The following is a 109,274-nucleotide window of genomic DNA, read 5'->3' as shown; positions in this document are numbered from 1 at the left end:
AGGGCGGGACGTGGATCCTCGCGCGTGACTTGGAGATTTTTATGCAAAATGGGGATGAGCCGGTCACTTTCGGGCCGGCCCTGGGGTTCGCTACCGACGCTGAGCTCGTCGTCGAGCTGAGGATGCGGGGCTTCGCGGGTCCGTTGTGCGAGGCGTTCGAGCGCCAGCTCTGGCTCTACGGGTGGCGGGTTCTGCGCGGCATGGTGCGCGATCGCAGCATCCTGCGGGTGCACACCGCGCTCCCCCAGATGTATATCGGTCTCGATGACTCGCGCGCGCTGCACGACGGCGCCGACCACCGCAACGATCTGGTCGTCGACACCCTCGCTCTGGCAGTGCCTTTCATGATCGACCAGCTGCGCAAGGGCAAGTGGCAGCCGAGCAAGTCCCGCAGCACCGACCCCAAGCTCGGCACCTACTTCATCACCGCATGCGCGATGAAGTTCCGCGACGCCTACCGCGCATGGCACAGCACGCGACTCAAGCAGATCAAGGACGTGCTGCATGAGCCGGGTTATCAGGAGGCGATCATCAAGGTACGCGTGCCTGGGGTCGATGCCGTTGTCGTAGACCGCTTTCGGCTGCGCCTGATCCTGAAGGTCGCCACCCTCGAGGAACGGGTCATCATCGCCGGGCTGCTCGCGGACAAGACCCACGCCGAGATCGCCGACGAACTCGGCATCGGCACACGCGCTATCGAAGCGCGCCTATACCGGCTGCGCCAGAGCGTCTGGGAAGACCTCGGCGCCGCGCCCGTCGGCCACGGGCGCAAGCGCAAGACCAAGCAGACCGCCCGCGTCTCGAAGAGCCACCGATGAGCCTGACCGAACCCCCGCAACCAGTGCCGGGTCCCGAATCCCACACCGGTACCGGCCCCGGCGATTCCGGGACGCGGCCTATCCCTGCGGCATCGCGATCGGATCCAGTGGGATCCGGGCGAGGACGCAACCGCGCCCGCCCGGTGCCGAAGAGCCTGCGGGCAGGCAACGCACCCCAGGACGGGTGGGATCTGTTCGAGCGGCAGATGGTCTGGATCACCGGCAACACCGTGGTCCTGCTCCGGACGATCGCATTGCTGTTCGCCGTGATCGTCGCGGTGGCCCTGATCGGTGCCGGGGCCACGGTGGCCATGCGGGTGTTGGGCGTATCGCCGGCGTGGAGCGTAGTCGCCACTGGTGGCAGCGTCGTGGGAACCAGCTGGGTCAGGGGAAGGATCTCCGGCCGCAGTGCCCGCGAAATCCCTACCGCCGAGGGCGATCCGAAGGAGCCGGATGCCGACGGCCCGACCGCGATCCAGTGACCCTGTCCCAGCCCCAGCCCGCGAATGCGGTGGCCATCACCACGGTCACCGCGACCAACGCGTACGCGCCCGCACTGGAGGGCGCGACCAGCAGGGCACCTATGCCCGCGGCCAGGAAAAGCCCGATGCCTGCCGCCGCCAATCCCACAACCCACTGCCAGGCCACGGTGGCCATGCGGGCAAGCGGGTGATCATGCACGTCCTGGACCTTACGCACCCTCGAACCACCTTGCGCCGATGTAGTTCAATGGTAGAACTCCTGCTTCCCAAGCAGATTCATAGCTTCGCTGGGCGTCGAGCCGACCTTTTCACTCGTAATGAAGGGTCGGGCATGAACTCTCGACGGTGCATCACACGCGCACGAGAGAAGAGCCCCGATCTTCGGAGTGATCGGGGCTCTTCTCTCGTATGTGAGGGTCCGACGCCAACGGAGTACCTCGCGCCTGAAGCTCGACTGCATGCCAACCAGGGAGACCTCGAACAGAGATCTCGCCCATCTAGCTCCACGGCGATGAACCTATTGTTGTTTGGGGTGGTGTGGCGGATGAACCCCAGCGCGTCCGCAGTATTTGTCGTCGTCTCTGAGTGTCATGGGACACGAATATGCCCAGTTCGCAGGCGATCTGGCGTCCTACACGTGGCTCGGTGGTTCACAGCTGGTGCGCCTGTAATTTCTCGTATGGAACATCGGTTGCCCGGGGCGCTGGACGATTCGCCGGAAGAGGTAGCGGCGCATCCGGGGCCGTGGGAATGTCGGGGTGCGGCTACAACCGCCACTGGGAGTCGAGAACGCCAAACTCGGATCACGGTGTGGGCCTTCGTATTGCGCGAGGGCTTCGACTGCAAGCCAACCACTCACCGTGTGGTGCGCGCAGAGCGCACGAACACCCCGATATCGCCGAGGCGACCGCGCGCTCATCCGCCGCGGTCGGTTCCGTGCCACCGTCGGGGCGTTTGCCCGCTCCGGGCTGTGTCCGCGGTGCGCGCGAACTCGGAGAAGCGCTATGAACGAGCCCGGGCGGCCTGACCGCTCCCCGTCCCGCGATATCCACGCACCTCGCTCTCATGGCCCGGGCTCTGCGGTGCCCCGGGCCGGTCACCGCCGCGAGTGGACCTGGCCGAAAGCGACAGTGACCTGCGTACTGGGTCTGGGTGCCCTGCTGTTCGCATGGGAGCTGATCCGCGCCGGTGATGACCCGAACACCACCATCGCGCTCACTCTGGCGCTGGTGACCGGGATCGTCACCGCCGTGGCCTCGGCAGGGGCAGTACGTTCGTCCCGGCTGTCCGAGGCCGTACGCGTGTTCCTCAACGGTGAAGGACCGCGGCGATGACCACCTCACCACCAGATCTCGAAGCCCGGGTGACCACAGTGGCGGAGTTCCTCGAGATGCTGCGGATCATTCACCAGCGATCCGGGCGCACCGCCAATCACATCGCCGAGGTCGCGGCCATCCCGCGCAGCACCGCCTACCGGTATGTGTCCCCGCAGAACACCGTTCTGCCGAGCAAACCCGAGTACCTCGAACGACTCCTGCGGGTATGCAAACTCCAACCACGAGACATCAAACGAGTGATGCGTGTATGGGAGCAACTCGCCTCCACATCCAAGCCCGAACCTTCTGGCCCGCAAGAGAATTCGACTCCCCCCACATCGGTCGTCCACCCGCCACGAGCACCCGAGGTGATCTCCCAGGCACGCGCGAGATCCTGGCGCCATGACCACGAATACAGGCCCGACAGCGGTATTGAGAAACGTCAGCTCGTACGACGCGTACTCATCAGCGCGGGCCTGGACGGAGACGAACTACTCGAACGCCTCGTCAGCGAATTGCTGCTGCTCGGCTACCGTCCGCGCCGGGCATGGCGGCTGGCGAACGAGCTCACCCAGGAACGCGTCGCCGCCGAATACAACGCGCTGACCGGACGACCCTCAGCCAGCATGAAGGCGAGCCGGATCTCCGAATATGAGACGTGGCCCCTGTCTCGCGGCCGCTACCGCATCCGACCGACGATCACCACGCTAGGCACCCTGGCCGCCATTTACCACACCACTTGGGACCGGTTGGTCGATAACCACGACCTTCAGCACATGTCCGAGAAGGACATCGCCCGCTGGGCCTCGGCCGCCAAACCCGCGCCCCACGAGAACCAGGAACAGCTCATCACCCACGCGAAGGACCACCTGGCGCTCCTGGCGCGACAGGATTATGAGTACGGATTCACCGCAGCGCTCAAGCGAATAGGGGATCTGCCGTGGCACGTGTTCGACGAACTCGATGCGTGCCAGTTCGACATCGCCACGTGGATACGGCCCTACAAGGCAGGCGCGGCCGACGTTCTGGTCGGCAGGGCCCCGGAGAATGCGGGCATCGTGGCGTGGCTTCCTCTGCTCGCGGAAGATCTCGGCGCGATCGCCGACCCTGTCGGATTCCCGAAAACCTCGTTCCGGCGGTCGGCGATGTACTTGCAGGGCTACGGAGACGCTCTCGAACAGACATTCACCGCTGTTTCCCGCCACCCCGGCGACGATGTCGAGGCGCGGACCGAACACCCGAGCTGAGTCGCCCCGATTCAGTAGTCCGGTTTGCGCGGTTTACAAGATCGCGGAAGGCTAGCTGAACTCAGCGCGGCCGGGTGTCTGCCAGCTGCGTTTGGGCGGCGGTCCGACAATGGTCAGCGCCCAGCACCAGGGTGCGGCCGCGGCACTGGGGCCGCATTCGCGGCGTACGGTGTCCAGCACCGCCCGGAGCTCGGGGTCACTGGACTCGGATCCCTCCGCGGCAGTGAGGTATTCGAGCTGGGCGGTACGCAGTGCGTCGTGCAAGGTGAGTCCGCTGGCCATGGCGGCATAGGTGCGGCCGAGGATCCATCCGATAGGAAGATCGCGTAGTCGCTGGTGCCCACCCACCACCCACACCGCACCGCGCGCGCCGATGACCGTGAGCAGGCCGATCGGTTCGTCGTCGCTGGACTGCGCATCAACGGTCCCGAAGCCGTAGCAGGCACCGAGCACGACGATCGGTGAGAACGAGCGTGGCAGGCATCGTGCAGCACTGAGTGTTCCGCCGGTGTGATCGTGCAGTGCCTGCCGCAGCCCCGGCAGGGCGTCGGCGTGCGTGGCGGCCACGGTGAGGTCGGCAGCGGTACCGAGCTGATCCACCCTGTCCAACGGCACGAACGCAGGCCACGTGCCTTCTAGGAGGCGGCGTTCGGTGCGCGCGCCATCCATCTTGGGATGGCAGTACCCGGTGACGGCAACGTGCGAGCTCAGCTCGGTCAGCGAGGAGATGGTCGCCGCATGCTCGGCGACATGAACGGCCATGGTCAGGGAGGGGATGACCGACACGCGCGCGTGAGCGACCAGCGGGCGCCCGTGTGCGCCGATGGGCACGGATAGCAATGGCACATGCCACAGCCTGCCGAAGATCGCGACCAGCAGATCGATCGGATGATCGGTACCTGACTGGAGCAGAAACTGCTGTAGCTCCTGGGGCAGGAGCACCGAAAGCGGACCGGTGAGATCTCCCGGCCATGTCCGTGCTGTGCCATCGGCGTAGGCGGCGATGAGTCCTTCGGTACGCGCACGCAGGGCGTGCCGCCCACACCACGGGGCTTTCGTATGTGGCGGCCACCACGTCCAGCGGACGGTGCCGTCGAGCTCGTGCAAGGTCAGGATGTGCGCAGTGGGAAAACGGTGGCGGACGGTCGAAGGATCCGCCGGCGGCGCGGTGCTCATCGCACGAAACACTCGCCCGTACGAGTGCTCGAGGTCCTGCGAGGCGTGGTCGCGAGACCGCACCGCACAGGTTCGCGCTGCACGGTCACCGTCCTCATCGAGATCGGCGCCACCGAAACCAGTGTCGCCTTGGGCGGCGCGCTCAGCGACGGCGATCTGTGCGAAGGATTGGCGGATATCGGCGGGCAGATCATCGAGGTTCATACGCAGCATCGCCATCAGGCGGATCGAGCGCCCCGCCTCGGCGACCCGTAACGCCAGCTCCCCGTCGCGCTGGGCCACTGCGAGATCGAAGAGGGCGACCAGGTCCGGCCGAACACTGGTGAGCACGTGCCTGCCGCTGTCGGCGGTGAGCCCGGCCAAGGTCTGACCGAGCTCCTTGAGCGCGGCATACCCGAGAGTGAGCGCTTCGCGCTGGGTAGCCGGATCGGCGGCCAGGCAGCGTGCGCAGAGCAGTTTGGCCTGCGCGCCTAGGAGCCGATTGTGCTGGGAGTCGGCGGCGACGACCGCCATCCGGGCATAGGTGACGGGGTCCGCATCTGTGATACCGGTGCGGTCAGCCAGTGTGAACAGTGCCCTGGCTGCACGCAGCGGTGCGGTGACGGCGATGCGGTGGGTGGGGGTGGCGGTGCCGATAGCGCGCTGGAACGCGTCCAGCGCCAGCACCGGATCGCTGGCCATGAGCACCTCAGCGGCTCTGGCCAGGGCGTCTGATCGAGTCGGTCTGGGCAGGAGTTCGATCGTGTCCCGTTCCACGAGCGCGCGAGCCAGCCGCGTTGCACGAGCGCGATCCGGATCCGCAGGCAGCATGTATGCCTCGGCTTCGAGCCGACCGACGGAGGTGAGCCGATTCTTGCTGTACTGCTCGAACGCCTGCGCCGCGGCATGGTAGGCATCATTGTTCTGATCCAGCTCCATCAACACCGCTGAGCGGTTGAGCCAGATTCCGGCCACGGTGGCGGCCGAAAGTCCCGGGGACGTGGCCAGTGCCACCGCCTGATCCGAGATCGTCAGTGCCTGTTCGGGATCGCCAGCAACGCGCCAGGCACGGGCGATTCCCCGCAGAATCACCGACTCGGCCGCAGCGCCCGCGCCCTGGGTGACGAGTTCGGCGTGGCTTGCCTGCAGGTGCGCCAAGGATTCCGACCAGCGGCCACTCATGATCAATCCCTGCGTCCAGCGCTCGGTCAGCGACGCGCGGACACTCGCCGCGACGTGGTGGTCAGCTGCATAGCGCAGGTACGACTCGAAGCGGTCGCTGCCGTGCACGGTGAGCGCGAATCCGATCCCGTACAGCGCACGGCCGCGGGCCCACTGAAAATCGGTGGGGTAGCTGCGGCTTGCCGTCCGCGCGCATGCCGCCGCCGCGCACAGCCCGGCCGCGATCGGACCGTCCGCGGGACCCGCGATTGCGGTGTTCCGCGACTGTTCCTCGAGGTGCTGTGCGAGCGTTTCGCTGTCCGTCAACACATGCCAGGCGCGCGCTATGACCACTGCGCCCTCACCGGTGCCAGTGGGACCCGATAGGACAGGTGCTGCTGTGTCGGGGTCGGCACGGTCAGTGATCGCCAGCAGTGCCAGATAGATCAACTCCGCGGCCGTACGCAATCCCGTAATCCGGGCCTGCCGGCCGATGCCGGCCAGACCGATGGCGGCGTGCACCGGATCACCGGCGGCAGCCAATCCACAGCTGGCGAGCACCATTGCCGGCAAGTCACGCGATTGGGCCGCCGTCTGGACCAGCATGTTCGCCCAACATCGGCTGCGTTCGTCGATGTCGGCGGTGGCCAGCACCGCGCGCGCGGCCCGGTCTGCGACCTCGCACGCTTCCCCTGGAAGCCGCATACATTGTTCGAGAAGTGCTGTAGCCCAGCGTCTTTCGTCACCTGTCGCAGGTGCTTGCTGCAGCGCGCGCTCGATGACCGGCACCAGATTCGGTTCTGACCAGACCATTACTCGTCCCCTGTTGGTTGATACTTGATGCGGATAATCAGGTCGTCGTCGCCGTGATTGGCGGGAAGGGTGACCTCGGCGATGAGGTCGCCGTATTCATCGCCGAGGAACGGCGACCAGGTCCGCTGCCCGGCTATCTGCACGGCGACCGCGCTGGCCACGCCGGTGGGGATTTCGTTGTCCAGGTCGAGCGCTGCAGCGCGGATGATGAGCCGATTCGGGGCGCCACTGTCGATCCGCCAGGTGATTCGTGGATGAATTCCGTACTGGGCAAGGGCGGCGATTTCCCGTTCGGCTCCGTCGGCCGCCGAAAAGTGGGTGGTCACCTCATCGGTGTCGCGGCCGCGGTGAGCTCCCGAGAACACCTGCAGGGTCCACTCGGCGATCAGTTCCTCAAGTTCGGCGTCGGTCACCGCGTCGGCAGCATCGCCCCCCTGAGGGCTGGCCGGGAGCAGGCTCTCCCCGTTCGCCAGCGTCGCGACCCAAACATGGCGCAGATCGGCGCCTTCGTCCCGGGTGAGCGCTACCTGCAGCCGTTGATCCGCGCCTGAACCGGCCAGGCGCTCGGCCGCGGCCCATACGGTCGGTCCGAGCACTCGCTGGGCCAGTTGCCGGACCTCGGCAGGTACGCCGGTCTGCATACCGATCAGGCACAGCGTCGTCAGGCGCGCGTCCGGTCCGTCCACGTCGAAGCCGATCGACAACTGCTCGTGCCAGTCCCGCGCAACGGCACTGGGGGCGCCATGGAACCGGACCAGGAGCGTGTCCCGGCGGGTCTTGTACACCAACTCGGCTTCCGGTTCCCGGTCCCAGGCCGCGCTCAAGGCCAGGCGGCGCAGCAGGGTGCGCTGATCGTCGCGGGGGATCGGCAATTGCCACTGGCCCTCGGGCAGCCCGGCGATGAGCAGTAGCTCGTCGAGGCCGAGTTCGTCGGCCAGGGGATCGGTCTCGTTGAGATCATCGTGCATGTGGGTTTCCTGCCTTAATTTTCGTCGCCGTGCGTGAGGAAGGCGGTGATCTTGGATCGGGCGTCGCCGAGGAGGCATCGGCACTGGGACACCGAGATTTTCATCTCGGTTGCGATCGTCTCGAGGGGTCCTTGGCGCCCCGGTTGGGGAAAGTGGCGGCGGAACAGCTTGACCGCGCGAAGCTCCTGGGGCGTCAGCCCCGTCGCCTGCCGGATGGCTCGTTCGGCCCGCGACTTCATCTGGCGGACATTGTTCTCACTGGTGCCGAGCTGTTCGGCAACCTGAGCGTTGGACAGGTCCAGGCCATGCACCAGTAGCAGTACCTCGCCGTGTTTGTCGGACAGACCGGCCCGAGCGCAGATCCGGCGCACCGGATCGAGAAGGTCGATCTCCTCCCCGGTTCCGGCGTCGACGGTGATCGTGCTCATGATCTGCTCGTCTTGCCTATCCAAGGGCTGGTCCCGCTGCTGCTGATTGCGATATTGGCGGGCCAGGTCGTACGCGACGTGCCGCACCACGACAGCGACAAAGGTCGATACTTCGTGCCGCTCCGGATCCAGGGTCGGCGCGGTGAGCAGTTTGGTCCACGCTTGCTGTGCCACGTCCTGCGGATTGAGGAACCTGAATGCGCCATGCCAGAACCACGACAGCCTGACGATCAACGGATTGTGCGTGGCGTAGAAGGTGTCGAACCAGTCGTATCGTCGGCGGGCGAGGTCGGCTTCACGGGATTCGTTCTCGAAGGAGCGACGCGCCTGCGACGCGCCGGGTATGTCGTGAGGTTCGAGGGGATCCAACAGTTCCGGGTTTGACATCGAACTCCTGTCCGGGTGAGAGCAAGTCGCTGGTGTGAAGTACGTCGGCGCTGTGTGCGGTTGTGACACACACCGGAAACCCGGGTAGACAAGCGAATTCGCTCCCACCGGATAGCAGGGTGAGGTGTGCTCGGCACCGGATCCCGGGCCGAGCAGTGGTTCCTCATGAGGTCGAGGGCGGCTGATCGGATGTCGGCCACGAGGTGAGGTGCCATCCGCCGCAGTGACCGCAGGGGTATCCGCGGACTTCGCGGCGCCTGATGTCGGTACCCGCCAGTTCGGCATGTGCGCGGGTCACTCTCATGCGCTGCAGGGTGAGGTGAACGTCCTTGTGTTCACGCAGCCGACGTTTGCCGGTGCGCTCACAAATCGGGAACCGGTGGGCACGTCGGGGGTGGGAGGTAGGGGACATAGCGGCTCCGGTGGTGGTGCGGTTGCCGGGCGAACTGCCTGGCATCTGCCTCTACGTGAATCCACCGAGGATCTGTGACACGCCCCCATCTCTCACCTGTATTCCGCATCGAAATCGCTACGCGCCGAACGATTCCCGCAACCGCACCCGTGTGCGCGTGATCGATTCCACCGTGCGCAGGCGGGATCGGAGAAAGGGACAGCACGAGAGCGCCGCAGGAAATGGATCATCGGTCGGTCTCGATGATCCATACGTGGCGACGTCGTGTTCTGTGACAGCGTGTGCGGCGGACCTCAATATTTGCTGCACCGTCACTACGGGTGGGAACCGGACGTAGTGGGGTGCATGATTGATCCAATTTTCGGTACCGCTGGTGCCGTCGGCGGAATGGTGTGGTGGTTGCGCAGCGATGGCCCGGTACGGCTGTGGGCCGGGCTGGTTGCGGTCGGACACCGTGACTCGGTGCGCCGCCGCGACGCACGCGAAGTGCTGTTGTGCACCGGCCGCAACACCAAACCCGCCCTCACCGCCCCCTCACAATCACAGCGACACAACAAGATCGGCTCGGCGGCACCCGGACACCACCGCTCTGTCGGTGGCCGCAAACCGGCAGGCATCGCGGGCCGACGACAGTGGTGAGGATCGACGCAGCAGCGACGATCACTGGCGGAATCCGATGCCCAGCGACCCGTCGAGGAGATCAGCGCCGCACCGCTGGGTCGATCGTGGGCAGGTTTCCCAAAATTTGCGCTCCCGCACGGCCACACCCTCGATGATTGACCGATGTCGCCGGATAAGCGAGGCCGACGGACAAGGTCCGCGCCCCGCTCCCCCGCCCCCGTCCTTGCTCAGGCGAGACCTTCTTCCGACGATCACCACGACATCGCATATTTCTTGCAGCCGGCACTAGGACAGGCACCGGGGCGGGTCTATCTTCGAGCGCTGCCTGTCCCGGTACGGGCAAAGTTCTCCAGCGTGCTGGTGGCAGTGGCGAAGGCGCCGCCGAAAAGGTTCCGCGGCGGCGGCTACTGGGAGGCGATGCATGGAGAGATGGCCGGCTGGTTCGAAGTACGCTGCGACGGCCCGGACCGCGAGCACCACCGCCTATTCTGTCGGCTCGACTATGACGCTCAAGGACGCAACAAACCCCTGTTGGTGGTCATCACGGGGATGAGCAAGCCATTCCTGGGCATGTTCTCAACAGCCGACTACGATCGGGTCCGGGCGCTGGGCGATGAGTACTTCGCGACCAACCCCCGGTCACTGATCTAACTAGCCCGGTCGAACTGCTCGACGGCGTCCCCGAGCCCAGGAAGGTCACTCACGATGCCGGACACGAGCGCATCGGAGAGAATCTCGCCACCACGGCCGTCCAACGGCTCCAGTGTCAGACGCAATCCCAGCGCAGCGGCCAGCTCCGACACGGTGTGCAAAGTCGGGTTGCCGCGAGCGCTGAGCAGTCGGCGCACCGCGGCGGGCTCGATCGACGCGGCCCGGGCCAGGGCCGCTTTCGACAGTTGGGACTGTTCGCGTGCCTGATCGAGCATGTTGAGAATCGAGTCGACGGTCTTGATACGCACAGACTCCAAGACGAACTCACGCAAGAAGTCCGGGTCCTTCAGGTCCTCGGCCAGATCGTCCCAGAAAACGCTCTGCTCACTCATGGTTGCTCGCCTCCTCTCACTAAAACCTTGTTCGTACCATATATGTTACGCCTTGAGTGGGTGTGGAAACACTGCCAATTTTCGTGAACTGCTTCACCAAAACAACGCGAGGCAACTATCAGAATCCGCGCCACGGCTCGGTCAGGCGGCCCGTGTGGGCGGGGAACCCTTGCGTGGCAAGCCATTGCGCGACGGCGACCTCTTTGACCGCGTCACCCTGGTGTCACATCGCGGCCGATGCGCACCACCATCGGCGCGGATTCGAGCTGGTAGAGCATGTTCTCACCCAACCTCAGCAACCTCGCCCCGGCCGGGTCCAGACCGACATCACGGCAGGCGCGATCCAGTACCGCATCGATCGTCTCGGGCAGGAACGCGGAGGCAGCGGAACTAGAGGACACGACTTCCAGGACTATGGGCCGCTGTCAACTGCGCGTACAAGGTTCGGGACCGATCCGGGGAATTGCGGTGCCCCGGCGCGTCACGGAAACCGGCGGCCGTGGCCCGTCCAACCAGAGCATGCGCGAAATTACGGGCGCCGCGCCGACCGGCGCCGCGCCCGTATCTTGTTATGCCGCACCGAAGTTGAATCCGAACAGCGCGTTGCTCTATGGATGATGCTGGAAGTCGGCCACCCAGAACTGCTGCGTGTCCTCGTCACGCGGGTCATGTGCGCTGGGTTCGTTTTTGGAGGCGATGTGAGCGACCAGATCCTTGATGAACAGCAGATCACGGCGCGCATCGTGGAGGGGGATCCCGAGAACGGCTGCTATTTCCTCGACGCTCGCGCCCGCCGTGTACAGCGTGAGGATGTCGCGCCGCTGAGGGGAGAGGCTGACGTCCTGGTGCGTGAGTCGCTGCCGTGTCGCGTCATCGATGTCGTCGATCTCGTCGATGCGGTCGACCAGATCCACGACGTCCTGAGCGCGTTCGACCGGGATATTCGCTTGAACGAGGCTGGCGCCTTTGTGTCCGAAAGACGAGCGTGCCATCAACTCATCGATGCGGGCTGCGATCTCGAACTCGTCCGGTCCCTTGTGGTTCTGCATCAGGATTCCCTGCCATTCAGTCGTCGGACCCATTCGTAGTTGCCTCGCAAGTTGGTCCACCTGTTCGCGACTGCTTTGGCGGATCGCTCTCCGAACATCTCGGCGATCTCGGCGTTGGAGTGCCCTGCGGCCTTGCCCCACACGATGTTGCGGTCTCGCTGGTTGGGCAAGTCGTGCAGGTGTGAAAGGACGAACTCGCTGCTGCAGGTCCGATCGAGCAGCGGATCGGATGTAGCCTCCATATCGAGCCGTAGTCGCTCGACGCGAGCGGCAGCGAGCAGGTCTTTCAGTTCGCGAACGCGCCGACGCCGATCCTTCTTGAGTTCGTCGACGACCGCGAGAACGCTCTTGCCGAGGATCCATGACCGCAGGTTGGTTCCTCCGTCGGCGCGCCATCCTTTCCCGACACGACCATCTTCACGGAATTTGTGCAGACTCCTGGCGACAGCCATATTGGCGAACTCAGCGCGCAAATCGGGATCGGTGGCCAGCCGCTGCAGTTCTCCAGTGTCGAAGACCATAGGTATCCCCTTGGCCCTGATCTCCTGGGAGATCTGTCCACTGCTCATCCAGGCGGAGAGCACCGAGACCGCATAACGAGCCGCCTCCTGAGCGAATCGGTCCCATGCGCGACCCTTGAAACCGGTGGCCCGTAGTAGTTCGAATAGCTCGGCGTCGGCCATCGCGGCTTCGACACCGGGGACTACACCCAACGCGAATGTCGTAGCTGAGGCCGCGCTTTCGGGGACTTCTCGCTTCTTGCCCCGAAACCAACTTCCGAGCACGTTGGTTTCAGGGCTGTCCGTGGGCATCACGTTTGAAGCTCGGGTGGGTGATCGCTCATCACATGCCTCGATCCGGCCATGCCAGAACACCTCTCGACTTTTACCGATCCGTGTATGACCGGCTTTCCCTGTTATAGGCACCCACGCGCTCGACACACCCGGGGCATTCGCAGGCGGCCAGCACCTCACATGGCTCTTGCCGCCAGTCCCCGGGATGTGCGCGTGACGACCTGCCTACAACTGTGCGAGATCGACCAGTTCGACCACTGCGAAGTCACGTCTCGACTCTCCCCGGGGGAGGCCACCCGCTCGGCAGGGCGGGGTTCGAGAAGAGGAGCCACAGTGGATTTCCCGGAGCTGGAACCACCCCGAGCACTCCCCGGACAGAGGCGGCCATGACCGAGGGAAGGAGGCGATAGAACGCGGATATGCCGCTATTGCGGCCGCATTCGAGGCCCTCTCGTTGCTGTCCCATCTGACGCGCGACAGCGCCACCGAGTCCACTCTGAGCGCGATTTTCGTGGTTGCCATACCCGAGAACACTTCCCCCGTACCGGGTATCAGGGTCATACCTTGTTCCGCGCGCAGGTCAGGCGCTGGCGTCCAGCGTCAACTGGTTGGTGGTCCCGAGTTCCATCGTGCGCAATCCCTTGAACCGCACGTGGGTCTTGCTCGGGCTCAGGACCAGTCCGGCCGGGGTCGATTCGACGTTGGCGTCGCGGTATACCGACAGCACTCGCGCCAGCTTCTTGTCGAAGGCCTTGCGGTATTTGTACCGGGCTTCTTTCGTGTCGAGCTTGCGTGCGGCGCCGAACTGGGCGCTCAGGTCTTCCAGGGGGATGGTGATCGTCCGGTTCAGGGTGGCGAACCGATAGGTCAGGAAGATGTACAGGTCCATGCACCAGGCGTCGTCGCCGAACAGCTGCAGTGCGCGCATGTCCAGTGGCACGGCACGCTCGAGGATCTCGTTGTAGAAGTCGGTCGAGAGCTGGACCACCGCGCGGTCGGTGCCGGCTTTCTCGCTGCCCCACAACATGACCTGATGCGCCACGGACAGGTTCTTGATGAGCACCGCAGGTTCCCCGTCCGGTCCCGGGCGCTCACTGCGCACGCTGATCGCCGCGTGCAGGAGCTTCTCGGTCTGGGTGCGTAGTCGGGTCAGACTGCCGGTGTCCCCGCCGGAGGTCGCGCCACCTGGTTTGAGCTGGCGGAAGAACTCCACCACACCGTCCCCGAGGATCAGTTCGGGTGACTTGGTGCGCCGGGCCTCGGTGATGAGCCAGAACATGAGCTGGCGCGGGATGACCCCGCTCGGGTAGCCCAGCGAACGCGATTCGCCGGTCTTGGGGTCTTCGACATAGCCGGGCCGGATGGTGAGCACCACCCCGCCATTGCGGCGCTTCCACACCGGGATATCCCCCGGGTTCCGATACGGCAGGCACGCCTGCGCCAGGAACGGTGTCGTGAACGCCAGCTCCTGGTCATCGGATTGCTGCAACAAGTCCGCGGCTTGGATCAGCGCCAGCTCGTCACGTTTTGGTCGCGCCATGGCCACCACTATGCCTCAGAGGGTCACCGGTCACCTCGAAGAACACACCGCCGCGCATTAGAGGGGTCACCACCCCCGCACAGGGCTCTGGACAGGCCCGCTAGTGTCCGCCACCGTCGCGGTGACCCTTCTAATGCGCGAAATTTACAACCTTGTGCAAGTACATACCGGCCGCCCGGTGACCCTTCTGATTCGCGCACGGCTGGGCTCGCGTGCCTGGACGCCGGTGACCCCTCTAATGCGTAGCGGAGGGCTCAACCATCCACTGACGGGCGCATCTTCGGTCATTGAAGACCCATGGTGACCCTTCTAATGCGTGGTGTGAGTTCTGAATGAACCAGGGTGACCCTTCTAATGCGCAGGACTCACGGTGGTGACCCTTCCGATGCGCTGCCCAGCGAGACCGCCGGTGGAGCGCGGTGACCCTTGTAATGCGCCCGCCGCGCCCATGGGGTGACCTCTCTAATGCGTGGACAGGTCCCGCAAATGCTGTGGATAAATCGGCCGCCGAATGGGTCTATCCACAAATTAGAAGGGTCACCGCCGAAATGCATTTCCCCAGGAAGCCACGCATTACAAGGGTCACTACCGCGCATTAGAAGGGTCACCACGACACAATGAAATTGCAGGTCAAGGCACATTTTTCGATGGACCCTATAGTTCTCTCTTGTAGAAGAGAATCCTGTAGTAGGCTCGCCGCGGCTGTGGAAACTACAGGATTGCAATTCTTCGGCACGAGCCTCCCGCAGCTGCTTTCCAGAGGCGGTTCGTCATCCGATACTCATCGAGACCACCGTCGCCGGGCGGATCGGCGCGCACGGGCATCGGGGATCTGACCCCAGCGAGCGCGTAGGTCTGCGCACCGCTCATCGCCGCCGGACTCCGCACCAGCGCTGAGGGTGTTGCCCGTCCAACTCGATGGTCAGGTCACCACTTCCATACTCCCGCAATCGATTCGACCGGACCGAGGCACTTGACGGTGACAAGAGGAGGTCGGTCCCATCCGAACGGTATTCCCGATGTCCGAGAGGCGCTCGCGCCGTACCTGTACGGCGGGGAGATTCTCGCGGAGTACGAGTTGTGCCGAGCGTGCGGGCAACGGCTGCCACGATCACGGCCCGGTACCCCTGGTCGGCCCCAAAAAGTACTGCAACCCTGCCTGCCGACAACGCTATTACCGATGGCACACAAGACATTTCGGACGAAACCAGACCGGTAAGACAGTACGGCTTAGCCGGTACTGAAAACAGAAGACAAAATCACCCGCGGGAGTGGCCGACTCGTCTGCGCTCGATTTCCGTGCGGCGCGCACGTACGGATCCCCTGGTGCGCGCCAGGGGCTCTCGCATCAGCAGGTAGGTGTCATCGGCGGAATCTCAGCCATAGCCCGCCGACCGCGAGGATGAAACCTCCTGCGGCGAAAAGGATCTGCTGGTCCGCGTGGGCGATGAGCACCAGCACCAGCATGCTGGCGATGATCACCAGCAGTACCACAGCATCGACCGCGCGCCGGAGCACGGCGTTTCGCCGTTCGCGCGGATCGGGCGGTGCGGGGTCTATCGGATCGACCGGTCTAGGAGGCACGATCAACGTGGTCACCCTTCTGTGTGGCCTTCATCCCGGGCGGATCGGCAGCCCGCGACCTACCAAACCGTGGTCGCCGATCCGCACCGGCGCGGCGACCGAGACGGTCGATCCGCCCTGAAATTCAATGTTGCCGAGGGTTTTTCGGTCCACCCCCGTAACCATCTGAGCTGGAAGATTCCCGATAGCTTTCCCCCGCGCGGCGGGTGTCGCTCGGTTTTCGGCATGGCCACAAGGGTTTTCGGTCACACTGAGGCCTTCGTGGGCACCCAGGACTGCAGAAAGAAGTGTCGGTGTCGGAGCGCAAACGTGGTGGGCGGCCGAAGAAAACCACACCGGAAAGTCTGCCCGTGCGGATGCCCGCGCAGGTCAAGGCGCTGGTCATCAAACTCAAGCAACTACTCGACAGCGCCGACCTCTCCTATCAGCAAGTGTCCGACCAGCACGGGCTGCAGCTCTCACCGCAGGCATTCGGCGATCAATTCCGCCGTCTGTCAGGCCCGTCCCCCGAGGTGTACAAGGCGATCGTGCAGTGCGCCGCAAAGGCCCTCGACAGGCCGTTCACCGAGTTGCAGTCCGAGATGCGGCCGCTGCACGACCCGGTCTACCTCAAGGGCAAGAACGCGGCGGCCGCGACCGAGCCGCCGGTGGTGGCGGCCCCAGCACACGCCGCCACTCCCGCACAATTGATCGATCTGCGCGTACCAGCCAAATGGCTGGTCGAACTGCTGCGCAATGCCCGAGAGACCGAGGCCGTGGCGGGCTTGGACGAGCACTTCCTCGGTAACAACACCGCGTTGGCGTCGGTGCTGGTGGACCTGGCCGAGTCCGACAGATTCGCCGTCGGACTGTTTCTCGACGCGATCGGCAAGGTCGATCAATCCCGCGTGACCGTGATCTGCCAGGCGATCACCGAGATCGATGAGCGGGCCGCGGCCGCCATCTTCGATGTCTGCGACCCCCCTGCCGACGCGCAGGATGCCGACAAGGCGGTCGGTGAGCCCTCCCTGGTCGACTACGACCCGGACTTCGGCGCCGGCCAACGCATCGCCGCACTGCTGGATCAAAAACGCGAAACCGGCCGCATCGTGCGTGAAGTCCGCATGCGGGTCGAGGCCGACATGGCGCTGGTCGAACGATCCGAGCATCGCGAATACATCCGCAGGACCAAGCACACCTGGCCGCGACCCAAGTGCAGCAAGGCCTTTCAGCGGTTGATCTTCGGTATCACCCTGTACGACACCATCCGAGGCCCACGCTGGCTCGCCGATCTGCTGCTGGCCCTATACACCGAAGGGGACTTCGTGTCCCTGAGTCACTGTGTCACAGCACTTTTCGACCTTCGCCAGCAGTACGGAAAGCCGGTTTTCCTGGCTGCCTCACGGGTCTTCGAGAACATGACCACCGACGCGGTCCTGCAGATCCTGTCCGGCATCTGCACCGAGGCACGCCTGTACGACGAGGTCGATGGCGAAGCCACATTCGTCGATCTCGAAGCCCTGCTGTGGGCGCTCGATGACGTCGACCTCGTCCTGGTCACCCAGAAGGTCGCCAAACTCCCACCAACCGCCGAGCTCAGCGCCGGCCATCTGGTCGACTTCCTCCCGAACATCTCCTCGTTCTGGCGAAGGCTCCTCGCGGGCCCGGACGGTCACCTGGCCGGTGTGCTGCTCGAGCGGGCGCTGACCGACTGGATGGGCCGCGACCACGGCACCCCGTTGTCCGGGGACTATCCCCCGTTGCGCGCCATCGCGAACGCCCTGGTCGATGTCGATGCCGCACACCGCGCCCGCCGCTCACCCCACCGCGAGACACAGAACTCGCCGGTCACCATCATGACCAAACGCCTGCTCACGGACCGGCCCGCCGCAGCGGTCCTGCTGCTGCAGGCAATGCTGCTCGACCAACACCCCAGAATGTACGGGCTACTCCACACGCTGGTCAGCGACACCGAAGCGCTGCACGCTCTCGCGCAAACGATCCTGCTGGCACCCTCGAACCTCGAATCCCTGCGCCTGTTCGAGCTCGTGAGCATCGAACTACCCGAGGTCGCCGGACCGCTCTGCAGCGCGGTCGCCACCGACTTCCCGGTCCACACCCAGCGGGTCCTGGACGAAAGACTCGCCAGCGTGCCCACCCTCAGCTCCGCCTTGCTCACCGTGCTCGCCGGCCGCGAACCCGGCGGCCCGTGGCTCACCGCGCTTGAACGTCTGCGCGTCAACGACCTCGCCGGTGCCTCCACCGCGCTCGGCATCCTTGCAGGGGGAACGCGGTGAATGGGGTGGAAGGAAAACCCAGACACAGCGAAGAAACACGGGGTGCTGGATTATCGGAGACGGCGGGACAGCCGAATATGAAGGTGCCACAACCGATTACGACTGTTGCTCCTGATCAGTCAATGGACGTGTCCGAGATCTGGGAAGCGATGGTGCCGTCGCCTGTTCAGCCCTCATCATCGGCAGGGGTGTCATCCGATGCGGTCAGCAGAGGCGACGCGAGGTCGTCGAACTCTGGAATCTCCGGCATGTGCTCGCCGGCGTGAAGTTTTTCCTGCATCGATTCCAGCAGTTTCCGCGACTCCTCCGACAGATCGAAGGCTCGTGAGGACAACCTGCGGAGACCGTAGCCCTGAAGCTGCGTAAGCAGTTCAAGGTCATGGTCGATTTTGGCGGCGTAGATGTCGTTGAGGAAGTAGTCGTGCTTGACCTGGAAGAACTTCGCCAGCGCGGTAACTGTCTCATCGGATGGGTTGGTTCGTCGGCCTGTGCGCAGGCTGCTCAGGTAACTCCCGCTGATCGGGTGACCTGCGGCGGTCAAGGCGTTCACGACCTCCTTGGTGGTGTAGGGTCCTCGCCCTGGGATGCGGGTGGTCTCGAACAGCTTGTTCAGCCGGTCTGCGAACTTTCCACGCTGCACGTTCCTGTTGGAGTTGAACGTTCGCCTGAAGCGGGTAAGCCCGGCCTCCATCTCGAACTCGAAGGTGCTGTCGTTCTCGGTCAGGTAGTGGTCCAACTCGTCGAACGCTTTACGGATCGAGTTTGAGTCGGGCATGCCCTGAACACCGTGCTCGTCCATGTTCATTCGGTTGCACCTCCTCCACTGTGCGTCGCTACTTCCATGCCGCTGGTCGCAGGTTCGGCATCGGCCTCGGTCCGATTTCCACCGCGATTCAAAGCCTGCTCCATCTTCCCGCGTGCCCGGCTGCGGTGGGTGTACACAGCTCGCCGTGAGGTTTTGAGAGCTTTGGCTATTTCGTCGGGTGTCATTTCCAGCAGCCACGTCATCGTCGCCACTCGATGCTCGGTGGGAGTCAACTCACGAGTCAGCGCATGCCAGAACGATGCCATGACTTCATCGCTCAGGTTCTCGGTGCCGCCGTCACCAGCGTGACCGGCGTGATTCATCTGCCGGTCGAGGTCCTCCGCCATGCCGGCCGAGTACTCCCGGGAACGCCCGATTTTCCGCAGATGGTCGACCACGCGGCGCTTCGCGATCGTCATGATCAGCTTCTCGACCTGCTCCGCCGAACGGTGGTGGAAGTCCCTTTTCAATTGCCGACATACCGCCAGAAAAACATCCTGGACGACATCGTTCGCTGACTCGGCATCACCGCGAAACGCTTTGAACGCCAACCGGAATACGCGCACCGCGTACTGGCGAAACAACAACTCGGAGTCCCAGTCGCTCACCGCTCGTGCATCTCTCGGTCTTCCCCTGAGACCGGCGATCGTGCGGCAGGGTCTTCGCCGACCTCCACGATGTAGGTGCAACCACCGCCCCGGCCCCGGTACTCGATGATTTTCACCGGAGAGTGCGGGGCTGCTTCCCTGAAGATCATCCGAGTCCTCAAGTGCCGCTGTAAGTCTCGCACGCGCCCCATCACCACATAGGCGATACCAGGAAGTAGTAGTACGGCCGATGAGCGCACCGAAGGATGGTCGGCACCCCAGCGCCAGGCTTCGTGGATCAGCAATAGCATCACATCATGTAGTCGCGCTCCCACCCCCGAACTCGAGATAGCCAGGTCCACTCCTCATCGGCGACACGATTCCTGGAATGCCGAGGAATCACACCGTCCTGCCTTGACGGGGTCGCGCAGAAACAGTGCTCCGAAGGAAACTTCGGCTCCGGCTCAGCCGCTGGCTCGGTCGGCTGCTCTAGTGCGGAGTGGCAGTTCTGGCGAGACACACCACTGCGGACCATATACGCGCTGCACCGGGAAGCCGCTGCAGGTCACCGATCGATTCTGCTCGGACTGATGGGGATCCGCGCCGATTCGTGGAATTGCCGGCCGCGCGATAGGGACCTGCGCCCACCGTCCGTACGAACAGATCTGCGCTGCATCGACCTCCAACTGCCATGTCGCGCTATGTCGCAGCGCGTGCACCGTACGAACCGCAGCGCTGAGTTCAGTCGGTGCTGCTGGAGTCCGCGCTGGCCGGGACCAGTGCGCTCACACGCGAGGGGAACGGGTAACGGCCCGGCGCATCGTCGACCGATTGGACAGTGGCGGTCTCGCCGTCGCTGTCCAGGACCTCGAAGATCGACACTCCGCCGACCATCAGCAGCACTCGATCGCCCACGTTCACCATTGGTGCAGCCTATCGCTGAAGACCGTCCGGTCTGTGCAATTATCGAATGCGTGTTCGAGTATTGGGATGGAGACTTCGCTGCCGCATCGCGCCGCGTCATCGACCCGCCGATGCCGGTGCTGGTCGCACTCGGCACCGCGCTCCCACCCCAAGGTGGGCTCCGGCGTGACGAGATATCGCTGCGAATCAAATCGAGCGCGCTCGACCTCGCCACCACTGTGCCGGGATGGCTCTACGCCTGGGCCCAGTGCACCGACGCCTCGTGGATCGGGTTGACCCTGTTCGCGATCCCAACCGCGGATGGGCGAGGCCGGATCGAAACCCGGCAGTGGGTGCCCGCTCGCGCACTCTCGCGTCCGAAGCCTCGAACCCGATAGTCGCTTCTACTGCTTCGCGACCCGGCGGGCGTGATCTTGCCGACCATCCATCGGTCCCGCGCTCATCGTCACCGCGTATCGGCATGCTCGATTCGAAGGACACGAATACCTTGCCGACCGCACCCGAATCCCGGACCACTACCGGACTTGGTATCAATGAATTCGTGTGTGAGACCAGCGACGATGATCAGCGACTGCATGTTTTGCGCGAGGCACTCGATGTCGGCGAGCGCAGTGGCGCTGCCACACCGTTCGATATCGATGCCCTGATCGCGCATAAGCGTGCCCGTGCCATCGAATCCCGAGCGAACGACTGCTGACGGAGCGTTCGGAACTCGACTCGCCGGGCAATGTCGAACTCATAACCGCTGGCATCTGCCAGCCCTAGGTTCATGCCATGTCTGACGACAACATGCCTGGTGACGATCATCTGAGTGGTAGTGATGTCCTTGAGGACTGGAACTCACCGATCGTGCCCGCCTGCTCATGCGATACCGACTACGTCTGCGATGGCGACTTAGCGCTGTTGGGACAGCTGGTCCGGCTCTTGACCGAGGCAACCGCGCTGTTCCCCACGGTTATCGAGGACGTTCTACGGGTCGACGAACTCGGTCAAGCACTCGACATCACCCACCGAATCGCCACCGATACATTCTCCGCGGCGTCATTGCTCAACCACCGCGCGGCGCTGGCGCAGAGCTGGGCGAGTGGACCGTCCCGGCCCACCGGAATCCACGGCCGCCACGCCGAGGCCGTTCGCGGCGGACATCCCCGCATCTCCCCCACCAACCCACCAGTCGTTGTCCCACCACCCCAACCCGCTGACGTGCCGCCGTATCTGCCCGCGATGGAACGCACGCAGTGCACCGGCCTCACGAAATCCGGCGGTCGCTGCCGCAACCGCGTCATGTACTTCCCCGATGACGGCACCAGCGCGGACCACTGCCTGCAACACGCCAGTGCCACCGAACTCAAGCACCGCGACGGCCTGCAGGCAGCACAGAATGACTACGTCGACGCGGTCGCCACACAATGGTTCCTACGCGATGTCATGGAGCTTCCCGACACGGCCCAGTACGCCCTCGAACCAGTGGAGATCCCGGTTCTCCGCAACCCAGCCGCAGGTTCTGATGTCGCAGTATCGGTACAGCTCGAAACTGCCCAGGCACTGGTCAGGCTGATCTCGCTGGAGTTCCCTTACAAGAAGAAGGTCGCCCCCAAACTCGTGCGGACGCTACTTCCTGACGTTCTCTTCGCCTTCACCACGGTGCGGCGGGCCACCGACACGATGCTGGCCACACTCGACGTCACCGATAACTGGGTTGTGGAATGGGAACTGGCCGGCGAGATCGCCTCGCAAAGCGCGGAACGAATCGCCGAAGTCACGGCCACCACCCTGGCGATGATCGAACCCGCCACCGCGGACATCATCAAGACCCGAGATCACGGCCCCGGCGAACTCGCCGCACTGATCCGGGTCACCGGCTCAGTCCTGTGGGGGGCGTTGCACACCATCGAAAGCATCACCAATGATCAGCGGCTACGCCATGCCGCCTCAGAGGCCGAAGAGGCTGCGGACCTGATCTGGAAACTGTTCGGGGACGATGAGCAGCGTCAGGCAGCCATCACGCTCCTCACCGAACCGGTGGGCGAATAGCCAGACCGTCCTACCCAGCAAAAGCCCTGTCCCCCATCCTGTCGACCGTGAGCACCGCCATCTCGCTGTGGGATGGCGGTGGTTACGAGTCTGCGGGGCCGACAATGGCCGTGGCCATGAGCAGTTCCTCGATGTCGGTTCCCTCGGCGGTAGCACGGGCTTGCAGGCGTTGGTACGTCCACAGCGGTATTCGGAAGTCAGCACCACGGCGACCTCGGAGGGGTCGTCCACTTGCGGTGGTAGTTCGATCGGCGAGGCATCATCGGGATCCAGGACCAGGCCCTCGAGCAGCCGGTCGGGCCAGTGCAAACCGTGGGCGTCGAACATGTCCGCGTAGAACCGATACAGGGCCGCATCGGCCGCGGGGTCAGCCACGCCGCTGCCCCTTCCGAGCGGATGGTCAGCTCGGCAAGCTCCCACGCCTGGGTCTGCTGCCCGAGGGGGCATGATGGCCGATATCCGAGACTTGTTGCGCGAGATCCAGTTTTGCTACGGATCTGTCGAGGTTTTCTGCGATCGTCTGCGTGCGGCGACCGAGGAACCCACCCTCGAACTCCCCGCTGTCACCCTGCTCGTCACACCAGGGAGACATCGGCGCACCGACTAGAGCCACCCGCCCCGCACGGAGTGCCGGGACGATCTGCGGTTATACGCCGCCCCTGGAATGGAAATACGACGAAATCCCCTGACGAACTCCATTAGCTTCTGGCCCTCTTGGGCTGTTTTTCATGATCGATGACACCACTGAGCCTCGGAGCTTTGACGAAATTGCCGACGAGGTCGTCGCCAGGGTGGAGGAGCGTGGCCGCAAAGCGGCCGCGGCGTGGGAACCAGCGCGTTCCATGGAAGGCCTTGTTTTGCAGGTGATCGGCTGCTGGGAGCTGGTGGTGTCCGAAGTGAACGCGGTCTACTTCCACGCCGCTGGCCCGGACGCTCAACCTGCCGACGCCCGCAAGCTGGCCGCCACGATCCGCAAAGCCGCAGAGATCTATCACATCCGCTGGCCTCATGATCGATGGGCGAATGCTGTGGAACAGGTATCCAAAGGTGCTCGTCACCGGCTGGCACATCTGCTCTACGTCGACGAAGTAACCGGTGAAAGACCCGACCGGACAATGACATTCGTTCGACTCGGCCGTCCCGGCGCTCCCAAGAAGAGCCCGAGCGGGCGGCGGACAATTCCGCGGCGCGGGCGGCGACTTCACGGCATGCCCGGTCGCAGCCGGACCCCCCGAGACGAACACGCCCGTTCGGCGGATCCCGGTGAGTGTATTTCCTACACCGTGATGATCTCGCTGTGTTCAGTGATGTGCGTCGTGCCATGATTCGCCGTGATCGGGTTGGACAGCCCGATCGAGTTCAGCCTTCTCCCGAAGCCGCGTTTTCAGGACTTCTCTCACGACCTGCACGCTGATCCCGATCTCGGCCGCAAGGGCTTCTGCAACGGCCGCCGGTTCCTGATCACTGGTACACACTTCGGCCAGTTCCATTCCGGCCCGTGCCTGTTCGCGGGTCAGCCGCAGGGTGGGGTACCAGCTCAAGGTCCAGACGGGTTCAGCTCCATCGTCGAACCGCAATGCGCATTCCGAGCTCCTGCTGCTGGTGATGGACTGGCCGTTTTCGTAGATCGTTCCAAGTTTGGGGATGACATGCTGCCGGGCACGCCCTCTCGGGTATTCGCTCCAGTCCCCTGGGCGTTCGTGGGTCTCCGTGGCTGGTCCGTCGCACTGTGCGGTGACAGCGGGCTCCTCAAGCTCCTCGAGCACCCGCTCGAGCGAGAGCCAGCGGGGTGGTGGCGTGCGTGAGGCCGGATCGTCGAGCTCGGCGATCTCGGTGTTGAGCTGCGCCGATGCCTCAGGGTCAGCATCGATGGCGGCGGCTTTTTGCTGGAATTGCGCCAACCGTCGTTCGATCTCGGTTGAGCCCATCGTGTACTCCGGGCGCGCGCCGGCGAGGATTCCCAGCATCGATTCGTCAAAATTGCGGGTCATCTCATCGGCTTTCTTGCTCGAGCCATCCGCGCAGATTCCCGCGTGCGTCGGAGGCGGTGGATTTGACGGTCCCGGGCGTGATTCCGAGGATCTCCGCGATCTCGTTCATGGTGAACCGATGAAAATAGTGCAGGAAGATCACCTGCCGTTGTCGTTCTGGGAGCCGGGCGAGTAGTTCATCGATTCGCATGGACAACATCACTTCTTCCTCCACTGCGATGCCGGCGGCTTGGTCGAACGTGGTGAGGTCATCGACGAATACCAGGGGTTCGGGCCGGTCGTTCCTGCGGACCCAGTTCTCCGCGGTCTTGTACAGGTACGCGCGGGGGTTCTGGCCAGGCTGGCGCAGGTCAGGCCATTTTTTACGCAGAACCAGGAAGGCGTGTTGCGCGGCCTGGTGGGCTGTTTCCTCGGTCAGCTCGGAGGCCTTACGCAGGAAGCCGACAAGGCGGGGGTAGTGGGCACGGAAGTAGTCAGCGATCTCGTCGTCGAGATGAGTGCTTACGGTCCCGAGCCCGTCCTGGGGGATCATCGCGCGCGCTCGTGGGTGTAATCGGGGGCAGCCGATCCGGTGATCGCCGAGGGCTGCACGGGATCCAGGGTCAGTGCAGCGGGAAACATTGCCGCCGGTGCGGGCACCGCGATCATGCGGCTGCGGCCGCCGTGCTCGTGTTCGACGAGCAGTCCCCCCGTCGGGAGCGCGGCGATCGCGGCGACGGTGCCTCGGTTGCGTTCACGCTCGAGTTCGACTGCGTGAGCGGCATGCACTCGCATGCTTAGGTACTGCCACAACCCTGAGGCCCAGCGGCCCGTGACGGCCCCGGCCATAAGCTCTATCAAGACCATCAGAGTTCCTTTCCCGGTACCGAACAGCATTCACTATGTGAAAGGGCTCAAAATGCAGATTCGGTTGGGCGGAAAGCGATTTCAGAGCATGCTCAGAAAACTCTCAGTTATACCGCTTGGTCTGACATCGGAATCGCTACCAGCGGAGGAATTTCAGATCGAATAGCGTACTGTGCCTTCTCATTTATGAGGTTGCTCGGTTCGAACTCACGCAGGTCGGACGCGTCTGATCTGGTTGCAGCACAGGCACATCCGGCCACGAGCTGTCAGTATCGCCCGCGAGCCAGCGCAGGAACTCGGTGGTTGAACGCGTTCATGTGACACCTGCTGAATCCGCAGCGGCTGGCCAACTAGAGCACGGACTCCTACTGGCCAGCATCATCATGTATCGGCTTTGTGGTCCGGCACCTGCTTCGCATGGGACAAACGATCGCAATCCTGACACGCCGTTGATTCGCGCTCGGCACCCACAGCAGCCTCCCAGTCCTGATGAGCGCCAGTCTGATTGCTGGACCGAGCCTTTCGATTGCATCCACAACCTGGGAAACCACCCTGCAAGAACACATCCCCATCGATGTTCTTTCCCGTGTCTCCTCCCTGGATCACTTACTCTCCTATGTCGCGATCCCGATCGGGATGCTCAGCATCGGCCCCCTGACCGATCACATCGGCGCGAACACCATCGCCACCGGCGCCGGGCTGATCTATCTCGTCGCCGCGGCCGCACCCCTGGCCGTGCCCGCAGTACGACACCTCACCCACAACAGCCGCGACAACCAGCTCTCTCACTCGCCGCGCTAGCGAGCGCCAGCCCATCACGGTCGTTCATGCCACTCGCATACCTTGCCGACCAAGATCTCCAACAGACCGGGAAATAGCTGTTCAGGCTGTCATTTCTGACCGACAACGTCCCCGTACAGCCAGCGCACTTCCGGAACAGGAGAGTCCCGGCGCCTGGCCCAAGCGAGCGCGGGTTAGTTTCCCGGCAGCCGCGCCGTACTGCGTTACGCGCCGCGCTCCAGTGCCCGGAAGCCGGGGCTCTTGCGGACGTGGGTGAGGCTGGGCCGCAGCACCAGGCCGGAGTCGGTGACGTCCACGTTCGTGCCCGGGATTGGGTGGTGGTCTGGTGGGCGCTGTTGGTCAAACCAGCCAAAGGAGCCGAGGGGCCGGGTGGCCATTACGAATGGATGCTGGTCTCGGACTTGGAAGTAGTGGCCGGTCCGCCGCCACCCGCCGACCCTCCGGAGCCGCAGAGGTGAGGACAGGCGGAGATCAGCCCTGATCTGGTTGCAGACCTTCGAGTGCCTGAGCGCGCTTGGCCGGTGATGGCCGGTCTCTGCTCTTCGTTGTCTCCGTCAGCCGCTTGCTCAGCAGCACAACGACTTCTTCGAGAGTCAGACCGAGCTCTGCGGCGCGACGACCAGCCGCCTCCCACTCCAACTGTGTTGTGGTGAGCGCAGGATCGCTCAGGATCTCGTCCAGTTCCATTCCCCTCAACGCCTGTTCACGGGTCAAGTGGCGATCGGGCAGCCAGCTCAAGGTCCACGAATTGGATCCGACCTGGGTCGCGAATTCGGGAGTGATATCGCTGGTCATACGCCCGGCCTTCGGGGCGATCTCATGATCGACAGCGATGGCCTGCTGGAGCTGTGCGAGCCCGGCCTCGACGTCGTACCGGTAGGTACCGGCGTCGTCGGCCAGGTAGTTGTCGATCTCGTGCAGCGCCGTGCCGATCGTGGCGGGCAGGCGGGCCGCTCGTATCTGGTCGGAGTTCATGTGGTCACCTCGATCGATCGCTCGCACATCACTCGATCCGATTCCTGTTGTGCTGCATGATCTTCTCAATTTTGATTCGTGCTCGACTCTTATGCGACCACACCGTGGACACGGATATGGCAAGAATGTCGGCGACCTCCTTCACTGCTAGCTCCAGCTCCCACGCCATCAGCGCCACCTGATATTCGGCGTCGGTCAGCTCGCGGGTCAGACCGAACCAGAAGCGTTTGACGGCGTCTTGGCTCAGGACCCGCTCGGCCGGGTTCCCGCGGGAAGGATCGGTGCCGACCGCCAGGATGGAGTCGTCCAAGTCCGCGCTGGGCTGGGTCGGTTGGGTCGCGCGCTGACGGTGGATGTCGATCACCCGCCGCGCGGCGATCTTCATGATCAGTTGCAGCGCTTGCTGATCCGGCTTTCCGGAGAAATCGCGGGCGTACTGCTTCCAGACCGCGATGAAGACCTCTTGGACGATCTCCTCGGCCTGATGGGTCTGCCCGCGCAGTGCCTTACAGGCGTATCGATGCACCGCGGCCGAGTGCCGTCGGAACAGCTGCTCGAACTCGCCCTCGAAGCCGAATCGCTCCTCGGACGTCACTCGGATAGTCATGGCAACTCGCGCTGCTCGGGGGAGGTCGAGGTGGTGGCTGGGTGTGTGGGCGGCCCGACCTCGATGACGAGCGTGGACACCAAGCCGCCAGGTCTGCGAGTCGTGCTCTTCACTACGGTACCTCGGGGGGCTTCGCGCACGACCATACGAGTTGTCCAGTGCCGCTGAAGGTTCCGCGCACCAGCAGCACACTCGTACAGCAGCCCCCCGAACAGCGGTACCAGGATCGGCCAGATCCCAACGTGGCCTGCCACCGTGTGCCAGCCGTTGAGCGCCCATTGCAGCGTCATACCCAGTACTCGGTGCCTGGCTCGAAATCCTTGAGGCGTAGCAAATTTCTTCTCGAATCCACGGGTTCGACGACCTTTCAGTACCAATGGGGTGGTCTGCCGAGTGGTCCCAAATGGTCTGAATCCGCTTGGGAAGCAGGAGTTCTACCATTGAACTACATCGGCAGTGCGTCTGAAGCGCACTGCCGATGTGTCTGTCGCAAGCGCGAACGGGCTTGGTCAGTGGTCGAAGTCGAGGTCGGTGAGCAGGCCGACCGCGAACAGGATACCGGCGCGGAAGTCCGGGGTGACTCCCTCCCTGTCATCGCTGTCGAAGCGTTCGAGCGCGGCTCGGAGTTCGGGGACCTTGGCCAGTGCGGGATTGTCCGCGAGCTCTTCGAGCAGGCAGTCCTCCGGATGCCGACCGCCGTAGATGCTGCGGTCCTGGCCGGGGCGTCCGAGGAAGCGATCCGCGATTTCGCGGGCGAGTTCGGTGCGGACTTCCTCGGCGGCGCGGCGGCGAACCTCATGGGCGATATCGGACAGATCATCAGCGAGCTCGGTAGCGCTCTTCCTGCTCATCGCGGGGTATCACTCCTCATTTTCGTGCACGGAAACGGAACATCCGGCACAGCACCGGCGATAGCCGTTTTATCGCAGGTCAGGGCTTTCACAGTGAGATGTACTCGCGGAGTTTGCTTTTCACCTGCGTGCGTGTCGCTGGTGCAGTTCCGGGGGCAGCAGCCGGGCGATCTCGATCTCGGTCAGGGGCGCGGTGACCGACTAACAGCACCCCCACCGAGATCCGGATCCCAGGGTGCAGGAGTTGGGTCGTCGTCAGTCGTCCTGTACCTGAATGTCCTGGTGAAGTCTCCATAGATCGGCACTGTCTGCTTCGCCCGCTCCGAGAGCGTGTATGAACTTCTTGAGCGATTTCGGTGTGGGCATGCGCTCGCCGTACAGCCACTTCTCCACCGCGGAAGGAGTCACCCCGGTATCTGTAGCCAGTTGGTCCCGGGTCTTTCCGGAAGCATCCTTGAGGCGCACGAGCAGAGCGGTAAAGGTCCGCCGCTGATCATCTGCCTGGGCGGACTTCGGGGTTTCCTTCTGAGTGTTCTGGTGTTTGTCACCTTCCGCGGTCTTTGGGTCAGCGCTGAGGTTCTTCGCGGGTGGTGCTCCGCTGCCCCCTGGAGGAGCGGCATCGTGCGGGGCGCTAGTTCCGGGTACTTCACGCCTGTCCCGTTGGTCGATGAGGGCTTCACTCCGGAGGAGACGGAACCGAATCTCCATCTCCTCCGGATTGGCACCGATCAGCTCGGACAACGCCTTCACGAGCTCCTTTACCAGTTCCAAACTCGGTATCGCCGGGCCGAGCAAGGCTCGGTGCATGACCTGCGGTGACCTATTTACGATCTTGCCGAGTTCTTTGAGCGGTAGATCATCGGCACTCGTCACAAGGTCTTGGAGGCCTTTGAAGAACGCGTGTTGAGGACCCGGCGGAACTCGTGGTAGCCCCAACGGCTTCTTGGCCATACGTGCCCTGTTCCATTCTTGTCACCCATATGTCGTGTGTGCATTCCGGGTTTGTGGACGGTCTGTACCCGTATTGCACTTATATCACCTTAATCTCTCTAATTTGTTCTCGCACAGGAGATTTCAATAAAGCAGCGCATACGCTGCTCAGTGGTTGAAGGGCCTCCCTCCGGAAGTGTGGGTTTCATGCCTCCGGGGGAGTACTGAGAACCCCCAACCCCTGACTGTGTGACCCACGCCATGGGGTCGCCCGAACCGGAAAGGCTTGGCCCCGAACACCATGAACACCTCCAGTACGGCGGTACTCAAAGCACTCCTGGCCGTGATCCTGTCCCTGGTCAGCCTGTTGGCTGCCGTCGTGGCCGGCGCAATGTCACGGCACGATGGCCAGCGCTGGACAACCGCAATTGCACAGGGATTCAAAGCATTCGCCACGGCATCGACCCTGCTGGCCGCGCTCTATGTCGCCTTCATTGCGCTTCCATGACCTGTCCGCCCGCACTGTGTGCCTCCCGGGTACCGCGTCCTAGCGCCGCTCCGCTCGCGCGGCCGAGGAGTAAGCCCGCTGGGACCGAAACGAACGGGTTTCCGAACGAATTGGCCTGCGGGAATCCGTTCGCTGCGAGTCACACCCGAAGCCGCCTTCCCCCGTGCAGGACACCGAGGAAGTCGCGAAACCTCGCCGAGTCGTCATCCCCCCGCTTGAACCGCCCAGCCCGGCCACCCTCCGCGCCGCCGAGGAGATCCAGAAATTGGCGGCCCAGCAAGACCTGGAGAAGGCTCTCAAGGCGACCCGCTGGTTCGGCCCGTGAGGTCCAGTGGCAAGAAGAGTCACGCTAAGGAGTTGCAGCCGAGGATCGGAATCGGTGAGGCATTGCGGTAGTCGTGGATATGGTGCTGTCCAGGCGGCGATGTCGCGGGACACCGCCGCCTGGCTCCGGTCACATCGGCATGTTGGGGAACATCATGTTCCACATGCCGCGCAGCATGTCCATCATTTGCATGCACATAGGCATGGTGCTCACCTCCTTCAGGATATGGCGCAGCCCCAACTCCGTGCCATTTGTCGGCTACCCGGATCCGCCCCGGCTATGCGCTCGTCGACATGGGCACGCTGGCCTGCATCGGGGATAATCGGGAGGTGAGTACCCCTGCTGAGCGGCCTCAGGATCCGGTCGCGTTACCTGACGGCTCGGGGCCGGTAGCGGGCAGTTTCCGATTCTGGTTCGACACCCGGCAGTGGGAGTGGTCGCCGGAGGCGTATCGGACCGTGGGCGCGAGAGACGACTCACCCGGGTAGCCATCGAGCTGGTTACTGATTCGGGCTCGGTGCCCCAGCGCGGGTACGGCTGTAGTGGGCCGCGTTCTTGCACCGATCGTTGCAGTATTCGCGTCGGTGCCCCCGCGTTCCGGGTGGAGGTGTGGGCAGTTGCCGGGCGCACCCCCGGCAGTAGCGGGCACTCGCCAATCGGTCGTTCAGGATGCACTCTCTCACGATGAAACCGGTGATGGGCCGCCGGAGGTAGGCAATCGCGTACTCGTAGTCGCGCTCGACATCGGCCACCGGCTCACCCCACTCGGCGGCGACCTCGGCTACTGGCTTGCCGGTCAGGATGAGCCCGCGGACCACTCGCTCGATCTGCGGGCTCGCCGCAGCTAGCAGGTCGACGAGTTCATCTAGATCGAGCCCGGCCAGCTTGTCGGCCACACTGTCGGCCACGCTGTCGTGGGGTTGTGGTCGGCGGCGAATCATTCCTGCTCCTCGGTGGCGGGCACGGTATCAGTATCAGGCTGTGAAGGTTCGACGGGTTCGGGCTGAATGTCCTTGGGGCGGTGCAGCCCGAACGCGTGGGCGAACGCAGCGAACACCTTCGGTACGTCTTCACGGTTGGCCCGCAGCACGGCGGTGAGGGCGATGACGACCACCGCGACTGACAGGACCAGCACGGTCCAGAGCACCTGCCACATGCTGCTCTGCGCAACCCAGGATGCGACTGCGATCGACATGGAACCTCCAGATACGAAAGAGGGCCCCGGCAATCGCCGGGGCCCTCGGGATATGGACATGAAAAAAGCCCCAACCGAGTGGCTGGAGCTTCGACGGACATAGATCTGCCCGAGCAACGAGAAGCTTAGAACGCGAACGCGATTCGGTCAAATACCTGTATCGGTGCAGGTAGATCGACTGCGGGCAGGCTCCGAGAACCGTGGTAATTCAGCTGATTTCATGGAGGAAACCCCGGATTTTCGTTGAAAACACCCGGATAGCGGGGTAAAGGGCAGAGAAGCCGACGGGCGGGAGTCCGCGATGACGGCCTCGCCTGCATCGCGCTGAGCTGTGGCAGGATGACCGCCGGGGGTGGTGTGGTTGCCGCGCCTGAGGATTGGAACTGGGGAGGGAAGTTCAATGAAACGGAAGTACCGCTGGCCTGTCGGCTGCATTTTCGGTGGAATCGCGATGGTCGCAATTGGGTGGGGCTCCATCACGCAGGAACCCGTCTGTGGGTCTCAGACCATGCATGAGGATCAAGTCTGCGTCAGCGGTAAGACCTCGAGTACTTCAACAACACGCACGCTCGATGAAAAGCGTTCCGAAGGAACAACTTTGGGTTGGGTCTTCCTGGTGGTGGGTGTAGCGACTTCCGTGGGCGGCGTGTACAGCACCTATTCGGCTGCCCAGCACAATGCCCGATTGGCCGAGGCTGATGCGCTGGCGCGTTCGGCCGCACAACAGCCCGAGCTTGGCCACTAGCGGGGCGTCGCCAGTCGAATTTCCTTGCGCGGGTGCGCGTTTCCGTGTGCGACCAGAGCTCGTTCTAGATATCCGGGTATAGCGGTGGCAGAGAACGGAGCGCTTCATCCAGTTCGCCACGGGAGTCGGCCAACATCTCGAGAACCTCGTCCATCCTGGCGATGACGCAGGCGCGTGCACTGGCGGCGGGCATCCGGCCACGGCTTATTTTCAGGCTTCCAGTCCGCCTCTAACCACTCGCGCACCCTTGATGCCGCGGCCGCCACAGTCGGCCGTTGGGTCCGGCTTCCTGGAGCCAGCGCAGTTGAGCCGCGGTGGCGCGGCCCTTGTCGGATTTCAGTTCGACCAGCAGGACCCGCCCGCGTCGCGCCAGGATCAGGTCCGGGAGTCCCTGGTCTCCCTCGTACGGGGTCACCCAGCCGCGCGCGGTGCGTGCTGGGCGGGTGTGCACGATTATCCAGCCGCAGCGCTGCGCGGTGTCCATCACGCGGCGCTGGAAGTCCGCTTCCGAGATCACGGTGGGCGGGGCGCTGAATCGGGTCACCAGGTCTCTCCGTTCAGTTCGGTTGGGACGTAGGGGCTTTCGGGTCGAGCGGAATCGTGCCGGTGTGGGGTTCCACGAGCTTGGCCACGCGGTGGTTCCGGCCGGGATGAGCGGCCGGAACCACCGCCAGGTTGCGTCTTACAGCCAGTAGCCCGGTACCGGGCGCAGGTCGCCCGGCTGGCCGTCGCGCGCCACGCAGGACGGGCACAGGGGGCCGTCCAGCGGCGGCTCGGGCAGGTCCGGATCGCCGTACAAGACCACCCCGCACAGGGCGCGGGGCACTCGGCGCAGCGTGCGGGAGATGACCCATCGCCACCAGCCCACGATGTGGACGTACTGCGGGGTATCGGAGGCGAGGTCACCACGCTGATCCGGCACGGTCCGGTTGTCGGGCGAGGTCATGATCGCCCCTCGGCGACGTGCGTGCGGTCGGGGCGATTCGGCGGTTCAAGAAGCCATTCGGCGGCGTCGCGCAGATCGTCGTGTGCCACGCCCAGCGCGTAGATGGCGCTGCGGACGCTGTTCCGGGCGTGGTCACCGCCTGTGCCGTGCGGCGCGGGCGCCCAGCCGTCCAGCGCGTCGGATGCCTTTCCTGCCCCCTTCTCGAGGTTCGACAAGATGGTGGAGCTGGTTTCCACGTCGACCGGCAGCGCGCCGGCCTCTGCCGCCTTCTCCAGGTACGCCCCCAATTGCGCGATCGCGGCGGCGGCTGCGGCCACGAGTTCGCTCGTGTAGTTCCCGGCTGGCCAGTGCTGAGGGATCAGCTCGTTATCGGCGGCGCCCTGGTGGTCGGAACGGATTTCGCGTGGGTCGGACATAGGAATCTCCATATGTGGCTAGCCACATCCAATATGTGGCTAGCCACATATGTTACGCTTCGGATGCCCTTAATGGCTAGCCACTTAGTGCAGAATGGGTGACCATGGCAGACCGACACAGAGATCCCCAGCTGAACGTGCGCCCCCCGACCGAGCTCCGGACGGACGCGCAACAGCTGCTGGAGGATCGCGGCCTGGAGATGAAGGGCTTCGTAGTGGCCTGCCTGACTGCATTGACGGCTGATCCGGACCAGGTTCTGGAGTGGCTACGTCCGCACTGGCCCGCACCCAAGCCGCGGGGCAGACCCCCCAAGGCCGCGGACTCCACCCACGAACCCGAACCCCAGTCGGAAGGACACGACCGATGAAACTGACCCGAAGCAAACCCAAGACCCCTCCCCCGGACACGCAGGACCTGGTGCTCACCGGCGCGCTACCCGATCGCGCCCAGCACGCCCGCGATCGCGTAGCCGAGCAATACGACACCGCGCTGACCGAGGCTCTTTCCGAGCGCGAGCTACGCGCCGAACGCGAACTGGCCGAGCTGGTGCGCGACACCGACCGCGCGCAGCAGGCCGCGATCATCCAGTCCCAGGCCGCGGCGGCGGACCGGCTGCGCCGCACCACCGCGGCCCTGGCCGATCAGAAGGCCAAGGCCTTGATCGGCGCGGGGAAGGCCATCGCCGAACAGCGCCTGAGCGCCAGCCCCCACGCGAAGGTCGACAAACTGCGCCGCCGCAAGCCGATCGCGCTGGGCATCCTCACGGCCGTGCTCGTGGCCGGCATGGTGATCTCCGCATTCCAGGTCCAGCACAACATCGCGCCCACCGGCGGAGTGAAGAACTCGCTGTGGTGGCTGGCCTTCGGTGTGGAGGGACTGATCAGCGGCATGCTGATCGCGCTGATGCTCTCCACCAGCGACACCGCCGAATGGGGCGTCATCGACACCGACGACCTACGCACCGTCTACGCCATCGAGGGCGGACTGCTGGCCGCGATGATCGGGTTGAACGTCTTCCCCTTCGCCCGCGCCCACGAGTGGTTCCAGATGTGCGTGCACGGCATCGCGCCGATCGCGGTCGGTGGGGCGCTGCTGGTGCATCGGGTAGTGGCACGCCGCTACGGCAAGGCCATCGAGAAGGCGACCGCAGCGATTCCCGACCACGAGGATCTGGACGCGCAACTGACCGCGCTGAGCCGGATCGGTCAGCCGGTGAGGGCCGTATCCGAACGCCTGACCAATACCGAACCGAGCGTCCCGGTTTCCGCGCCGCTGCTGCAGAGCACTACGCCCGCCCCGAGTGCTTCGCAGAGCAACGCCCTGGAATCGGCTGCTTCACAGATCGAATCGGCCCCTGCTCCACGAAGCGATGCCGGACTGTCGGCATCGGATTCGATCGTGAGCCAGCAGACCGAGGAAGCCCAGAACACGCCGGTCCGGGAGCTGTCCGCCGCTGCGGAGCAGCCGGTGGGCGGTCCCGCTACGCAGCCGCTGCCGCCTGTTTCTCCGGAGCACTCCCCCATCGGCCACTCCCCCGAACAGGGCACCGCGGCGCTCTACCAGGAGCTGGCCGAGGTCCAGTCGGCCCGCCGCTACCAGCGCGGAACTGATACAGCCGAGATGCTGATGGGCATGGCCGATCAGCTGACCGCGCACCAGGAGGAAGGGGACCCGGATATCGAGGAACCCGAACCGGCGGAAGCGGATTCGGCGCAGCTGATGGTGGAGACCGCCGCGCGGTCCGAGTCCATGCAGAAGCGGGCCGCCACCGTCAAGGAGATGACCAACGCCCGCAGCGATGTGGACCGCATCGCGCTGGTCCTGGCCTACCATGACGCGACCCGTGAAACGCCGTCGCAGATCGGGCGCGCGTTGGGTGTGGGCTTCACTCAGGTGAGGACGTGGGTGGATGCCGATGAGATGATCCGCAACGAGAACGGGGGCGCGCGGGTGCTGCCGCTGCGCGGCAAGTAGCCGACCCTTATAGGCGACGACAGCCCCGGCGGGCGCTATCCGCCGGGGCTGTCGTCTGTCTATGGACCCTACTGGCCTGGCTACTCCCCCACGCTGATCGGTGCCTGTCTCTCGTGTGTTTATTACCGCGGTAATAAACACACGAGGTGGGATCTGGCTACGCCTCGGCGGCGGCCAGCTGCTGCTGCAAGCTGTCCATCAGGTCGCGGATCTCGCCCGGCTCGAGCCCGGTCACCAGCGCGGTGGCCAGCACGTCGGGTTTGGCGTCCCACTTCTTGAATGCCTTGGCGATCTCGGCTACTCCGAACTCGCGCCTGGGCGGCTTCGGCTTGGCGTTGTTCTTGCCGTCCTGTTCTTGCTTGGCCAGGGCTTCCTTCCAGCGCGCAACCTGTTCCGCGCGTGGCACTTTCGAGAGACTGCGGGCCTCGCGGAGCGCGAACTCCCCGCGGCGCACACTCTCCTGGATCTGCTCGGGAAGCTTCAGCAGCGAGAGCCGTTGGGAGATCCAGGGCTGTTTCTTGCCCAGCGACTTCGCGGCCGCTTCCTGTCCCCCGCAATCTTTGACCTGCTCACGCAGCGCCAGCGCTTCGTCGATGACGTCCAGGTCCCGACGGTCGATGTTCTCCAGCAGCGCCCACGCGCGCAGGCTCCCCCGGGATTCGGCCATGGTGTCGTCGATGATCAGATCCATGGTCTCGCGGCCGAACTCCTCGCACGCGAGATGGCGGCGGTTGCCGATGACCGCGATGTGCTCGGCGTCCCCGATCCGATCCGCGTCCTCGGGGTACAGCTTCAGGAACGCGCCCCGGGTGATCCCCCGCCCGGGCTGGAGCTGCTTGTTCACGATGGACGCCAGGTCCGACACATCGGGATTGAACTTGCGCGGGTTGTACGGGTTCCGCGCGATCTTCGCGACCGGGATCGCGAGCGTCGTAGCGGCCGATTCCTCGACGACGTTCTCGCCGTCCACGACCGAGTTCGCGCCGGTCGCGCCCACCAGATCAGCCAGGTTCATCTTCGTCTTGGTGGCCATCAGTGCCCGCCCCCGATATTCAACTCCAGCGCGAGCTTCGAGTAGTCCAGTCGGCACTCGACCCCGGTGCGGTTCTTCGGATAGGTGGTGACAACCTGCCCGTCCGCAGGTGCCCGAGAATTCAGTTTGTAATGGCGGATAACGGTTTTCGCCAGCGGCCACCCGTTGGCGCGCACGTAATCCTGGGTTTGCTCGAGATCGGACTTCCCATCGCGTGGATCCCAGTTGTTGATGACCACCCGATAGTCCAGGCCGCGCGGCTTGAGCAGTCGCTCGATGGTCCGCGCGGTGGGATCGAAGCCGAGCGGCTCGGGTTCGATGGGGACGATCACCTGGGTGGCCACGTCGAGGATGGCGTGCAGCGCCTCGGCGAATGGCAATCCGGCGACCGGGTCATTATCGGTGCCGGTGTGGCCGATCCAGCCGGGGGTGTCGACGAAGAAGTGTTTGATGGTCGGCGAATTCGGCAGCGCACGCAACAGGTCGATGCGGTCGTAGTCGCTTTGCACCAGGTGGAAGGGCAGATTGGGGACCTGGTTACCCCACCACAACACCGACCCCTGCGGGTCGATGCTCACCAGCGCCGTTTCCGATTCCGCATCCACGTTGCCTCCGGTGAGGGTGTCGGCCGTGGTGGCGGCGAGGTTCATCGAGGTGGTGGACTTCCCTACCCCGCCTTTTTGGTTCAGCAGAACACGAATTTCGGCCCGTTTCTTGGCCATAAGGCACAGCCTCCGTTTGCTTCGCCCATTCGAGGATGGGCTACTTCGGATGAATACCGCCGTGGTGGCAGCAGATCGGAAGCTACGGAGACGCTGGACGGTCGTCAAGCGGGCACGCGGCACAGGCCGAAACGATCCATCGAGATCACCCCGAACCAGCCGGGGCTATTACCGCGGGTAATAGCCCCGGAGTGTGGGTCCGATACTGCGGCCTGCGTGAATCGCCACTCCCCCGCCCAGCCCGACGCTGTTCAGCTGCCATTCTCACCTTTGTCCGGATCTAGGTGCAGTTTCCAGATCTGCAAGCTCGGTTTGGTGCGGTCCCAATAGTCTGTCGGCACCAGATCCCGCAGCATGCCCGGGTCGGGTTCGTGATGCAGCGCGCTCACACTGTTGTCCGGCTTCAGCGTCTCCGCGTTGAACAGCGTCGAATACATCGCACTGAGCTGACCCACTATCTCAAATGTCGGCGGGTCGGCAGGTTCTGCGGGCTCGGGTGGCGCGTAGGAGAACACGAGGCGCGTCACTCGACCGTTGTCGTCCGTGATGGGGGTGCAGTCTTCCTCCCAGTTGCCGTAGAGCACGAGGAACTGCGCGATACGCAGCTCGATCGGGTTTTCGAGGACCCGTCCGGCTGCCCCGAGCTCCACACCCGCGATCTGGAAATCAATTTGCTGGGCGCCGTCGTCCACGATCGTCGAGGTCACCGACTCGGGTGCGGCAATCAGCGTCCATGTCAGCGGCGGTACCGTCCCGATCCATGCATCACCGACCGCGCTCATCTCGTTCACCCGCATCGCGTCCTCGAACGACAACGTGTAATTCGCGCCGTCGACTGTGAGCTTGTCGGCATCGACCAGTGACCACTGATTGAGGTGGGACCAGTAGTGTGCGAAAAGCAAACGGGCGCCGGTCATCTCGGCGTAGCGCCGCAACTGCGCGACGTCTTTGCCTCGCAGCTTGCGGGGCTTCCATCTGTCGTGTGGCGCGACACCTTTCACTTCGACCAGCAGTTGCTCCCCGGCGGCGGTCACGATCCGGAAGTCCGGCGGCTGGATCCAACCATCTACGTCATCGAAGAAGTAGGTGCCGATATCTTCCTGCTTGATCAGCCGGACCGTGCCCAATGCGATCACCATCGCCTCGAACAACGTCTGCACTCGCCAGCCGTGCAACCGACTCGGATTACTCAGGGCATCGTCCAGCCCAGCGGCAATGCGGCGATCGAATGCCGTGCGGTGCGCCGGTTCGTCAATCAAACCCTGTTTACCGTCGGTGAATCCGTATCGCGCGAACAGATCGACCATCTCCAGCGAGATGGATCCACCGCGCCCTGGCCGCAGCACCATCGCAATTCCCTTCGATCGGATCCCGCGGACCTGACCCGCGCGAGCCCGGCCCGAACATTCAGCGGCCGATTTATTACCGCGGTAATAAATCGGGACGGGGGAGCGGCTACAAATCCAGGGCGGCGCGCAGTGCCAGCCCGACCTGCTCCATGACCTCATCGGGCACACGGCCGATCAGGGAATCGAACCGATCCACGTCGGTCTGCCCGCTCAGCCCACGCACGACCCGGATATAGGCCGTACCGCCGTTGTTGGGCAGCGTGATCGGGATCGACAGCAGCACGCGGCTGCCTGTCGGTGCCACGTCGGTCACGTCGCAGGTGATGGGGGAGCCGGTGTTGTTGAGTTCGTTCGCGCTGACGACCAGCACGTGGCGGGTCCTGCCGAGGCCCTTATAGGTCCAGAGTTCGCCACGTCTCACGCAACACCCCGACGCCGACGCTCGGCATCTTCCTCAGCGGCATACCAGGCTTCGGCTTCGGCCTCAGCTTCGGCAGTGCGGGCGGCGCCCTCTTCGGGGTGCGCTTGCGCCCATTCGGCCTCGGCCTCAGCGCCGTCCTTCAGCAGTTGCGATCGGCATGCGCGGGCAATCCACCCGGAGATGTTCGACCCGGCCGCGTCTTTGACCCGATTCAGTAGCAAGTCATCCATGGTGATCGTGGTTCTGGCCATACAGATCAGCATACGATCGCGCATCAAAATGCGATGATGAACTGTGTGCAGTCGAGTGATAACACCCGGTGCCGGTGGCTCGCGGCCGCCTTGTCGCCCATCAGCGCCGAGCCGTGCCCCACAGGCTGGGGAGGCAACTCCTCGACACCGGGTGTGAATTCATTTCCTCACGCGGACAAGGTATTTCGCCAGTGTGAGCCATACTCACGGTCTCACGCACGCACACGCACACCCCTTGCGAACCAGGGAGCGACGCTTTGACCAGGGCAGACAGAAACCCGTCTACCACCTCGGAAGCTACTGATGACATGACCCTCAACGCTTTCGCCCAGGAGCTCCGCCGATGGCGCGATGTACGGGGTTTGTCGCGGGTTGTGTTGGCCCGCAGGCTCGGATACTCACGACCGTATGTATCGAAGGTTCTCAGTGGCACCGAGAACCCCTCGGCTGAGTTCGCCGAACGAGCTGAGGCCATGTTGCAGGCCGGGGGAGCGCTGCGGGCAGCCTTCGCCGAATTCACCGGTGCGCGGCCGGTGCCCCTGCGTCGTAAGCCCTTGATGACGGAACCTATCGAGACGACGGGCGGCCAGCTCGTGGTCGACCATGACGACGCAAGCTTGTCCTACGACGGGACCATGTACCGCCTGACCCAGCGGCGGCACCTGGTCAATGCATCATCAGAGCCCATCAGCCGCTACCTGATTCGGATCAGTGTCGACCGGTATCCCGGTGCACCAGAGAAGTCCAATGCGCTGTATCAGGACTATCCGCTGACCTGGGATGAAATCGACCTGCACGCCTGGTACGGCGATCACCGTGCCGAGCCGATGGACTGGAGCCCCCACCACGACCGCGATGCATTCAAAGAGGTGTGGCTACAGCTCTCTTCCGGCGGCCGGCACTTCCCGCTGTATCCGGGCCAGGCCTGCTGGATCGAGTACGAATACACCGTGACGGACGTGCACTGGGGCCACTGGTTCCAGCGTGCAGTACGTCTGCCCACCCGGCTGCTCTCGGTACGTTTGGACTTCCCCAGTGACCTACAGCCAGCGGTTTGGGGGCTGCAAACCTCGATGACAGCCGAAGCGCTGCCGTTCCGCACACCCATCTCCCACCAGGTCAGTGAGGGCCGAGCCGTGTACTCGTGGTCAACCGAGAACCCGCCCCTGCACGCGCGTTACCGACTCGAATGGGACTTCCGCGGCCAGGCCGACGACAGCGAACGCACTCCGCCCTCTCGGGTCATGGCCGGTCTCGGAATTGTGCAGGAGGGGGACGCGATCCTGCGTGAAGTCGCGCGGCCCTTCGACCTGCCTGCCGAGGCCGAGGACGCACGGCGAGTCGTGGCCGAGTTGCACTCGGCAACCGAACGCGTGGCGCAGGCCCATACGTTCGGCAAGGGCATGGGCATCGCAGCCCCACAGATCGGCATCGGGCGCGCTGTTGCCCTTGTCCGAACTCCCGAGGGCGACACCATCACCCTGTTCAATCCGCGCATCGTGGAGATCGGCGGCGGCGAAGACGAACAGTACGAAGGGTGCCTGAGCTTCTTCGACTTGCGCGGCAAAGTCCCCCGGCCGCTGTCCATCCATGTCGAACACACCGATATCGACGGCAACACCCACATCACGGTCTTCGAGCGAGGGACAGCCCGCCTGGTCGCGCACGAAGTGGACCACCTGCACGGCCAGCTCTATCTGGATCACATGCGGCCCGGTATAGAACCGATCTCCGTAGAGCAGTACAAGGGCACTGGGTCGGCCTGGACCTACTGACGCTGCTCCACTCGCAACACACGGCCGTCGGCGGCTGCTCTACGGAGCAGCCGCCGCCCTTTTGCCATGTCTCAGATCGAAATCACACCGCTTGGTCGATTGCTCGGCCCCGGCCTGGTGACTCCGCATCGGTTCGCTGGCTGTCCGCGATGGGCTTCGTGGATTGCTCGGATCACTTCAGAGCTTGCTATGCGAATCGGCCTGGTCTGCCTGGTCACGCAGGTGGCGCTCCGGCTGGGCTGGTTCTTCCGGGAGGGCGCGTCTGTCTCAGCGCGCCGATGCTCCGTGTCCGACTCTGCGAGTCCGGCGGCCTGTTACTCCGCGAGCAGGGGGAGTGGTTGGGGCGATCCGGTGAGGCTCGGTTCCGCGCTCGCCGGCGGGCCTGGTGGACGCTTCGCGGATCGAGTGGCCTGCTTCGTGGAGCGTCGGAGGCGGGTAGTCGCTCTGCTGCATCGGTCCAGCTGGACCGATGCGCTCCGGACGGTGAGGCTCGCGGAGCGCCCGGTTTATTACCGCGGTAATAAACGGCTATCGCTGGTGCTGTGCCGCCTGTTCCTCCCGTGTCATGTTCATGCCCGCGGCGCGGGGGTGGAGAGCGATCCTTTGGCCATGTCGACCATGCGGCACAGATGCAGCTGGTGGGCGACGGTGAAAATGCCGGTGGCGCCGTGCCTGTGTTTGGCCAGGATCAAATCGACTTCGCCACCGCGAGCGTGGTCGCGCTCCCAGGCGTCGGGCCGGTCGATCAGGACAACCAGGTCGGCAACGTGGCCGATGACACCGGAATCGCGCAGATCGAACAGGGAGGGGCGGACCGGGATGGGCTGGCGGGGGCCGGGGTTGCTGCTCAGGTTCGCCGTGGTCACGATCGCGATGCGCAGATCCAGCGCCAACGTCTTCAGCCGGCGCGTGACCTCGGCTATCTCGCGTTCGCGGTTCTCGTAGGGCAGGTCATGGCGTGCGGTGAGCTGGTGCAGCGGGTCGATGACCACCAGCCGGGTGCCGTGCTGCTCGGCCATGTCGGTGATCTGTCCGGCCAGCTGGGCGATGTCGCGCTCGGGCGGGCGTTGGATGTCCAGTGGGGCATCGGCGATCTCGCTCATGCGCCGGGCCAGTCGGGTCCAGTCGGCTTCGGGCATGGCGCCGGCCAGCATGTGCCGCAGCTGCACCTTCGCCTCGGCCGACAGCATCCGCTGCCGCATCGCCTCGGGAAGGGTGTCCAGCGTGAGATACGCGGCCGGGATGCCGGACTGGATAGCGCATGATCTGGCGAAATCCATTGCGAGAGTAGATGATCCGACACCTGGATGACTGCCGATGACGGTGAGCGTGCCCGGAGCCAGGCCCCGGGTCAACTCGTCCAGCTCCAGGAATCCGGTCGGAATGTTGCGGGAATCGGCGCCGCCGTTCACCGCGAGGGTGTCCAGTTCGTCGATCAACTCTTGGAAGCCGTCACCGAGCCGCGGGCTGGAGTTCGGCTCGGAAGGTTTGCCCACCGTCGTCACTGTGGTGAGTTCGGTCATTCATCGATGAGGCCTCTTAGACTGCTGCCGATTGTGGCGGGGTGAAGGTCCGACGGACTGGGCTCTTACGTGTGATTTTGCTGCGGTCACTGCGTGGCTTGGCGGCCTCGAGGGCGGCGCGGCGCACCTCCGCCGAGGACGGTTGCGGGTTGTCCGCTGGCTCGGCGGCCGCCATCGTTGCCACGCGAGTGAGGACGTGAGCGATCTCCTCGGGTGCGGTGGGGCACCCGCAGCGCAGCGCAGGCTCCACCGGATCCCCCGATGGCCCGTTAACCCATCCAGATCCGCCGCAGAGCGTGCAGAACGCCATTTTCGTCACCAGTCCATGATCGGCGATTTCTGATCGCTGTGTGGGCAAAATGGCGGCCTCTGCGGGGAGGGTGCTGGTTGTCGGTCGGGTCGGCTCGGCGATCGGGGCGCCGGCGTCCAGCCATGCGATCGCTTGCTGCGCCTCGGAGACCGCGGCCATGAATGCCTGTTCGTCGCGGTAATCGGAGCGCTGGAAACGGGGGCGGACTTGGCTGATGGCGTCGCTGTACTCGGTGAATGCCTGCACCAGGTAGGTCGCGGTCTTGGCTTCCCGGGCCTTGTCGGCCAGGTAGGTGGCCACCTGGCCGGGGGAGAACCGCAGCAGGGCCTGGTCCACCGCCTCGATCAGCTGACGGTGCTGGCTGGGTTTGAGGTCGATCCGCGCGAAGTGCGGTTGCAGCGCCGCGTGCGCCACAAGGGCGGCCGCCACGCTGCCGGGTGCCGCCTCGAGCCGGGCCTGCTCTTGCGCCTCGGGGATCGGGGACTCCTCCGTCCGTCCGTCCGGATCCGTTTTCGCGTCGCGCGCGGTCGGTTGCTCGCTACGGACGGAACGGACGGATTTGTTCTCTCCCGTGGTCTTTCCCTTACGTGTTCTTTCGGGCCGCTGTGCAGCGGCTAGCCCTGGCCGCTGTGTGGCGGCTACCCCTAGCCGCTGTGCAGCGGCTACCCCCCCGGCAGGGGATCCTTCGGGTTTCGCCTGGTCAGATACTGGCCGCTGTGTGGCGGCTACCCCTTGACCTGCGAGTCTCTTGGAGACCAGATCCGACTTGTAGTACTCGGCGATCTTCGTCGCGCCGGGGTAGGCCGCGCCGCCGGGAGGGTTCATCCGCACCCGCCACCGATTCGGCGCGGGAGAGCGCCTTTTGCCGGTTTCGGGGTCGATCTGGTCGGGGGTCCGGCCGGTCTTGGCCCCGTCGCTCCAGAACATGTGTCGCTTGCTCAGCGCACCAGCCGCGATCAGCTTGTTGTACTGCTTGTCGACCCAGTCCAGGGATCGGTTGAAGCGCTCGGCGACACGCTTGCGACCGAACTTGGCATCGAACTTGCCGGTGTGCGGGTTCAGATGGCACATCGTGAACGTGAGCACCGCGAGCGCGGACTCGTCGATGTCGGTGTTCAGCACGGCCCACTGCTGGGTGGTGGCGAACGGGTAGAACTCCTCGGCCTCGAAATCGTCGGCCTCGAAATCCAGGCCCTCGGCCATCAGTTCGGCGGTATCGCCTCCAGGGTGAGGGCTCATCGGATCACCGCCGGCCGCGCGACACGCGCAGCAAGATCGATATCAGTCCGATCACAGAATTCGGCCAGCTCAGTGGCAAGAGCTGAAGAAGTCAGTTGGCGCTGACCAGGAACTTTTACGTTCATGTCGCCACCCCTCTCGGGATCGGTGGCAGCCCCTGTTGCGCATAATCGGCGGTGAGTCGGATCGACACCTGTCGGTGACGCCCTGTAATCTCAAGTCCGCACGTGGTGTTCCACACCAAGTGTGGAACACAGGCACAACTACAGCTGCCTCTTCTCGGAACCCTCGGTCTCTCTTTTGTCGCCAAACAAAAGTCGGAGAGACCGAGGGTTTTTCAATTTGTCTGTGGGGGAGTCTGCCCTACGTCGGCACACGCCACCGCCATGCAAGCTTTCCGTATCCGGGCCGGTTGTGGGGGGAATGACACGCCCGTCCCCCAATACCAGCGGAAACCCCGTCCCTTGTAAAGCTTTGTGAGGGAAGGGGTTTCGTGCCTCGGAAGGTTCAGAAATCATGTTGCCGGTTCCGAGGCCGGGCCGGGGGAGGGGTCACTCCGAATCGGGGTTGCTGTGCAGATCCGGGTCGTTGTGGAAAGGGCTCCGGTAGAGGACGAAGGGGTCCGGGTCCGGGATGAACTCCTCGGGATCCCCCGAAGGCTCCTCGTGCTCGTAGGGCTCGTTGTGGCCGCATCCTTCGTCCGGTTCGCAGTACATCAGCCACTGAGCGCCGTAGCGGCCGCCTGCCGGGATGATCCGCATGGGCTTGCCGCAGCACTCCCCGGCCCAGTCCGGAATCGGGATATCGACCTTGTCCGGTGCCTGCGAGTGCTCCGCGGCGGCAGCCCCCTCCCACGGCAACGGCGCGGCCGGGTGGATGGGCGCCGGCGGTGTCCAGGGCTTGGGCTCCGGCATCTCGCGGTTGTGGTCGTGCACCCAGTCCCAGGCCGCGCCCAGGCGGGCCTGGTCGAACAGTGGCACGCCGAGCCGGTTGCGACCCCAGCGCCGCCGGTCGAATTCCTCGCGCAGCGCGCCCAACTGGTCATCCCACACAGCGCGGGCCTGGGAAGTCTCGGCGGTCCAGTCGGCGACCCAGGCGGATTTCTTGGCGGCCTGGGCCGCTTCGATCTCGGCCAGCAGCTCGGGCACCGTGAGCTCGGCCAGGCCGGTGCCGGCCGCGGCGGCGGTCAGGATGGCGGGATCGAACTTCGCCCAGGTCGCGGCCTTGCGCTGCTCATGCTGGCGCACGAGCTTGGCGGTGCGGGCGGCCTCCGCGGTCTTCGCGTGCTTCCATTCGGCCCGTTCGGCCGGGGTCAGCCGCAGCCGTTCGACGGCTTCGCGCAAGGCGTGCGGCGGGTCCAGTTCGAACCACGCCAGCAGCGCCCCGATGGTGACCGCGCCGGCGCCCACCCCGATGACGATGGGCTTGATGTTGTTGCGGTGCATGGATTTTCCCTTTCGGAATCGGTAAGAGGTCAGCGGGTATTCAGGCGGGCGCGCAGGCGTGGTGCGCTGCGGCTGGGAAGGCCGAGGACCCCGAGCAGATCCAGCACGGTCGCGGCCTTGCCGCGCTCGGTGATCCGCCATCCCCCGCCGGTGACAGGAGCGGTGAAGCCGCGGGCGGTGAAGCCGCGGGCGGTGAGCCGACGCACGGCGGCCGCCACGTCTGCGGTGAGTGAGGCCGGCACCGCCTCGGCGGAGTGGGGATCCAGATCCGCCGGTATCTGCTGGTCCAGCAAGCCGAGCACGCGCGCCATGGTGGCGGTGCCACCGTTGGTGGCCAGGTCGCACAGGATCAGCCGTTCGTACCGGTCGTGCACGTACGCCCCAGGGCTTCCGGCGCGGGCCTCCACACTCGCGTTCGCGCCGCGCCGCAACCAGGATCGAAGTCCCATCACACAGCCTCCTTGCTGGTGCGGGCCTGGGGCTTCGAGGGGCGCCCGAGCTGATCGCGCGCCAGCTTCTTGGTGCCGCGGGCGCTGTTGTAGGCGCTGATCATGACCAAGGCGGCCAACTTGCCGGCCTGGCCGTTCTCGGTCTCGCGCAAGGCCTCGGCGCGGGCCTTGATCTGGCGAGGTGCGTAGTCCACCAGCAGATCCCCCAGGCGTTCGTGGTCCAGCACGTCGTCGTAGCTGTGCAGGATCAACGCGACCCCCAGTACCAGCGGCGCGTCGACGGCGTCCAGGCGCTTGCCCCACACCTCGGCGATGAAGGTCAGCGTGTTCTCCAGCAGCAGTCCCTTACCTCCGCCGCCCAGCTTGTAGACCTTTTCGAGAGTGGAGGTGCAGCGGATATTGCCGTTGTTCGGCGCCATGTCGACCTGCATCCCGGCCGCTACCACCACGGCCTCGATCGCGGCCACCACAGCGTCCCCGCCGGCGCGGCGGGCCTTCCACCGGTCCCACGTGGTCAGCCGCCGTGTGCTGGCGTCGATCTCGTGGAACAGCTGTGCTTCCTGCTCGATGCTGAGCCCGGTGTGGACCTTGGCGACCAGCGGCATATCGCGGTCACGCAGACGGGCCGCCTCCACCCGGTGCTGCCCGTTGATCACCGCGTATCGGTCCGGCTGCATGCCTTCGCCCCGGTCGGACAGTTCGATCACCCCGAGCAGGCGCACATTCCAGTGGTCCTCGCGGGCCATGTGCTCGGCGCGGGGCCGATCCAGATCCCGCTGATAGGTCGGATCGGCGAAGATCTCGCGCACCGACACCGCCGCCAGGTACACCTGCGGTTCCCCGCCCTCGGTGAGCGTGGTCGGCTCTGTCCATTCGATGCTGGCCAGGGCGCTCATCGGCGTACCTCCAGCCCGCGATCTCCGTGCACCTGGTGCACGTTCGCGGTGATCGCGCGCACCGCCCGGTTCATCGCTGGCACCCATGAACGTGGTTGCGGCGGTTCTTGTCCCAGGCGGTGATGCTCTCGTGCATCGACTGCAACTGGTCCAGGCTGATGCTGTCGGAGGTGGTGGTGGCCCACTCGAGGGGCAGCGCGGCCAGTGCCTGGCCCAACTCGCGCAACTCCTCCCGACACGGGAACCCGTCAACCGGGATGTGTCGGCCGGTGGGGATATGGACCAGCGACAGCCCGAACACCGCTGGCGCGCCGTTGTCGTTGATGTGCGGGGTGATGGCGAAGTGTTCGGCCACGATCTCCGCGGCCACGGTCACCATGCCGTGGTGCAAGGACTGGACCTGCACCCGCGGGCGGGTGTCGGCCTGGTCAGGGGAGGTGTTCGTGCTGTTCATCGTGTGTTTCTCTCCTCGAATGAGGCGGTGGATGCAGTCCTGGCACAGCTGTTCGGTGCAGCAGTCGCTGCAATGGCCGCCCGGTCCGTCATGGCACGGGCAGGGGCAGGTCGCCAGTGCGTCGAATGCGGTGTCCGTGCTGGTCATGCCCAGTCCTCGCGCTGCTGCCAGCCGATCAGGAATCCGCTGAGGAAACCGACCGAGGTGACCACGGCGACCAGGACCACGATCGGGCCGGCCGGGTACACCTTCTGCACAGTGACCGGGGCCGACTGCTGCGAGCGGGACGTGTGGACGGTGTCGTGATAGCGGCGGGCGTAGGTGTTGTTCTGCATGGGAGTTCGGCCTTTCAGGGAAGTGGTGAGGTGATGGGGGTCAGACCGTGGTCTGGTGCTGCTGATGGGCCAGGAACGCGCGCTGGGTGGCGCTGGCCTGGGACCAGGGCGTGATCCGGAGGCCGGGGCGGGTGCCGCTGACAGCGACCTCCGAGACCGCTTCGCCCAGGCGCCGCAGCACCGCTACCTCGGTGGCGGTGAGCGGCATCCGGACATAGGTGCTGCACACCGGGCCGGTCAGGATGACCAGCCAGTCCTGGACCGGATCGACGCTGGTCATGCCGGGTTCTCACAGAAGAACTGGCAGGTCCCCGGCGGCGGGGGCGGCAGAGTGACCGGTGCGGGCGGGCGGTGGCCGAAGGCCAGCACACCGACCAGGCCCAGGCCGGCCACGATGACGGCCGCGGCGATCAGGAACGCGAGCAGCGGAGTGGCCTTCGCTGCCTGCCCGACCTTGCGCAATGCGCGCCGTTGCAATCCGTGCATGGCTCACTCCCCGGGGTCGGGCGGCACCGCAACCGGCTCCGCCGCGCCGATCCGGGGACGCATGGACTCGGGCAGGCCCGCGCGGACCCGTGCCACGATCCGCTCCGCGTCCAGGGCGAAGTCGCCGGTGTCCAGCACCGCCTGGCGGGCCAGATCGGCGGCCTTGGTCACGTCGGTGGCGGCCTCCATGACCGCGATGAGCTTCCAGTACAGGAAGTCATCCGGATCGGAGATCCCCGCCAGCGCGGACTGCGTGCGCTCATCCAGCGCGTGCAATCGCGCGCCCAATGCGGCCAAGGAGTCGATGAGCTGGGATTCGGCCATCGCCGGAATCATGATCACGACCGCTCACCCCCGACCCGTGCCCGCAGATCCGTCAGTGCGGCCTGGCGGATGGCGTCGCCCACCAGCTCGGTGGCGGCGCCGGTGATGCGTGGCCCCAAATCGCGTTTCTTGAGTTTTGCCATTGGTGTCCCTTTCGGTGATCCTTGACGGCGGGACCAGGCATGGATGAGATGCCTGGTCCCACTTCGTCATTCAGTGGTGTTGGCGTCCGGAATCGGCACCGATGGCCTCGGCCAGCGTGTTGACGGCGGTGTGCTTGATCCGGCAGGTGTCGGCGGTGCAGGTGCGATGCATCCGCATCACCTCGTGCGCCTGCTCGGTGGTCAGCTCCCCGGAATAGGAGCAGCGCCATTGCGAGGGCACCAGGTCCTGGGCGTGCGCCCGCACGAACTCGTCCCCGAGCGCCTCGGCCATCAGCCGCACCCAGGCCGCGTCCGCCCCGCTCATCAGTGCTCGCCTGTGCGCACGGTGTGCAGCGGGGTGATCTGCACCGACTCGGCGAAGGTGCCGAACAGGCGCGCGCACTTGTTGCAGAGGATCACTCCGCCGCAGGTCAACGCGTGTTCGAGCAGCTCACGCTGAGTGCGTTCGCAGTCGGCGCAGAACAGGAACACCTCGCATCCGTGCTGGTCGCAGCGGTACTGCGCCGCCGGGGTGTTCTGTTCGGGATGGGCGCCCTCGCATGGCGGGGTGTACTCGAATTCCAGGTGCGCGATCCCCGCCACGGCGACGGGGGCCTCGATGTTGGGCATCGGAATCTCCTGTGGGAGATTGGGGGAGGATCCGAGGCGGCTACCATCCGCCTCGGGTCCTCCCGAGGGGTGGTCAGCCCTTGTACGGGGCGACGGTGCAGGTCCACGTTCAGCGGCTGCGTCTCCGATCGATCTGGCGGGCCGATCCGGCGCGCGGCGGAAGATCCGGCAATCAGCGGTCTCGCACTTGCCAGGACCGTGACTCTTGTGGACCTTGAGCGCCTCGGCCGGGGTCAGTGCTCCCGGATCGCGGCAGTCCCACGGGTCATAGCGCCAGTCATCGGTCAGGGCGTGATAGGCCAGCCTGCGGTGCATTTCCTGCGCAGGCCGCACCACGGTGGCCACCTTCTTGCCTCGGCGCAGCAGCGACATCACCGCACCTGCGCCTTCTCGATGCGCACGAAGTTGCGGCCCAGCAGCCGGGCGATCTCCATGCGGGTGGTGCGGTCCTTGGGCTCGGTGACCTGGCCCCGGTATTCGACGCTGACCACGGCCAGCTCCGCGCGCAGCTCGTTGGGGAAGCGCAGGACTTCCAGCGTGCGGATGCTGTCTTGCGGCGTCGCGGAATCGGTCGCCGGTGCAGGTCGGTCGATCCGGTCATCGGGCCACCACCTGCTGGCCGGGGTCCACTGGATCACCGACGGGCTGTAGCTGGTCGGGCCGTACGACGGCCTGCATCAGGCTGCGCAACGCCCGAGCGCGCTCGCGGGTAGGCCAGGTCCGGGCGCTGCTGTCCGGGCCTCGGCGATATGGATCGCGCCACAGCTTGCCGTTGCAGCAGGATGGCGAATCCGCCACGGGTCGGTGCGGTCATCGAATTCCTCCTGATTGCGGATCTCGGTGCACGGGTGCCTCCAACGACGAGGTGCCATGATCCCTAGATGCCATGGTACCATGGCATCTATCGTAAACCCGAGGAGGCAGGAATGGAAGCCAATGAGAACCCACATGACAGAAAGGCTCTTGGCAGGTCAGAAGCGCCTGTTACCAAGGCAACATGCGACCATGGTCCCTGTGACCACGCCCGAATCGCCCCGAAACACCTGGCCACAGCGCAAAGTCCGGCTGGACGATCAGCGCTGGAAACAGGTGCGGATCAAGCTCGCGCAGGACGAAGAGAACTGGCAGGGCGTGTGGAGCTGCTGGCTGTCAGGCGACGTGCGCTGTCCGACGTGCGCGCTCACTGAAGGAACGCGGACTGCGCTGCCGGAGTAGCCGAGCCGGGTAGCCGGCTCACCGCCTGCACCGCGGCCGCCACCCTCACCCAGAACCATTTCGCGGCTACGTCATCACCCGATACCTGGTCGGGGGTGCGCGATGAGCCGCAAACAGGTCCAGCTCGAAAGCGCCGAATGGGGAAAGTCCCTGGCCCAGGGCGTGGCATGCCGCCGATGATCGGACCGCCGCCAACACCGGGCACCTGACCATCGACAAGGTGACCACCTGGTGCACGGCTCCGCCGAGATCGAAGCCCTGATCCCCACCATCATCGCCGGCGGGCGCCCTGCTCAGCGCCGATTGCTGCTCGGGCGCACGATCCGCTCCGCCGGACGCTGCCGGGTCCGCCTGAACATCAGCCGCTGGCGGCCGCGATGGTCAACACGGCCTGGCCGACACCCAGAAGGGCAGGTGGCGCTGCTGCGCAAGGTGGTCAGCACCGAGGACGGTGAGGACGTGCTGACAGCGGATGCTGGGTCATCACACGCCCACCGACTGGTCCGAGGCTTCCCGGCCATCGCCTTCGGCGCCACCTCCGGCCACGTCCAGCTCGTGGACAACCCCAAGAAGCGCCACGATCACATCGGCCTGGTCTTCACACGCGGCCATGCGCCGCTCCAGAAGGCCCTGCCACCCGGCCACAGCAGCGCGCCCCAGCCCAGCCGGTCCGACCCTGTCCCCACAGGAAGATCGACCAGCCCGCTGCGGATCTCCGCGCCGATGGCAGTCGGGCTGATGCGCATCGAAGATGGTCTTGACGACGACGCTGGAAGATCGGTACCCGAGCGAGGCGGTGTTCAATGGCCTATCGCGATTGCCCGACCACGATCCGGCCGCACCGCAACAGGCCGCCGGTCTGCCCGGGTGGGTTGGCGACCGTGGTCGGCACCGGAGGTACGGTCCGCGCGGCTGCCCTCGGATGAAGGCCCGTGCGCAGACTCGCGCGCCATCACCACCCGCGCCCTCACCCAGCGCGAACGCTCGCCGAATTCCATCCCGCCTGCGCCCGGCCTGGAGCGCCTCACCGACGATTGGCCGCCTGCCAGCCGTGGACCTCCTCACTGCGCGACGGCGACCTGGGCGCATGGCCGGCTGCTGCCCTCCGATCAAGCCGACCACTCGACGACGGCATCTGGCGAGACCTGGCGCGCGGATCCGGCTCCAGGTCTCGACGGCTGGTCACCGCAGGATCTGGTCAGAACCGCCGATATCGCCGCGGCGCTGGACGTGCGTGCGCGGCGGCGGCGACGGACCAGTTGGTGCTCGAGATCCGCGCCGAAGCCCCGAAGATCGACCTGCAGACGCTCAAGAATACCTCGAGCGCGTACACCGCGCTGACCCGCCTGCGCGACGCGGCCGATCTGTGGGCCGAACTGAACCGGCCGCAACCCAGCGCCACCGACCCGGCGGCGTGCCCACCCTGGTCGACCCCGACCGACCCCACCCGCAGCGACAGCGGAATCACCCGCAACGATGTCGGCATCCGCCTGCGTCTGAGCATGCCCGACGGCTGGTCACCGCACGATCTGGAGGACGAGAAGAAGTCCCAGAACCTGGCCTCGGCGCTGGATGTTCCCGCGGTCCAGTTGATCGAGGCCGACGGCAACAGGCCTGCTGGAGCTGCGTGTTCGACTCGATCGCCTGTCGCCACCTCGAGCTGGTCACAGCGGTACAGGTCAAGAGCGGCCAGACCCGCACCGAATACCGGCTACAGGTACCATCGGCTCGATGCCACGACGATTTCCGCCTGGGCCGAATACGGCGACTCGACGATGAACTCGCGCGCGATGCACCGCGCGATCCAGGGCGCCACCCGCTCGGGCAAGTCCGTCACCTTCAACACGATGATCGCGTACTCGCTGCTCATGAAGGACACCATCACCGTGATCATCGATCCCAACGGCGCGACCGTCGCCCCGTTCTGGGAATGCGCGGACTACGTGCGACTCCGAGACCCGAGCACGCCATCGAGGTATTCGACATCGTGCTGAGCGATGACGCCCGCAAGAGATGCCGGCGATGCGCGAGGCCTCATCACCGGTCTCACCCGAGCTGCCGCCGTGGAACATCTTCATCGACGAGAACAGCCACTACGACACGCTGGACGCAAGCTGGCCAAGGTCGCCAGCAGGTGGCTCGGCGGCCGACTCACATCGCCGATCAGAAGATGAACGTGGACAGCCTGCTCGGCACGGTCAGTCAACCTGTCCGATGTCAGTGCCACCGCGTGCCCGCCAGGACTTCGATCACGCTGCCGGCCTGCCGATCGCCGCGATGGCCGCCAACTCCACAGCCCAGGGCGTGGCCATCGCCCGCCTGGCATCCACGAGCGACCGGCGCATGCGCGTGGACTACCTGGCCGCGTCAGCTACGACATCGGCGACGCAACACCAGGCCGCGCGGCGCCTCGATGGTCCGAACCCGACACCGCGACGACCGAGGACACCACGAACACCGAGGGCTACGTGGATCTCGACACGGACGACGATGTGGTGATCTGCCTGCTGCCCGAGTGCGACGAACCGGTCGAACAACCGCGCACCGGCAGGCCCGGCAAGTACTGCTCGCCTAAGCACAAGCTCAAGCATTGGCGTCAGCTCAACCCCGAACGGAGACGCCGACGGAGACGACATCGAGGGCGGGGAAGAAAAGGCCGTTTGAGCAGGGGAAACGAAACATTTCAGCTTGCGTTTCGCGAGCGATACGCAACACGGTGCCGGCGGTTACGAAACAGACGGCACGATGTCGGCTCCAGGCGCATGAACGACTACCGCGCCAATGCCAGACGTGTCATGTTCCATGTTGAAACCCTGCGCCATTCGGCGCGGGCTCATCCACCACTCAGAATCCACCACCGGCGCCGGATCACCATCCACCTCGATCAGCCTCCGCGTCAGCGACCGCGACGCGGGCGAGCGTCCCATCGAACACCCAGGTCCATCCACGCGCCGGTGACCGACCGTCACTGCCGCACATCTGCACCGATGACTGGCGGCTCACCGCCTCCGGATCATCCTGAACTGCCGCACGGAGCGCCGCAGCACCCGCCCGGTCCGCGCGTGAGCTGCGCGCCCACACGATCAGCGACCATCGCGAACCCGTCCGGCTCACCACAGCGACGAAGCTGCCGCAGCAGCGAATCCAGCGTCTGACCGACCGCCACCTGGTCGATGCCAGGCCTGTGGCCACGTTCCGGGTCACCGACAGCGGCTGTTGCCAATCTGGATGATCATGTCCCGCTGCGGCCACGCTCACGCCGCACCGCGGCGCGCCTCATCCGACCACGCCGTCGCCCGCTGGATCTCCACCTGGCGGCTCCAGCTGGACCGCGGAACTCGGCCTGGCTCGCGCAGCCGCGCCTGCTCAGCCCTCAGCGCGGCTCGCCGCCGGTCCGCTGGCCGACCTCTCCAGTCTCGGCCGCGGTGGCCGCCTGCCGCCGGCACTCGCGCCGCCGGCCATCGCTCCACCAGCCGATCGAGCGCCTGCACCGCCGGTGACCGCCGCAGCGCGCGCCTGCCGCGAGCTCGGCCTGCACCGCATCCAGCGCGTCATCCCCACTCACCGGTGCCGCCGGCGCCGCCGATGCCGCCCACGGCCGCATCGCGCACCGAGTGTCCATCCGAGACCACCGGTGCCTCACGGGACACGGTCCGATCACCCCCGAACCTGTCCTCGGCCACCTGGCCACCGGTGCGTCCAGATCCACCGGCCGCGCCGGATCGCGTGCGAACTGCCACCGCGCGCGCGGCCGATCGGCTTCATCCGAGATGACGACGCCGCCTGGAGACCGGTCGCAATAGGTCGGCTGCGCCGTTGTCCGCTCGTTGCACCGATCGCGGTCGGGCACCAGCACACCTGGCCTCCGGCAGCAGCGTCGGCGCCGTCCACAGCCGCCTGTCGCCCAGTGCAGCCTGGCAGGCCGATCGGCCACGGCGCCGCAGTGCGGGCACGCCACTTCGGCGCCGGACCCGGATCAGCTCGGTCACTCGTCGATGCGATAGGTCTGCGGCGCCGGCCTGCTCGGCCTGCCCGGCGACGTCGCCGATACGCGGCCCAGCAGCGGCAGCGCATCGGCACGGCCGCGATGGAGGCCAGTGTCCTGGGGCCGGTGCTGTTCAGCTCCGGCCGGCCACCGGCACCAGGACACGACCTGGCCGATCGGCACGCGAGGGCGGCCGTTCCGGCCACCACCCGGGAGCTCCACCAGCATCTCGTCTCCACCGAGTCTGCCCGCGGAAACCGGACCCTACGGCCGACGTGGCTCACCACCGACGAACGGTCAGCCAGCGCACCATCGGCGTCCTCCACGATGCTGGCCCGGCCTCGGCACCATGACGGCGTCGCCGCCGAGTTGGCGTCACGCACTGCTGGCTCATGGGTCTCCTCCGACTCCAAACCCCCGTTGGGGGCACACTACCCCCATAACTATACCCCACCCTACTTCACCACGGTAGGAGGGAGGAAAGAGGGAAATGAGGGGGAATAGCTTGCATGACTGGGGGTAATGACTGTAGACTAGAGCTATGAAACGAGGAGCTGGAGACAGAGCGCAGGAAGCGGACCAAATCCCCGTGTGGAGAGTCGCCGCCATGACAACCCAATCCCCCCAGCACACTATTCCCACCATGTCAAGCATTCCTCCCGGAGGGGGATACGCAACGTGATGGGAATACATTCCCATCACGTTGCGTATCCCCCCTCCGGGGGGAATGCTTGACATGGTGGGAATAGTGTGCTGGGGGGATTGGGGTTGTCATGGCGGCGACTCTACCACACGGGGGGATTTTGGTCCATTTCCCCCGCTCTACCTGGGCTTTGTCTCCAGCTCCTCGTTTCATAGCTCTAGTCTACAGTCATTACCCCCAGTCATGCAAGCTATTTCCCCCTCATTTCCCTCTTTTCCTCCCCTCCATACCGTGGTGGAAATAGAGATTGGGGGGTATAGTTATGGGGGTAATGGTAATTGCCCCCAACGGGGGGTTTGGGAGTCGGAGGAGAGACCCATGAGCCAGCAGTGCGTGACGGTTACCCAACTCGGCAGCGACGCGCCGGTCATGGTGCCGATCCCGGGGGCGGGCCGGTACAGCATCGTGGAGGACGCCGATGGGGTGCGCTGGCTGACCGTTCGTCGGTGGTGGGGCCGGACGGTCCTGCATTGGCCAGTAGAGGGTCCGGTTTCCGCGGGCCGAGACTTCGAGTGAGGGAGACGAAGATGCTGGAGTGGGAGCTCCCGGGGTGGGTGGCCGGAACCCAGAACGGCCGCCCTCGCGTGCCGATCGGCCAGGTCGTGTCCTGGTGCCGGTGGCCGGTCGGCACGGAGCTGAACGAGTACACCGCCGGCCCCCAGGACACACTGGCCTCCATCGCGGCCGGTGCTTTTCCGATGCGCTGCCTGGCTTGCTGGGCCGCGTATCGGGCGGCGGTCGCCGAGGCCGAGGCGGCGGGCCGGGACGGGGCCGAGGTGCCCGCGCCGCAGACCTATCGCATCGACGAATTGACCGAGGAGCCTGATCCGGGGTCACGGGCGCTCGAGGAGGTGGCGTGCCCGCACTGCGGCACCGTGGGCCTGTGGCCGCCCAATCGGCCTGCCAAGGAATTGCACTGGGCGAACAAGCAGCTGTGGAGCGTCTACGGCGCCGATACGCTGCTGCCGGAGGGCCAGGTGGTGCTGGTGCCCGAACTGCACGATCACGAGGTGGTGCAACGAGCGGACAACGGCGCGCAGCCGACCTATTGCGACCGGTCTCCGGGCGGGGTGCCGTCGCATATCTCGGATAAGGCCGATCGGCCGCGCACGCGGCTGGTGAGCAATTCGCACGCGATCATTCCGGCGCGGCCGGTGGATCTGGACGCACCGGTGGCCGAGGTGGCCGAGGGCAAGGATTCGGGGGTGGTCGTAGACCGGCCCCGTGTCCCTGTGGAGGCACCGGTGGTCTCGGATGGACACTCGGTGCGCGATGCGGCCGTGGAGGCGGCATCGGCCGCGCTGGCGGCGGAAATCGCGGCCCCGGAGACACCGGTGAGTGGGGATGACGCGCTGGATGCGGTGCGGGCCGAGCTCGCGGCGGGCGCGCAGCTGCTGGGCGATTCCGCGCAGCGGGTCACCCGGGCGGTGCGGGCCTTCGATCAGCTGGTGGAGGCATTGGTCCGGGAGCGGGCCGAGCTGGCGGCGCGGTGTGCCACGGCGGAGCAGGCGGCCACCGCGGCGAAGACCGAACTGGAGAAGGTCGGCCAGCGGGCCGAGGAGCGTGTGGCCGCCGCGGAGGGCCGGGCTGAGGAGGCTGAGCGGGCGCAGCTGCGTGCCGAGGGCCAGGCCGAATTCCTTACGGTCCAGCTGGAGGCCGCCCAGAGTGGGGAGATCCAGCAGGCGGTGGCGGCAGCCATGGATCGGATGGGGGCGCGCCGCAGTGTGGGCGGCGGGGAGCGTGTGAGCAAACCGCAGCGGGACATGATCATCCAGATTGGCAACAGCCCGCTGTCGGTGACCCGGAACGTGGCCACACAGGCCTGGCACATCGACCAGGTGGCGGCGGTGGACGGTCCGGTCAAGACGCTGGATTCGCTGCTGCGGCGAAATTTCATCGCTGTGGGTGAGCCGGAAGCGGACGGGTTCGCGATGGTGTCGCTGATCGGTGTGGGCGCGCAGCTCTACAGCGCGCGGACCGGGCGGGTGCTGCTCGAGGTGGCGGCCGCTCCCGTGCAGGCAGTTCAGGATGATCCGGAGGCGGTGAAGCCGCCCAGCGAATCATCGGTGCAGGAATTGTTGCGGCGAGTGGGCCACGGTCGGGTTACCCGGCGCGTGGATGGGGCCTGGGTGTTCGATGGGACGCTTGCCCCGCCCCGGCCCGCGTCGCGGTCGCTGGATTGGATGCTGACGCAGGGGCTGATCGAGGTGGGTGAGGGTGATCCGGCGCCGGTGGTGGCGATTGGATTCTGAGAGTGGTGGATGAGCGAAGGCCCCCGCACCGAATGGCGCAGGGGCTTTCAACATGGAACATGACACGTCTGGCATTGGCGCGGTAGTCGTTCATGCGCCTGGAGCCGACATCGTGCCGTCTGTTTCGTAACCGCCGGCACCGTGTTGCGTATCGCTCGCGAAACGCAAGCTGAAATGTTTCGTTTCCCCTGCTCAAACGGCCTTTTCTTCCCCGCCCTCGATGTCGTCTCCGTCGGCGTCTCCGGCCTTCTTTCGGGGGTTGAGCTGACGCCAATGCTTGAGCTTGTGCTTAGGCGAGCAGTACTTGCCGGGCCTGCCGGTGCGCGGTTGTTCGACCGGTTCGTCGCACTCGGGCAGCAGGCAGATCACCACATCGTCGTCCGTGTCGAGATCCACGTAGCCCTCGGTGTTCGTGGTGTCCTCGGTCGTCGCGGTGTCGGGTTCGGAGCCCATCGGGGGGCGCTTGGCGCCGCGGGCCTTGGTGATTGCGTCGCCGATGTCGTAGCAGGCTGACGCGGCCAGGTAGTCCACGCGCATGCGCACCGGTCGCTCGTGGGATGCCAGGCGGGCGATGGCCACGCCCTGGGCCATGGGCTGTTGGGAGTTGGCGGCCATCGCGGCGAATGCCGGCAGGCCGGGCAGCACGTGATCGAAGTCCTGGCGGGTTTGCACGCGGTGGCACATGACATCGGACAGGTTGACTTTGACCGTGCCGGGCAGGCTGTCCACGTTCATCTTCTGATCGGCGATATTGAGTCGGCCGCCGAACTTGGCCACCTGCTTGGCGACCTTGGCCAGCTTGCGCTTGTAGTCCAGCGTGTCGTAGTGGCTGTTCTCGTCGATGAAGATGTTCCACAGCGGCAGCTCGGGTGAGAACCGGGTGATGGAGGCCTCGCGCATCGCCGGGAACATCTTCTTGCGGGCGTACATCGCTTTCAGCACGATGTCGAATACCTCGATGGCGTGCTCGGGGTCCTCGGAGTCGCACACGTAGTCCGCGCATTCCCAGAACGGGGCGACGGTCGCGCCGTTGGGATCGATGATCACGGTGATGGTGTCCTTCATGAGCAGCGAGTACGCGATCATCGTGTTGAAGGTGACGGACTTGCCCGAGCGGGTGGCGCCCTGGATCGCGCGGTGCACATCGCGCGCGAAGTTCATCGTCATGGGGTCGCCGTATTCGGACTGGCCCAGGCGGAAATCGTCGTGGCACGACATCGAGCCGATGGGTACCTGTAGCCGGTATTCGGTGCGGGTCTGGCCGCTCAGGCTCTTGACCTGTACCGCTGTGACCAGCTCGGAGGTGGCGACTTGGGCGATCGGGTCGAATACACGCAACTCCAGCAGAGCCTTGTTGCCGTCGGCCTCGATCAACTGGACCGCGGGAACATCCAGCGCCGAGGCCAGGTTCTGGGACTTCTTCTCGTCCTCCAGATCGTGCGGTGACCAGCCGTCGGGCATGCTCAGACGCAGGCGGATGCCGACATCGTTGCGGGTGATTCCGCTGTCGCTGCGGGTGGGGTTGTCGGGGTCGACGTGGGGTACCAGGGTGGGCACGCCGCCGGGGTCGGTGGCGCTGGGTTTGCGGCCCAGTTTCAGTTCGGCCCACAGATCGGCCGCGTCCCACGGGTCGAGCAGGCGGGTCAGCGCGGTGTGTACGCGCTCGGGGTATTTCTTGAGCGTCTGCGGGTCGATCTTCGGGGCTTCGGCGCGGATCTCGAGCACCAACTGGTTACCGTCGGCCGCCGCCACGCGCACGCCACGTACGTCCAGCGCCGCGGCGATATCGGCGGATTTTTTGACCAGATCCTGCGGTGACCAGCCGTCGGGGACCTGGAGCCGGATCCGCGCGTCACCGGAGCGCAGGTCTCGCCAAATGCCGTCGTCGGGTGGGTCGGCTTGATCGGAGGGCAGCAGCACCGGCCATGCGCCCAGGTCGCCGTCGCGGGGTGCGCGGCCCAGTTTGAGGGAGGTCCACAGCTGGCAGGCGGCCCAATCGTCGGTGAGGCGCTCCAGGGCCGGGCGCAGGCGGGGATGGAATTCGGCGAAGCGTTCGCGCTGGGTGAGGGCGCGGGTGGTGATGGCGCGCGAGTCTGCGCTGACGGCACGGGCCTTCATCCAGAGGGCGCCGGCCGCGAGGACCGTCACTACTCCGGTGCCGACCACGGTCGCACCAACCCACCCGGGCAGACCGGCGGCCGCCTGTTGGGTTTCGGGTGCGGCCAGGATCATGGTCAGGCAATCGCGATAGGCCATTGAACACACCACCTCACTCGGGTACCGATCTTCCAGCGTCGTCGTCCAAGACCATCTTCGATGCGCATCAGCCCGACTTGCCACATCAGCGCGGAGATCCGCACGAATTTGGGCTGGTAGTCGCCATCTTCCTGTGGGGACAGGGTCAGGTACCGGCTGGGCTGGGGCGCGCTGCTGTGGCCGGGTGGCAGGGCCTTCTGGAGCGGCGCATGGCCGCGTGTGAAGACCAGGCCGATGTGATCGTGGCGCTTCTTGGGGTTGTCCACGAGCTGGACGTGGCCGGAGGTGGCGCCGAAGGCGATGGCCAGGGCCGGGGAAACCTCGGACCAGTCGGTGGGCGTGTGATGACCCAGCATCCGCACTGTCAGCACGTCCTCACCGTCCTCGGTGCTGACCACCTTGCGCAGCTTGGGCACCACTACCTTGCCCTTCTGGGTGTCGGCCAGGCCGTGTTTGACCATCGCGGCCGCCCAGCGGCTGTGGTAGTTCAGGCGGACCCGCAGCAGCGTCCCGAGCAGGGAGCGGATCGTGCGCCCGAGCAGCAATACGGCGCTGAGCAGGGTCAGGGCGCCCGCACCGGCGAAGATGATGGTGGGGATCAGGGCTTCGATCTCGGCGGAGAAGCCGTGCCACCAGGTGGTCACCTTGTCGATGGTCAGGTGCCCGGTGTTGGCGGCGGTGGCCGCGATCATCAGCAGCAGCATGCCCACGCCCTGGGCCAGGGACTTTCCCCATTCGGCGCTTTCGAGCTGGACCTGTTTGCGGCTCATCGCGCACCCCCGACCAGGTATCGGGTGATGACGTAGCCGCAGAAATGGTTCTGGGTGAGGGTGGCGGCCGCGGTGCAGGCGGTGGAGACGAGCCGGCTACCACCCGGCTCGGCTACTCCGGCAGCAGCAGTCCGCGTTCCTTCAAGTGAGCGCGCACGTCGGACAGCAGCACGTCGCCCGACAGCCAGCCTTGCACCAGCAGCTCCACTACGCCCTGCCAGTTCTCTTCGTCCTGCGCGAGCTTGATCCGCACCTGTTTCCAGCGCTGATCGTCCAGCCGGACTTTGCGCTGTGGCCAGGTGTTTCGGGGCGATTCGGGCGTGGTCACAGGGACCATGGTCGCATGTTGCCTTGGTAACAGGCGCTTCTGACCTGCCAAGAGCCTTTCTGTCATGTGGGTTCTCATTGGCTTCCATTCCTGCCTCCTCGGGTTTACGATAGATGCCATGGTACCATGGCATCTAGGGATCATGGCACCTCGTCATTTGGAGGAGCACCCGTGCACACCGAGATCCGCAATCAAGAGGAGGAATTCGAAATGACCGCACCGACCCGTGGCGGATTCGCCATCCTGCTGCCCAACGGCAAGCTGTGGCGCGAACCGATCCATATCGCCGAGGCCCCGGACAGCAGCGCCCCGGACCTGTGGCCTACCCGCGAGCGCGCTCAGGAGGCGTTGCGCAACCTGATGCAGGCCGTCATCGACCTGTACGGCCCGACCAGCTACAGCCCGTCGGTGATCCAGTGGACCCCGGCCAGCAGCAAGGTGGTGGCCCGATGACCGAGATCGTCACCGACCTGGGCACCATCCGCACCGGCGACCGATTCCGCGACGCCCGCAAAGACAACATCCGCACGCTGGAAGTCCTGCGCTTCCCCAACGAGCTGCGCGCGGAGCTGGCCGTGGTCAGCGTCGAATACCGGGGCCAGGTCACCGAGCCCAAGGACCGCACCACCCGCATGGAGATCGCCCGGCTGCTGGGCCGCAACTTCGTGCGCATCGAGAAGGCGCAGGTGCGGTGATGTCGCTGCTGCGCCGAGGCAAGAAGGTGGCCACCGTGGTGCGGCCTGCGCAGGAAATGCACCGCAGGCTGGCCTATCACGCCCTGACCGATGACTGGCGCTATGACCCGTGGGACTGCCGCGATCCGGGAGCACTGACCCCGGCCGAGGCGCTCAAGGTCCACAAGAGTCACGGTCCTGGCAAGTGCGAGACCGCTGATTGCCGGATCTTCCGCACCGCGCGCCGGATTCTGGCCCGCCAGATCGATCAGGAGACGCAGCCGCTGAAAACGGTGGACCTGCCCACCGTGACATTCGCCCCGTACAAGGGCTGACTACCACCCCTCGGGAGGACCCGAGGCGGATGGTAGCCGCCTCGGATCCTCCCCCAATCTCCCACAGGAGATTCCGATGCCCAACATCGAGGCCCCCGTCGCCGTGGCGGGGATCGCGCACCTGGAATTCGAGTACACCCCGCCATGCGAGGGCGCCCATCCCGAACAGAACACCCCGGCGGCGCAGTACCGCTGCGACCAGCACGGATGCGAGGTGTTCCTGTTCTGCGCCGACTGCGAACGCACTCAGCGTGAGCTGCTCGAACACGCGTTGACCTGCGGCGGAGTGATCCTCTGCAACAAGTGCGCGCGCCTGTTCGGCACCTTCGCCGAGTCGGTGCAGATCACCCCGCTGCACACCGTGCGCACAGGCGAGCACTGATGAGCGGGGCGGACGCGGCCTGGGTGCGGCTGATGGCCGAGGCGCTCGGGGACGAGTTCGTGCGGGCGCACGCCCAGGACCTGGTGCCCTCGCAATGGCGCTGCTCCTATTCCGGGGAGCTGACCACCGAGCAGGCGCACGAGGTGATGCGGATGCATCGCACCTGCACCGCCGACACCTGCCGGATCAAGCACACCGCCGTCAACACGCTGGCCGAGGCCAAGCATCTGGTGCCCGATTCCGGACGCCAACACCACTGAATGACGAAGTGGGACCAGGCATCTCATCCATGCCTGGTCCCGCCGTCAAGGATCACCGAAAGGGACACCAATGGCAAAACTCAAGAAACGCGATTTGGGGCCACGCATCACCGGCGCCGCCACCGAGCTGGTGGGCGACGCCATCCGCCAGGCCGCACTGACGGATCTGCGGGCACGGGTCGGGGGTGAGCGGTCGTGATCATGATTCCGGCGATGGCCGAATCCCAGCTCATCGACTCCTTGGCCGCATTGGGCGCGCGATTGCACGCGCTGGATGAGCGCACGCAGTCCGCGCTGGCGGGGATCTCCGATCCGGATGACTTCCTGTACTGGAAGCTCATCGCGGTCATGGAGGCCGCCACCGACGTGACCAAGGCCGCCGATCTGGCCCGCCAGGCGGTGCTGGACACCGGCGACTTCGCCCTGGACGCGGAGCGGATCGTGGCACGGGTCCGCGCGGGCCTGCCCGAGTCCATGCGTCCCCGGATCGGCGCGGCGGAGCCGGTTGCGGTGCCGCCCGACCCCGGGGAGTGAGCCATGCACGGATTGCAACGGCGCGCATTGCGCAAGGTCGGGCAGGCAGCGAAGGCCACTCCGCTGCTCGCGTTCCTGATCGCCGCGGCCGTCATCGTGGCCGGCCTGGGCCTGGTCGGTGTGCTGGCCTTCGGCCACCGCCCGCCCGCACCGGTCACTCTGCCGCCCCCGCCGCCGGGGACCTGCCAGTTCTTCTGTGAGAACCCGGCATGACCAGCGTCGATCCGGTCCAGGACTGGCTGGTCATCCTGACCGGCCCGGTGTGCAGCACCTATGTCCGGATGCCGCTCACCGCCACCGAGGTAGCGGTGCTGCGGCGCCTGGGCGAAGCGGTCTCGGAGGTCGCTGTCAGCGGCACCCGCCCCGGCCTCCGGATCACGCCCTGGTCCCAGGCCAGCGCCACCCAGCGCGCGTTCCTGGCCCATCAGCAGCACCAGACCACGGTCTGACCCCCATCACCTCACCACTTCCCTGAAAGGCCGAACTCCCATGCAGAACAACACCTACGCCCGCCGCTATCACGACACCGTCCACACGTCCCGCTCGCAGCAGTCGGCCCCGGTCACTGTGCAGAAGGTGTACCCGGCCGGCCCGATCGTGGTCCTGGTCGCCGTGGTCACCTCGGTCGGTTTCCTCAGCGGATTCCTGATCGGCTGGCAGCAGCGCGAGGACTGGGCATGACCAGCACGGACACCGCATTCGACGCACTGGCGACCTGCCCCTGCCCGTGCCATGACGGACCGGGCGGCCATTGCAGCGACTGCTGCACCGAACAGCTGTGCCAGGACTGCATCCACCGCCTCATTCGAGGAGAGAAACACACGATGAACAGCACGAACACCTCCCCTGACCAGGCCGACACCCGCCCGCGGGTGCAGGTCCAGTCCTTGCACCACGGCATGGTGACCGTGGCCGCGGAGATCGTGGCCGAACACTTCGCCATCACCCCGCACATCAACGACAACGGCGCGCCAGCGGTGTTCGGGCTGTCGCTGGTCCATATCCCCACCGGCCGACACATCCCGGTTGACGGGTTCCCGTGTCGGGAGGAGTTGCGCGAGTTGGGCCAGGCACTGGCCGCGCTGCCCCTCGAGTGGGCCACCACCACCTCCGACAGCATCAGCCTGGACCAGTTGCAGTCGATGCACGAGAGCATCACCGCCTGGGACAAGAACCGCCGCAACCACGTTCATGGGTGCCAGCGATGAACCGGGCGGTGCGCGCGATCACCGCGAACGTGCACCAGGTGCACGGAGATCGCGGGCTGGAGGTACGCCGATGAGCGCCCTGGCCAGCATCGAATGGACAGAGCCGACCACGCTCACCGAGGGCGGGGAACCGCAGGTGTACCTGGCGGCGGTGTCGGTGCGCGAGATCTTCGCCGATCCGACCTATCAGCGGGATCTGGATCGGCCCCGCGCCGAGCACATGGCCCGCGAGGACCACTGGAATGTGCGCCTGCTCGGGGTGATCGAACTGTCCGACCGGGGCGAAGGCATGCAGCCGGACCGATACGCGGTGATCAACGGGCAGCACCGGGTGGAGGCGGCCCGTCTGCGTGACCGCGATATGCCGCTGGTCGCCAAGGTCCACACCGGGCTCAGCATCGAGCAGGAAGCACAGCTGTTCCACGAGATCGACGCCAGCACACGGCGGCTGACCACGTGGGACCGGTGGAAGGCCCGCCGCGCCGGCGGGGACGCTGTGGTGGCCGCGATCGAGGCCGTGGTGGTAGCGGCCGGGATGCAGGTCGACATGGCGCCGAACAACGGCAATATCCGCTGCACCTCCACTCTCGAAAAGGTCTACAAGCTGGGCGGCGGAGGTAAGGGACTGCTGCTGGAGAACACGCTGACCTTCATCGCCGAGGTGTGGGGCAAGCGCCTGGACGCCGTCGACGCGCCGCTGGTACTGGGGGTCGCGTTGATCCTGCACAGCTACGACGACGTGCTGGACCACGAACGCCTGGGGGATCTGCTGGTGGACTACGCACCTCGCCAGATCAAGGCCCGCGCCGAGGCCTTGCGCGAGACCGAGAACGGCCAGGCCGGCAAGTTGGCCGCCTTGGTCATGATCAGCGCCTACAACAGCGCCCGCGGCACCAAGAAGCTGGCGCGCGATCAGCTCGGGCGCCCCTCGAAGCCCCAGGCCCGCACCAGCAAGGAGGCTGTGTGATGGGACTTCGATCCTGGTTGCGGCGCGGCGCGAACGCGAGTGTGGAGGCCCGCGCCGGAAGCCCTGGGGCGTACGTGCACGACCGGTACGAACGGCTGATCCTGTGCGACCTGGCCACCAACGGTGGCACCGCCACCATGGCGCGCGTGCTCGGCTTGCTGGACCAGCAGATACCGGCGGATCTGGATCCCCACTCCGCCGAGGCGGTGCCGGCCTCACTCACCGCAGACGTGGCGGCCGCCGTGCGTCGGCTCACCGCCCGCGGCTTCACCGCCCGCGGCTTCACCGCTCCTGTCACCGGCGGGGGATGGCGGATCACCGAGCGCGGCAAGGCCGCGACCGTGCTGGATCTGCTCGGGGTCCTCGGCCTTCCCAGCCGCAGCGCACCACGCCTGCGCGCCCGCCTGAATACCCGCTGACCTCTTACCGATTCCGAAAGGGAAAATCCATGCACCGCAACAACATCAAGCCCATCGTCATCGGGGTGGGCGCCGGCGCGGTCACCATCGGGGCGCTGCTGGCGTGGTTCGAACTGGACCCGCCGCACGCCTTGCGCGAAGCCGTCGAACGGCTGCGGCTGACCCCGGCCGAACGGGCCGAATGGAAGCACGCGAAGACCGCGGAGGCCGCCCGCACCGCCAAGCTCGTGCGCCAGCATGAGCAGCGCAAGGCCGCGACCTGGGCGAAGTTCGATCCCGCCATCCTGACCGCCGCCGCGGCCGGCACCGGCCTGGCCGAGCTCACGGTGCCCGAGCTGCTGGCCGAGATCGAAGCGGCCCAGGCCGCCAAGAAATCCGCCTGGGTCGCCGACTGGACCGCCGAGACTTCCCAGGCCCGCGCTGTGTGGGATGACCAGTTGGGCGCGCTGCGCGAGGAATTCGACCGGCGGCGCTGGGGTCGCAACCGGCTCGGCGTGCCACTGTTCGACCAGGCCCGCCTGGGCGCGGCCTGGGACTGGGTGCACGACCACAACCGCGAGATGCCGGAGCCCAAGCCCTGGACACCGCCGGCGCCCATCCACCCGGCCGCGCCGTTGCCGTGGGAGGGGGCTGCCGCCGCGGAGCACTCGCAGGCACCGGACAAGGTCGATATCCCGATTCCGGACTGGGCCGGGGAGTGCTGCGGCAAGCCCATGCGGATCATCCCGGCAGGCGGCCGCTACGGCGCTCAGTGGCTGATGTACTGCGAACCGGACGAAGGATGCGGCCACAACGAGCCCTACGAGCACGAGGAGCCTTCGGGGGATCCCGAGGAGTTCATCCCGGACCCGGACCCCTTCGTCCTCTACCGGAGCCCTTTCCACAACGACCCGGATCTGCACAGCAACCCCGATTCGGAGTGACCCCTCCCCCGGCCCGGCCTCGGAACCGGCAACATGATTTCTGAACCTTCCGAGGCACGAAACCCCTTCCCTCACAAAGCTTTACAAGGGACGGGGTTTCCGCTGGTATTGGGGGACGGGCGTGTCATTCCCCCCACAACCGGCCCGGATACGGAAAGCTTGCATGGCGGTGGCGTGTGCCGACGTAGGGCAGACTCCCCCACAGACAAATTGAAAAACCCTCGGTCTCTCCGACTTTTGTTTGGCGACAAAAGAGAGACCGAGGGTTCCGAGAAGAGGCAGCTGTAGTTGTGCCTGTGTTCCACACTTGGTGTGGAACACCACGTGCGGACTTGAGATTACAGGGCGTCACCGACAGGTGTCGATCCGACTCACCGCCGATTATGCGCAACAGGGGCTGCCACCGATCCCGAGAGGGGTGGCGACATGAACGTAAAAGTTCCTGGTCAGCGCCAACTGACTTCTTCAGCTCTTGCCACTGAGCTGGCCGAATTCTGTGATCGGACTGATATCGATCTTGCTGCGCGTGTCGCGCGGCCGGCGGTGATCCGATGAGCCCTCACCCTGGAGGCGATACCGCCGAACTGATGGCCGAGGGCCTGGATTTCGAGGCCGACGATTTCGAGGCCGAGGAGTTCTACCCGTTCGCCACCACCCAGCAGTGGGCCGTGCTGAACACCGACATCGACGAGTCCGCGCTCGCGGTGCTCACGTTCACGATGTGCCATCTGAACCCGCACACCGGCAAGTTCGATGCCAAGTTCGGTCGCAAGCGTGTCGCCGAGCGCTTCAACCGATCCCTGGACTGGGTCGACAAGCAGTACAACAAGCTGATCGCGGCTGGTGCGCTGAGCAAGCGACACATGTTCTGGAGCGACGGGGCCAAGACCGGCCGGACCCCCGACCAGATCGACCCCGAAACCGGCAAAAGGCGCTCTCCCGCGCCGAATCGGTGGCGGGTGCGGATGAACCCTCCCGGCGGCGCGGCCTACCCCGGCGCGACGAAGATCGCCGAGTACTACAAGTCGGATCTGGTCTCCAAGAGACTCGCAGGTCAAGGGGTAGCCGCCACACAGCGGCCAGTATCTGACCAGGCGAAACCCGAAGGATCCCCTGCCGGGGGGGTAGCCGCTGCACAGCGGCTAGGGGTAGCCGCCACACAGCGGCCAGGGCTAGCCGCTGCACAGCGGCCCGAAAGAACACGTAAGGGAAAGACCACGGGAGAGAACAAATCCGTCCGTTCCGTCCGTAGCGAGCAACCGACCGCGCGCGACGCGAAAACGGATCCGGACGGACGGACGGAGGAGTCCCCGATCCCCGAGGCGCAAGAGCAGGCCCGGCTCGAGGCGGCACCCGGCAGCGTGGCGGCCGCCCTTGTGGCGCACGCGGCGCTGCAACCGCACTTCGCGCGGATCGACCTCAAACCCAGCCAGCACCGTCAGCTGATCGAGGCGGTGGACCAGGCCCTGCTGCGGTTCTCCCCCGGCCAGGTGGCCACCTACCTGGCCGACAAGGCCCGGGAAGCCAAGACCGCGACCTACCTGGTGCAGGCATTCACCGAGTACAGCGACGCCATCAGCCAAGTCCGCCCCCGTTTCCAGCGCTCCGATTACCGCGACGAACAGGCATTCATGGCCGCGGTCTCCGAGGCGCAGCAAGCGATCGCATGGCTGGACGCCGGCGCCCCGATCGCCGAGCCGACCCGACCGACAACCAGCACCCTCCCCGCAGAGGCCGCCATTTTGCCCACACAGCGATCAGAAATCGCCGATCATGGACTGGTGACGAAAATGGCGTTCTGCACGCTCTGCGGCGGATCTGGATGGGTTAACGGGCCATCGGGGGATCCGGTGGAGCCTGCGCTGCGCTGCGGGTGCCCCACCGCACCCGAGGAGATCGCTCACGTCCTCACTCGCGTGGCAACGATGGCGGCCGCCGAGCCAGCGGACAACCCGCAACCGTCCTCGGCGGAGGTGCGCCGCGCCGCCCTCGAGGCCGCCAAGCCACGCAGTGACCGCAGCAAAATCACACGTAAGAGCCCAGTCCGTCGGACCTTCACCCCGCCACAATCGGCAGCAGTCTAAGAGGCCTCATCGATGAATGACCGAACTCACCACAGTGACGACGGTGGGCAAACCTTCCGAGCCGAACTCCAGCCCGCGGCTCGGTGACGGCTTCCAAGAGTTGATCGACGAACTGGACACCCTCGCGGTGAACGGCGGCGCCGATTCCCGCAACATTCCGACCGGATTCCTGGAGCTGGACGAGTTGACCCGGGGCCTGGCTCCGGGCACGCTCACCGTCATCGGCAGTCATCCAGGTGTCGGATCATCTACTCTCGCAATGGATTTCGCCAGATCATGCGCTATCCAGTCCGGCATCCCGGCCGCGTATCTCACGCTGGACACCCTTCCCGAGGCGATGCGGCAGCGGATGCTGTCGGCCGAGGCGAAGGTGCAGCTGCGGCACATGCTGGCCGGCGCCATGCCCGAAGCCGACTGGACCCGACTGGCCCGGCGCATGAGCGAGATCGCCGATGCCCCACTGGACATCCAACGCCCGCCCGAGCGCGACATCGCCCAGCTGGCCGGACAGATCACCGACATGGCCGAGCAGCACGGCACCCGGCTGGTGGTCATCGACCCGCTGCACCAGCTCACCGCACGCCATGACCTGCCCTACGAGAACCGCGAACGCGAGATAGCCGAGGTCACGCGCCGGCTGAAGACGTTGGCGCTGGATCTGCGCATCGCGATCGTGACCACGGCGAACCTGAGCAGCAACCCCGGCCCCCGCCAGCCCATCCCGGTCCGCCCCTCCCTGTTCGATCTGCGCGATTCCGGTGTCATCGGCCACGTTGCCGACCTGGTTGTCCTGATCGACCGGCCCGACGCCTGGGAGCGCGACCACGCTCGCGGTGGCGAAGTCGATTTGATCCTGGCCAAACACAGGCACGGCGCCACCGGCATTTTCACCGTCGCCCACCAGCTGCATCTGTGCCGCATGGTCGACATGGCCAAAGGATCGCTCTCCACCCCCGCGCCGCGGGCATGAACATGACACGGGAGGAACAGGCGGCACAGCACCAGCGATAGCCGTTTATTACCGCGGTAATAAACCGGGCGCTCCGCGAGCCTCACCGTCCGGAGCGCATCGGTCCAGCTGGACCGATGCAGCAGAGCGACTACCCGCCTCCGACGCTCCACGAAGCAGGCCACTCGATCCGCGAAGCGTCCACCAGGCCCGCCGGCGAGCGCGGAACCGAGCCTCACCGGATCGCCCCAACCACTCCCCCTGCTCGCGGAGTAACAGGCCGCCGGACTCGCAGAGTCGGACACGGAGCATCGGCGCGCTGAGACAGACGCGCCCTCCCGGAAGAACCAGCCCAGCCGGAGCGCCACCTGCGTGACCAGGCAGACCAGGCCGATTCGCATAGCAAGCTCTGAAGTGATCCGAGCAATCCACGAAGCCCATCGCGGACAGCCAGCGAACCGATGCGGAGTCACCAGGCCGGGGCCGAGCAATCGACCAAGCGGTGTGATTTCGATCTGAGACATGGCAAAAGGGCGGCGGCTGCTCCGTAGAGCAGCCGCCGACGGCCGTGTGTTGCGAGTGGAGCAGCGTCAGTAGGTCCAGGCCGACCCAGTGCCCTTGTACTGCTCTACGGAGATCGGTTCTATACCGGGCCGCATGTGATCCAGATAGAGCTGGCCGTGCAGGTGGTCCACTTCGTGCGCGACCAGGCGGGCTGTCCCTCGCTCGAAGACCGTGATGTGGGTGTTGCCGTCGATATCGGTGTGTTCGACATGGATGGACAGCGGCCGGGGGACTTTGCCGCGCAAGTCGAAGAAGCTCAGGCACCCTTCGTACTGTTCGTCTTCGCCGCCGCCGATCTCCACGATGCGCGGATTGAACAGGGTGATGGTGTCGCCCTCGGGAGTTCGGACAAGGGCAACAGCGCGCCCGATGCCGATCTGTGGGGCTGCGATGCCCATGCCCTTGCCGAACGTATGGGCCTGCGCCACGCGTTCGGTTGCCGAGTGCAACTCGGCCACGACTCGCCGTGCGTCCTCGGCCTCGGCAGGCAGGTCGAAGGGCCGCGCGACTTCACGCAGGATCGCGTCCCCCTCCTGCACAATTCCGAGACCGGCCATGACCCGAGAGGGCGGAGTGCGTTCGCTGTCGTCGGCCTGGCCGCGGAAGTCCCATTCGAGTCGGTAACGCGCGTGCAGGGGCGGGTTCTCGGTTGACCACGAGTACACGGCTCGGCCCTCACTGACCTGGTGGGAGATGGGTGTGCGGAACGGCAGCGCTTCGGCTGTCATCGAGGTTTGCAGCCCCCAAACCGCTGGCTGTAGGTCACTGGGGAAGTCCAAACGTACCGAGAGCAGCCGGGTGGGCAGACGTACTGCACGCTGGAACCAGTGGCCCCAGTGCACGTCCGTCACGGTGTATTCGTACTCGATCCAGCAGGCCTGGCCCGGATACAGCGGGAAGTGCCGGCCGCCGGAAGAGAGCTGTAGCCACACCTCTTTGAATGCATCGCGGTCGTGGTGGGGGCTCCAGTCCATCGGCTCGGCACGGTGATCGCCGTACCAGGCGTGCAGGTCGATTTCATCCCAGGTCAGCGGATAGTCCTGATACAGCGCATTGGACTTCTCTGGTGCACCGGGATACCGGTCGACACTGATCCGAATCAGGTAGCGGCTGATGGGCTCTGATGATGCATTGACCAGGTGCCGCCGCTGGGTCAGGCGGTACATGGTCCCGTCGTAGGACAAGCTTGCGTCGTCATGGTCGACCACGAGCTGGCCGCCCGTCGTCTCGATAGGTTCCGTCATCAAGGGCTTACGACGCAGGGGCACCGGCCGCGCACCGGTGAATTCGGCGAAGGCTGCCCGCAGCGCTCCCCCGGCCTGCAACATGGCCTCAGCTCGTTCGGCGAACTCAGCCGAGGGGTTCTCGGTGCCACTGAGAACCTTCGATACATACGGTCGTGAGTATCCGAGCCTGCGGGCCAACACAACCCGCGACAAACCCCGTACATCGCGCCATCGGCGGAGCTCCTGGGCGAAAGCGTTGAGGGTCATGTCATCAGTAGCTTCCGAGGTGGTAGACGGGTTTCTGTCTGCCCTGGTCAAAGCGTCGCTCCCTGGTTCGCAAGGGGTGTGCGTGTGCGTGCGTGAGACCGTGAGTATGGCTCACACTGGCGAAATACCTTGTCCGCGTGAGGAAATGAATTCACACCCGGTGTCGAGGAGTTGCCTCCCCAGCCTGTGGGGCACGGCTCGGCGCTGATGGGCGACAAGGCGGCCGCGAGCCACCGGCACCGGGTGTTATCACTCGACTGCACACAGTTCATCATCGCATTTTGATGCGCGATCGTATGCTGATCTGTATGGCCAGAACCACGATCACCATGGATGACTTGCTACTGAATCGGGTCAAAGACGCGGCCGGGTCGAACATCTCCGGGTGGATTGCCCGCGCATGCCGATCGCAACTGCTGAAGGACGGCGCTGAGGCCGAGGCCGAATGGGCGCAAGCGCACCCCGAAGAGGGCGCCGCCCGCACTGCCGAAGCTGAGGCCGAAGCCGAAGCCTGGTATGCCGCTGAGGAAGATGCCGAGCGTCGGCGTCGGGGTGTTGCGTGAGACGTGGCGAACTCTGGACCTATAAGGGCCTCGGCAGGACCCGCCACGTGCTGGTCGTCAGCGCGAACGAACTCAACAACACCGGCTCCCCCATCACCTGCGACGTGACCGACGTGGCACCGACAGGCAGCCGCGTGCTGCTGTCGATCCCGATCACGCTGCCCAACAACGGCGGTACGGCCTATATCCGGGTCGTGCGTGGGCTGAGCGGGCAGACCGACGTGGATCGGTTCGATTCCCTGATCGGCCGTGTGCCCGATGAGGTCATGGAGCAGGTCGGGCTGGCACTGCGCGCCGCCCTGGATTTGTAGCCGCTCCCCCGTCCCGATTTATTACCGCGGTAATAAATCGGCCGCTGAATGTTCGGGCCGGGCTCGCGCGGGTCAGGTCCGCGGGATCCGATCGAAGGGAATTGCGATGGTGCTGCGGCCAGGGCGCGGTGGATCCATCTCGCTGGAGATGGTCGATCTGTTCGCGCGATACGGATTCACCGACGGTAAACAGGGTTTGATTGACGAACCGGCGCACCGCACGGCATTCGATCGCCGCATTGCCGCTGGGCTGGACGATGCCCTGAGTAATCCGAGTCGGTTGCACGGCTGGCGAGTGCAGACGTTGTTCGAGGCGATGGTGATCGCATTGGGCACGGTCCGGCTGATCAAGCAGGAAGATATCGGCACCTACTTCTTCGATGACGTAGATGGTTGGATCCAGCCGCCGGACTTCCGGATCGTGACCGCCGCCGGGGAGCAACTGCTGGTCGAAGTGAAAGGTGTCGCGCCACACGACAGATGGAAGCCCCGCAAGCTGCGAGGCAAAGACGTCGCGCAGTTGCGGCGCTACGCCGAGATGACCGGCGCCCGTTTGCTTTTCGCACACTACTGGTCCCACCTCAATCAGTGGTCACTGGTCGATGCCGACAAGCTCACAGTCGACGGCGCGAATTACACGTTGTCGTTCGAGGACGCGATGCGGGTGAACGAGATGAGCGCGGTCGGTGATGCATGGATCGGGACGGTACCGCCGCTGACATGGACGCTGATTGCCGCACCCGAGTCGGTGACCTCGACGATCGTGGACGACGGCGCCCAGCAAATTGATTTCCAGATCGCGGGTGTGGAGCTCGGGGCAGCCGGACGGGTCCTCGAAAACCCGATCGAGCTGCGTATCGCGCAGTTCCTCGTGCTCTACGGCAACTGGGAGGAAGACTGCACCCCCATCACGGACGACAACGGTCGAGTGACGCGCCTCGTGTTCTCCTACGCGCCACCCGAGCCCGCAGAACCTGCCGACCCGCCGACATTTGAGATAGTGGGTCAGCTCAGTGCGATGTATTCGACGCTGTTCAACGCGGAGACGCTGAAGCCGGACAACAGTGTGAGCGCGCTGCATCACGAACCCGACCCGGGCATGCTGCGGGATCTGGTGCCGACAGACTATTGGGACCGCACCAAACCGAGCTTGCAGATCTGGAAACTGCACCTAGATCCGGACAAAGGTGAGAATGGCAGCTGAACAGCGTCGGGCTGGGCGGGGGAGTGGCGATTCACGCAGGCCGCAGTATCGGACCCACACTCCGGGGCTATTACCCGCGGTAATAGCCCCGGCTGGTTCGGGGTGATCTCGATGGATCGTTTCGGCCTGTGCCGCGTGCCCGCTTGACGACCGTCCAGCGTCTCCGTAGCTTCCGATCTGCTGCCACCACGGCGGTATTCATCCGAAGTAGCCCATCCTCGAATGGGCGAAGCAAACGGAGGCTGTGCCTTATGGCCAAGAAACGGGCCGAAATTCGTGTTCTGCTGAACCAAAAAGGCGGGGTAGGGAAGTCCACCACCTCGATGAACCTCGCCGCCACCACGGCCGACACCCTCACCGGAGGCAACGTGGATGCGGAATCGGAAACGGCGCTGGTGAGCATCGACCCGCAGGGGTCGGTGTTGTGGTGGGGTAACCAGGTCCCCAATCTGCCCTTCCACCTGGTGCAAAGCGACTACGACCGCATCGACCTGTTGCGTGCGCTGCCGAATTCGCCGACCATCAAACACTTCTTCGTCGACACCCCCGGCTGGATCGGCCACACCGGCACCGATAATGACCCGGTCGCCGGATTGCCATTCGCCGAGGCGCTGCACGCCATCCTCGACGTGGCCACCCAGGTGATCGTCCCCATCGAACCCGAGCCGCTCGGCTTCGATCCCACCGCGCGGACCATCGAGCGACTGCTCAAGCCGCGCGGCCTGGACTATCGGGTGGTCATCAACAACTGGGATCCACGCGATGGGAAGTCCGATCTCGAGCAAACCCAGGATTACGTGCGCGCCAACGGGTGGCCGCTGGCGAAAACCGTTATCCGCCATTACAAACTGAATTCTCGGGCACCTGCGGACGGGCAGGTTGTCACCACCTATCCGAAGAACCGCACCGGGGTCGAGTGCCGACTGGACTACTCGAAGCTCGCGCTGGAGTTGAATATCGGGGGCGGGCACTGATGGCCACCAAGACGAAGATGAACCTGGCTGATCTGGTGGGCGCGACCGGCGCGAACTCGGTCGTGGACGGCGAGAACGTCGTCGAGGAATCGGCCGCTACGACGCTCGCGATCCCGGTCGCGAAGATCGCGCGGAACCCGTACAACCCGCGCAAGTTCAATCCCGATGTGTCGGACCTGGCGTCCATCGTGAACAAGCAGCTCCAGCCCGGGCGGGGGATCACCCGGGGCGCGTTCCTGAAGCTGTACCCCGAGGACGCGGATCGGATCGGGGACGCCGAGCACATCGCGGTCATCGGCAACCGCCGCCATCTCGCGTGCGAGGAGTTCGGCCGCGAGACCATGGATCTGATCATCGACGACACCATGGCCGAATCCCGGGGGAGCCTGCGCGCGTGGGCGCTGCTGGAGAACATCGACCGTCGGGACCTGGACGTCATCGACGAAGCGCTGGCGCTGCGTGAGCAGGTCAAAGATTGCGGGGGACAGGAAGCGGCCGCGAAGTCGCTGGGCAAGAAACAGCCCTGGATCTCCCAACGGCTCTCGCTGCTGAAGCTTCCCGAGCAGATCCAGGAGAGTGTGCGCCGCGGGGAGTTCGCGCTCCGCGAGGCCCGCAGTCTCTCGAAAGTGCCACGCGCGGAACAGGTTGCGCGCTGGAAGGAAGCCCTGGCCAAGCAAGAACAGGACGGCAAGAACAACGCCAAGCCGAAGCCGCCCAGGCGCGAGTTCGGAGTAGCCGAGATCGCCAAGGCATTCAAGAAGTGGGACGCCAAACCCGACGTGCTGGCCACCGCGCTGGTGACCGGGCTCGAGCCGGGCGAGATCCGCGACCTGATGGACAGCTTGCAGCAGCAGCTGGCCGCCGCCGAGGCGTAGCCAGATCCCACCTCGTGTGTTTATTACCGCGGTAATAAACACACGAGAGACAGGCACCGATCAGCGTGGGGGAGTAGCCAGGCCAGTAGGGTCCATAGACAGACGACAGCCCCGGCGGATAGCGCCCGCCGGGGCTGTCGTCGCCTATAAGGGTCGGCTACTTGCCGCGCAGCGGCAGCACCCGCGCGCCCCCGTTCTCGTTGCGGATCATCTCATCGGCATCCACCCACGTCCTCACCTGAGTGAAGCCCACACCCAACGCGCGCCCGATCTGCGACGGCGTTTCACGGGTCGCGTCATGGTAGGCCAGGACCAGCGCGATGCGGTCCACATCGCTGCGGGCGTTGGTCATCTCCTTGACGGTGGCGGCCCGCTTCTGCATGGACTCGGACCGCGCGGCGGTCTCCACCATCAGCTGCGCCGAATCCGCTTCCGCCGGTTCGGGTTCCTCGATATCCGGGTCCCCTTCCTCCTGGTGCGCGGTCAGCTGATCGGCCATGCCCATCAGCATCTCGGCTGTATCAGTTCCGCGCTGGTAGCGGCGGGCCGACTGGACCTCGGCCAGCTCCTGGTAGAGCGCCGCGGTGCCCTGTTCGGGGGAGTGGCCGATGGGGGAGTGCTCCGGAGAAACAGGCGGCAGCGGCTGCGTAGCGGGACCGCCCACCGGCTGCTCCGCAGCGGCGGACAGCTCCCGGACCGGCGTGTTCTGGGCTTCCTCGGTCTGCTGGCTCACGATCGAATCCGATGCCGACAGTCCGGCATCGCTTCGTGGAGCAGGGGCCGATTCGATCTGTGAAGCAGCCGATTCCAGGGCGTTGCTCTGCGAAGCACTCGGGGCGGGCGTAGTGCTCTGCAGCAGCGGCGCGGAAACCGGGACGCTCGGTTCGGTATTGGTCAGGCGTTCGGATACGGCCCTCACCGGCTGACCGATCCGGCTCAGCGCGGTCAGTTGCGCGTCCAGATCCTCGTGGTCGGGAATCGCTGCGGTCGCCTTCTCGATGGCCTTGCCGTAGCGGCGTGCCACTACCCGATGCACCAGCAGCGCCCCACCGACCGCGATCGGCGCGATGCCGTGCACGCACATCTGGAACCACTCGTGGGCGCGGGCGAAGGGGAAGACGTTCAACCCGATCATCGCGGCCAGCAGTCCGCCCTCGATGGCGTAGACGGTGCGTAGGTCGTCGGTGTCGATGACGCCCCATTCGGCGGTGTCGCTGGTGGAGAGCATCAGCGCGATCAGCATGCCGCTGATCAGTCCCTCCACACCGAAGGCCAGCCACCACAGCGAGTTCTTCACTCCGCCGGTGGGCGCGATGTTGTGCTGGACCTGGAATGCGGAGATCACCATGCCGGCCACGAGCACGGCCGTGAGGATGCCCAGCGCGATCGGCTTGCGGCGGCGCAGTTTGTCGACCTTCGCGTGGGGGCTGGCGCTCAGGCGCTGTTCGGCGATGGCCTTCCCCGCGCCGATCAAGGCCTTGGCCTTCTGATCGGCCAGGGCCGCGGTGGTGCGGCGCAGCCGGTCCGCCGCCGCGGCCTGGGACTGGATGATCGCGGCCTGCTGCGCGCGGTCGGTGTCGCGCACCAGCTCGGCCAGTTCGCGTTCGGCGCGTAGCTCGCGCTCGGAAAGAGCCTCGGTCAGCGCGGTGTCGTATTGCTCGGCTACGCGATCGCGGGCGTGCTGGGCGCGATCGGGTAGCGCGCCGGTGAGCACCAGGTCCTGCGTGTCCGGGGGAGGGGTCTTGGGTTTGCTTCGGGTCAGTTTCATCGGTCGTGTCCTTCCGACTGGGGTTCGGGTTCGTGGGTGGAGTCCGCGGCCTTGGGGGGTCTGCCCCGCGGCTTGGGTGCGGGCCAGTGCGGACGTAGCCACTCCAGAACCTGGTCCGGATCAGCCGTCAATGCAGTCAGGCAGGCCACTACGAAGCCCTTCATCTCCAGGCCGCGATCCTCCAGCAGCTGTTGCGCGTCCGTCCGGAGCTCGGTCGGGGGGCGCACGTTCAGCTGGGGATCTCTGTGTCGGTCTGCCATGGTCACCCATTCTGCACTAAGTGGCTAGCCATTAAGGGCATCCGAAGCGTAACATATGTGGCTAGCCACATATTGGATGTGGCTAGCCACATATGGAGATTCCTATGTCCGACCCACGCGAAATCCGTTCCGACCACCAGGGCGCCGCCGATAACGAGCTGATCCCTCAGCACTGGCCAGCCGGGAACTACACGAGCGAACTCGTGGCCGCAGCCGCCGCCGCGATCGCGCAATTGGGGGCGTACCTGGAGAAGGCGGCAGAGGCCGGCGCGCTGCCGGTCGACGTGGAAACCAGCTCCACCATCTTGTCGAACCTCGAGAAGGGGGCAGGAAAGGCATCCGACGCGCTGGACGGCTGGGCGCCCGCGCCGCACGGCACAGGCGGTGACCACGCCCGGAACAGCGTCCGCAGCGCCATCTACGCGCTGGGCGTGGCACACGACGATCTGCGCGACGCCGCCGAATGGCTTCTTGAACCGCCGAATCGCCCCGACCGCACGCACGTCGCCGAGGGGCGATCATGACCTCGCCCGACAACCGGACCGTGCCGGATCAGCGTGGTGACCTCGCCTCCGATACCCCGCAGTACGTCCACATCGTGGGCTGGTGGCGATGGGTCATCTCCCGCACGCTGCGCCGAGTGCCCCGCGCCCTGTGCGGGGTGGTCTTGTACGGCGATCCGGACCTGCCCGAGCCGCCGCTGGACGGCCCCCTGTGCCCGTCCTGCGTGGCGCGCGACGGCCAGCCGGGCGACCTGCGCCCGGTACCGGGCTACTGGCTGTAAGACGCAACCTGGCGGTGGTTCCGGCCGCTCATCCCGGCCGGAACCACCGCGTGGCCAAGCTCGTGGAACCCCACACCGGCACGATTCCGCTCGACCCGAAAGCCCCTACGTCCCAACCGAACTGAACGGAGAGACCTGGTGACCCGATTCAGCGCCCCGCCCACCGTGATCTCGGAAGCGGACTTCCAGCGCCGCGTGATGGACACCGCGCAGCGCTGCGGCTGGATAATCGTGCACACCCGCCCAGCACGCACCGCGCGCGGCTGGGTGACCCCGTACGAGGGAGACCAGGGACTCCCGGACCTGATCCTGGCGCGACGCGGGCGGGTCCTGCTGGTCGAACTGAAATCCGACAAGGGCCGCGCCACCGCGGCTCAACTGCGCTGGCTCCAGGAAGCCGGACCCAACGGCCGACTGTGGCGGCCGCGGCATCAAGGGTGCGCGAGTGGTTAGAGGCGGACTGGAAGCCTGAAAATAAGCCGTGGCCGGATGCCCGCCGCCAGTGCACGCGCCTGCGTCATCGCCAGGATGGACGAGGTTCTCGAGATGTTGGCCGACTCCCGTGGCGAACTGGATGAAGCGCTCCGTTCTCTGCCACCGCTATACCCGGATATCTAGAACGAGCTCTGGTCGCACACGGAAACGCGCACCCGCGCAAGGAAATTCGACTGGCGACGCCCCGCTAGTGGCCAAGCTCGGGCTGTTGTGCGGCCGAACGCGCCAGCGCATCAGCCTCGGCCAATCGGGCATTGTGCTGGGCAGCCGAATAGGTGCTGTACACGCCGCCCACGGAAGTCGCTACACCCACCACCAGGAAGACCCAACCCAAAGTTGTTCCTTCGGAACGCTTTTCATCGAGCGTGCGTGTTGTTGAAGTACTCGAGGTCTTACCGCTGACGCAGACTTGATCCTCATGCATGGTCTGAGACCCACAGACGGGTTCCTGCGTGATGGAGCCCCACCCAATTGCGACCATCGCGATTCCACCGAAAATGCAGCCGACAGGCCAGCGGTACTTCCGTTTCATTGAACTTCCCTCCCCAGTTCCAATCCTCAGGCGCGGCAACCACACCACCCCCGGCGGTCATCCTGCCACAGCTCAGCGCGATGCAGGCGAGGCCGTCATCGCGGACTCCCGCCCGTCGGCTTCTCTGCCCTTTACCCCGCTATCCGGGTGTTTTCAACGAAAATCCGGGGTTTCCTCCATGAAATCAGCTGAATTACCACGGTTCTCGGAGCCTGCCCGCAGTCGATCTACCTGCACCGATACAGGTATTTGACCGAATCGCGTTCGCGTTCTAAGCTTCTCGTTGCTCGGGCAGATCTATGTCCGTCGAAGCTCCAGCCACTCGGTTGGGGCTTTTTTCATGTCCATATCCCGAGGGCCCCGGCGATTGCCGGGGCCCTCTTTCGTATCTGGAGGTTCCATGTCGATCGCAGTCGCATCCTGGGTTGCGCAGAGCAGCATGTGGCAGGTGCTCTGGACCGTGCTGGTCCTGTCAGTCGCGGTGGTCGTCATCGCCCTCACCGCCGTGCTGCGGGCCAACCGTGAAGACGTACCGAAGGTGTTCGCTGCGTTCGCCCACGCGTTCGGGCTGCACCGCCCCAAGGACATTCAGCCCGAACCCGTCGAACCTTCACAGCCTGATACTGATACCGTGCCCGCCACCGAGGAGCAGGAATGATTCGCCGCCGACCACAACCCCACGACAGCGTGGCCGACAGTGTGGCCGACAAGCTGGCCGGGCTCGATCTAGATGAACTCGTCGACCTGCTAGCTGCGGCGAGCCCGCAGATCGAGCGAGTGGTCCGCGGGCTCATCCTGACCGGCAAGCCAGTAGCCGAGGTCGCCGCCGAGTGGGGTGAGCCGGTGGCCGATGTCGAGCGCGACTACGAGTACGCGATTGCCTACCTCCGGCGGCCCATCACCGGTTTCATCGTGAGAGAGTGCATCCTGAACGACCGATTGGCGAGTGCCCGCTACTGCCGGGGGTGCGCCCGGCAACTGCCCACACCTCCACCCGGAACGCGGGGGCACCGACGCGAATACTGCAACGATCGGTGCAAGAACGCGGCCCACTACAGCCGTACCCGCGCTGGGGCACCGAGCCCGAATCAGTAACCAGCTCGATGGCTACCCGGGTGAGTCGTCTCTCGCGCCCACGGTCCGATACGCCTCCGGCGACCACTCCCACTGCCGGGTGTCGAACCAGAATCGGAAACTGCCCGCTACCGGCCCCGAGCCGTCAGGTAACGCGACCGGATCCTGAGGCCGCTCAGCAGGGGTACTCACCTCCCGATTATCCCCGATGCAGGCCAGCGTGCCCATGTCGACGAGCGCATAGCCGGGGCGGATCCGGGTAGCCGACAAATGGCACGGAGTTGGGGCTGCGCCATATCCTGAAGGAGGTGAGCACCATGCCTATGTGCATGCAAATGATGGACATGCTGCGCGGCATGTGGAACATGATGTTCCCCAACATGCCGATGTGACCGGAGCCAGGCGGCGGTGTCCCGCGACATCGCCGCCTGGACAGCACCATATCCACGACTACCGCAATGCCTCACCGATTCCGATCCTCGGCTGCAACTCCTTAGCGTGACTCTTCTTGCCACTGGACCTCACGGGCCGAACCAGCGGGTCGCCTTGAGAGCCTTCTCCAGGTCTTGCTGGGCCGCCAATTTCTGGATCTCCTCGGCGGCGCGGAGGGTGGCCGGGCTGGGCGGTTCAAGCGGGGGGATGACGACTCGGCGAGGTTTCGCGACTTCCTCGGTGTCCTGCACGGGGGAAGGCGGCTTCGGGTGTGACTCGCAGCGAACGGATTCCCGCAGGCCAATTCGTTCGGAAACCCGTTCGTTTCGGTCCCAGCGGGCTTACTCCTCGGCCGCGCGAGCGGAGCGGCGCTAGGACGCGGTACCCGGGAGGCACACAGTGCGGGCGGACAGGTCATGGAAGCGCAATGAAGGCGACATAGAGCGCGGCCAGCAGGGTCGATGCCGTGGCGAATGCTTTGAATCCCTGTGCAATTGCGGTTGTCCAGCGCTGGCCATCGTGCCGTGACATTGCGCCGGCCACGACGGCAGCCAACAGGCTGACCAGGGACAGGATCACGGCCAGGAGTGCTTTGAGTACCGCCGTACTGGAGGTGTTCATGGTGTTCGGGGCCAAGCCTTTCCGGTTCGGGCGACCCCATGGCGTGGGTCACACAGTCAGGGGTTGGGGGTTCTCAGTACTCCCCCGGAGGCATGAAACCCACACTTCCGGAGGGAGGCCCTTCAACCACTGAGCAGCGTATGCGCTGCTTTATTGAAATCTCCTGTGCGAGAACAAATTAGAGAGATTAAGGTGATATAAGTGCAATACGGGTACAGACCGTCCACAAACCCGGAATGCACACACGACATATGGGTGACAAGAATGGAACAGGGCACGTATGGCCAAGAAGCCGTTGGGGCTACCACGAGTTCCGCCGGGTCCTCAACACGCGTTCTTCAAAGGCCTCCAAGACCTTGTGACGAGTGCCGATGATCTACCGCTCAAAGAACTCGGCAAGATCGTAAATAGGTCACCGCAGGTCATGCACCGAGCCTTGCTCGGCCCGGCGATACCGAGTTTGGAACTGGTAAAGGAGCTCGTGAAGGCGTTGTCCGAGCTGATCGGTGCCAATCCGGAGGAGATGGAGATTCGGTTCCGTCTCCTCCGGAGTGAAGCCCTCATCGACCAACGGGACAGGCGTGAAGTACCCGGAACTAGCGCCCCGCACGATGCCGCTCCTCCAGGGGGCAGCGGAGCACCACCCGCGAAGAACCTCAGCGCTGACCCAAAGACCGCGGAAGGTGACAAACACCAGAACACTCAGAAGGAAACCCCGAAGTCCGCCCAGGCAGATGATCAGCGGCGGACCTTTACCGCTCTGCTCGTGCGCCTCAAGGATGCTTCCGGAAAGACCCGGGACCAACTGGCTACAGATACCGGGGTGACTCCTTCCGCGGTGGAGAAGTGGCTGTACGGCGAGCGCATGCCCACACCGAAATCGCTCAAGAAGTTCATACACGCTCTCGGAGCGGGCGAAGCAGACAGTGCCGATCTATGGAGACTTCACCAGGACATTCAGGTACAGGACGACTGACGACGACCCAACTCCTGCACCCTGGGATCCGGATCTCGGTGGGGGTGCTGTTAGTCGGTCACCGCGCCCCTGACCGAGATCGAGATCGCCCGGCTGCTGCCCCCGGAACTGCACCAGCGACACGCACGCAGGTGAAAAGCAAACTCCGCGAGTACATCTCACTGTGAAAGCCCTGACCTGCGATAAAACGGCTATCGCCGGTGCTGTGCCGGATGTTCCGTTTCCGTGCACGAAAATGAGGAGTGATACCCCGCGATGAGCAGGAAGAGCGCTACCGAGCTCGCTGATGATCTGTCCGATATCGCCCATGAGGTTCGCCGCCGCGCCGCCGAGGAAGTCCGCACCGAACTCGCCCGCGAAATCGCGGATCGCTTCCTCGGACGCCCCGGCCAGGACCGCAGCATCTACGGCGGTCGGCATCCGGAGGACTGCCTGCTCGAAGAGCTCGCGGACAATCCCGCACTGGCCAAGGTCCCCGAACTCCGAGCCGCGCTCGAACGCTTCGACAGCGATGACAGGGAGGGAGTCACCCCGGACTTCCGCGCCGGTATCCTGTTCGCGGTCGGCCTGCTCACCGACCTCGACTTCGACCACTGACCAAGCCCGTTCGCGCTTGCGACAGACACATCGGCAGTGCGCTTCAGACGCACTGCCGATGTAGTTCAATGGTAGAACTCCTGCTTCCCAAGCGGATTCAGACCATTTGGGACCACTCGGCAGACCACCCCATTGGTACTGAAAGGTCGTCGAACCCGTGGATTCGAGAAGAAATTTGCTACGCCTCAAGGATTTCGAGCCAGGCACCGAGTACTGGGTATGACGCTGCAATGGGCGCTCAACGGCTGGCACACGGTGGCAGGCCACGTTGGGATCTGGCCGATCCTGGTACCGCTGTTCGGGGGGCTGCTGTACGAGTGTGCTGCTGGTGCGCGGAACCTTCAGCGGCACTGGACAACTCGTATGGTCGTGCGCGAAGCCCCCCGAGGTACCGTAGTGAAGAGCACGACTCGCAGACCTGGCGGCTTGGTGTCCACGCTCGTCATCGAGGTCGGGCCGCCCACACACCCAGCCACCACCTCGACCTCCCCCGAGCAGCGCGAGTTGCCATGACTATCCGAGTGACGTCCGAGGAGCGATTCGGCTTCGAGGGCGAGTTCGAGCAGCTGTTCCGACGGCACTCGGCCGCGGTGCATCGATACGCCTGTAAGGCACTGCGCGGGCAGACCCATCAGGCCGAGGAGATCGTCCAAGAGGTCTTCATCGCGGTCTGGAAGCAGTACGCCCGCGATTTCTCCGGAAAGCCGGATCAGCAAGCGCTGCAACTGATCATGAAGATCGCCGCGCGGCGGGTGATCGACATCCACCGTCAGCGCGCGACCCAACCGACCCAGCCCAGCGCGGACTTGGACGACTCCATCCTGGCGGTCGGCACCGATCCTTCCCGCGGGAACCCGGCCGAGCGGGTCCTGAGCCAAGACGCCGTCAAACGCTTCTGGTTCGGTCTGACCCGCGAGCTGACCGACGCCGAATATCAGGTGGCGCTGATGGCGTGGGAGCTGGAGCTAGCAGTGAAGGAGGTCGCCGACATTCTTGCCATATCCGTGTCCACGGTGTGGTCGCATAAGAGTCGAGCACGAATCAAAATTGAGAAGATCATGCAGCACAACAGGAATCGGATCGAGTGATGTGCGAGCGATCGATCGAGGTGACCACATGAACTCCGACCAGATACGAGCGGCCCGCCTGCCCGCCACGATCGGCACGGCGCTGCACGAGATCGACAACTACCTGGCCGACGACGCCGGTACCTACCGGTACGACGTCGAGGCCGGGCTCGCACAGCTCCAGCAGGCCATCGCTGTCGATCATGAGATCGCCCCGAAGGCCGGGCGTATGACCAGCGATATCACTCCCGAATTCGCGACCCAGGTCGGATCCAATTCGTGGACCTTGAGCTGGCTGCCCGATCGCCACTTGACCCGTGAACAGGCGTTGAGGGGAATGGAACTGGACGAGATCCTGAGCGATCCTGCGCTCACCACAACACAGTTGGAGTGGGAGGCGGCTGGTCGTCGCGCCGCAGAGCTCGGTCTGACTCTCGAAGAAGTCGTTGTGCTGCTGAGCAAGCGGCTGACGGAGACAACGAAGAGCAGAGACCGGCCATCACCGGCCAAGCGCGCTCAGGCACTCGAAGGTCTGCAACCAGATCAGGGCTGATCTCCGCCTGTCCTCACCTCTGCGGCTCCGGAGGGTCGGCGGGTGGCGGCGGACCGGCCACTACTTCCAAGTCCGAGACCAGCATCCATTCGTAATGGCCACCCGGCCCCTCGGCTCCTTTGGCTGGTTTGACCAACAGCGCCCACCAGACCACCACCCAATCCCGGGCACGAACGTGGACGTCACCGACTCCGGCCTGGTGCTGCGGCCCAGCCTCACCCACGTCCGCAAGAGCCCCGGCTTCCGGGCACTGGAGCGCGGCGCGTAACGCAGTACGGCGCGGCTGCCGGGAAACTAACCCGCGCTCGCTTGGGCCAGGCGCCGGGACTCTCCTGTTCCGGAAGTGCGCTGGCTGTACGGGGACGTTGTCGGTCAGAAATGACAGCCTGAACAGCTATTTCCCGGTCTGTTGGAGATCTTGGTCGGCAAGGTATGCGAGTGGCATGAACGACCGTGATGGGCTGGCGCTCGCTAGCGCGGCGAGTGAGAGAGCTGGTTGTCGCGGCTGTTGTGGGTGAGGTGTCGTACTGCGGGCACGGCCAGGGGTGCGGCCGCGGCGACGAGATAGATCAGCCCGGCGCCGGTGGCGATGGTGTTCGCGCCGATGTGATCGGTCAGGGGGCCGATGCTGAGCATCCCGATCGGGATCGCGACATAGGAGAGTAAGTGATCCAGGGAGGAGACACGGGAAAGAACATCGATGGGGATGTGTTCTTGCAGGGTGGTTTCCCAGGTTGTGGATGCAATCGAAAGGCTCGGTCCAGCAATCAGACTGGCGCTCATCAGGACTGGGAGGCTGCTGTGGGTGCCGAGCGCGAATCAACGGCGTGTCAGGATTGCGATCGTTTGTCCCATGCGAAGCAGGTGCCGGACCACAAAGCCGATACATGATGATGCTGGCCAGTAGGAGTCCGTGCTCTAGTTGGCCAGCCGCTGCGGATTCAGCAGGTGTCACATGAACGCGTTCAACCACCGAGTTCCTGCGCTGGCTCGCGGGCGATACTGACAGCTCGTGGCCGGATGTGCCTGTGCTGCAACCAGATCAGACGCGTCCGACCTGCGTGAGTTCGAACCGAGCAACCTCATAAATGAGAAGGCACAGTACGCTATTCGATCTGAAATTCCTCCGCTGGTAGCGATTCCGATGTCAGACCAAGCGGTATAACTGAGAGTTTTCTGAGCATGCTCTGAAATCGCTTTCCGCCCAACCGAATCTGCATTTTGAGCCCTTTCACATAGTGAATGCTGTTCGGTACCGGGAAAGGAACTCTGATGGTCTTGATAGAGCTTATGGCCGGGGCCGTCACGGGCCGCTGGGCCTCAGGGTTGTGGCAGTACCTAAGCATGCGAGTGCATGCCGCTCACGCAGTCGAACTCGAGCGTGAACGCAACCGAGGCACCGTCGCCGCGATCGCCGCGCTCCCGACGGGGGGACTGCTCGTCGAACACGAGCACGGCGGCCGCAGCCGCATGATCGCGGTGCCCGCACCGGCGGCAATGTTTCCCGCTGCACTGACCCTGGATCCCGTGCAGCCCTCGGCGATCACCGGATCGGCTGCCCCCGATTACACCCACGAGCGCGCGCGATGATCCCCCAGGACGGGCTCGGGACCGTAAGCACTCATCTCGACGACGAGATCGCTGACTACTTCCGTGCCCACTACCCCCGCCTTGTCGGCTTCCTGCGTAAGGCCTCCGAGCTGACCGAGGAAACAGCCCACCAGGCCGCGCAACACGCCTTCCTGGTTCTGCGTAAAAAATGGCCTGACCTGCGCCAGCCTGGCCAGAACCCCCGCGCGTACCTGTACAAGACCGCGGAGAACTGGGTCCGCAGGAACGACCGGCCCGAACCCCTGGTATTCGTCGATGACCTCACCACGTTCGACCAAGCCGCCGGCATCGCAGTGGAGGAAGAAGTGATGTTGTCCATGCGAATCGATGAACTACTCGCCCGGCTCCCAGAACGACAACGGCAGGTGATCTTCCTGCACTATTTTCATCGGTTCACCATGAACGAGATCGCGGAGATCCTCGGAATCACGCCCGGGACCGTCAAATCCACCGCCTCCGACGCACGCGGGAATCTGCGCGGATGGCTCGAGCAAGAAAGCCGATGAGATGACCCGCAATTTTGACGAATCGATGCTGGGAATCCTCGCCGGCGCGCGCCCGGAGTACACGATGGGCTCAACCGAGATCGAACGACGGTTGGCGCAATTCCAGCAAAAAGCCGCCGCCATCGATGCTGACCCTGAGGCATCGGCGCAGCTCAACACCGAGATCGCCGAGCTCGACGATCCGGCCTCACGCACGCCACCACCCCGCTGGCTCTCGCTCGAGCGGGTGCTCGAGGAGCTTGAGGAGCCCGCTGTCACCGCACAGTGCGACGGACCAGCCACGGAGACCCACGAACGCCCAGGGGACTGGAGCGAATACCCGAGAGGGCGTGCCCGGCAGCATGTCATCCCCAAACTTGGAACGATCTACGAAAACGGCCAGTCCATCACCAGCAGCAGGAGCTCGGAATGCGCATTGCGGTTCGACGATGGAGCTGAACCCGTCTGGACCTTGAGCTGGTACCCCACCCTGCGGCTGACCCGCGAACAGGCACGGGCCGGAATGGAACTGGCCGAAGTGTGTACCAGTGATCAGGAACCGGCGGCCGTTGCAGAAGCCCTTGCGGCCGAGATCGGGATCAGCGTGCAGGTCGTGAGAGAAGTCCTGAAAACGCGGCTTCGGGAGAAGGCTGAACTCGATCGGGCTGTCCAACCCGATCACGGCGAATCATGGCACGACGCACATCACTGAACACAGCGAGATCATCACGGTGTAGGAAATACACTCACCGGGATCCGCCGAACGGGCGTGTTCGTCTCGGGGGGTCCGGCTGCGACCGGGCATGCCGTGAAGTCGCCGCCCGCGCCGCGGAATTGTCCGCCGCCCGCTCGGGCTCTTCTTGGGAGCGCCGGGACGGCCGAGTCGAACGAATGTCATTGTCCGGTCGGGTCTTTCACCGGTTACTTCGTCGACGTAGAGCAGATGTGCCAGCCGGTGACGAGCACCTTTGGATACCTGTTCCACAGCATTCGCCCATCGATCATGAGGCCAGCGGATGTGATAGATCTCTGCGGCTTTGCGGATCGTGGCGGCCAGCTTGCGGGCGTCGGCAGGTTGAGCGTCCGGGCCAGCGGCGTGGAAGTAGACCGCGTTCACTTCGGACACCACCAGCTCCCAGCAGCCGATCACCTGCAAAACAAGGCCTTCCATGGAACGCGCTGGTTCCCACGCCGCGGCCGCTTTGCGGCCACGCTCCTCCACCCTGGCGACGACCTCGTCGGCAATTTCGTCAAAGCTCCGAGGCTCAGTGGTGTCATCGATCATGAAAAACAGCCCAAGAGGGCCAGAAGCTAATGGAGTTCGTCAGGGGATTTCGTCGTATTTCCATTCCAGGGGCGGCGTATAACCGCAGATCGTCCCGGCACTCCGTGCGGGGCGGGTGGCTCTAGTCGGTGCGCCGATGTCTCCCTGGTGTGACGAGCAGGGTGACAGCGGGGAGTTCGAGGGTGGGTTCCTCGGTCGCCGCACGCAGACGATCGCAGAAAACCTCGACAGATCCGTAGCAAAACTGGATCTCGCGCAACAAGTCTCGGATATCGGCCATCATGCCCCCTCGGGCAGCAGACCCAGGCGTGGGAGCTTGCCGAGCTGACCATCCGCTCGGAAGGGGCAGCGGCGTGGCTGACCCCGCGGCCGATGCGGCCCTGTATCGGTTCTACGCGGACATGTTCGACGCCCACGGTTTGCACTGGCCCGACCGGCTGCTCGAGGGCCTGGTCCTGGATCCCGATGATGCCTCGCCGATCGAACTACCACCGCAAGTGGACGACCCCTCCGAGGTCGCCGTGGTGCTGACTTCCGAATACCGCTGTGGACGTACCAACGCCTGCAAGCCCGTGCTACCGCCGAGGGAACCGACATCGAGGAACTGCTCATGGCCACGGCCATTGTCGGCCCCGCAGACTCGTAACCACCGCCATCCCACAGCGAGATGGCGGTGCTCACGGTCGACAGGATGGGGGACAGGGCTTTTGCTGGGTAGGACGGTCTGGCTATTCGCCCACCGGTTCGGTGAGGAGCGTGATGGCTGCCTGACGCTGCTCATCGTCCCCGAACAGTTTCCAGATCAGGTCCGCAGCCTCTTCGGCCTCTGAGGCGGCATGGCGTAGCCGCTGATCATTGGTGATGCTTTCGATGGTGTGCAACGCCCCCCACAGGACTGAGCCGGTGACCCGGATCAGTGCGGCGAGTTCGCCGGGGCCGTGATCTCGGGTCTTGATGATGTCCGCGGTGGCGGGTTCGATCATCGCCAGGGTGGTGGCCGTGACTTCGGCGATTCGTTCCGCGCTTTGCGAGGCGATCTCGCCGGCCAGTTCCCATTCCACAACCCAGTTATCGGTGACGTCGAGTGTGGCCAGCATCGTGTCGGTGGCCCGCCGCACCGTGGTGAAGGCGAAGAGAACGTCAGGAAGTAGCGTCCGCACGAGTTTGGGGGCGACCTTCTTCTTGTAAGGGAACTCCAGCGAGATCAGCCTGACCAGTGCCTGGGCAGTTTCGAGCTGTACCGATACTGCGACATCAGAACCTGCGGCTGGGTTGCGGAGAACCGGGATCTCCACTGGTTCGAGGGCGTACTGGGCCGTGTCGGGAAGCTCCATGACATCGCGTAGGAACCATTGTGTGGCGACCGCGTCGACGTAGTCATTCTGTGCTGCCTGCAGGCCGTCGCGGTGCTTGAGTTCGGTGGCACTGGCGTGTTGCAGGCAGTGGTCCGCGCTGGTGCCGTCATCGGGGAAGTACATGACGCGGTTGCGGCAGCGACCGCCGGATTTCGTGAGGCCGGTGCACTGCGTGCGTTCCATCGCGGGCAGATACGGCGGCACGTCAGCGGGTTGGGGTGGTGGGACAACGACTGGTGGGTTGGTGGGGGAGATGCGGGGATGTCCGCCGCGAACGGCCTCGGCGTGGCGGCCGTGGATTCCGGTGGGCCGGGACGGTCCACTCGCCCAGCTCTGCGCCAGCGCCGCGCGGTGGTTGAGCAATGACGCCGCGGAGAATGTATCGGTGGCGATTCGGTGGGTGATGTCGAGTGCTTGACCGAGTTCGTCGACCCGTAGAACGTCCTCGATAACCGTGGGGAACAGCGCGGTTGCCTCGGTCAAGAGCCGGACCAGCTGTCCCAACAGCGCTAAGTCGCCATCGCAGACGTAGTCGGTATCGCATGAGCAGGCGGGCACGATCGGTGAGTTCCAGTCCTCAAGGACATCACTACCACTCAGATGATCGTCACCAGGCATGTTGTCGTCAGACATGGCATGAACCTAGGGCTGGCAGATGCCAGCGGTTATGAGTTCGACATTGCCCGGCGAGTCGAGTTCCGAACGCTCCGTCAGCAGTCGTTCGCTCGGGATTCGATGGCACGGGCACGCTTATGCGCGATCAGGGCATCGATATCGAACGGTGTGGCAGCGCCACTGCGCTCGCCGACATCGAGTGCCTCGCGCAAAACATGCAGTCGCTGATCATCGTCGCTGGTCTCACACACGAATTCATTGATACCAAGTCCGGTAGTGGTCCGGGATTCGGGTGCGGTCGGCAAGGTATTCGTGTCCTTCGAATCGAGCATGCCGATACGCGGTGACGATGAGCGCGGGACCGATGGATGGTCGGCAAGATCACGCCCGCCGGGTCGCGAAGCAGTAGAAGCGACTATCGGGTTCGAGGCTTCGGACGCGAGAGTGCGCGAGCGGGCACCCACTGCCGGGTTTCGATCCGGCCTCGCCCATCCGCGGTTGGGATCGCGAACAGGGTCAACCCGATCCACGAGGCGTCGGTGCACTGGGCCCAGGCGTAGAGCCATCCCGGCACAGTGGTGGCGAGGTCGAGCGCGCTCGATTTGATTCGCAGCGATATCTCGTCACGCCGGAGCCCACCTTGGGGTGGGAGCGCGGTGCCGAGTGCGACCAGCACCGGCATCGGCGGGTCGATGACGCGGCGCGATGCGGCAGCGAAGTCTCCATCCCAATACTCGAACACGCATTCGATAATTGCACAGACCGGACGGTCTTCAGCGATAGGCTGCACCAATGGTGAACGTGGGCGATCGAGTGCTGCTGATGGTCGGCGGAGTGTCGATCTTCGAGGTCCTGGACAGCGACGGCGAGACCGCCACTGTCCAATCGGTCGACGATGCGCCGGGCCGTTACCCGTTCCCCTCGCGTGTGAGCGCACTGGTCCCGGCCAGCGCGGACTCCAGCAGCACCGACTGAACTCAGCGCTGCGGTTCGTACGGTGCACGCGCTGCGACATAGCGCGACATGGCAGTTGGAGGTCGATGCAGCGCAGATCTGTTCGTACGGACGGTGGGCGCAGGTCCCTATCGCGCGGCCGGCAATTCCACGAATCGGCGCGGATCCCCATCAGTCCGAGCAGAATCGATCGGTGACCTGCAGCGGCTTCCCGGTGCAGCGCGTATATGGTCCGCAGTGGTGTGTCTCGCCAGAACTGCCACTCCGCACTAGAGCAGCCGACCGAGCCAGCGGCTGAGCCGGAGCCGAAGTTTCCTTCGGAGCACTGTTTCTGCGCGACCCCGTCAAGGCAGGACGGTGTGATTCCTCGGCATTCCAGGAATCGTGTCGCCGATGAGGAGTGGACCTGGCTATCTCGAGTTCGGGGGTGGGAGCGCGACTACATGATGTGATGCTATTGCTGATCCACGAAGCCTGGCGCTGGGGTGCCGACCATCCTTCGGTGCGCTCATCGGCCGTACTACTACTTCCTGGTATCGCCTATGTGGTGATGGGGCGCGTGCGAGACTTACAGCGGCACTTGAGGACTCGGATGATCTTCAGGGAAGCAGCCCCGCACTCTCCGGTGAAAATCATCGAGTACCGGGGCCGGGGCGGTGGTTGCACCTACATCGTGGAGGTCGGCGAAGACCCTGCCGCACGATCGCCGGTCTCAGGGGAAGACCGAGAGATGCACGAGCGGTGAGCGACTGGGACTCCGAGTTGTTGTTTCGCCAGTACGCGGTGCGCGTATTCCGGTTGGCGTTCAAAGCGTTTCGCGGTGATGCCGAGTCAGCGAACGATGTCGTCCAGGATGTTTTTCTGGCGGTATGTCGGCAATTGAAAAGGGACTTCCACCACCGTTCGGCGGAGCAGGTCGAGAAGCTGATCATGACGATCGCGAAGCGCCGCGTGGTCGACCATCTGCGGAAAATCGGGCGTTCCCGGGAGTACTCGGCCGGCATGGCGGAGGACCTCGACCGGCAGATGAATCACGCCGGTCACGCTGGTGACGGCGGCACCGAGAACCTGAGCGATGAAGTCATGGCATCGTTCTGGCATGCGCTGACTCGTGAGTTGACTCCCACCGAGCATCGAGTGGCGACGATGACGTGGCTGCTGGAAATGACACCCGACGAAATAGCCAAAGCTCTCAAAACCTCACGGCGAGCTGTGTACACCCACCGCAGCCGGGCACGCGGGAAGATGGAGCAGGCTTTGAATCGCGGTGGAAATCGGACCGAGGCCGATGCCGAACCTGCGACCAGCGGCATGGAAGTAGCGACGCACAGTGGAGGAGGTGCAACCGAATGAACATGGACGAGCACGGTGTTCAGGGCATGCCCGACTCAAACTCGATCCGTAAAGCGTTCGACGAGTTGGACCACTACCTGACCGAGAACGACAGCACCTTCGAGTTCGAGATGGAGGCCGGGCTTACCCGCTTCAGGCGAACGTTCAACTCCAACAGGAACGTGCAGCGTGGAAAGTTCGCAGACCGGCTGAACAAGCTGTTCGAGACCACCCGCATCCCAGGGCGAGGACCCTACACCACCAAGGAGGTCGTGAACGCCTTGACCGCCGCAGGTCACCCGATCAGCGGGAGTTACCTGAGCAGCCTGCGCACAGGCCGACGAACCAACCCATCCGATGAGACAGTTACCGCGCTGGCGAAGTTCTTCCAGGTCAAGCACGACTACTTCCTCAACGACATCTACGCCGCCAAAATCGACCATGACCTTGAACTGCTTACGCAGCTTCAGGGCTACGGTCTCCGCAGGTTGTCCTCACGAGCCTTCGATCTGTCGGAGGAGTCGCGGAAACTGCTGGAATCGATGCAGGAAAAACTTCACGCCGGCGAGCACATGCCGGAGATTCCAGAGTTCGACGACCTCGCGTCGCCTCTGCTGACCGCATCGGATGACACCCCTGCCGATGATGAGGGCTGAACAGGCGACGGCACCATCGCTTCCCAGATCTCGGACACGTCCATTGACTGATCAGGAGCAACAGTCGTAATCGGTTGTGGCACCTTCATATTCGGCTGTCCCGCCGTCTCCGATAATCCAGCACCCCGTGTTTCTTCGCTGTGTCTGGGTTTTCCTTCCACCCCATTCACCGCGTTCCCCCTGCAAGGATGCCGAGCGCGGTGGAGGCACCGGCGAGGTCGTTGACGCGCAGACGTTCAAGCGCGGTGAGCCACGGGCCGCCGGGTTCGCGGCCGGCGAGCACGGTGAGCAAGGCGGAGCTGAGGGTGGGCACGCTGGCGAGTCTTTCGTCCAGGACCCGCTGGGTGTGGACCGGGAAGTCGGTGGCGACCGCGCTGCAGAGCGGTCCGGCGACCTCGGGTAGTTCGATGCTCACGAGCTCGAACAGGCGCAGGGATTCGAGGTTCGAGGGTGCCAGCAGGATCGTTTGCGCGAGAGCGTGCAGCGCTTCGGTGTCGCTGACCAGCGTGTGGAGTAGCCCGTACATTCTGGGGTGTTGGTCGAGCAGCATTGCCTGCAGCAGCAGGACCGCTGCGGCGGGCCGGTCCGTGAGCAGGCGTTTGGTCATGATGGTGACCGGCGAGTTCTGTGTCTCGCGGTGGGGTGAGCGGCGGGCGCGGTGTGCGGCATCGACATCGACCAGGGCGTTCGCGATGGCGCGCAACGGGGGATAGTCCCCGGACAACGGGGTGCCGTGGTCGCGGCCCATCCAGTCGGTCAGCGCCCGCTCGAGCAGCACACCGGCCAGGTGACCGTCCGGGCCCGCGAGGAGCCTTCGCCAGAACGAGGAGATGTTCGGGAGGAAGTCGACCAGATGGCCGGCGCTGAGCTCGGCGGTTGGTGGGAGTTTGGCGACCTTCTGGGTGACCAGGACGAGGTCGACGTCATCGAGCGCCCACAGCAGGGCTTCGAGATCGACGAATGTGGCTTCGCCATCGACCTCGTCGTACAGGCGTGCCTCGGTGCAGATGCCGGACAGGATCTGCAGGACCGCGTCGGTGGTCATGTTCTCGAAGACCCGTGAGGCAGCCAGGAAAACCGGCTTTCCGTACTGCTGGCGAAGGTCGAAAAGTGCTGTGACACAGTGACTCAGGGACACGAAGTCCCCTTCGGTGTATAGGGCCAGCAGCAGATCGGCGAGCCAGCGTGGGCCTCGGATGGTGTCGTACAGGGTGATACCGAAGATCAACCGCTGAAAGGCCTTGCTGCACTTGGGTCGCGGCCAGGTGTGCTTGGTCCTGCGGATGTATTCGCGATGCTCGGATCGTTCGACCAGCGCCATGTCGGCCTCGACCCGCATGCGGACTTCACGCACGATGCGGCCGGTTTCGCGTTTTTGATCCAGCAGTGCGGCGATGCGTTGGCCGGCGCCGAAGTCCGGGTCGTAGTCGACCAGGGAGGGCTCACCGACCGCCTTGTCGGCATCCTGCGCGTCGGCAGGGGGGTCGCAGACATCGAAGATGGCGGCCGCGGCCCGCTCATCGATCTCGGTGATCGCCTGGCAGATCACGGTCACGCGGGATTGATCGACCTTGCCGATCGCGTCGAGAAACAGTCCGACGGCGAATCTGTCGGACTCGGCCAGGTCCACCAGCACCGACGCCAACGCGGTGTTGTTACCGAGGAAGTGCTCGTCCAAGCCCGCCACGGCCTCGGTCTCTCGGGCATTGCGCAGCAGTTCGACCAGCCATTTGGCTGGTACGCGCAGATCGATCAATTGTGCGGGAGTGGCGGCGTGTGCTGGGGCCGCCACCACCGGCGGCTCGGTCGCGGCCGCCGCGTTCTTGCCCTTGAGGTAGACCGGGTCGTGCAGCGGCCGCATCTCGGACTGCAACTCGGTGAACGGCCTGTCGAGGGCCTTTGCGGCGCACTGCACGATCGCCTTGTACACCTCGGGGGACGGGCCTGACAGACGGCGGAATTGATCGCCGAATGCCTGCGGTGAGAGCTGCAGCCCGTGCTGGTCGGACACTTGCTGATAGGAGAGGTCGGCGCTGTCGAGTAGTTGCTTGAGTTTGATGACCAGCGCCTTGACCTGCGCGGGCATCCGCACGGGCAGACTTTCCGGTGTGGTTTTCTTCGGCCGCCCACCACGTTTGCGCTCCGACACCGACACTTCTTTCTGCAGTCCTGGGTGCCCACGAAGGCCTCAGTGTGACCGAAAACCCTTGTGGCCATGCCGAAAACCGAGCGACACCCGCCGCGCGGGGGAAAGCTATCGGGAATCTTCCAGCTCAGATGGTTACGGGGGTGGACCGAAAAACCCTCGGCAACATTGAATTTCAGGGCGGATCGACCGTCTCGGTCGCCGCGCCGGTGCGGATCGGCGACCACGGTTTGGTAGGTCGCGGGCTGCCGATCCGCCCGGGATGAAGGCCACACAGAAGGGTGACCACGTTGATCGTGCCTCCTAGACCGGTCGATCCGATAGACCCCGCACCGCCCGATCCGCGCGAACGGCGAAACGCCGTGCTCCGGCGCGCGGTCGATGCTGTGGTACTGCTGGTGATCATCGCCAGCATGCTGGTGCTGGTGCTCATCGCCCACGCGGACCAGCAGATCCTTTTCGCCGCAGGAGGTTTCATCCTCGCGGTCGGCGGGCTATGGCTGAGATTCCGCCGATGACACCTACCTGCTGATGCGAGAGCCCCTGGCGCGCACCAGGGGATCCGTACGTGCGCGCCGCACGGAAATCGAGCGCAGACGAGTCGGCCACTCCCGCGGGTGATTTTGTCTTCTGTTTTCAGTACCGGCTAAGCCGTACTGTCTTACCGGTCTGGTTTCGTCCGAAATGTCTTGTGTGCCATCGGTAATAGCGTTGTCGGCAGGCAGGGTTGCAGTACTTTTTGGGGCCGACCAGGGGTACCGGGCCGTGATCGTGGCAGCCGTTGCCCGCACGCTCGGCACAACTCGTACTCCGCGAGAATCTCCCCGCCGTACAGGTACGGCGCGAGCGCCTCTCGGACATCGGGAATACCGTTCGGATGGGACCGACCTCCTCTTGTCACCGTCAAGTGCCTCGGTCCGGTCGAATCGATTGCGGGAGTATGGAAGTGGTGACCTGACCATCGAGTTGGACGGGCAACACCCTCAGCGCTGGTGCGGAGTCCGGCGGCGATGAGCGGTGCGCAGACCTACGCGCTCGCTGGGGTCAGATCCCCGATGCCCGTGCGCGCCGATCCGCCCGGCGACGGTGGTCTCGATGAGTATCGGATGACGAACCGCCTCTGGAAAGCAGCTGCGGGAGGCTCGTGCCGAAGAATTGCAATCCTGTAGTTTCCACAGCCGCGGCGAGCCTACTACAGGATTCTCTTCTACAAGAGAGAACTATAGGGTCCATCGAAAAATGTGCCTTGACCTGCAATTTCATTGTGTCGTGGTGACCCTTCTAATGCGCGGTAGTGACCCTTGTAATGCGTGGCTTCCTGGGGAAATGCATTTCGGCGGTGACCCTTCTAATTTGTGGATAGACCCATTCGGCGGCCGATTTATCCACAGCATTTGCGGGACCTGTCCACGCATTAGAGAGGTCACCCCATGGGCGCGGCGGGCGCATTACAAGGGTCACCGCGCTCCACCGGCGGTCTCGCTGGGCAGCGCATCGGAAGGGTCACCACCGTGAGTCCTGCGCATTAGAAGGGTCACCCTGGTTCATTCAGAACTCACACCACGCATTAGAAGGGTCACCATGGGTCTTCAATGACCGAAGATGCGCCCGTCAGTGGATGGTTGAGCCCTCCGCTACGCATTAGAGGGGTCACCGGCGTCCAGGCACGCGAGCCCAGCCGTGCGCGAATCAGAAGGGTCACCGGGCGGCCGGTATGTACTTGCACAAGGTTGTAAATTTCGCGCATTAGAAGGGTCACCGCGACGGTGGCGGACACTAGCGGGCCTGTCCAGAGCCCTGTGCGGGGGTGGTGACCCCTCTAATGCGCGGCGGTGTGTTCTTCGAGGTGACCGGTGACCCTCTGAGGCATAGTGGTGGCCATGGCGCGACCAAAACGTGACGAGCTGGCGCTGATCCAAGCCGCGGACTTGTTGCAGCAATCCGATGACCAGGAGCTGGCGTTCACGACACCGTTCCTGGCGCAGGCGTGCCTGCCGTATCGGAACCCGGGGGATATCCCGGTGTGGAAGCGCCGCAATGGCGGGGTGGTGCTCACCATCCGGCCCGGCTATGTCGAAGACCCCAAGACCGGCGAATCGCGTTCGCTGGGCTACCCGAGCGGGGTCATCCCGCGCCAGCTCATGTTCTGGCTCATCACCGAGGCCCGGCGCACCAAGTCACCCGAACTGATCCTCGGGGACGGTGTGGTGGAGTTCTTCCGCCAGCTCAAACCAGGTGGCGCGACCTCCGGCGGGGACACCGGCAGTCTGACCCGACTACGCACCCAGACCGAGAAGCTCCTGCACGCGGCGATCAGCGTGCGCAGTGAGCGCCCGGGACCGGACGGGGAACCTGCGGTGCTCATCAAGAACCTGTCCGTGGCGCATCAGGTCATGTTGTGGGGCAGCGAGAAAGCCGGCACCGACCGCGCGGTGGTCCAGCTCTCGACCGACTTCTACAACGAGATCCTCGAGCGTGCCGTGCCACTGGACATGCGCGCACTGCAGCTGTTCGGCGACGACGCCTGGTGCATGGACCTGTACATCTTCCTGACCTATCGGTTCGCCACCCTGAACCGGACGATCACCATCCCCCTGGAAGACCTGAGCGCCCAGTTCGGCGCCGCACGCAAGCTCGACACGAAAGAAGCCCGGTACAAATACCGCAAGGCCTTCGACAAGAAGCTGGCGCGAGTGCTGTCGGTATACCGCGACGCCAACGTCGAATCGACCCCGGCCGGACTGGTCCTGAGCCCGAGCAAGACCCACGTGCGGTTCAAGGGATTGCGCACGATGGAACTCGGGACCACCAACCAGTTGACGCTGGACGCCAGCGCCTGACCTGCGCGCGGAACAAGGTATGACCCTGATACCCGGTACGGGGGAAGTGTTCTCGGGTATGGCAACCACGAAAATCGCGCTCAGAGTGGACTCGGTGGCGCTGTCGCGCGTCAGATGGGACAGCAACGAGAGGGCCTCGAATGCGGCCGCAATAGCGGCATATCCGCGTTCTATCGCCTCCTTCCCTCGGTCATGGCCGCCTCTGTCCGGGGAGTGCTCGGGGTGGTTCCAGCTCCGGGAAATCCACTGTGGCTCCTCTTCTCGAACCCCGCCCTGCCGAGCGGGTGGCCTCCCCCGGGGAGAGTCGAGACGTGACTTCGCAGTGGTCGAACTGGTCGATCTCGCACAGTTGTAGGCAGGTCGTCACGCGCACATCCCGGGGACTGGCGGCAAGAGCCATGTGAGGTGCTGGCCGCCTGCGAATGCCCCGGGTGTGTCGAGCGCGTGGGTGCCTATAACAGGGAAAGCCGGTCATACACGGATCGGTAAAAGTCGAGAGGTGTTCTGGCATGGCCGGATCGAGGCATGTGATGAGCGATCACCCACCCGAGCTTCAAACGTGATGCCCACGGACAGCCCTGAAACCAACGTGCTCGGAAGTTGGTTTCGGGGCAAGAAGCGAGAAGTCCCCGAAAGCGCGGCCTCAGCTACGACATTCGCGTTGGGTGTAGTCCCCGGTGTCGAAGCCGCGATGGCCGACGCCGAGCTATTCGAACTACTACGGGCCACCGGTTTCAAGGGTCGCGCATGGGACCGATTCGCTCAGGAGGCGGCTCGTTATGCGGTCTCGGTGCTCTCCGCCTGGATGAGCAGTGGACAGATCTCCCAGGAGATCAGGGCCAAGGGGATACCTATGGTCTTCGACACTGGAGAACTGCAGCGGCTGGCCACCGATCCCGATTTGCGCGCTGAGTTCGCCAATATGGCTGTCGCCAGGAGTCTGCACAAATTCCGTGAAGATGGTCGTGTCGGGAAAGGATGGCGCGCCGACGGAGGAACCAACCTGCGGTCATGGATCCTCGGCAAGAGCGTTCTCGCGGTCGTCGACGAACTCAAGAAGGATCGGCGTCGGCGCGTTCGCGAACTGAAAGACCTGCTCGCTGCCGCTCGCGTCGAGCGACTACGGCTCGATATGGAGGCTACATCCGATCCGCTGCTCGATCGGACCTGCAGCAGCGAGTTCGTCCTTTCACACCTGCACGACTTGCCCAACCAGCGAGACCGCAACATCGTGTGGGGCAAGGCCGCAGGGCACTCCAACGCCGAGATCGCCGAGATGTTCGGAGAGCGATCCGCCAAAGCAGTCGCGAACAGGTGGACCAACTTGCGAGGCAACTACGAATGGGTCCGACGACTGAATGGCAGGGAATCCTGATGCAGAACCACAAGGGACCGGACGAGTTCGAGATCGCAGCCCGCATCGATGAGTTGATGGCACGCTCGTCTTTCGGACACAAAGGCGCCAGCCTCGTTCAAGCGAATATCCCGGTCGAACGCGCTCAGGACGTCGTGGATCTGGTCGACCGCATCGACGAGATCGACGACATCGATGACGCGACACGGCAGCGACTCACGCACCAGGACGTCAGCCTCTCCCCTCAGCGGCGCGACATCCTCACGCTGTACACGGCGGGCGCGAGCGTCGAGGAAATAGCAGCCGTTCTCGGGATCCCCCTCCACGATGCGCGCCGTGATCTGCTGTTCATCAAGGATCTGGTCGCTCACATCGCCTCCAAAAACGAACCCAGCGCACATGACCCGCGTGACGAGGACACGCAGCAGTTCTGGGTGGCCGACTTCCAGCATCATCCATAGAGCAACGCGCTGTTCGGATTCAACTTCGGTGCGGCATAACAAGATACGGGCGCGGCGCCGGTCGGCGCGGCGCCCGTAATTTCGCGCATGCTCTGGTTGGACGGGCCACGGCCGCCGGTTTCCGTGACGCGCCGGGGCACCGCAATTCCCCGGATCGGTCCCGAACCTTGTACGCGCAGTTGACAGCGGCCCATAGTCCTGGAAGTCGTGTCCTCTAGTTCCGCTGCCTCCGCGTTCCTGCCCGAGACGATCGATGCGGTACTGGATCGCGCCTGCCGTGATGTCGGTCTGGACCCGGCCGGGGCGAGGTTGCTGAGGTTGGGTGAGAACATGCTCTACCAGCTCGAATCCGCGCCGATGGTGGTGCGCATCGGCCGCGATGTGACACCAGGGTGACGCGGTCAAAGAGGTCGCCGTCGCGCAATGGCTTGCCACGCAAGGGTTCCCCGCCCACACGGGCCGCCTGACCGAGCCGTGGCGCGGATTCTGATAGTTGCCTCGCGTTGTTTTGGTGAAGCAGTTCACGAAAATTGGCAGTGTTTCCACACCCACTCAAGGCGTAACATATATGGTACGAACAAGGTTTTAGTGAGAGGAGGCGAGCAACCATGAGTGAGCAGAGCGTTTTCTGGGACGATCTGGCCGAGGACCTGAAGGACCCGGACTTCTTGCGTGAGTTCGTCTTGGAGTCTGTGCGTATCAAGACCGTCGACTCGATTCTCAACATGCTCGATCAGGCACGCGAACAGTCCCAACTGTCGAAAGCGGCCCTGGCCCGGGCCGCGTCGATCGAGCCCGCCGCGGTGCGCCGACTGCTCAGCGCTCGCGGCAACCCGACTTTGCACACCGTGTCGGAGCTGGCCGCTGCGCTGGGATTGCGTCTGACACTGGAGCCGTTGGACGGCCGTGGTGGCGAGATTCTCTCCGATGCGCTCGTGTCCGGCATCGTGAGTGACCTTCCTGGGCTCGGGGACGCCGTCGAGCAGTTCGACCGGGCTAGTTAGATCAGTGACCGGGGGTTGGTCGCGAAGTACTCATCGCCCAGCGCCCGGACCCGATCGTAGTCGGCTGTTGAGAACATGCCCAGGAATGGCTTGCTCATCCCCGTGATGACCACCAACAGGGGTTTGTTGCGTCCTTGAGCGTCATAGTCGAGCCGACAGAATAGGCGGTGGTGCTCGCGGTCCGGGCCGTCGCAGCGTACTTCGAACCAGCCGGCCATCTCTCCATGCATCGCCTCCCAGTAGCCGCCGCCGCGGAACCTTTTCGGCGGCGCCTTCGCCACTGCCACCAGCACGCTGGAGAACTTTGCCCGTACCGGGACAGGCAGCGCTCGAAGATAGACCCGCCCCGGTGCCTGTCCTAGTGCCGGCTGCAAGAAATATGCGATGTCGTGGTGATCGTCGGAAGAAGGTCTCGCCTGAGCAAGGACGGGGGCGGGGGAGCGGGGCGCGGACCTTGTCCGTCGGCCTCGCTTATCCGGCGACATCGGTCAATCATCGAGGGTGTGGCCGTGCGGGAGCGCAAATTTTGGGAAACCTGCCCACGATCGACCCAGCGGTGCGGCGCTGATCTCCTCGACGGGTCGCTGGGCATCGGATTCCGCCAGTGATCGTCGCTGCTGCGTCGATCCTCACCACTGTCGTCGGCCCGCGATGCCTGCCGGTTTGCGGCCACCGACAGAGCGGTGGTGTCCGGGTGCCGCCGAGCCGATCTTGTTGTGTCGCTGTGATTGTGAGGGGGCGGTGAGGGCGGGTTTGGTGTTGCGGCCGGTGCACAACAGCACTTCGCGTGCGTCGCGGCGGCGCACCGAGTCACGGTGTCCGACCGCAACCAGCCCGGCCCACAGCCGTACCGGGCCATCGCTGCGCAACCACCACACCATTCCGCCGACGGCACCAGCGGTACCGAAAATTGGATCAATCATGCACCCCACTACGTCCGGTTCCCACCCGTAGTGACGGTGCAGCAAATATTGAGGTCCGCCGCACACGCTGTCACAGAACACGACGTCGCCACGTATGGATCATCGAGACCGACCGATGATCCATTTCCTGCGGCGCTCTCGTGCTGTCCCTTTCTCCGATCCCGCCTGCGCACGGTGGAATCGATCACGCGCACACGGGTGCGGTTGCGGGAATCGTTCGGCGCGTAGCGATTTCGATGCGGAATACAGGTGAGAGATGGGGGCGTGTCACAGATCCTCGGTGGATTCACGTAGAGGCAGATGCCAGGCAGTTCGCCCGGCAACCGCACCACCACCGGAGCCGCTATGTCCCCTACCTCCCACCCCCGACGTGCCCACCGGTTCCCGATTTGTGAGCGCACCGGCAAACGTCGGCTGCGTGAACACAAGGACGTTCACCTCACCCTGCAGCGCATGAGAGTGACCCGCGCACATGCCGAACTGGCGGGTACCGACATCAGGCGCCGCGAAGTCCGCGGATACCCCTGCGGTCACTGCGGCGGATGGCACCTCACCTCGTGGCCGACATCCGATCAGCCGCCCTCGACCTCATGAGGAACCACTGCTCGGCCCGGGATCCGGTGCCGAGCACACCTCACCCTGCTATCCGGTGGGAGCGAATTCGCTTGTCTACCCGGGTTTCCGGTGTGTGTCACAACCGCACACAGCGCCGACGTACTTCACACCAGCGACTTGCTCTCACCCGGACAGGAGTTCGATGTCAAACCCGGAACTGTTGGATCCCCTCGAACCTCACGACATACCCGGCGCGTCGCAGGCGCGTCGCTCCTTCGAGAACGAATCCCGTGAAGCCGACCTCGCCCGCCGACGATACGACTGGTTCGACACCTTCTACGCCACGCACAATCCGTTGATCGTCAGGCTGTCGTGGTTCTGGCATGGCGCATTCAGGTTCCTCAATCCGCAGGACGTGGCACAGCAAGCGTGGACCAAACTGCTCACCGCGCCGACCCTGGATCCGGAGCGGCACGAAGTATCGACCTTTGTCGCTGTCGTGGTGCGGCACGTCGCGTACGACCTGGCCCGCCAATATCGCAATCAGCAGCAGCGGGACCAGCCCTTGGATAGGCAAGACGAGCAGATCATGAGCACGATCACCGTCGACGCCGGAACCGGGGAGGAGATCGACCTTCTCGATCCGGTGCGCCGGATCTGCGCTCGGGCCGGTCTGTCCGACAAACACGGCGAGGTACTGCTACTGGTGCATGGCCTGGACCTGTCCAACGCTCAGGTTGCCGAACAGCTCGGCACCAGTGAGAACAATGTCCGCCAGATGAAGTCGCGGGCCGAACGAGCCATCCGGCAGGCGACGGGGCTGACGCCCCAGGAGCTTCGCGCGGTCAAGCTGTTCCGCCGCCACTTTCCCCAACCGGGGCGCCAAGGACCCCTCGAGACGATCGCAACCGAGATGAAAATCTCGGTGTCCCAGTGCCGATGCCTCCTCGGCGACGCCCGATCCAAGATCACCGCCTTCCTCACGCACGGCGACGAAAATTAAGGCAGGAAACCCACATGCACGATGATCTCAACGAGACCGATCCCCTGGCCGACGAACTCGGCCTCGACGAGCTACTGCTCATCGCCGGGCTGCCCGAGGGCCAGTGGCAATTGCCGATCCCCCGCGACGATCAGCGCACCCTGCTGCGCCGCCTGGCCTTGAGCGCGGCCTGGGACCGGGAACCGGAAGCCGAGTTGGTGTACAAGACCCGCCGGGACACGCTCCTGGTCCGGTTCCATGGCGCCCCCAGTGCCGTTGCGCGGGACTGGCACGAGCAGTTGTCGATCGGCTTCGACGTGGACGGACCGGACGCGCGCCTGACGACGCTGTGCCTGATCGGTATGCAGACCGGCGTACCTGCCGAGGTCCGGCAACTGGCCCAGCGAGTGCTCGGACCGACCGTATGGGCCGCGGCCGAGCGCCTGGCCGGTTCAGGCGCGGATCAACGGCTGCAGGTAGCGCTCACCCGGGACGAAGGCGCCGATCTGCGCCATGTTTGGGTCGCGACGCTGGCGAACGGGGAGAGCCTGCTCCCGGCCAGCCCTCAGGGGGGCGATGCTGCCGACGCGGTGACCGACGCCGAACTTGAGGAACTGATCGCCGAGTGGACCCTGCAGGTGTTCTCGGGAGCTCACCGCGGCCGCGACACCGATGAGGTGACCACCCACTTTTCGGCGGCCGACGGAGCCGAACGGGAAATCGCCGCCCTTGCCCAGTACGGAATTCATCCACGAATCACCTGGCGGATCGACAGTGGCGCCCCGAATCGGCTCATCATCCGCGCTGCAGCGCTCGACCTGGACAACGAAATCCCCACCGGCGTGGCCAGCGCGGTCGCCGTGCAGATAGCCGGGCAGCGGACCTGGTCGCCGTTCCTCGGCGATGAATACGGCGACCTCATCGCCGAGGTCACCCTTCCCGCCAATCACGGCGACGACGACCTGATTATCCGCATCAAGTATCAACCAACAGGGGACGAGTAATGGTCTGGTCAGAACCGAATCTGGTGCCGGTCATCGAGCGCGCGCTGCAGCAAGCACCTGCGACAGGTGACGAAAGACGCTGGGCTACAGCACTTCTCGAACAATGTATGCGGCTTCCAGGGGAAGCGTGCGAGGTCGCAGACCGGGCCGCGCGCGCGGTGCTGGCCACCGCCGACATCGACGAACGCAGCCGATGTTGGGCGAACATGCTGGTCCAGACGGCGGCCCAATCGCGTGACTTGCCGGCAATGGTGCTCGCCAGCTGTGGATTGGCTGCCGCCGGTGATCCGGTGCACGCCGCCATCGGTCTGGCCGGCATCGGCCGGCAGGCCCGGATTACGGGATTGCGTACGGCCGCGGAGTTGATCTATCTGGCACTGCTGGCGATCACTGACCGTGCCGACCCCGACACAGCAGCACCTGTCCTATCGGGTCCCACTGGCACCGGTGAGGGCGCAGTGGTCATAGCGCGCGCCTGGCATGTGTTGACGGACAGCGAAACGCTCGCACAGCACCTCGAGGAACAGTCGCGGAACACCGCAATCGCGGGTCCCGCGGACGGTCCGATCGCGGCCGGGCTGTGCGCGGCGGCGGCATGCGCGCGGACGGCAAGCCGCAGCTACCCCACCGATTTTCAGTGGGCCCGCGGCCGTGCGCTGTACGGGATCGGATTCGCGCTCACCGTGCACGGCAGCGACCGCTTCGAGTCGTACCTGCGCTATGCAGCTGACCACCACGTCGCGGCGAGTGTCCGCGCGTCGCTGACCGAGCGCTGGACGCAGGGATTGATCATGAGTGGCCGCTGGTCGGAATCCTTGGCGCACCTGCAGGCAAGCCACGCCGAACTCGTCACCCAGGGCGCGGGCGCTGCGGCCGAGTCGGTGATTCTGCGGGGAATCGCCCGTGCCTGGCGCGTTGCTGGCGATCCCGAACAGGCACTGACGATCTCGGATCAGGCGGTGGCACTGGCCACGTCCCCGGGACTTTCGGCCGCCACCGTGGCCGGAATCTGGCTCAACCGCTCAGCGGTGTTGATGGAGCTGGATCAGAACAATGATGCCTACCATGCCGCGGCGCAGGCGTTCGAGCAGTACAGCAAGAATCGGCTCACCTCCGTCGGTCGGCTCGAAGCCGAGGCATACATGCTGCCTGCGGATCCGGATCGCGCTCGTGCAACGCGGCTGGCTCGCGCGCTCGTGGAACGGGACACGATCGAACTCCTGCCCAGACCGACTCGATCAGACGCCCTGGCCAGAGCCGCTGAGGTGCTCATGGCCAGCGATCCGGTGCTGGCGCTGGACGCGTTCCAGCGCGCTATCGGCACCGCCACCCCCACCCACCGCATCGCCGTCACCGCACCGCTGCGTGCAGCCAGGGCACTGTTCACACTGGCTGACCGCACCGGTATCACAGATGCGGACCCCGTCACCTATGCCCGGATGGCGGTCGTCGCCGCCGACTCCCAGCACAATCGGCTCCTAGGCGCGCAGGCCAAACTGCTCTGCGCACGCTGCCTGGCCGCCGATCCGGCTACCCAGCGCGAAGCGCTCACTCTCGGGTATGCCGCGCTCAAGGAGCTCGGTCAGACCTTGGCCGGGCTCACCGCCGACAGCGGCAGGCACGTGCTCACCAGTGTTCGGCCGGACCTGGTCGCCCTCTTCGATCTCGCAGTGGCCCAGCGCGACGGGGAGCTGGCGTTACGGGTCGCCGAGGCGGGGCGCTCGATCCGCCTGATGGCGATGCTGCGTATGAACCTCGATGATCTGCCCGCCGATATCCGCCAATCCTTCGCACAGATCGCCGTCGCTGAGCGCGCCGCCCAAGGCGACACTGGTTTCGGTGGCGCCGATCTCGATGAGGACGGTGACCGTGCAGCGCGAACCTGTGCGGTGCGGTCTCGCGACCACGCCTCGCAGGACCTCGAGCACTCGTACGGGCGAGTGTTTCGTGCGATGAGCACCGCGCCGCCGGCGGATCCTTCGACCGTCCGCCACCGTTTTCCCACTGCGCACATCCTGACCTTGCACGAGCTCGACGGCACCGTCCGCTGGACGTGGTGGCCGCCACATACGAAAGCCCCGTGGTGTGGGCGGCACGCCCTGCGTGCGCGTACCGAAGGACTCATCGCCGCCTACGCCGATGGCACAGCACGGACATGGCCGGGAGATCTCACCGGTCCGCTTTCGGTGCTCCTGCCCCAGGAGCTACAGCAGTTTCTGCTCCAGTCAGGTACCGATCATCCGATCGATCTGCTGGTCGCGATCTTCGGCAGGCTGTGGCATGTGCCATTGCTATCCGTGCCCATCGGCGCACACGGGCGCCCGCTGGTCGCTCACGCGCGCGTGTCGGTCATCCCCTCCCTGACCATGGCCGTTCATGTCGCCGAGCATGCGGCGACCATCTCCTCGCTGACCGAGCTGAGCTCGCACGTTGCCGTCACCGGGTACTGCCATCCCAAGATGGATGGCGCGCGCACCGAACGCCGCCTCCTAGAAGGCACGTGGCCTGCGTTCGTGCCGTTGGACAGGGTGGATCAGCTCGGTACCGCTGCCGACCTCACCGTGGCCGCCACGCACGCCGACGCCCTGCCGGGGCTGCGGCAGGCACTGCACGATCACACCGGCGGAACACTCAGTGCTGCACGATGCCTGCCACGCTCGTTCTCACCGATCGTCGTGCTCGGTGCCTGCTACGGCTTCGGGACCGTTGATGCGCAGTCCAGCGACGACGAACCGATCGGCCTGCTCACGGTCATCGGCGCGCGCGGTGCGGTGTGGGTGGTGGGTGGGCACCAGCGACTACGCGATCTTCCTATCGGATGGATCCTCGGCCGCACCTATGCCGCCATGGCCAGCGGACTCACCTTGCACGACGCACTGCGTACCGCCCAGCTCGAATACCTCACTGCCGCGGAGGGATCCGAGTCCAGTGACCCCGAGCTCCGGGCGGTGCTGGACACCGTACGCCGCGAATGCGGCCCCAGTGCCGCGGCCGCACCCTGGTGCTGGGCGCTGACCATTGTCGGACCGCCGCCCAAACGCAGCTGGCAGACACCCGGCCGCGCTGAGTTCAGCTAGCCTTCCGCGATCTTGTAAACCGCGCAAACCGGACTACTGAATCGGGGCGACTCAGCTCGGGTGTTCGGTCCGCGCCTCGACATCGTCGCCGGGGTGGCGGGAAACAGCGGTGAATGTCTGTTCGAGAGCGTCTCCGTAGCCCTGCAAGTACATCGCCGACCGCCGGAACGAGGTTTTCGGGAATCCGACAGGGTCGGCGATCGCGCCGAGATCTTCCGCGAGCAGAGGAAGCCACGCCACGATGCCCGCATTCTCCGGGGCCCTGCCGACCAGAACGTCGGCCGCGCCTGCCTTGTAGGGCCGTATCCACGTGGCGATGTCGAACTGGCACGCATCGAGTTCGTCGAACACGTGCCACGGCAGATCCCCTATTCGCTTGAGCGCTGCGGTGAATCCGTACTCATAATCCTGTCGCGCCAGGAGCGCCAGGTGGTCCTTCGCGTGGGTGATGAGCTGTTCCTGGTTCTCGTGGGGCGCGGGTTTGGCGGCCGAGGCCCAGCGGGCGATGTCCTTCTCGGACATGTGCTGAAGGTCGTGGTTATCGACCAACCGGTCCCAAGTGGTGTGGTAAATGGCGGCCAGGGTGCCTAGCGTGGTGATCGTCGGTCGGATGCGGTAGCGGCCGCGAGACAGGGGCCACGTCTCATATTCGGAGATCCGGCTCGCCTTCATGCTGGCTGAGGGTCGTCCGGTCAGCGCGTTGTATTCGGCGGCGACGCGTTCCTGGGTGAGCTCGTTCGCCAGCCGCCATGCCCGGCGCGGACGGTAGCCGAGCAGCAGCAATTCGCTGACGAGGCGTTCGAGTAGTTCGTCTCCGTCCAGGCCCGCGCTGATGAGTACGCGTCGTACGAGCTGACGTTTCTCAATACCGCTGTCGGGCCTGTATTCGTGGTCATGGCGCCAGGATCTCGCGCGTGCCTGGGAGATCACCTCGGGTGCTCGTGGCGGGTGGACGACCGATGTGGGGGGAGTCGAATTCTCTTGCGGGCCAGAAGGTTCGGGCTTGGATGTGGAGGCGAGTTGCTCCCATACACGCATCACTCGTTTGATGTCTCGTGGTTGGAGTTTGCATACCCGCAGGAGTCGTTCGAGGTACTCGGGTTTGCTCGGCAGAACGGTGTTCTGCGGGGACACATACCGGTAGGCGGTGCTGCGCGGGATGGCCGCGACCTCGGCGATGTGATTGGCGGTGCGCCCGGATCGCTGGTGAATGATCCGCAGCATCTCGAGGAACTCCGCCACTGTGGTCACCCGGGCTTCGAGATCTGGTGGTGAGGTGGTCATCGCCGCGGTCCTTCACCGTTGAGGAACACGCGTACGGCCTCGGACAGCCGGGACGAACGTACTGCCCCTGCCGAGGCCACGGCGGTGACGATCCCGGTCACCAGCGCCAGAGTGAGCGCGATGGTGGTGTTCGGGTCATCACCGGCGCGGATCAGCTCCCATGCGAACAGCAGGGCACCCAGACCCAGTACGCAGGTCACTGTCGCTTTCGGCCAGGTCCACTCGCGGCGGTGACCGGCCCGGGGCACCGCAGAGCCCGGGCCATGAGAGCGAGGTGCGTGGATATCGCGGGACGGGGAGCGGTCAGGCCGCCCGGGCTCGTTCATAGCGCTTCTCCGAGTTCGCGCGCACCGCGGACACAGCCCGGAGCGGGCAAACGCCCCGACGGTGGCACGGAACCGACCGCGGCGGATGAGCGCGCGGTCGCCTCGGCGATATCGGGGTGTTCGTGCGCTCTGCGCGCACCACACGGTGAGTGGTTGGCTTGCAGTCGAAGCCCTCGCGCAATACGAAGGCCCACACCGTGATCCGAGTTTGGCGTTCTCGACTCCCAGTGGCGGTTGTAGCCGCACCCCGACATTCCCACGGCCCCGGATGCGCCGCTACCTCTTCCGGCGAATCGTC

129 protein-coding genes (1 of these 129 cut by a window edge) are annotated in these 109,274 nt (G+C 65.0%); 66 read left to right on the top strand and 63 right to left on the bottom strand.

Going from position 1 to position 109,274, the window contains the following annotated elements; genetic code table 11:
* Together OHB26_RS39615 and OHB26_RS39610 are read left to right on the top strand one after the other, a co-directional pair.
* Positions 1-818, top strand: the 3' portion of a protein-coding gene (locus tag OHB26_RS39615) for an RNA polymerase sigma factor (RefSeq protein WP_330185979.1). 37 nt of this gene lie to the left of the window's left edge; the window shows 818 of its 855 coding nt (coding positions 38-855); its start codon lies beyond the left edge, outside the window; the stop codon is at positions 816-818.
* The gene (locus tag OHB26_RS39610) at positions 815-1,300 is read left to right on the top strand and encodes a hypothetical protein (RefSeq protein ID WP_330186052.1); all 486 of its coding nucleotides are present in this window, start codon (positions 815-817) and stop codon (positions 1,298-1,300) included. The genes OHB26_RS39615 and OHB26_RS39610 overlap by 4 nt, the downstream gene beginning before the upstream one ends.
* Here OHB26_RS39610 and OHB26_RS39605 read toward each other — a convergent pair.
* A complete protein-coding gene (locus tag OHB26_RS39605; RefSeq protein ID WP_330186051.1) occupies positions 1,242-1,517 on the bottom strand; it encodes a hypothetical protein in 276 nt (91 codons plus the stop codon). The genes OHB26_RS39610 and OHB26_RS39605 overlap by 59 nt on opposite strands.
* Positions 1,518-2,430: 913 nt before the next feature.
* On the opposite strand from OHB26_RS39605, the gene OHB26_RS39600 reads away from it, so the two are divergent.
* A complete protein-coding gene (locus tag OHB26_RS39600) occupies positions 2,431-2,634 on the top strand; it encodes a hypothetical protein (protein WP_330185982.1) in 204 nt (67 codons plus the stop codon).
* A complete protein-coding gene (locus OHB26_RS39595; protein ID WP_330185983.1) occupies positions 2,631-3,863 on the top strand; it encodes a hypothetical protein in 1,233 nt (410 codons plus the stop codon). The genes OHB26_RS39600 and OHB26_RS39595 overlap by 4 nt, the downstream gene beginning before the upstream one ends.
* Positions 3,864-3,914: 51 nt before the next feature.
* Here the strand turns inward: OHB26_RS39595 and OHB26_RS39590 are convergent, their stop codons facing one another.
* The 3 genes from OHB26_RS39590 to OHB26_RS39580 all read right to left on the bottom strand — a co-directional run bounded on the left by OHB26_RS39590 (position 3,915) and on the right by OHB26_RS39580 (position 8,775).
* Positions 3,915-6,785 (bottom strand): CHAT domain-containing protein, encoded by a 2,871-nt coding sequence (locus tag OHB26_RS39590; RefSeq protein ID WP_330185984.1) that lies wholly within the window; start codon positions 6,783-6,785, stop codon positions 3,915-3,917.
* Positions 6,786-6,991: 206 nt separating this feature from the next.
* Positions 6,992-7,960 (bottom strand): hypothetical protein, encoded by a 969-nt coding sequence (locus OHB26_RS39585; protein WP_330185985.1) that lies wholly within the window; start codon positions 7,958-7,960, stop codon positions 6,992-6,994.
* A 14-nt stretch (positions 7,961-7,974) separates the two neighbouring features.
* The gene (locus tag OHB26_RS39580) at positions 7,975-8,775 is read right to left on the bottom strand and encodes an RNA polymerase sigma factor (RefSeq protein ID WP_330185986.1); all 801 of its coding nucleotides are present in this window, start codon (positions 8,773-8,775) and stop codon (positions 7,975-7,977) included.
* 757 nt (positions 8,776-9,532) lie between these two features.
* On the opposite strand from OHB26_RS39580, the gene OHB26_RS39575 reads away from it, so the two are divergent.
* Positions 9,533-9,826 (top strand): hypothetical protein, encoded by a 294-nt coding sequence (locus tag OHB26_RS39575; RefSeq protein WP_330185987.1) that lies wholly within the window; start codon positions 9,533-9,535, stop codon positions 9,824-9,826.
* Between the two features lie 336 nt (positions 9,827-10,162).
* A complete protein-coding gene (locus OHB26_RS39570) occupies positions 10,163-10,459 on the top strand; it encodes a hypothetical protein (protein WP_330185988.1) in 297 nt (98 codons plus the stop codon).
* Here OHB26_RS39570 and OHB26_RS39565 read toward each other — a convergent pair.
* The 6 genes from OHB26_RS39565 to OHB26_RS39540 form a co-directional block, all read right to left on the bottom strand.
* Positions 10,456-10,851, bottom strand: coding sequence for a helix-turn-helix domain-containing transcriptional regulator (locus tag OHB26_RS39565; protein ID WP_330185989.1), 396 nt, complete (start codon positions 10,849-10,851; stop codon positions 10,456-10,458). The genes OHB26_RS39570 and OHB26_RS39565 overlap by 4 nt on opposite strands.
* Before the next feature lie 212 nt (positions 10,852-11,063).
* Positions 11,064-11,252: a hypothetical protein gene (locus OHB26_RS39560; protein WP_330185990.1), complete on the bottom strand. Its 189-nt coding sequence runs from the start codon at positions 11,250-11,252 to the stop codon at positions 11,064-11,066.
* A 207-nt stretch (positions 11,253-11,459) separates the two neighbouring features.
* Entirely contained in the window at positions 11,460-11,900 is a 441-nt protein-coding gene (locus OHB26_RS39555) for a hypothetical protein (RefSeq protein WP_330185991.1), read from the bottom strand.
* Entirely contained in the window at positions 11,900-12,712 is an 813-nt protein-coding gene (locus OHB26_RS39550; protein WP_330185992.1) for a hypothetical protein, read from the bottom strand. Before OHB26_RS39550 ends, OHB26_RS39555 begins: the two co-directional genes overlap by 1 nt.
* A 562-nt stretch (positions 12,713-13,274) precedes the next feature.
* Positions 13,275-14,234 carry a replication protein RepA gene (locus tag OHB26_RS39545; protein ID WP_330185993.1) on the bottom strand — a complete coding sequence of 320 codons (960 nt, stop codon included), beginning with the start codon at positions 14,232-14,234 and terminating at the stop codon, positions 13,275-13,277.
* Positions 14,235-15,596: 1,362 nt separating this feature from the next.
* The gene (locus tag OHB26_RS39540) at positions 15,597-15,833 is read right to left on the bottom strand and encodes a hypothetical protein (RefSeq protein WP_330185994.1); all 237 of its coding nucleotides are present in this window, start codon (positions 15,831-15,833) and stop codon (positions 15,597-15,599) included.
* 278 nt (positions 15,834-16,111) lie between these two features.
* Here OHB26_RS39540 and OHB26_RS39535 point away from each other — a divergent pair, with 278 nt between their 5' ends.
* The gene (locus tag OHB26_RS39535) at positions 16,112-18,094 is read left to right on the top strand and encodes a hypothetical protein (RefSeq protein ID WP_330185995.1); all 1,983 of its coding nucleotides are present in this window, start codon (positions 16,112-16,114) and stop codon (positions 18,092-18,094) included.
* 166 nt (positions 18,095-18,260) lie between these two features.
* Here OHB26_RS39535 and OHB26_RS39530 read toward each other — a convergent pair whose 3' ends face one another.
* From OHB26_RS39530 to OHB26_RS39520, 3 genes are all read right to left on the bottom strand, one after another.
* Positions 18,261-18,734 carry a helix-turn-helix domain-containing protein gene (locus OHB26_RS39530; RefSeq protein ID WP_330186054.1) on the bottom strand — a complete coding sequence of 158 codons (474 nt, stop codon included), beginning with the start codon at positions 18,732-18,734 and terminating at the stop codon, positions 18,261-18,263.
* A gap of 161 nt (positions 18,735-18,895) precedes the next feature.
* Positions 18,896-19,507 carry an RNA polymerase sigma factor gene (locus OHB26_RS39525; RefSeq protein ID WP_330185996.1) on the bottom strand — a complete coding sequence of 204 codons (612 nt, stop codon included), beginning with the start codon at positions 19,505-19,507 and terminating at the stop codon, positions 18,896-18,898.
* A gap of 720 nt (positions 19,508-20,227) precedes the next feature.
* Positions 20,228-20,410: a hypothetical protein gene (locus OHB26_RS39520; RefSeq protein ID WP_330185997.1), complete on the bottom strand. Its 183-nt coding sequence runs from the start codon at positions 20,408-20,410 to the stop codon at positions 20,228-20,230.
* Positions 20,411-20,460: 50 nt separating this feature from the next.
* Between OHB26_RS39520 and OHB26_RS39515 the strand changes: the two genes are divergently transcribed.
* The 4 genes from OHB26_RS39515 to OHB26_RS39500 all read left to right on the top strand — a co-directional run bounded on the left by OHB26_RS39515 (position 20,461) and on the right by OHB26_RS39500 (position 23,769).
* The gene (locus OHB26_RS39515; protein ID WP_330185998.1) at positions 20,461-20,787 is read left to right on the top strand and encodes a hypothetical protein; all 327 of its coding nucleotides are present in this window, start codon (positions 20,461-20,463) and stop codon (positions 20,785-20,787) included.
* A 164-nt stretch (positions 20,788-20,951) separates the two neighbouring features.
* A complete protein-coding gene (locus OHB26_RS39510; RefSeq protein WP_330185999.1) occupies positions 20,952-21,107 on the top strand; it encodes a type II toxin-antitoxin system ParD family antitoxin in 156 nt (51 codons plus the stop codon).
* Between the two features lie 77 nt (positions 21,108-21,184).
* The gene (locus tag OHB26_RS39505) at positions 21,185-22,444 is read left to right on the top strand and encodes a hypothetical protein (protein WP_330186000.1); all 1,260 of its coding nucleotides are present in this window, start codon (positions 21,185-21,187) and stop codon (positions 22,442-22,444) included.
* Positions 22,445-23,172: 728 nt separating this feature from the next.
* Complete coding sequence (locus OHB26_RS39500) at positions 23,173-23,769, top strand: hypothetical protein (protein ID WP_330186001.1); 597 nt, start codon at positions 23,173-23,175, stop codon at positions 23,767-23,769.
* Here the strand turns inward: OHB26_RS39500 and OHB26_RS39495 are convergent.
* The 3 genes from OHB26_RS39495 to OHB26_RS39485 are packed head-to-tail and all read right to left on the bottom strand — an operon-like array spanning position 23,746 to position 25,209.
* Positions 23,746-24,435: a hypothetical protein gene (locus tag OHB26_RS39495; protein WP_330186002.1), complete on the bottom strand. Its 690-nt coding sequence runs from the start codon at positions 24,433-24,435 to the stop codon at positions 23,746-23,748. The genes OHB26_RS39500 and OHB26_RS39495 overlap by 24 nt on opposite strands.
* 1 nt (position 24,436) lies before the next feature.
* Positions 24,437-24,967, bottom strand: a complete 531-nt coding sequence (locus OHB26_RS39490; protein ID WP_330186003.1) for an RNA polymerase sigma factor — start codon at positions 24,965-24,967, stop codon at positions 24,437-24,439.
* Positions 24,964-25,209 (bottom strand): hypothetical protein, encoded by a 246-nt coding sequence (locus tag OHB26_RS39485; RefSeq protein WP_330186004.1) that lies wholly within the window; start codon positions 25,207-25,209, stop codon positions 24,964-24,966. Before OHB26_RS39485 ends, OHB26_RS39490 begins: the two co-directional genes overlap by 4 nt.
* Positions 25,210-25,770: 561 nt before the next feature.
* On the opposite strand from OHB26_RS39485, the gene OHB26_RS39480 reads away from it, so the two are divergent.
* Positions 25,771-26,082 carry a hypothetical protein gene (locus OHB26_RS39480; protein WP_330186005.1) on the top strand — a complete coding sequence of 104 codons (312 nt, stop codon included), beginning with the start codon at positions 25,771-25,773 and terminating at the stop codon, positions 26,080-26,082.
* 471 nt (positions 26,083-26,553) lie between these two features.
* Here OHB26_RS39480 and OHB26_RS39475 read toward each other — a convergent pair whose 3' ends face one another.
* The 4 genes from OHB26_RS39475 to OHB26_RS39460 all read right to left on the bottom strand — a co-directional run bounded on the left by OHB26_RS39475 (position 26,554) and on the right by OHB26_RS39460 (position 29,466).
* Positions 26,554-27,057: a hypothetical protein gene (locus tag OHB26_RS39475; RefSeq protein WP_330186006.1), complete on the bottom strand. Its 504-nt coding sequence runs from the start codon at positions 27,055-27,057 to the stop codon at positions 26,554-26,556.
* A 28-nt stretch (positions 27,058-27,085) separates the two neighbouring features.
* Entirely contained in the window at positions 27,086-27,664 is a 579-nt protein-coding gene (locus OHB26_RS39470) for an RNA polymerase sigma factor (protein ID WP_330186007.1), read from the bottom strand.
* 509 nt (positions 27,665-28,173) lie between these two features.
* A complete protein-coding gene (locus OHB26_RS39465; protein ID WP_330186008.1) occupies positions 28,174-28,515 on the bottom strand; it encodes a hypothetical protein in 342 nt (113 codons plus the stop codon).
* A 255-nt stretch (positions 28,516-28,770) separates the two neighbouring features.
* Positions 28,771-29,466, bottom strand: a complete 696-nt coding sequence (locus tag OHB26_RS39460) for a helix-turn-helix domain-containing protein (protein ID WP_330186009.1) — start codon at positions 29,464-29,466, stop codon at positions 28,771-28,773.
* 280 nt (positions 29,467-29,746) lie between these two features.
* Between OHB26_RS39460 and OHB26_RS39455 the strand changes: the two genes are divergently transcribed.
* Complete coding sequence (locus OHB26_RS39455; protein ID WP_330186010.1) at positions 29,747-29,953, top strand: hypothetical protein; 207 nt, start codon at positions 29,747-29,749, stop codon at positions 29,951-29,953.
* A gap of 163 nt (positions 29,954-30,116) precedes the next feature.
* Positions 30,117-30,278 carry a hypothetical protein gene (locus OHB26_RS39450; RefSeq protein WP_330186011.1) on the top strand — a complete coding sequence of 54 codons (162 nt, stop codon included), beginning with the start codon at positions 30,117-30,119 and terminating at the stop codon, positions 30,276-30,278.
* 500 nt (positions 30,279-30,778) lie between these two features.
* On the opposite strand, the gene OHB26_RS39445 is transcribed toward OHB26_RS39450, so the two are convergent.
* Together OHB26_RS39445 and OHB26_RS39440 are read right to left on the bottom strand one after the other, a co-directional pair.
* Positions 30,779-31,219, bottom strand: a complete 441-nt coding sequence (locus OHB26_RS39445) for an ECF-type sigma factor (RefSeq protein WP_330186012.1) — start codon at positions 31,217-31,219, stop codon at positions 30,779-30,781.
* Entirely contained in the window at positions 31,216-31,473 is a 258-nt protein-coding gene (locus OHB26_RS39440; protein WP_330186013.1) for a hypothetical protein, read from the bottom strand. Before OHB26_RS39440 ends, OHB26_RS39445 begins: the two co-directional genes overlap by 4 nt.
* Before the next feature lie 400 nt (positions 31,474-31,873).
* On the opposite strand from OHB26_RS39440, the gene OHB26_RS39435 reads away from it, so the two are divergent.
* Positions 31,874-32,218 carry a hypothetical protein gene (locus OHB26_RS39435; protein WP_330186014.1) on the top strand — a complete coding sequence of 115 codons (345 nt, stop codon included), beginning with the start codon at positions 31,874-31,876 and terminating at the stop codon, positions 32,216-32,218.
* A 229-nt stretch (positions 32,219-32,447) separates the two neighbouring features.
* Here OHB26_RS39435 and OHB26_RS39430 read toward each other — a convergent pair whose 3' ends face one another.
* The 3 genes from OHB26_RS39430 to OHB26_RS39420 form a co-directional block, all read right to left on the bottom strand.
* A complete protein-coding gene (locus OHB26_RS39430; RefSeq protein WP_330186015.1) occupies positions 32,448-32,762 on the bottom strand; it encodes a VRR-NUC domain-containing protein in 315 nt (104 codons plus the stop codon).
* Positions 32,763-32,900: 138 nt separating this feature from the next.
* Positions 32,901-33,164 carry a hypothetical protein gene (locus OHB26_RS39425; RefSeq protein ID WP_330186016.1) on the bottom strand — a complete coding sequence of 88 codons (264 nt, stop codon included), beginning with the start codon at positions 33,162-33,164 and terminating at the stop codon, positions 32,901-32,903.
* On the bottom strand, positions 33,161-33,580 hold the full coding sequence (locus OHB26_RS39420) for a hypothetical protein (protein WP_330186017.1): 420 nt from the start codon (positions 33,578-33,580) through the stop codon (positions 33,161-33,163). The genes OHB26_RS39425 and OHB26_RS39420 overlap by 4 nt, the downstream gene beginning before the upstream one ends.
* A gap of 364 nt (positions 33,581-33,944) precedes the next feature.
* Between OHB26_RS39420 and OHB26_RS39415 the strand changes: the two genes are divergently transcribed.
* Entirely contained in the window at positions 33,945-35,555 is a 1,611-nt protein-coding gene (locus OHB26_RS39415) for a hypothetical protein (protein ID WP_330186018.1), read from the top strand.
* A 157-nt stretch (positions 35,556-35,712) separates the two neighbouring features.
* Here OHB26_RS39415 and OHB26_RS39410 read toward each other — a convergent pair whose 3' ends face one another.
* The 5 genes from OHB26_RS39410 to OHB26_RS39390 form a co-directional block, all read right to left on the bottom strand.
* On the bottom strand, positions 35,713-36,588 hold the full coding sequence (locus OHB26_RS39410; protein ID WP_330186019.1) for a ParB/RepB/Spo0J family partition protein: 876 nt from the start codon (positions 36,586-36,588) through the stop codon (positions 35,713-35,715).
* Entirely contained in the window at positions 36,588-37,310 is a 723-nt protein-coding gene (locus OHB26_RS39405; protein ID WP_330186020.1) for a ParA family protein, read from the bottom strand. The genes OHB26_RS39410 and OHB26_RS39405 overlap by 1 nt, the downstream gene beginning before the upstream one ends.
* 251 nt (positions 37,311-37,561) lie before the next feature.
* Positions 37,562-38,659: a hypothetical protein gene (locus OHB26_RS39400; RefSeq protein WP_330186021.1), complete on the bottom strand. Its 1,098-nt coding sequence runs from the start codon at positions 38,657-38,659 to the stop codon at positions 37,562-37,564.
* A gap of 106 nt (positions 38,660-38,765) precedes the next feature.
* On the bottom strand, positions 38,766-39,080 hold the full coding sequence (locus OHB26_RS39395; protein ID WP_330186022.1) for a type II toxin-antitoxin system PemK/MazF family toxin: 315 nt from the start codon (positions 39,078-39,080) through the stop codon (positions 38,766-38,768).
* Positions 39,077-39,331: a hypothetical protein gene (locus tag OHB26_RS39390; RefSeq protein ID WP_330186023.1), complete on the bottom strand. Its 255-nt coding sequence runs from the start codon at positions 39,329-39,331 to the stop codon at positions 39,077-39,079. The genes OHB26_RS39395 and OHB26_RS39390 overlap by 4 nt, the downstream gene beginning before the upstream one ends.
* A 308-nt stretch (positions 39,332-39,639) precedes the next feature.
* On the opposite strand from OHB26_RS39390, the gene OHB26_RS39385 reads away from it, so the two are divergent.
* Entirely contained in the window at positions 39,640-41,106 is a 1,467-nt protein-coding gene (locus tag OHB26_RS39385; protein WP_330186055.1) for a peptide deformylase, read from the top strand.
* Between the two features lie 569 nt (positions 41,107-41,675).
* On the opposite strand, the gene OHB26_RS39380 is transcribed toward OHB26_RS39385, so the two are convergent.
* From OHB26_RS39380 to OHB26_RS39315, 14 genes are all read right to left on the bottom strand, one after another.
* A complete protein-coding gene (locus OHB26_RS39380; protein WP_330186024.1) occupies positions 41,676-42,629 on the bottom strand; it encodes a DnaB-like helicase C-terminal domain-containing protein in 954 nt (317 codons plus the stop codon).
* Between the two features lie 16 nt (positions 42,630-42,645).
* Positions 42,646-44,142 (bottom strand): hypothetical protein, encoded by a 1,497-nt coding sequence (locus OHB26_RS39375; protein WP_330186025.1) that lies wholly within the window; start codon positions 44,140-44,142, stop codon positions 42,646-42,648.
* A gap of 587 nt (positions 44,143-44,729) precedes the next feature.
* Entirely contained in the window at positions 44,730-45,623 is an 894-nt protein-coding gene (locus OHB26_RS39370; protein WP_330186026.1) for a hypothetical protein, read from the bottom strand.
* A 29-nt stretch (positions 45,624-45,652) separates the two neighbouring features.
* A complete protein-coding gene (locus OHB26_RS39365) occupies positions 45,653-46,072 on the bottom strand; it encodes a hypothetical protein (RefSeq protein ID WP_330186027.1) in 420 nt (139 codons plus the stop codon).
* Positions 46,072-46,968 carry a DUF6551 family protein gene (locus OHB26_RS39360; RefSeq protein ID WP_330186028.1) on the bottom strand — a complete coding sequence of 299 codons (897 nt, stop codon included), beginning with the start codon at positions 46,966-46,968 and terminating at the stop codon, positions 46,072-46,074. Before OHB26_RS39360 ends, OHB26_RS39365 begins: the two co-directional genes overlap by 1 nt.
* Before the next feature lie 70 nt (positions 46,969-47,038).
* A complete protein-coding gene (locus OHB26_RS39355; protein WP_330186029.1) occupies positions 47,039-47,569 on the bottom strand; it encodes a hypothetical protein in 531 nt (176 codons plus the stop codon).
* On the bottom strand, positions 47,566-47,757 hold the full coding sequence (locus OHB26_RS39350) for a hypothetical protein (protein ID WP_330186030.1): 192 nt from the start codon (positions 47,755-47,757) through the stop codon (positions 47,566-47,568). The genes OHB26_RS39355 and OHB26_RS39350 overlap by 4 nt, the downstream gene beginning before the upstream one ends.
* Before the next feature lie 40 nt (positions 47,758-47,797).
* On the bottom strand, positions 47,798-48,037 hold the full coding sequence (locus OHB26_RS39345) for a hypothetical protein (protein WP_330186031.1): 240 nt from the start codon (positions 48,035-48,037) through the stop codon (positions 47,798-47,800).
* The gene (locus OHB26_RS39340) at positions 48,034-48,243 is read right to left on the bottom strand and encodes a hypothetical protein (RefSeq protein ID WP_330186032.1); all 210 of its coding nucleotides are present in this window, start codon (positions 48,241-48,243) and stop codon (positions 48,034-48,036) included. Before OHB26_RS39340 ends, OHB26_RS39345 begins: the two co-directional genes overlap by 4 nt.
* A 3-nt stretch (positions 48,244-48,246) precedes the next feature.
* A complete protein-coding gene (locus OHB26_RS39335; RefSeq protein WP_330186033.1) occupies positions 48,247-48,567 on the bottom strand; it encodes a hypothetical protein in 321 nt (106 codons plus the stop codon).
* 14 nt (positions 48,568-48,581) lie between these two features.
* Positions 48,582-48,710 (bottom strand): hypothetical protein, encoded by a 129-nt coding sequence (locus OHB26_RS39330; protein ID WP_330186034.1) that lies wholly within the window; start codon positions 48,708-48,710, stop codon positions 48,582-48,584.
* 70 nt (positions 48,711-48,780) lie between these two features.
* Positions 48,781-49,035 (bottom strand): hypothetical protein, encoded by a 255-nt coding sequence (locus tag OHB26_RS39325; protein WP_330186050.1) that lies wholly within the window; start codon positions 49,033-49,035, stop codon positions 48,781-48,783.
* Positions 49,035-49,712: a hypothetical protein gene (locus OHB26_RS39320; protein ID WP_330186049.1), complete on the bottom strand. Its 678-nt coding sequence runs from the start codon at positions 49,710-49,712 to the stop codon at positions 49,035-49,037. The genes OHB26_RS39325 and OHB26_RS39320 overlap by 1 nt, the downstream gene beginning before the upstream one ends.
* Positions 49,712-49,978 carry a hypothetical protein gene (locus tag OHB26_RS39315; protein ID WP_330186048.1) on the bottom strand — a complete coding sequence of 89 codons (267 nt, stop codon included), beginning with the start codon at positions 49,976-49,978 and terminating at the stop codon, positions 49,712-49,714. Before OHB26_RS39315 ends, OHB26_RS39320 begins: the two co-directional genes overlap by 1 nt.
* A gap of 376 nt (positions 49,979-50,354) precedes the next feature.
* On the opposite strand from OHB26_RS39315, the gene OHB26_RS39310 reads away from it, so the two are divergent.
* Positions 50,355-50,555, top strand: coding sequence for a hypothetical protein (locus tag OHB26_RS39310; RefSeq protein ID WP_330186047.1), 201 nt, complete (start codon positions 50,355-50,357; stop codon positions 50,553-50,555).
* Between the two features lie 483 nt (positions 50,556-51,038).
* Here OHB26_RS39310 and OHB26_RS39305 read toward each other — a convergent pair whose 3' ends face one another.
* Entirely contained in the window at positions 51,039-51,167 is a 129-nt protein-coding gene (locus tag OHB26_RS39305; protein ID WP_330186046.1) for a hypothetical protein, read from the bottom strand.
* 650 nt (positions 51,168-51,817) lie between these two features.
* On the opposite strand from OHB26_RS39305, the gene OHB26_RS39300 reads away from it, so the two are divergent.
* The 3 genes from OHB26_RS39300 (at position 51,818) to OHB26_RS39290 (ending at position 57,495) form a co-directional block, all read left to right on the top strand.
* Entirely contained in the window at positions 51,818-52,549 is a 732-nt protein-coding gene (locus OHB26_RS39300) for a hypothetical protein (protein ID WP_330186045.1), read from the top strand.
* Positions 52,550-55,561: 3,012 nt separating this feature from the next.
* On the top strand, positions 55,562-55,759 hold the full coding sequence (locus OHB26_RS39295) for a hypothetical protein (protein WP_330186044.1): 198 nt from the start codon (positions 55,562-55,564) through the stop codon (positions 55,757-55,759).
* Between the two features lie 11 nt (positions 55,760-55,770).
* Positions 55,771-57,495 (top strand): hypothetical protein, encoded by a 1,725-nt coding sequence (locus OHB26_RS39290; protein WP_330186043.1) that lies wholly within the window; start codon positions 55,771-55,773, stop codon positions 57,493-57,495.
* Between the two features lie 192 nt (positions 57,496-57,687).
* On the opposite strand, the gene OHB26_RS39285 is transcribed toward OHB26_RS39290, so the two are convergent.
* The 3 genes from OHB26_RS39285 to OHB26_RS39275 form a co-directional block, all read right to left on the bottom strand.
* Complete coding sequence (locus OHB26_RS39285) at positions 57,688-59,751, bottom strand: FtsK/SpoIIIE domain-containing protein (RefSeq protein ID WP_330186042.1); 2,064 nt, start codon at positions 59,749-59,751, stop codon at positions 57,688-57,690.
* Complete coding sequence (locus OHB26_RS39280; RefSeq protein WP_330186041.1) at positions 59,730-60,521, bottom strand: hypothetical protein; 792 nt, start codon at positions 60,519-60,521, stop codon at positions 59,730-59,732. Before OHB26_RS39280 ends, OHB26_RS39285 begins: the two co-directional genes overlap by 22 nt.
* Before the next feature lie 112 nt (positions 60,522-60,633).
* Positions 60,634-60,849, bottom strand: coding sequence for a hypothetical protein (locus tag OHB26_RS39275; RefSeq protein WP_330186040.1), 216 nt, complete (start codon positions 60,847-60,849; stop codon positions 60,634-60,636).
* Positions 60,850-61,020: 171 nt separating this feature from the next.
* Between OHB26_RS39275 and OHB26_RS39270 the strand changes: the two genes are divergently transcribed.
* The 16 genes from OHB26_RS39270 to OHB26_RS39195 all read left to right on the top strand — a co-directional run bounded on the left by OHB26_RS39270 (position 61,021) and on the right by OHB26_RS39195 (position 69,605).
* Entirely contained in the window at positions 61,021-61,302 is a 282-nt protein-coding gene (locus tag OHB26_RS39270; protein ID WP_330186039.1) for a hypothetical protein, read from the top strand.
* On the top strand, positions 61,299-61,544 hold the full coding sequence (locus tag OHB26_RS39265) for a hypothetical protein (protein ID WP_330186038.1): 246 nt from the start codon (positions 61,299-61,301) through the stop codon (positions 61,542-61,544). The genes OHB26_RS39270 and OHB26_RS39265 overlap by 4 nt, the downstream gene beginning before the upstream one ends.
* The gene (locus OHB26_RS39260) at positions 61,544-61,858 is read left to right on the top strand and encodes a hypothetical protein (RefSeq protein WP_330186037.1); all 315 of its coding nucleotides are present in this window, start codon (positions 61,544-61,546) and stop codon (positions 61,856-61,858) included. Before OHB26_RS39265 ends, OHB26_RS39260 begins: the two co-directional genes overlap by 1 nt.
* A 76-nt stretch (positions 61,859-61,934) precedes the next feature.
* Complete coding sequence (locus OHB26_RS39255; RefSeq protein WP_330186036.1) at positions 61,935-62,240, top strand: hypothetical protein; 306 nt, start codon at positions 61,935-61,937, stop codon at positions 62,238-62,240.
* Entirely contained in the window at positions 62,240-62,500 is a 261-nt protein-coding gene (locus tag OHB26_RS39250; protein WP_330186035.1) for a hypothetical protein, read from the top strand. Before OHB26_RS39255 ends, OHB26_RS39250 begins: the two co-directional genes overlap by 1 nt.
* 70 nt (positions 62,501-62,570) lie before the next feature.
* Positions 62,571-62,699: a hypothetical protein gene (locus OHB26_RS39245; RefSeq protein WP_330186034.1), complete on the top strand. Its 129-nt coding sequence runs from the start codon at positions 62,571-62,573 to the stop codon at positions 62,697-62,699.
* Positions 62,700-62,713: 14 nt separating this feature from the next.
* The gene (locus OHB26_RS39240; protein WP_330186033.1) at positions 62,714-63,034 is read left to right on the top strand and encodes a hypothetical protein; all 321 of its coding nucleotides are present in this window, start codon (positions 62,714-62,716) and stop codon (positions 63,032-63,034) included.
* Between the two features lie 3 nt (positions 63,035-63,037).
* The gene (locus OHB26_RS39235; RefSeq protein ID WP_330186032.1) at positions 63,038-63,247 is read left to right on the top strand and encodes a hypothetical protein; all 210 of its coding nucleotides are present in this window, start codon (positions 63,038-63,040) and stop codon (positions 63,245-63,247) included.
* Positions 63,244-63,483: a hypothetical protein gene (locus tag OHB26_RS39230; protein WP_330186031.1), complete on the top strand. Its 240-nt coding sequence runs from the start codon at positions 63,244-63,246 to the stop codon at positions 63,481-63,483. The genes OHB26_RS39235 and OHB26_RS39230 overlap by 4 nt, the downstream gene beginning before the upstream one ends.
* A 40-nt stretch (positions 63,484-63,523) precedes the next feature.
* Positions 63,524-63,715, top strand: coding sequence for a hypothetical protein (locus OHB26_RS39225; protein WP_330186030.1), 192 nt, complete (start codon positions 63,524-63,526; stop codon positions 63,713-63,715).
* A complete protein-coding gene (locus OHB26_RS39220; protein WP_330186029.1) occupies positions 63,712-64,242 on the top strand; it encodes a hypothetical protein in 531 nt (176 codons plus the stop codon). Before OHB26_RS39225 ends, OHB26_RS39220 begins: the two co-directional genes overlap by 4 nt.
* A gap of 70 nt (positions 64,243-64,312) precedes the next feature.
* Entirely contained in the window at positions 64,313-65,209 is an 897-nt protein-coding gene (locus OHB26_RS39215) for a DUF6551 family protein (RefSeq protein WP_330186028.1), read from the top strand.
* Positions 65,209-65,628 (top strand): hypothetical protein, encoded by a 420-nt coding sequence (locus OHB26_RS39210; protein WP_330186027.1) that lies wholly within the window; start codon positions 65,209-65,211, stop codon positions 65,626-65,628. The genes OHB26_RS39215 and OHB26_RS39210 overlap by 1 nt, the downstream gene beginning before the upstream one ends.
* Positions 65,629-65,657: 29 nt before the next feature.
* Positions 65,658-66,551, top strand: a complete 894-nt coding sequence (locus OHB26_RS39205) for a hypothetical protein (protein ID WP_330186026.1) — start codon at positions 65,658-65,660, stop codon at positions 66,549-66,551.
* 587 nt (positions 66,552-67,138) lie between these two features.
* Complete coding sequence (locus tag OHB26_RS39200) at positions 67,139-68,635, top strand: hypothetical protein (protein WP_330186025.1); 1,497 nt, start codon at positions 67,139-67,141, stop codon at positions 68,633-68,635.
* A gap of 16 nt (positions 68,636-68,651) precedes the next feature.
* Positions 68,652-69,605, top strand: a complete 954-nt coding sequence (locus tag OHB26_RS39195; protein ID WP_330186024.1) for a DnaB-like helicase C-terminal domain-containing protein — start codon at positions 68,652-68,654, stop codon at positions 69,603-69,605.
* Positions 69,606-70,174: 569 nt separating this feature from the next.
* On the opposite strand, the gene OHB26_RS39190 is transcribed toward OHB26_RS39195, so the two are convergent.
* A complete protein-coding gene (locus OHB26_RS39190; RefSeq protein ID WP_330186055.1) occupies positions 70,175-71,641 on the bottom strand; it encodes a peptide deformylase in 1,467 nt (488 codons plus the stop codon).
* 308 nt (positions 71,642-71,949) lie between these two features.
* On the opposite strand from OHB26_RS39190, the gene OHB26_RS39185 reads away from it, so the two are divergent.
* The 5 genes from OHB26_RS39185 (at position 71,950) to OHB26_RS39165 (ending at position 75,568) form a co-directional block, all read left to right on the top strand.
* Positions 71,950-72,204: a hypothetical protein gene (locus OHB26_RS39185; protein WP_330186023.1), complete on the top strand. Its 255-nt coding sequence runs from the start codon at positions 71,950-71,952 to the stop codon at positions 72,202-72,204.
* The gene (locus tag OHB26_RS39180; RefSeq protein ID WP_330186022.1) at positions 72,201-72,515 is read left to right on the top strand and encodes a type II toxin-antitoxin system PemK/MazF family toxin; all 315 of its coding nucleotides are present in this window, start codon (positions 72,201-72,203) and stop codon (positions 72,513-72,515) included. Before OHB26_RS39185 ends, OHB26_RS39180 begins: the two co-directional genes overlap by 4 nt.
* Before the next feature lie 106 nt (positions 72,516-72,621).
* Positions 72,622-73,719: a hypothetical protein gene (locus tag OHB26_RS39175; protein WP_330186021.1), complete on the top strand. Its 1,098-nt coding sequence runs from the start codon at positions 72,622-72,624 to the stop codon at positions 73,717-73,719.
* A gap of 251 nt (positions 73,720-73,970) precedes the next feature.
* Positions 73,971-74,693 carry a ParA family protein gene (locus tag OHB26_RS39170; RefSeq protein ID WP_330186020.1) on the top strand — a complete coding sequence of 241 codons (723 nt, stop codon included), beginning with the start codon at positions 73,971-73,973 and terminating at the stop codon, positions 74,691-74,693.
* The gene (locus tag OHB26_RS39165; RefSeq protein WP_330186019.1) at positions 74,693-75,568 is read left to right on the top strand and encodes a ParB/RepB/Spo0J family partition protein; all 876 of its coding nucleotides are present in this window, start codon (positions 74,693-74,695) and stop codon (positions 75,566-75,568) included. The genes OHB26_RS39170 and OHB26_RS39165 overlap by 1 nt, the downstream gene beginning before the upstream one ends.
* Before the next feature lie 157 nt (positions 75,569-75,725).
* On the opposite strand, the gene OHB26_RS39160 is transcribed toward OHB26_RS39165, so the two are convergent.
* Entirely contained in the window at positions 75,726-77,336 is a 1,611-nt protein-coding gene (locus tag OHB26_RS39160; protein WP_330186018.1) for a hypothetical protein, read from the bottom strand.
* Between the two features lie 364 nt (positions 77,337-77,700).
* Here OHB26_RS39160 and OHB26_RS39155 point away from each other — a divergent pair, with 364 nt between their 5' ends.
* The 3 genes from OHB26_RS39155 (at position 77,701) to OHB26_RS39145 (ending at position 78,833) form a co-directional block, all read left to right on the top strand.
* Positions 77,701-78,120 carry a hypothetical protein gene (locus tag OHB26_RS39155; RefSeq protein ID WP_330186017.1) on the top strand — a complete coding sequence of 140 codons (420 nt, stop codon included), beginning with the start codon at positions 77,701-77,703 and terminating at the stop codon, positions 78,118-78,120.
* Positions 78,117-78,380, top strand: a complete 264-nt coding sequence (locus OHB26_RS39150; RefSeq protein ID WP_330186016.1) for a hypothetical protein — start codon at positions 78,117-78,119, stop codon at positions 78,378-78,380. The genes OHB26_RS39155 and OHB26_RS39150 overlap by 4 nt, the downstream gene beginning before the upstream one ends.
* A gap of 138 nt (positions 78,381-78,518) precedes the next feature.
* Positions 78,519-78,833 (top strand): VRR-NUC domain-containing protein, encoded by a 315-nt coding sequence (locus OHB26_RS39145; protein ID WP_330186015.1) that lies wholly within the window; start codon positions 78,519-78,521, stop codon positions 78,831-78,833.
* Between the two features lie 229 nt (positions 78,834-79,062).
* On the opposite strand, the gene OHB26_RS39140 is transcribed toward OHB26_RS39145, so the two are convergent.
* Positions 79,063-79,407, bottom strand: a complete 345-nt coding sequence (locus OHB26_RS39140; protein ID WP_330186014.1) for a hypothetical protein — start codon at positions 79,405-79,407, stop codon at positions 79,063-79,065.
* Positions 79,408-79,807: 400 nt separating this feature from the next.
* Here OHB26_RS39140 and OHB26_RS39135 point away from each other — a divergent pair, with 400 nt between their 5' ends.
* Both OHB26_RS39135 and OHB26_RS39130 read left to right on the top strand, forming a co-directional pair.
* Positions 79,808-80,065 carry a hypothetical protein gene (locus OHB26_RS39135; RefSeq protein ID WP_330186013.1) on the top strand — a complete coding sequence of 86 codons (258 nt, stop codon included), beginning with the start codon at positions 79,808-79,810 and terminating at the stop codon, positions 80,063-80,065.
* Positions 80,062-80,502 carry an ECF-type sigma factor gene (locus OHB26_RS39130; RefSeq protein WP_330186012.1) on the top strand — a complete coding sequence of 147 codons (441 nt, stop codon included), beginning with the start codon at positions 80,062-80,064 and terminating at the stop codon, positions 80,500-80,502. The genes OHB26_RS39135 and OHB26_RS39130 overlap by 4 nt, the downstream gene beginning before the upstream one ends.
* Before the next feature lie 500 nt (positions 80,503-81,002).
* Here the strand turns inward: OHB26_RS39130 and OHB26_RS39125 are convergent, their stop codons facing one another.
* Positions 81,003-81,164 carry a hypothetical protein gene (locus OHB26_RS39125; protein WP_330186011.1) on the bottom strand — a complete coding sequence of 54 codons (162 nt, stop codon included), beginning with the start codon at positions 81,162-81,164 and terminating at the stop codon, positions 81,003-81,005.
* A 163-nt stretch (positions 81,165-81,327) separates the two neighbouring features.
* Positions 81,328-81,534 carry a hypothetical protein gene (locus OHB26_RS39120; protein WP_330186010.1) on the bottom strand — a complete coding sequence of 69 codons (207 nt, stop codon included), beginning with the start codon at positions 81,532-81,534 and terminating at the stop codon, positions 81,328-81,330.
* A gap of 280 nt (positions 81,535-81,814) precedes the next feature.
* Here OHB26_RS39120 and OHB26_RS39115 point away from each other — a divergent pair, with 280 nt between their 5' ends.
* The 4 genes from OHB26_RS39115 (at position 81,815) to OHB26_RS39100 (ending at position 84,727) form a co-directional block, all read left to right on the top strand.
* Positions 81,815-82,510: a helix-turn-helix domain-containing protein gene (locus OHB26_RS39115; protein ID WP_330186009.1), complete on the top strand. Its 696-nt coding sequence runs from the start codon at positions 81,815-81,817 to the stop codon at positions 82,508-82,510.
* Positions 82,511-82,765: 255 nt separating this feature from the next.
* Positions 82,766-83,107: a hypothetical protein gene (locus OHB26_RS39110; protein WP_330186008.1), complete on the top strand. Its 342-nt coding sequence runs from the start codon at positions 82,766-82,768 to the stop codon at positions 83,105-83,107.
* A 509-nt stretch (positions 83,108-83,616) separates the two neighbouring features.
* Positions 83,617-84,195, top strand: a complete 579-nt coding sequence (locus OHB26_RS39105) for an RNA polymerase sigma factor (RefSeq protein ID WP_330186007.1) — start codon at positions 83,617-83,619, stop codon at positions 84,193-84,195.
* Between the two features lie 28 nt (positions 84,196-84,223).
* Positions 84,224-84,727 (top strand): hypothetical protein, encoded by a 504-nt coding sequence (locus OHB26_RS39100; RefSeq protein WP_330186006.1) that lies wholly within the window; start codon positions 84,224-84,226, stop codon positions 84,725-84,727.
* A 471-nt stretch (positions 84,728-85,198) separates the two neighbouring features.
* On the opposite strand, the gene OHB26_RS39095 is transcribed toward OHB26_RS39100, so the two are convergent.
* Complete coding sequence (locus tag OHB26_RS39095) at positions 85,199-85,510, bottom strand: hypothetical protein (protein WP_330186005.1); 312 nt, start codon at positions 85,508-85,510, stop codon at positions 85,199-85,201.
* A gap of 561 nt (positions 85,511-86,071) precedes the next feature.
* Between OHB26_RS39095 and OHB26_RS39090 the strand changes: the two genes are divergently transcribed.
* The 3 genes from OHB26_RS39090 to OHB26_RS39080 are packed head-to-tail and all read left to right on the top strand — an operon-like array spanning position 86,072 to position 87,535.
* A complete protein-coding gene (locus OHB26_RS39090; protein WP_330186004.1) occupies positions 86,072-86,317 on the top strand; it encodes a hypothetical protein in 246 nt (81 codons plus the stop codon).
* A complete protein-coding gene (locus tag OHB26_RS39085) occupies positions 86,314-86,844 on the top strand; it encodes an RNA polymerase sigma factor (RefSeq protein ID WP_330186003.1) in 531 nt (176 codons plus the stop codon). Before OHB26_RS39090 ends, OHB26_RS39085 begins: the two co-directional genes overlap by 4 nt.
* A gap of 1 nt (position 86,845) precedes the next feature.
* Complete coding sequence (locus OHB26_RS39080; RefSeq protein ID WP_330186002.1) at positions 86,846-87,535, top strand: hypothetical protein; 690 nt, start codon at positions 86,846-86,848, stop codon at positions 87,533-87,535.
* Here OHB26_RS39080 and OHB26_RS39075 read toward each other — a convergent pair.
* The 4 genes from OHB26_RS39075 to OHB26_RS39060 form a co-directional block, all read right to left on the bottom strand.
* Positions 87,512-88,108, bottom strand: a complete 597-nt coding sequence (locus OHB26_RS39075) for a hypothetical protein (RefSeq protein WP_330186001.1) — start codon at positions 88,106-88,108, stop codon at positions 87,512-87,514. The genes OHB26_RS39080 and OHB26_RS39075 overlap by 24 nt on opposite strands.
* 728 nt (positions 88,109-88,836) lie before the next feature.
* Complete coding sequence (locus tag OHB26_RS39070; RefSeq protein ID WP_330186000.1) at positions 88,837-90,096, bottom strand: hypothetical protein; 1,260 nt, start codon at positions 90,094-90,096, stop codon at positions 88,837-88,839.
* A 77-nt stretch (positions 90,097-90,173) separates the two neighbouring features.
* Positions 90,174-90,329 carry a type II toxin-antitoxin system ParD family antitoxin gene (locus OHB26_RS39065; RefSeq protein ID WP_330185999.1) on the bottom strand — a complete coding sequence of 52 codons (156 nt, stop codon included), beginning with the start codon at positions 90,327-90,329 and terminating at the stop codon, positions 90,174-90,176.
* Between the two features lie 164 nt (positions 90,330-90,493).
* On the bottom strand, positions 90,494-90,820 hold the full coding sequence (locus tag OHB26_RS39060) for a hypothetical protein (RefSeq protein ID WP_330185998.1): 327 nt from the start codon (positions 90,818-90,820) through the stop codon (positions 90,494-90,496).
* Between the two features lie 50 nt (positions 90,821-90,870).
* Between OHB26_RS39060 and OHB26_RS39055 the strand changes: the two genes are divergently transcribed.
* The 3 genes from OHB26_RS39055 (at position 90,871) to OHB26_RS39045 (ending at position 93,020) form a co-directional block, all read left to right on the top strand.
* The gene (locus OHB26_RS39055) at positions 90,871-91,053 is read left to right on the top strand and encodes a hypothetical protein (RefSeq protein ID WP_330185997.1); all 183 of its coding nucleotides are present in this window, start codon (positions 90,871-90,873) and stop codon (positions 91,051-91,053) included.
* A 720-nt stretch (positions 91,054-91,773) separates the two neighbouring features.
* A complete protein-coding gene (locus tag OHB26_RS39050) occupies positions 91,774-92,385 on the top strand; it encodes an RNA polymerase sigma factor (protein WP_330185996.1) in 612 nt (203 codons plus the stop codon).
* Positions 92,386-92,546: 161 nt separating this feature from the next.
* The gene (locus OHB26_RS39045; RefSeq protein WP_330186054.1) at positions 92,547-93,020 is read left to right on the top strand and encodes a helix-turn-helix domain-containing protein; all 474 of its coding nucleotides are present in this window, start codon (positions 92,547-92,549) and stop codon (positions 93,018-93,020) included.
* A gap of 166 nt (positions 93,021-93,186) precedes the next feature.
* Here the strand turns inward: OHB26_RS39045 and OHB26_RS39040 are convergent, their stop codons facing one another.
* Positions 93,187-95,169 carry a hypothetical protein gene (locus tag OHB26_RS39040; protein ID WP_330185995.1) on the bottom strand — a complete coding sequence of 661 codons (1,983 nt, stop codon included), beginning with the start codon at positions 95,167-95,169 and terminating at the stop codon, positions 93,187-93,189.
* A gap of 278 nt (positions 95,170-95,447) precedes the next feature.
* Here OHB26_RS39040 and OHB26_RS39035 point away from each other — a divergent pair, with 278 nt between their 5' ends.
* The 6 genes from OHB26_RS39035 to OHB26_RS39010 all read left to right on the top strand — a co-directional run bounded on the left by OHB26_RS39035 (position 95,448) and on the right by OHB26_RS39010 (position 100,825).
* Positions 95,448-95,684, top strand: a complete 237-nt coding sequence (locus OHB26_RS39035; protein ID WP_330185994.1) for a hypothetical protein — start codon at positions 95,448-95,450, stop codon at positions 95,682-95,684.
* Between the two features lie 1,362 nt (positions 95,685-97,046).
* Positions 97,047-98,006: a replication protein RepA gene (locus OHB26_RS39030; protein WP_330185993.1), complete on the top strand. Its 960-nt coding sequence runs from the start codon at positions 97,047-97,049 to the stop codon at positions 98,004-98,006.
* 562 nt (positions 98,007-98,568) lie between these two features.
* On the top strand, positions 98,569-99,381 hold the full coding sequence (locus OHB26_RS39025) for a hypothetical protein (protein ID WP_330185992.1): 813 nt from the start codon (positions 98,569-98,571) through the stop codon (positions 99,379-99,381).
* On the top strand, positions 99,381-99,821 hold the full coding sequence (locus tag OHB26_RS39020) for a hypothetical protein (RefSeq protein WP_330185991.1): 441 nt from the start codon (positions 99,381-99,383) through the stop codon (positions 99,819-99,821). Before OHB26_RS39025 ends, OHB26_RS39020 begins: the two co-directional genes overlap by 1 nt.
* A 207-nt stretch (positions 99,822-100,028) precedes the next feature.
* Positions 100,029-100,217, top strand: a complete 189-nt coding sequence (locus OHB26_RS39015) for a hypothetical protein (protein ID WP_330185990.1) — start codon at positions 100,029-100,031, stop codon at positions 100,215-100,217.
* 212 nt (positions 100,218-100,429) lie between these two features.
* A complete protein-coding gene (locus OHB26_RS39010) occupies positions 100,430-100,825 on the top strand; it encodes a helix-turn-helix domain-containing transcriptional regulator (protein ID WP_330185989.1) in 396 nt (131 codons plus the stop codon).
* On the opposite strand, the gene OHB26_RS39005 is transcribed toward OHB26_RS39010, so the two are convergent.
* Both OHB26_RS39005 and OHB26_RS39000 read right to left on the bottom strand, forming a co-directional pair.
* Positions 100,822-101,118, bottom strand: a complete 297-nt coding sequence (locus OHB26_RS39005; protein WP_330185988.1) for a hypothetical protein — start codon at positions 101,116-101,118, stop codon at positions 100,822-100,824. The two genes, OHB26_RS39010 and OHB26_RS39005, sit on opposite strands and share 4 nt — an antisense overlap.
* 336 nt (positions 101,119-101,454) lie before the next feature.
* Positions 101,455-101,748 carry a hypothetical protein gene (locus OHB26_RS39000; protein WP_330185987.1) on the bottom strand — a complete coding sequence of 98 codons (294 nt, stop codon included), beginning with the start codon at positions 101,746-101,748 and terminating at the stop codon, positions 101,455-101,457.
* Positions 101,749-102,505: 757 nt separating this feature from the next.
* Between OHB26_RS39000 and OHB26_RS38995 the strand changes: the two genes are divergently transcribed.
* From OHB26_RS38995 to OHB26_RS38985, 3 genes are all read left to right on the top strand, one after another.
* Complete coding sequence (locus tag OHB26_RS38995) at positions 102,506-103,306, top strand: RNA polymerase sigma factor (RefSeq protein ID WP_330185986.1); 801 nt, start codon at positions 102,506-102,508, stop codon at positions 103,304-103,306.
* Positions 103,307-103,320: 14 nt separating this feature from the next.
* Positions 103,321-104,289 carry a hypothetical protein gene (locus OHB26_RS38990; RefSeq protein WP_330185985.1) on the top strand — a complete coding sequence of 323 codons (969 nt, stop codon included), beginning with the start codon at positions 103,321-103,323 and terminating at the stop codon, positions 104,287-104,289.
* Positions 104,290-104,495: 206 nt separating this feature from the next.
* Positions 104,496-107,366 (top strand): CHAT domain-containing protein, encoded by a 2,871-nt coding sequence (locus OHB26_RS38985; RefSeq protein WP_330185984.1) that lies wholly within the window; start codon positions 104,496-104,498, stop codon positions 107,364-107,366.
* Positions 107,367-107,417: 51 nt separating this feature from the next.
* Here OHB26_RS38985 and OHB26_RS38980 read toward each other — a convergent pair whose 3' ends face one another.
* A complete protein-coding gene (locus OHB26_RS38980) occupies positions 107,418-108,650 on the bottom strand; it encodes a hypothetical protein (protein WP_330185983.1) in 1,233 nt (410 codons plus the stop codon).
* Positions 108,647-108,850 carry a hypothetical protein gene (locus OHB26_RS38975; protein ID WP_330185982.1) on the bottom strand — a complete coding sequence of 68 codons (204 nt, stop codon included), beginning with the start codon at positions 108,848-108,850 and terminating at the stop codon, positions 108,647-108,649. Before OHB26_RS38975 ends, OHB26_RS38980 begins: the two co-directional genes overlap by 4 nt.
* Positions 108,851-109,274 lie beyond the last annotated feature (424 nt).

The organism is Nocardia sp. NBC_01503 (genome assembly GCF_036327755.1).
Lineage (GTDB): Bacteria > Actinomycetota > Actinomycetes > Mycobacteriales > Mycobacteriaceae > Nocardia.
Note: the sequence above shows the minus strand (reverse complement) of the source record. Positions and strands in the feature narration are given on the sequence as shown.

Bases quoted from the DNA above. Each gene is read 5' to 3' on its own strand.
- OHB26_RS39405 (WP_330186020.1), bottom strand. From the start codon at position 37,310: ATGGCCAAGAAACGGGCCGAAATTCGTGTTCTGCTGAACCAAAAAGGC.
- OHB26_RS39205 (WP_330186026.1), top strand. From the start codon at position 65,658: ATGCACCGCAACAACATCAAGCCCATCGTCATCGGGGTGGGCGCCGGC.
- OHB26_RS39580 (WP_330185986.1), bottom strand. From the start codon at position 8,775: ATGTCAAACCCGGAACTGTTGGATCCCCTCGAACCTCACGACATACCC.
- OHB26_RS39230 (WP_330186031.1), top strand. From the start codon at position 63,244: ATGACCAGCGTCGATCCGGTCCAGGACTGGCTGGTCATCCTGACCGGC.
- OHB26_RS39055 (WP_330185997.1), top strand. From the start codon at position 90,871: ATGGTGAACGTGGGCGATCGAGTGCTGCTGATGGTCGGCGGAGTGTCG.
- OHB26_RS39000 (WP_330185987.1), bottom strand. From the start codon at position 101,748: ATGATTGATCCAATTTTCGGTACCGCTGGTGCCGTCGGCGGAATGGTG.
- OHB26_RS39100 (WP_330186006.1), top strand. From the start codon at position 84,224: ATGAACTCCGACCAGATACGAGCGGCCCGCCTGCCCGCCACGATCGGC.
- OHB26_RS39150 (WP_330186016.1), top strand. From the start codon at position 78,117: ATGACCTCGCCCGACAACCGGACCGTGCCGGATCAGCGTGGTGACCTC.
- OHB26_RS39235 (WP_330186032.1), top strand. From the start codon at position 63,038: ATGCACGGATTGCAACGGCGCGCATTGCGCAAGGTCGGGCAGGCAGCG.
- OHB26_RS39260 (WP_330186037.1), top strand. From the start codon at position 61,544: ATGTCGCTGCTGCGCCGAGGCAAGAAGGTGGCCACCGTGGTGCGGCCT.
- OHB26_RS39255 (WP_330186036.1), top strand. From the start codon at position 61,935: ATGCCCAACATCGAGGCCCCCGTCGCCGTGGCGGGGATCGCGCACCTG.
- OHB26_RS39095 (WP_330186005.1), bottom strand. From the start codon at position 85,510: ATGAGCGCCAGTCTGATTGCTGGACCGAGCCTTTCGATTGCATCCACA.
- OHB26_RS39375 (WP_330186025.1), bottom strand. From the start codon at position 44,142: ATGGCCGAGGGCCTGGATTTCGAGGCCGACGATTTCGAGGCCGAGGAG.
- OHB26_RS39305 (WP_330186046.1), bottom strand. From the start codon at position 51,167: ATGGCCGCGTGTGAAGACCAGGCCGATGTGATCGTGGCGCTTCTTGGG.
- OHB26_RS39485 (WP_330186004.1), bottom strand. From the start codon at position 25,209: ATGCGAGTGCATGCCGCTCACGCAGTCGAACTCGAGCGTGAACGCAAC.
- OHB26_RS39325 (WP_330186050.1), bottom strand. From the start codon at position 49,035: ATGAGCGGGGCGGACGCGGCCTGGGTGCGGCTGATGGCCGAGGCGCTC.
- OHB26_RS39120 (WP_330186010.1), bottom strand. From the start codon at position 81,534: ATGAACACCTCCAGTACGGCGGTACTCAAAGCACTCCTGGCCGTGATC.
- OHB26_RS39225 (WP_330186030.1), top strand. From the start codon at position 63,524: ATGCAGAACAACACCTACGCCCGCCGCTATCACGACACCGTCCACACG.
- OHB26_RS39425 (WP_330186016.1), bottom strand. From the start codon at position 33,164: ATGACCTCGCCCGACAACCGGACCGTGCCGGATCAGCGTGGTGACCTC.
- OHB26_RS39545 (WP_330185993.1), bottom strand. From the start codon at position 14,234: ATGGCGCGACCAAAACGTGACGAGCTGGCGCTGATCCAAGCCGCGGAC.
- OHB26_RS39365 (WP_330186027.1), bottom strand. From the start codon at position 46,072: ATGGGACTTCGATCCTGGTTGCGGCGCGGCGCGAACGCGAGTGTGGAG.
- OHB26_RS39295 (WP_330186044.1), top strand. From the start codon at position 55,562: ATGAGCCAGCAGTGCGTGACGGTTACCCAACTCGGCAGCGACGCGCCG.
- OHB26_RS39280 (WP_330186041.1), bottom strand. From the start codon at position 60,521: ATGAGCCGCAAACAGGTCCAGCTCGAAAGCGCCGAATGGGGAAAGTCC.
- OHB26_RS39070 (WP_330186000.1), bottom strand. From the start codon at position 90,096: ATGTCTGACGACAACATGCCTGGTGACGATCATCTGAGTGGTAGTGAT.
- OHB26_RS39420 (WP_330186017.1), bottom strand. From the start codon at position 33,580: ATGTCCGACCCACGCGAAATCCGTTCCGACCACCAGGGCGCCGCCGAT.
- OHB26_RS39590 (WP_330185984.1), bottom strand. From the start codon at position 6,785: ATGCTGGTCCAGACGGCGGCCCAATCGCGTGACTTGCCGGCAATGGTG.
- OHB26_RS39495 (WP_330186002.1), bottom strand. From the start codon at position 24,435: ATGACCCGCAATTTTGACGAATCGATGCTGGGAATCCTCGCCGGCGCG.
- OHB26_RS39075 (WP_330186001.1), bottom strand. From the start codon at position 88,108: ATGATCGATGACACCACTGAGCCTCGGAGCTTTGACGAAATTGCCGAC.
- OHB26_RS39240 (WP_330186033.1), top strand. From the start codon at position 62,714: ATGGCCGAATCCCAGCTCATCGACTCCTTGGCCGCATTGGGCGCGCGA.
- OHB26_RS39360 (WP_330186028.1), bottom strand. From the start codon at position 46,968: ATGAGCGCCCTGGCCAGCATCGAATGGACAGAGCCGACCACGCTCACC.
- OHB26_RS39460 (WP_330186009.1), bottom strand. From the start codon at position 29,466: ATGGCCAAGAAGCCGTTGGGGCTACCACGAGTTCCGCCGGGTCCTCAA.
- OHB26_RS39345 (WP_330186031.1), bottom strand. From the start codon at position 48,037: ATGACCAGCGTCGATCCGGTCCAGGACTGGCTGGTCATCCTGACCGGC.
- OHB26_RS39445 (WP_330186012.1), bottom strand. From the start codon at position 31,219: ATGATTCGCCGCCGACCACAACCCCACGACAGCGTGGCCGACAGTGTG.
- OHB26_RS39220 (WP_330186029.1), top strand. From the start codon at position 63,712: ATGACCAGCACGGACACCGCATTCGACGCACTGGCGACCTGCCCCTGC.
- OHB26_RS39130 (WP_330186012.1), top strand. From the start codon at position 80,062: ATGATTCGCCGCCGACCACAACCCCACGACAGCGTGGCCGACAGTGTG.
- OHB26_RS39400 (WP_330186021.1), bottom strand. From the start codon at position 38,659: ATGGTGCTGCGGCCAGGGCGCGGTGGATCCATCTCGCTGGAGATGGTC.
- OHB26_RS39155 (WP_330186017.1), top strand. From the start codon at position 77,701: ATGTCCGACCCACGCGAAATCCGTTCCGACCACCAGGGCGCCGCCGAT.
- OHB26_RS39555 (WP_330185991.1), bottom strand. From the start codon at position 11,900: ATGCAGAACCACAAGGGACCGGACGAGTTCGAGATCGCAGCCCGCATC.
- OHB26_RS39520 (WP_330185997.1), bottom strand. From the start codon at position 20,410: ATGGTGAACGTGGGCGATCGAGTGCTGCTGATGGTCGGCGGAGTGTCG.
- OHB26_RS39090 (WP_330186004.1), top strand. From the start codon at position 86,072: ATGCGAGTGCATGCCGCTCACGCAGTCGAACTCGAGCGTGAACGCAAC.
- OHB26_RS39290 (WP_330186043.1), top strand. From the start codon at position 55,771: ATGCTGGAGTGGGAGCTCCCGGGGTGGGTGGCCGGAACCCAGAACGGC.
- OHB26_RS39135 (WP_330186013.1), top strand. From the start codon at position 79,808: ATGTCGATCGCAGTCGCATCCTGGGTTGCGCAGAGCAGCATGTGGCAG.
- OHB26_RS39105 (WP_330186007.1), top strand. From the start codon at position 83,617: ATGACTATCCGAGTGACGTCCGAGGAGCGATTCGGCTTCGAGGGCGAG.
- OHB26_RS39110 (WP_330186008.1), top strand. From the start codon at position 82,766: ATGAGCAGGAAGAGCGCTACCGAGCTCGCTGATGATCTGTCCGATATC.
- OHB26_RS39245 (WP_330186034.1), top strand. From the start codon at position 62,571: ATGGCAAAACTCAAGAAACGCGATTTGGGGCCACGCATCACCGGCGCC.
- OHB26_RS39030 (WP_330185993.1), top strand. From the start codon at position 97,047: ATGGCGCGACCAAAACGTGACGAGCTGGCGCTGATCCAAGCCGCGGAC.
- OHB26_RS39415 (WP_330186018.1), top strand. From the start codon at position 33,945: ATGAAACTGACCCGAAGCAAACCCAAGACCCCTCCCCCGGACACGCAG.
- OHB26_RS39210 (WP_330186027.1), top strand. From the start codon at position 65,209: ATGGGACTTCGATCCTGGTTGCGGCGCGGCGCGAACGCGAGTGTGGAG.
- OHB26_RS39020 (WP_330185991.1), top strand. From the start codon at position 99,381: ATGCAGAACCACAAGGGACCGGACGAGTTCGAGATCGCAGCCCGCATC.
- OHB26_RS39585 (WP_330185985.1), bottom strand. From the start codon at position 7,960: ATGCACGATGATCTCAACGAGACCGATCCCCTGGCCGACGAACTCGGC.
- OHB26_RS39165 (WP_330186019.1), top strand. From the start codon at position 74,693: ATGGCCACCAAGACGAAGATGAACCTGGCTGATCTGGTGGGCGCGACC.
- OHB26_RS39215 (WP_330186028.1), top strand. From the start codon at position 64,313: ATGAGCGCCCTGGCCAGCATCGAATGGACAGAGCCGACCACGCTCACC.
- OHB26_RS38985 (WP_330185984.1), top strand. From the start codon at position 104,496: ATGCTGGTCCAGACGGCGGCCCAATCGCGTGACTTGCCGGCAATGGTG.
- OHB26_RS39160 (WP_330186018.1), bottom strand. From the start codon at position 77,336: ATGAAACTGACCCGAAGCAAACCCAAGACCCCTCCCCCGGACACGCAG.
- OHB26_RS39175 (WP_330186021.1), top strand. From the start codon at position 72,622: ATGGTGCTGCGGCCAGGGCGCGGTGGATCCATCTCGCTGGAGATGGTC.
- OHB26_RS39380 (WP_330186024.1), bottom strand. From the start codon at position 42,629: ATGACCGAACTCACCACAGTGACGACGGTGGGCAAACCTTCCGAGCCG.
- OHB26_RS39500 (WP_330186001.1), top strand. From the start codon at position 23,173: ATGATCGATGACACCACTGAGCCTCGGAGCTTTGACGAAATTGCCGAC.
- OHB26_RS39410 (WP_330186019.1), bottom strand. From the start codon at position 36,588: ATGGCCACCAAGACGAAGATGAACCTGGCTGATCTGGTGGGCGCGACC.
- OHB26_RS39390 (WP_330186023.1), bottom strand. From the start codon at position 39,331: ATGGCCAGAACCACGATCACCATGGATGACTTGCTACTGAATCGGGTC.
- OHB26_RS39010 (WP_330185989.1), top strand. From the start codon at position 100,430: ATGAGTGAGCAGAGCGTTTTCTGGGACGATCTGGCCGAGGACCTGAAG.
- OHB26_RS39320 (WP_330186049.1), bottom strand. From the start codon at position 49,712: ATGTCGCTGCTGCGCCGAGGCAAGAAGGTGGCCACCGTGGTGCGGCCT.
- OHB26_RS38990 (WP_330185985.1), top strand. From the start codon at position 103,321: ATGCACGATGATCTCAACGAGACCGATCCCCTGGCCGACGAACTCGGC.
- OHB26_RS39195 (WP_330186024.1), top strand. From the start codon at position 68,652: ATGACCGAACTCACCACAGTGACGACGGTGGGCAAACCTTCCGAGCCG.
- OHB26_RS39505 (WP_330186000.1), top strand. From the start codon at position 21,185: ATGTCTGACGACAACATGCCTGGTGACGATCATCTGAGTGGTAGTGAT.
- OHB26_RS39200 (WP_330186025.1), top strand. From the start codon at position 67,139: ATGGCCGAGGGCCTGGATTTCGAGGCCGACGATTTCGAGGCCGAGGAG.
- OHB26_RS38995 (WP_330185986.1), top strand. From the start codon at position 102,506: ATGTCAAACCCGGAACTGTTGGATCCCCTCGAACCTCACGACATACCC.
- OHB26_RS39370 (WP_330186026.1), bottom strand. From the start codon at position 45,623: ATGCACCGCAACAACATCAAGCCCATCGTCATCGGGGTGGGCGCCGGC.
- OHB26_RS39455 (WP_330186010.1), top strand. From the start codon at position 29,747: ATGAACACCTCCAGTACGGCGGTACTCAAAGCACTCCTGGCCGTGATC.
- OHB26_RS39575 (WP_330185987.1), top strand. From the start codon at position 9,533: ATGATTGATCCAATTTTCGGTACCGCTGGTGCCGTCGGCGGAATGGTG.
- OHB26_RS39465 (WP_330186008.1), bottom strand. From the start codon at position 28,515: ATGAGCAGGAAGAGCGCTACCGAGCTCGCTGATGATCTGTCCGATATC.
- OHB26_RS39610 (WP_330186052.1), top strand. From the start codon at position 815: ATGAGCCTGACCGAACCCCCGCAACCAGTGCCGGGTCCCGAATCCCAC.
- OHB26_RS39480 (WP_330186005.1), top strand. From the start codon at position 25,771: ATGAGCGCCAGTCTGATTGCTGGACCGAGCCTTTCGATTGCATCCACA.
- OHB26_RS39385 (WP_330186055.1), top strand. From the start codon at position 39,640: ATGACCCTCAACGCTTTCGCCCAGGAGCTCCGCCGATGGCGCGATGTA.
- OHB26_RS39335 (WP_330186033.1), bottom strand. From the start codon at position 48,567: ATGGCCGAATCCCAGCTCATCGACTCCTTGGCCGCATTGGGCGCGCGA.
- OHB26_RS39440 (WP_330186013.1), bottom strand. From the start codon at position 31,473: ATGTCGATCGCAGTCGCATCCTGGGTTGCGCAGAGCAGCATGTGGCAG.
- OHB26_RS39565 (WP_330185989.1), bottom strand. From the start codon at position 10,851: ATGAGTGAGCAGAGCGTTTTCTGGGACGATCTGGCCGAGGACCTGAAG.
- OHB26_RS39285 (WP_330186042.1), bottom strand. From the start codon at position 59,751: ATGGCCTATCGCGATTGCCTGACCATGATCCTGGCCGCACCCGAAACC.
- OHB26_RS39265 (WP_330186038.1), top strand. From the start codon at position 61,299: ATGACCGAGATCGTCACCGACCTGGGCACCATCCGCACCGGCGACCGA.
- OHB26_RS39470 (WP_330186007.1), bottom strand. From the start codon at position 27,664: ATGACTATCCGAGTGACGTCCGAGGAGCGATTCGGCTTCGAGGGCGAG.
- OHB26_RS39190 (WP_330186055.1), bottom strand. From the start codon at position 71,641: ATGACCCTCAACGCTTTCGCCCAGGAGCTCCGCCGATGGCGCGATGTA.
- OHB26_RS39340 (WP_330186032.1), bottom strand. From the start codon at position 48,243: ATGCACGGATTGCAACGGCGCGCATTGCGCAAGGTCGGGCAGGCAGCG.
- OHB26_RS39085 (WP_330186003.1), top strand. From the start codon at position 86,314: ATGATCCCCCAGGACGGGCTCGGGACCGTAAGCACTCATCTCGACGAC.
- OHB26_RS39330 (WP_330186034.1), bottom strand. From the start codon at position 48,710: ATGGCAAAACTCAAGAAACGCGATTTGGGGCCACGCATCACCGGCGCC.
- OHB26_RS39435 (WP_330186014.1), top strand. From the start codon at position 31,874: ATGAAACGGAAGTACCGCTGGCCTGTCGGCTGCATTTTCGGTGGAATC.
- OHB26_RS39490 (WP_330186003.1), bottom strand. From the start codon at position 24,967: ATGATCCCCCAGGACGGGCTCGGGACCGTAAGCACTCATCTCGACGAC.
- OHB26_RS39550 (WP_330185992.1), bottom strand. From the start codon at position 12,712: ATGCCCACGGACAGCCCTGAAACCAACGTGCTCGGAAGTTGGTTTCGG.
- OHB26_RS39170 (WP_330186020.1), top strand. From the start codon at position 73,971: ATGGCCAAGAAACGGGCCGAAATTCGTGTTCTGCTGAACCAAAAAGGC.
- OHB26_RS39595 (WP_330185983.1), top strand. From the start codon at position 2,631: ATGACCACCTCACCACCAGATCTCGAAGCCCGGGTGACCACAGTGGCG.
- OHB26_RS39475 (WP_330186006.1), bottom strand. From the start codon at position 27,057: ATGAACTCCGACCAGATACGAGCGGCCCGCCTGCCCGCCACGATCGGC.
- OHB26_RS39025 (WP_330185992.1), top strand. From the start codon at position 98,569: ATGCCCACGGACAGCCCTGAAACCAACGTGCTCGGAAGTTGGTTTCGG.
- OHB26_RS39350 (WP_330186030.1), bottom strand. From the start codon at position 47,757: ATGCAGAACAACACCTACGCCCGCCGCTATCACGACACCGTCCACACG.
- OHB26_RS39115 (WP_330186009.1), top strand. From the start codon at position 81,815: ATGGCCAAGAAGCCGTTGGGGCTACCACGAGTTCCGCCGGGTCCTCAA.
- OHB26_RS39355 (WP_330186029.1), bottom strand. From the start codon at position 47,569: ATGACCAGCACGGACACCGCATTCGACGCACTGGCGACCTGCCCCTGC.
- OHB26_RS39080 (WP_330186002.1), top strand. From the start codon at position 86,846: ATGACCCGCAATTTTGACGAATCGATGCTGGGAATCCTCGCCGGCGCG.
- OHB26_RS38980 (WP_330185983.1), bottom strand. From the start codon at position 108,650: ATGACCACCTCACCACCAGATCTCGAAGCCCGGGTGACCACAGTGGCG.
- OHB26_RS39140 (WP_330186014.1), bottom strand. From the start codon at position 79,407: ATGAAACGGAAGTACCGCTGGCCTGTCGGCTGCATTTTCGGTGGAATC.
- OHB26_RS39185 (WP_330186023.1), top strand. From the start codon at position 71,950: ATGGCCAGAACCACGATCACCATGGATGACTTGCTACTGAATCGGGTC.
- OHB26_RS39250 (WP_330186035.1), top strand. From the start codon at position 62,240: ATGAGCGGGGCGGACGCGGCCTGGGTGCGGCTGATGGCCGAGGCGCTC.